Annotated in this window: 77 protein-coding genes and 2 pseudogenes (2 of these 79 running past the window's edge); 41 read left to right on the forward strand and 38 right to left on the reverse strand. The window is 65.8% G+C overall.

The genetic code is table 11. The features are described from left to right. The 3 genes in view from leuS to holA are tightly spaced (at most 7 nt apart) and all read left to right on the forward strand, a layout consistent with a single transcriptional unit that may run on beyond the window. A protein-coding gene (leuS, locus tag WMC41_RS20540) for a leucine--tRNA ligase (protein ID WP_432346041.1) crosses the window boundary here: on the forward strand, window positions 1-458 show its end. Its footprint begins 2,173 nt before the window's first position; 458 of the gene's 2,631 nt are visible here — the last part of the coding sequence; its start codon lies off the left edge, out of view; the stop codon is at window positions 456-458. Beyond that, window positions 445-969 carry an LPS assembly lipoprotein LptE gene (gene lptE, locus WMC41_RS20545; RefSeq protein ID WP_432346043.1) on the forward strand — a complete coding sequence of 175 codons (525 nt, stop codon included), beginning with the start codon at window positions 445-447 and terminating at the stop codon, window positions 967-969. The genes leuS and lptE overlap by 14 nt, the downstream gene beginning before the upstream one ends. Before the next feature lie 7 nt (window positions 970-976). After that, the gene (gene holA, locus WMC41_RS20550; protein WP_432346045.1) at window positions 977-2,011 is read left to right on the forward strand and encodes a DNA polymerase III subunit delta; all 1,035 of its coding nucleotides are present in this window, start codon (window positions 977-979) and stop codon (window positions 2,009-2,011) included. 15 nt (window positions 2,012-2,026) lie between these two features. Here the strand turns inward: holA and WMC41_RS20555 are convergent, their stop codons facing one another. From WMC41_RS20555 to hemE, 8 genes are all read right to left on the reverse strand, one after another. Further along, a complete protein-coding gene (locus WMC41_RS20555; protein ID WP_432346047.1) occupies window positions 2,027-2,917 on the reverse strand; it encodes a ParB/RepB/Spo0J family partition protein in 891 nt (296 codons plus the stop codon). Between the two features lie 24 nt (window positions 2,918-2,941). Beyond that, window positions 2,942-3,736, reverse strand: a complete 795-nt coding sequence (locus tag WMC41_RS20560) for a ParA family protein (RefSeq protein ID WP_288082291.1) — start codon at window positions 3,734-3,736, stop codon at window positions 2,942-2,944. A gap of 13 nt (window positions 3,737-3,749) precedes the next feature. Further along, window positions 3,750-4,385, reverse strand: a complete 636-nt coding sequence (locus WMC41_RS20565) for a 16S rRNA (guanine(527)-N(7))-methyltransferase RsmG (protein WP_432346050.1) — start codon at window positions 4,383-4,385, stop codon at window positions 3,750-3,752. Continuing rightward, window positions 4,382-6,271 (reverse strand): tRNA uridine-5-carboxymethylaminomethyl(34) synthesis enzyme MnmG, encoded by a 1,890-nt coding sequence (gene mnmG, locus WMC41_RS20570; RefSeq protein WP_432346052.1) that lies wholly within the window; start codon window positions 6,269-6,271, stop codon window positions 4,382-4,384. Before mnmG ends, WMC41_RS20565 begins: the two co-directional genes overlap by 4 nt. Before the next feature lie 66 nt (window positions 6,272-6,337). Beyond that, the gene (gene mnmE / locus WMC41_RS20575; protein WP_432346054.1) at window positions 6,338-7,663 is read right to left on the reverse strand and encodes a tRNA uridine-5-carboxymethylaminomethyl(34) synthesis GTPase MnmE; all 1,326 of its coding nucleotides are present in this window, start codon (window positions 7,661-7,663) and stop codon (window positions 6,338-6,340) included. A 124-nt stretch (window positions 7,664-7,787) separates the two neighbouring features. Further along, entirely contained in the window at window positions 7,788-9,053 is a 1,266-nt protein-coding gene (gene rho, locus WMC41_RS20580; RefSeq protein ID WP_432346056.1) for a transcription termination factor Rho, read from the reverse strand. Window positions 9,054-9,239: 186 nt separating this feature from the next. Further along, the gene (gene hemJ, locus WMC41_RS20585) at window positions 9,240-9,779 is read right to left on the reverse strand and encodes a protoporphyrinogen oxidase HemJ (protein WP_288082282.1); all 540 of its coding nucleotides are present in this window, start codon (window positions 9,777-9,779) and stop codon (window positions 9,240-9,242) included. Continuing rightward, window positions 9,776-10,738, reverse strand: coding sequence for a uroporphyrinogen decarboxylase (gene hemE, locus WMC41_RS20590; RefSeq protein ID WP_432348387.1), 963 nt, complete (start codon window positions 10,736-10,738; stop codon window positions 9,776-9,778). Before hemE ends, hemJ begins: the two co-directional genes overlap by 4 nt. A gap of 477 nt (window positions 10,739-11,215) precedes the next feature. Between hemE and WMC41_RS20595 the strand changes: the two genes are divergently transcribed. The 5 genes from WMC41_RS20595 to dnaQ are packed head-to-tail and all read left to right on the forward strand — an operon-like array spanning window position 11,216 to window position 14,802. Then, window positions 11,216-12,037, forward strand: coding sequence for a pyruvate, water dikinase regulatory protein (locus WMC41_RS20595; RefSeq protein ID WP_244770752.1), 822 nt, complete (start codon window positions 11,216-11,218; stop codon window positions 12,035-12,037). A gap of 24 nt (window positions 12,038-12,061) precedes the next feature. Then, window positions 12,062-12,658 carry a Maf-like protein gene (locus tag WMC41_RS20600; RefSeq protein ID WP_432346059.1) on the forward strand — a complete coding sequence of 199 codons (597 nt, stop codon included), beginning with the start codon at window positions 12,062-12,064 and terminating at the stop codon, window positions 12,656-12,658. Beyond that, window positions 12,651-13,508 (forward strand): shikimate dehydrogenase, encoded by an 858-nt coding sequence (locus WMC41_RS20605; protein WP_432346060.1) that lies wholly within the window; start codon window positions 12,651-12,653, stop codon window positions 13,506-13,508. Before WMC41_RS20600 ends, WMC41_RS20605 begins: the two co-directional genes overlap by 8 nt. Then, window positions 13,508-14,098, forward strand: coding sequence for a dephospho-CoA kinase (gene coaE / locus WMC41_RS20610; protein ID WP_432346062.1), 591 nt, complete (start codon window positions 13,508-13,510; stop codon window positions 14,096-14,098). The genes WMC41_RS20605 and coaE overlap by 1 nt, the downstream gene beginning before the upstream one ends. Then, entirely contained in the window at window positions 14,098-14,802 is a 705-nt protein-coding gene (dnaQ, locus tag WMC41_RS20615; protein ID WP_432346064.1) for a DNA polymerase III subunit epsilon, read from the forward strand. The genes coaE and dnaQ overlap by 1 nt, the downstream gene beginning before the upstream one ends. A gap of 83 nt (window positions 14,803-14,885) precedes the next feature. On the opposite strand, the gene secB is transcribed toward dnaQ, so the two are convergent. Both secB and WMC41_RS20625 read right to left on the reverse strand, forming a co-directional pair. Continuing rightward, a complete protein-coding gene (gene secB, locus WMC41_RS20620; RefSeq protein WP_244770757.1) occupies window positions 14,886-15,362 on the reverse strand; it encodes a protein-export chaperone SecB in 477 nt (158 codons plus the stop codon). A gap of 69 nt (window positions 15,363-15,431) precedes the next feature. Further along, window positions 15,432-15,890, reverse strand: a complete 459-nt coding sequence (locus WMC41_RS20625) for an FxsA family protein (protein WP_244770758.1) — start codon at window positions 15,888-15,890, stop codon at window positions 15,432-15,434. Window positions 15,891-16,044: 154 nt separating this feature from the next. Between WMC41_RS20625 and WMC41_RS20630 the strand changes: the two genes are divergently transcribed. The 6 genes and pseudogenes from WMC41_RS20630 to gyrB all read left to right on the forward strand — a co-directional run bounded on the left by WMC41_RS20630 (window position 16,045) and on the right by gyrB (window position 21,375). Continuing rightward, on the forward strand, window positions 16,045-16,749 hold the full coding sequence (locus tag WMC41_RS20630) for a Tim44/TimA family putative adaptor protein (RefSeq protein WP_432346067.1): 705 nt from the start codon (window positions 16,045-16,047) through the stop codon (window positions 16,747-16,749). Window positions 16,750-16,763: 14 nt separating this feature from the next. Further along, a complete protein-coding gene (gene mltA / locus WMC41_RS20635) occupies window positions 16,764-17,879 on the forward strand; it encodes a murein transglycosylase A (RefSeq protein ID WP_432346069.1) in 1,116 nt (371 codons plus the stop codon). Next, window positions 17,866-17,968, forward strand: a pseudogene (locus WMC41_RS20640) (Smr/MutS family protein); the annotation flags it as partial. The gene mltA and the pseudogene WMC41_RS20640, both read left to right, overlap by 14 nt. A 119-nt stretch (window positions 17,969-18,087) precedes the next feature. Further along, a pseudogene (locus WMC41_RS20645) lies at window positions 18,088-18,432 on the forward strand (Smr/MutS family protein); the annotation flags it as partial. After that, on the forward strand, window positions 18,429-18,809 hold the full coding sequence (locus WMC41_RS20650; protein ID WP_023513448.1) for a helix-turn-helix domain-containing protein: 381 nt from the start codon (window positions 18,429-18,431) through the stop codon (window positions 18,807-18,809). The pseudogene WMC41_RS20645 and the gene WMC41_RS20650, both read left to right, overlap by 4 nt. A gap of 133 nt (window positions 18,810-18,942) precedes the next feature. Next, window positions 18,943-21,375 carry a DNA topoisomerase (ATP-hydrolyzing) subunit B gene (gene gyrB / locus WMC41_RS20655; protein ID WP_432346072.1) on the forward strand — a complete coding sequence of 811 codons (2,433 nt, stop codon included), beginning with the start codon at window positions 18,943-18,945 and terminating at the stop codon, window positions 21,373-21,375. Window positions 21,376-21,508: 133 nt separating this feature from the next. Here gyrB and WMC41_RS20660 read toward each other — a convergent pair whose 3' ends face one another. Continuing rightward, entirely contained in the window at window positions 21,509-22,102 is a 594-nt protein-coding gene (locus WMC41_RS20660; RefSeq protein ID WP_432346074.1) for a nitroreductase family protein, read from the reverse strand. 160 nt (window positions 22,103-22,262) lie between these two features. Here WMC41_RS20660 and gabD point away from each other — a divergent pair, with 160 nt between their 5' ends. Beyond that, window positions 22,263-23,714: an NADP-dependent succinate-semialdehyde dehydrogenase gene (gene gabD / locus WMC41_RS20665; RefSeq protein WP_432346075.1), complete on the forward strand. Its 1,452-nt coding sequence runs from the start codon at window positions 22,263-22,265 to the stop codon at window positions 23,712-23,714. Between the two features lie 65 nt (window positions 23,715-23,779). Beyond that, window positions 23,780-24,580: an aldolase/citrate lyase family protein gene (locus tag WMC41_RS20670; protein WP_432346077.1), complete on the forward strand. Its 801-nt coding sequence runs from the start codon at window positions 23,780-23,782 to the stop codon at window positions 24,578-24,580. A gap of 76 nt (window positions 24,581-24,656) precedes the next feature. Here WMC41_RS20670 and WMC41_RS20675 read toward each other — a convergent pair whose 3' ends face one another. Next, window positions 24,657-25,763, reverse strand: coding sequence for a mannitol dehydrogenase family protein (locus WMC41_RS20675; RefSeq protein ID WP_432346079.1), 1,107 nt, complete (start codon window positions 25,761-25,763; stop codon window positions 24,657-24,659). Between the two features lie 10 nt (window positions 25,764-25,773). Beyond that, window positions 25,774-26,652: a GntR family transcriptional regulator gene (locus tag WMC41_RS20680; protein ID WP_288082257.1), complete on the reverse strand. Its 879-nt coding sequence runs from the start codon at window positions 26,650-26,652 to the stop codon at window positions 25,774-25,776. Between the two features lie 193 nt (window positions 26,653-26,845). Between WMC41_RS20680 and WMC41_RS20685 the strand changes: the two genes are divergently transcribed. From WMC41_RS20685 to WMC41_RS20725, 9 genes are all read left to right on the forward strand, one after another. Next, on the forward strand, window positions 26,846-27,865 hold the full coding sequence (locus tag WMC41_RS20685) for an aldo/keto reductase (RefSeq protein WP_432346082.1): 1,020 nt from the start codon (window positions 26,846-26,848) through the stop codon (window positions 27,863-27,865). Window positions 27,866-27,891: 26 nt separating this feature from the next. Further along, the gene (locus tag WMC41_RS20690) at window positions 27,892-28,338 is read left to right on the forward strand and encodes an RbsD/FucU family protein (RefSeq protein ID WP_244770770.1); all 447 of its coding nucleotides are present in this window, start codon (window positions 27,892-27,894) and stop codon (window positions 28,336-28,338) included. A 210-nt stretch (window positions 28,339-28,548) separates the two neighbouring features. Then, window positions 28,549-29,535, forward strand: coding sequence for an ABC transporter substrate-binding protein (locus WMC41_RS20695; protein ID WP_244770771.1), 987 nt, complete (start codon window positions 28,549-28,551; stop codon window positions 29,533-29,535). Between the two features lie 88 nt (window positions 29,536-29,623). Beyond that, on the forward strand, window positions 29,624-31,177 hold the full coding sequence (locus WMC41_RS20700; protein ID WP_432346085.1) for a sugar ABC transporter ATP-binding protein: 1,554 nt from the start codon (window positions 29,624-29,626) through the stop codon (window positions 31,175-31,177). Between the two features lie 28 nt (window positions 31,178-31,205). Further along, window positions 31,206-32,180, forward strand: coding sequence for an ABC transporter permease (locus WMC41_RS20705; RefSeq protein ID WP_244770773.1), 975 nt, complete (start codon window positions 31,206-31,208; stop codon window positions 32,178-32,180). A gap of 1 nt (window position 32,181) precedes the next feature. Continuing rightward, window positions 32,182-33,204 carry a zinc-binding alcohol dehydrogenase family protein gene (locus WMC41_RS20710; RefSeq protein WP_432346088.1) on the forward strand — a complete coding sequence of 341 codons (1,023 nt, stop codon included), beginning with the start codon at window positions 32,182-32,184 and terminating at the stop codon, window positions 33,202-33,204. Window positions 33,205-33,382: 178 nt separating this feature from the next. Beyond that, window positions 33,383-34,675 carry a polyhydroxyalkanoate depolymerase gene (gene phaZ / locus WMC41_RS20715; protein WP_272807154.1) on the forward strand — a complete coding sequence of 431 codons (1,293 nt, stop codon included), beginning with the start codon at window positions 33,383-33,385 and terminating at the stop codon, window positions 34,673-34,675. Between the two features lie 128 nt (window positions 34,676-34,803). Beyond that, complete coding sequence (locus tag WMC41_RS20720; RefSeq protein WP_244770776.1) at window positions 34,804-35,238, forward strand: DUF2852 domain-containing protein; 435 nt, start codon at window positions 34,804-34,806, stop codon at window positions 35,236-35,238. A gap of 219 nt (window positions 35,239-35,457) precedes the next feature. Beyond that, window positions 35,458-36,219, forward strand: coding sequence for a M48 family metallopeptidase (locus tag WMC41_RS20725; protein ID WP_288082245.1), 762 nt, complete (start codon window positions 35,458-35,460; stop codon window positions 36,217-36,219). Between the two features lie 24 nt (window positions 36,220-36,243). Here the strand turns inward: WMC41_RS20725 and WMC41_RS20730 are convergent, their stop codons facing one another. Then, window positions 36,244-36,441, reverse strand: a complete 198-nt coding sequence (locus tag WMC41_RS20730; protein WP_064331995.1) for a YqaE/Pmp3 family membrane protein — start codon at window positions 36,439-36,441, stop codon at window positions 36,244-36,246. 131 nt (window positions 36,442-36,572) lie between these two features. Between WMC41_RS20730 and WMC41_RS20735 the strand changes: the two genes are divergently transcribed. From WMC41_RS20735 to WMC41_RS20755, 5 genes are read left to right on the forward strand one after another with little or no spacing between them, the layout of a single operon-like run. Beyond that, complete coding sequence (locus tag WMC41_RS20735) at window positions 36,573-37,256, forward strand: phosphoribosylanthranilate isomerase (RefSeq protein WP_432346091.1); 684 nt, start codon at window positions 36,573-36,575, stop codon at window positions 37,254-37,256. Then, entirely contained in the window at window positions 37,253-38,473 is a 1,221-nt protein-coding gene (gene trpB, locus WMC41_RS20740) for a tryptophan synthase subunit beta (RefSeq protein ID WP_432346093.1), read from the forward strand. Before WMC41_RS20735 ends, trpB begins: the two co-directional genes overlap by 4 nt. A gap of 1 nt (window position 38,474) precedes the next feature. Continuing rightward, a complete protein-coding gene (gene trpA, locus WMC41_RS20745; RefSeq protein ID WP_432346095.1) occupies window positions 38,475-39,314 on the forward strand; it encodes a tryptophan synthase subunit alpha in 840 nt (279 codons plus the stop codon). Between the two features lie 42 nt (window positions 39,315-39,356). Then, entirely contained in the window at window positions 39,357-40,259 is a 903-nt protein-coding gene (accD, locus tag WMC41_RS20750) for an acetyl-CoA carboxylase, carboxyltransferase subunit beta (RefSeq protein WP_244770781.1), read from the forward strand. Between the two features lie 21 nt (window positions 40,260-40,280). Further along, on the forward strand, window positions 40,281-41,624 hold the full coding sequence (locus WMC41_RS20755; protein WP_432346097.1) for a bifunctional folylpolyglutamate synthase/dihydrofolate synthase: 1,344 nt from the start codon (window positions 40,281-40,283) through the stop codon (window positions 41,622-41,624). Window positions 41,625-41,678: 54 nt separating this feature from the next. On the opposite strand, the gene trxA is transcribed toward WMC41_RS20755, so the two are convergent. The 12 genes from trxA to WMC41_RS20815 all read right to left on the reverse strand — a co-directional run bounded on the left by trxA (window position 41,679) and on the right by WMC41_RS20815 (window position 59,527). Further along, window positions 41,679-41,999: a thioredoxin gene (gene trxA / locus WMC41_RS20760; RefSeq protein ID WP_023513835.1), complete on the reverse strand. Its 321-nt coding sequence runs from the start codon at window positions 41,997-41,999 to the stop codon at window positions 41,679-41,681. Between the two features lie 118 nt (window positions 42,000-42,117). Next, window positions 42,118-45,675, reverse strand: coding sequence for a double-strand break repair helicase AddA (addA, locus tag WMC41_RS20765; RefSeq protein ID WP_432346100.1), 3,558 nt, complete (start codon window positions 45,673-45,675; stop codon window positions 42,118-42,120). Further along, complete coding sequence (gene addB, locus WMC41_RS20770) at window positions 45,668-48,850, reverse strand: double-strand break repair protein AddB (RefSeq protein WP_432346101.1); 3,183 nt, start codon at window positions 48,848-48,850, stop codon at window positions 45,668-45,670. Before addB ends, addA begins: the two co-directional genes overlap by 8 nt. Beyond that, window positions 48,847-49,581: a nucleotidyltransferase family protein gene (locus WMC41_RS20775; protein ID WP_244770785.1), complete on the reverse strand. Its 735-nt coding sequence runs from the start codon at window positions 49,579-49,581 to the stop codon at window positions 48,847-48,849. The genes addB and WMC41_RS20775 overlap by 4 nt, the downstream gene beginning before the upstream one ends. Window positions 49,582-49,594: 13 nt before the next feature. Beyond that, entirely contained in the window at window positions 49,595-51,091 is a 1,497-nt protein-coding gene (gene tsaE, locus WMC41_RS20780) for a tRNA (adenosine(37)-N6)-threonylcarbamoyltransferase complex ATPase subunit type 1 TsaE (protein WP_432346104.1), read from the reverse strand. A 6-nt stretch (window positions 51,092-51,097) separates the two neighbouring features. Next, complete coding sequence (locus WMC41_RS20785) at window positions 51,098-53,551, reverse strand: ATP-binding protein (RefSeq protein ID WP_432346106.1); 2,454 nt, start codon at window positions 53,549-53,551, stop codon at window positions 51,098-51,100. A gap of 290 nt (window positions 53,552-53,841) precedes the next feature. Further along, on the reverse strand, window positions 53,842-55,242 hold the full coding sequence (ahcY, locus tag WMC41_RS20790; protein WP_432346108.1) for an adenosylhomocysteinase: 1,401 nt from the start codon (window positions 55,240-55,242) through the stop codon (window positions 53,842-53,844). Between the two features lie 155 nt (window positions 55,243-55,397). Further along, complete coding sequence (locus tag WMC41_RS20795; protein WP_064332007.1) at window positions 55,398-55,670, reverse strand: HPr family phosphocarrier protein; 273 nt, start codon at window positions 55,668-55,670, stop codon at window positions 55,398-55,400. Window positions 55,671-55,685: 15 nt separating this feature from the next. Continuing rightward, window positions 55,686-56,087, reverse strand: coding sequence for a PTS sugar transporter subunit IIA (locus WMC41_RS20800; protein ID WP_432346111.1), 402 nt, complete (start codon window positions 56,085-56,087; stop codon window positions 55,686-55,688). A 150-nt stretch (window positions 56,088-56,237) separates the two neighbouring features. Next, window positions 56,238-56,699 (reverse strand): HPr kinase/phosphorylase, encoded by a 462-nt coding sequence (locus tag WMC41_RS20805; RefSeq protein ID WP_432346113.1) that lies wholly within the window; start codon window positions 56,697-56,699, stop codon window positions 56,238-56,240. Window positions 56,700-56,901: 202 nt separating this feature from the next. Beyond that, the gene (locus WMC41_RS20810; protein WP_244770821.1) at window positions 56,902-58,698 is read right to left on the reverse strand and encodes a sensor histidine kinase; all 1,797 of its coding nucleotides are present in this window, start codon (window positions 58,696-58,698) and stop codon (window positions 56,902-56,904) included. Between the two features lie 97 nt (window positions 58,699-58,795). Then, complete coding sequence (locus tag WMC41_RS20815; protein WP_064332010.1) at window positions 58,796-59,527, reverse strand: response regulator transcription factor; 732 nt, start codon at window positions 59,525-59,527, stop codon at window positions 58,796-58,798. Window positions 59,528-59,839: 312 nt separating this feature from the next. Here WMC41_RS20815 and WMC41_RS20820 point away from each other — a divergent pair, with 312 nt between their 5' ends. The 4 genes from WMC41_RS20820 to WMC41_RS20835 all read left to right on the forward strand — a co-directional run bounded on the left by WMC41_RS20820 (window position 59,840) and on the right by WMC41_RS20835 (window position 63,259). Further along, the gene (locus WMC41_RS20820; protein WP_244770791.1) at window positions 59,840-61,450 is read left to right on the forward strand and encodes a phosphoenolpyruvate carboxykinase; all 1,611 of its coding nucleotides are present in this window, start codon (window positions 59,840-59,842) and stop codon (window positions 61,448-61,450) included. Window positions 61,451-61,577: 127 nt separating this feature from the next. Beyond that, complete coding sequence (gene arfB, locus WMC41_RS20825; protein ID WP_432346116.1) at window positions 61,578-62,012, forward strand: alternative ribosome rescue aminoacyl-tRNA hydrolase ArfB; 435 nt, start codon at window positions 61,578-61,580, stop codon at window positions 62,010-62,012. Window positions 62,013-62,119: 107 nt separating this feature from the next. Beyond that, on the forward strand, window positions 62,120-62,635 hold the full coding sequence (gene lysM, locus WMC41_RS20830) for a peptidoglycan-binding protein LysM (protein ID WP_272807167.1): 516 nt from the start codon (window positions 62,120-62,122) through the stop codon (window positions 62,633-62,635). A gap of 6 nt (window positions 62,636-62,641) precedes the next feature. Then, window positions 62,642-63,259, forward strand: a complete 618-nt coding sequence (locus tag WMC41_RS20835) for an alpha-ketoglutarate-dependent dioxygenase AlkB family protein (protein ID WP_432346118.1) — start codon at window positions 62,642-62,644, stop codon at window positions 63,257-63,259. Between the two features lie 37 nt (window positions 63,260-63,296). Here the strand turns inward: WMC41_RS20835 and coaA are convergent, their stop codons facing one another. From coaA to hisB, 7 genes are all read right to left on the reverse strand, one after another. Further along, window positions 63,297-64,292 (reverse strand): type I pantothenate kinase, encoded by a 996-nt coding sequence (gene coaA / locus WMC41_RS20840; RefSeq protein ID WP_244770795.1) that lies wholly within the window; start codon window positions 64,290-64,292, stop codon window positions 63,297-63,299. After that, complete coding sequence (locus WMC41_RS20845) at window positions 64,292-64,612, reverse strand: phosphoribosyl-ATP diphosphatase (protein ID WP_244770796.1); 321 nt, start codon at window positions 64,610-64,612, stop codon at window positions 64,292-64,294. Before WMC41_RS20845 ends, coaA begins: the two co-directional genes overlap by 1 nt. A gap of 10 nt (window positions 64,613-64,622) precedes the next feature. Beyond that, on the reverse strand, window positions 64,623-65,399 hold the full coding sequence (hisF, locus tag WMC41_RS20850) for an imidazole glycerol phosphate synthase subunit HisF (RefSeq protein ID WP_244770797.1): 777 nt from the start codon (window positions 65,397-65,399) through the stop codon (window positions 64,623-64,625). A gap of 106 nt (window positions 65,400-65,505) precedes the next feature. After that, on the reverse strand, window positions 65,506-66,249 hold the full coding sequence (gene hisA / locus WMC41_RS20855; RefSeq protein ID WP_432346121.1) for a 1-(5-phosphoribosyl)-5-[(5-phosphoribosylamino)methylideneamino]imidazole-4-carboxamide isomerase: 744 nt from the start codon (window positions 66,247-66,249) through the stop codon (window positions 65,506-65,508). Between the two features lies 1 nt (window position 66,250). After that, window positions 66,251-66,892, reverse strand: coding sequence for an imidazole glycerol phosphate synthase subunit HisH (gene hisH / locus WMC41_RS20860; RefSeq protein ID WP_272807170.1), 642 nt, complete (start codon window positions 66,890-66,892; stop codon window positions 66,251-66,253). Window positions 66,893-66,894: 2 nt separating this feature from the next. Continuing rightward, window positions 66,895-67,365, reverse strand: coding sequence for a DUF2628 domain-containing protein (locus WMC41_RS20865; RefSeq protein WP_432346123.1), 471 nt, complete (start codon window positions 67,363-67,365; stop codon window positions 66,895-66,897). Window positions 67,366-67,436: 71 nt separating this feature from the next. Then, window positions 67,437-68,030: an imidazoleglycerol-phosphate dehydratase HisB gene (gene hisB, locus WMC41_RS20870; protein WP_244770803.1), complete on the reverse strand. Its 594-nt coding sequence runs from the start codon at window positions 68,028-68,030 to the stop codon at window positions 67,437-67,439. A gap of 1,090 nt (window positions 68,031-69,120) precedes the next feature. Between hisB and hslV the strand changes: the two genes are divergently transcribed. The 4 genes from hslV (at window position 69,121) to WMC41_RS20890 (ending at window position 72,641) form a co-directional block, all read left to right on the forward strand. Next, window positions 69,121-69,678, forward strand: coding sequence for an ATP-dependent protease subunit HslV (hslV, locus tag WMC41_RS20875; RefSeq protein ID WP_244770804.1), 558 nt, complete (start codon window positions 69,121-69,123; stop codon window positions 69,676-69,678). After that, window positions 69,668-70,210: a GNAT family N-acetyltransferase gene (locus WMC41_RS20880; protein ID WP_432346126.1), complete on the forward strand. Its 543-nt coding sequence runs from the start codon at window positions 69,668-69,670 to the stop codon at window positions 70,208-70,210. The genes hslV and WMC41_RS20880 overlap by 11 nt, the downstream gene beginning before the upstream one ends. Beyond that, window positions 70,207-71,517 carry an ATP-dependent protease ATPase subunit HslU gene (hslU, locus tag WMC41_RS20885; protein WP_244770806.1) on the forward strand — a complete coding sequence of 437 codons (1,311 nt, stop codon included), beginning with the start codon at window positions 70,207-70,209 and terminating at the stop codon, window positions 71,515-71,517. The genes WMC41_RS20880 and hslU overlap by 4 nt, the downstream gene beginning before the upstream one ends. A gap of 176 nt (window positions 71,518-71,693) precedes the next feature. Continuing rightward, complete coding sequence (locus tag WMC41_RS20890; RefSeq protein WP_272807173.1) at window positions 71,694-72,641, forward strand: DUF1402 family protein; 948 nt, start codon at window positions 71,694-71,696, stop codon at window positions 72,639-72,641. A gap of 146 nt (window positions 72,642-72,787) precedes the next feature. Here the strand turns inward: WMC41_RS20890 and WMC41_RS20895 are convergent, their stop codons facing one another. Further along, window positions 72,788-73,342, reverse strand: a complete 555-nt coding sequence (locus WMC41_RS20895) for a hypothetical protein (RefSeq protein ID WP_272807174.1) — start codon at window positions 73,340-73,342, stop codon at window positions 72,788-72,790. A 140-nt stretch (window positions 73,343-73,482) separates the two neighbouring features. On the opposite strand from WMC41_RS20895, the gene WMC41_RS20900 reads away from it, so the two are divergent. Next, window positions 73,483-75,489, forward strand: coding sequence for a hydantoinase/oxoprolinase N-terminal domain-containing protein (locus WMC41_RS20900; RefSeq protein WP_432346129.1), 2,007 nt, complete (start codon window positions 73,483-73,485; stop codon window positions 75,487-75,489). 185 nt (window positions 75,490-75,674) lie between these two features. Further along, window positions 75,675-77,837, forward strand: a complete 2,163-nt coding sequence (locus WMC41_RS20905) for a malate synthase G (RefSeq protein ID WP_432346131.1) — start codon at window positions 75,675-75,677, stop codon at window positions 77,835-77,837. Between the two features lie 252 nt (window positions 77,838-78,089). Here WMC41_RS20905 and WMC41_RS20910 read toward each other — a convergent pair whose 3' ends face one another. Beyond that, a complete protein-coding gene (locus WMC41_RS20910) occupies window positions 78,090-78,752 on the reverse strand; it encodes a L,D-transpeptidase (protein WP_244770811.1) in 663 nt (220 codons plus the stop codon). A gap of 367 nt (window positions 78,753-79,119) precedes the next feature. Here WMC41_RS20910 and WMC41_RS20915 point away from each other — a divergent pair, with 367 nt between their 5' ends. Continuing rightward, window positions 79,120-79,650, forward strand: a complete 531-nt coding sequence (locus WMC41_RS20915; protein ID WP_272807178.1) for an MmcB family DNA repair protein — start codon at window positions 79,120-79,122, stop codon at window positions 79,648-79,650. Window positions 79,651-79,755: 105 nt separating this feature from the next. On the opposite strand, the gene WMC41_RS20920 is transcribed toward WMC41_RS20915, so the two are convergent. The 3 genes from WMC41_RS20920 to hrpB form a co-directional block, all read right to left on the reverse strand. Beyond that, window positions 79,756-80,325 (reverse strand): ActR/PrrA/RegA family redox response regulator transcription factor, encoded by a 570-nt coding sequence (locus WMC41_RS20920; RefSeq protein WP_244770813.1) that lies wholly within the window; start codon window positions 80,323-80,325, stop codon window positions 79,756-79,758. A 77-nt stretch (window positions 80,326-80,402) separates the two neighbouring features. Beyond that, complete coding sequence (locus WMC41_RS20925) at window positions 80,403-81,704, reverse strand: ActS/PrrB/RegB family redox-sensitive histidine kinase (RefSeq protein WP_432346134.1); 1,302 nt, start codon at window positions 81,702-81,704, stop codon at window positions 80,403-80,405. A gap of 225 nt (window positions 81,705-81,929) precedes the next feature. Next, a protein-coding gene (gene hrpB, locus WMC41_RS20930) for an ATP-dependent helicase HrpB (protein ID WP_432346136.1) crosses the window boundary here: on the reverse strand, window positions 81,930-83,479 show its 3' portion. Its footprint extends 919 nt past the window's final position; the window shows 1,550 of its 2,469 coding nt (coding positions 920-2,469); its start codon lies beyond the right edge, outside the window; its stop codon occupies window positions 81,930-81,932.

Here is an 83,479-nt window from a genome sequence, read left to right on the forward strand (position 1 = left end):
AGGCCGATTACGACAAGCTCGCCTTCAACAAGGCCGTCGCGCGCATCTACGAATTCGTCAACGCGCTCGCCGCGCCGCTCACCGCCGCCGCTGCCGGCAAGGCCTCGCCCGACCTCGCAGCGGCCCTGCGCGAAGCCGTTGGCATCCTGATCCGCGTCGTCGCCCCCATGACGCCGCATCTGGCGGAAGAATGCTGGCGCGAGATCGGCGGAGAAGGCCTCGTCGCCAACACGCCTTGGCCCTCCTACGAAGACCGCCTCGTCGCCGACGACGAGATCACGCTGCCCGTGCAGATCAACGGCAAGAAGCGTGCGGATTTGACAATCGCCCGCGATGCGGACCAGACTGCCGTCCAGGCGGCCGTTCTGGCGCTCGAGGCGGTCCAGGCCGTGCTCGCCGGCCAGCAGCCCAAGAAGATCATCGTCGTACCGCAGAGGATCGTGAATGTTGTTGTCTGACGGAACCGGCCTTTCCCGGTTCGCAAAGGCGTTCGCCGGCATCGCCATCCTCGGCGTCGTCGCCGGCTGCCAGGTGCGGCCGCTGTATTCCACGCCCGCCGGCACGGAGGGCAAGCTTGCCTCCGTGGCCATCTCGAAGGCCGACGACCGCGTGGAACAAAGGGTCCGCAATGAGCTGATCTTCCTCTTCTCCGGCGGTGCCGGCGAGACGCAGCGCGCGCTCTACCACCTCGAGCTCAATGTCGCCGTCCGCAAGGTCGGCGTGCTGCTCGACGTGCGCGACGACATTCCCCGCGCCGGCCGCATCGTCGTCTCGGCCGACTACAATCTCGTGCAGACCGATTCCGGCGAAACATTGGCGTCCGGAAAGCGCTCCACGGTCGCGCTCGTCGATTATCCCGTGCAGGAATTCGCCAAGCTGCGCGCCGTGCGGGATGCCGAGGATCGTGCTGCCCGCGAGCTGGCGGAGCTGATCCGCGCGGATGTCGCGTCGGCGCTCGGCCGTCGCTGAGCCGGCTATGGCCGAAGTCAAGTCGCACGAGTTCGACGGTTTTCTGAAGCGCAAACCGCTGCCCGTGCGGCTGTTCCTCGTCTACGGTCCCGATCGGGGCCTGGTTTCCGAGCGGGCGGCCGCACTGGCGGCGGTCAGCGGCGTCGATCTCAATGACGCCTTCTCCGTCGTGAAACTCGATGCCGGCGAGGTCGGCAGCCAGCCGGGCCGGCTGATCGACGAGATGAACGCCATCGGCCTCTTCGGCGGCGACCGCCTCGTCTGGGTCCGCAATGCCGGCAGCGAGAAGGGTCTTTCCGACGCGCTGGACATCCTTTCCAAGATGCCGGCCGGGCCATCCACGCTGATCATCGAGGCAGGTGACCTGAAGAAGGGCGCCGGACTGCGCAAGGCGGCCGAATCCGGTTCCGCAGTCGTCGCTATCCCCTGTTACGCCGATGACGGGCGCGCCCTGCAGGCCCTCATCGACCAGGAGCTCGCCGCCGAGGGCTTGCGCATTTCCCCCGCAGCCCGTTCACGCCTGGTGGAAACCATCGGCGGCGACCGGCTCGCCTCGCGCAACGAGGTGCGCAAGCTTGCGCTCTATTGCCGTGGCAGGGAACTGATCGAGGAGCAGGATGTCGAGGAGATCGTCGGCGATGCCAGCGCGATCTCGACGGACGACGCCATAGACGCCATCCTCAAGGGCGACAAGGACGGTTTCCTGCACGCCATCCAGAAGATCGTTTCCTCCAAGACGCCGGTCTTCCTGGTACTGCAGGGTTGCCTTCGGCAGTTCCAGCTCCTGGAGCTGATGCGCGCGGAAATGGATGAAAAACGGGCACCGGCCGTCCAAGCCATGGCGACCCTTGGCCGCCATCTGCATTTCCGCCGCAAGCCGATCGTCGAAAATGCCCTGAAAACCTGGACGGGGCCGGCGATCCGGCGCGAAACGCAGCGCCTGCAGGCTGCCATCCTGCAAAGCCGGCAACGCCCGGCCCTGGAGGACACGATCGCCATGCAGACGATGCTGGCGACCGTACTTCAATCCGCGCGACGTTGAATCCGGCTAAGGATGTTACCGCCGCTCAAGAAGCCGGCAGATTTCCTCGAGCTGCTCGAGCGTCTTGTAGGCAATTCGCAGCTGCCCGCCGCTTCCCTTGTGATTGACGGTCACATCGAGGCCCAGCACGTCCGACAGCGTGCGCTCCAGCGCCAGCGTATCGGCATCCTTCTCGTCCTTGCGCGGCGCCTGGCCGTGATTGGGATCGCCCTGCGCCTTGATATCGTTCTGTGCAAGACGTTCCGCGTCACGCACCGACATGCCCTTTGCCACGACGGTCTTTGCCAGGGCGACAGGATCGGAGGTCGGGATGAGCGCACGCGCATGGCCGGCCGATAGCGAGCCGGAGGCCAGCATGTCGCGCACCGGTTCCGGCAGCTTGAGCAGGCGAAGGCTGTTTGCCACATGGCTGCGGCTCTTGCCGATGATCTCGCCGAGATCGTTTTGCGTGTAACCGTGATCGGCGATCAGCAGCTCATAGCCCATCGCCTCTTCCAGCGGATTGAGGTCGGAGCGCTGTACGTTTTCCACGATGGCGATTTCCAGCGCCGTGCGGTCGTCCACGTCGCGAATGATGACCGGAATGTCGATCAGCCCCGCCAGCTGCGCGGCGCGCCAGCGGCGCTCGCCCGCGATGATCTCGTAGCGACTGTCGGCCGTGGTGCGTACGACGACTGGCTGCACGATGCCGTGCTGGCGGATGGACGAGGCCAGATCCTGCAGCTCCGATTCGTCAAAATAGCGCCGCGGATTGCGCGGATTGCGACCGACGAATTCGATAGGAACCAGGCGATCAGGATTGACCGCCGGGCGCTCGCCGACATCGGCGGCGGGCAGCTGGTCCATTTCACCGATCAGGGCGGCAAGGCCGCGGCCAAGGCGCCGCTTCGAGTTGTCTTCATTCATCGGTTCTACTCACGGATACTGAAATCAGGCAGCTCGGCGCTGCCTTTCACGCTGGATTACCTCGGAGGCGAGCTGAAGATAGGCCTGGCTTCCGGCGCATTTGAGATCGTAGAGAATGGCCGGCTTACCATAGGACGGCGCCTCGGACACGCGGACATTGCGCGGAATAAGTGTATGATAGACTTTTTCACCGAGATGCGTGCGCACGTCGTTGACGACCTGCTGCGCAAGATTGTTGCGCGAATCGAACATGGTGAGCACGATGCCCTGGATATCCAGATACGGATTGACGGTGCGGCGCACTTGGTCCACCGTCTCCAGCAGCTGGCTCAGGCCTTCCAGCGCAAAGAACTCGCATTGCAGCGGCACCAGCACGGAATGCGCCGCGGCGAGCGCATTCATTGTCAGGAGGTTGAAGGACGGCGGGCAATCGACCAGCACGTAAGAGTAAGACAGCGCCTCGGCCGAGGCGAGGGCCCGCCGCAGCCGGAAGACGCGGTCGTTCTGCTGCGCGATTTCCATTTCGATGCCCAGGAGGTCCATCGTCGAGGGAATGATCGACAGATTGGGCACGGCCGTCTGCAGCACAGTCTCCGCGACGCCATGGCTGCCGATCAGCAGGTCATAGGAGGAGAGTTCGCGGTTGCGGCGATCAATGCCGAGACCCGTGCTGGCATTGCCCTGCGGATCCAGGTCGACGATCAGCACGCGCTCGCCGATCGCGGCCAGCGCCGTGGCGAGATTGATCGCGGTCGTCGTCTTGCCGACGCCGCCCTTCTGATTCGCAATGGTGATGATCCGGTTCTTTTCGATTGCCATGGGCATCCGCCAATCATTCGCGTCTTCGCGAAAGCTTCGAGAGTTCGAGCACCACGGAATCCGGCTCGACGACACTGGCATGTTTTACCAGATCGAATCTCCACCGACCAAGCGCTTTATCGACCTCGCGCTGGTAATCCCGGCCTTTATGAAGGAAAAACCGCAGATCCAGATTGCGCTCGGCCCATGGCCAGCCGAAATCCATCAGGAGATCGAGGTCCGCCAGGGCCCGGGCAGAGATCGCGTCGCAATGGGCGATTGCCGCCGGCGCCTCTTCGATGCGAATCGCATGCACCGACGCGCGCGCACCGGTTTCGCGGATAGCCGTTCGCAGGAAGGCGGCCTTCTTGTTGTTGCTTTCGACGAGATGAACCCATCCATCTCCCGCGCCGGCCAGCAGAATACCGGTGACAATGCCCGGAAAACCGCCCCCGCTGCCGAGATCCACCCAAATCCGCGGCCCAGGACATAGAGCAGAGATCTGCATGCTATCGACAACATGGCGACTCCAGACTTCCGCCAAGGTCGAGGAAGCCACCAGATTGATGGTCTTCGCCCACTTCTGAAAAAGCGCAACGAAGGCGTTCAGCCTGTCCTCGGTTTCACGTGAAACATTCAGCTCGGCAAATTCGCGCGGCAAAGACTTCATGCGCTGGCCGTCCGTTCCATCGCTGCCGTGGCGGGCACGCGCTTGAGATAGGCAAGCAGGAGCGTCAAGGCAGCCGGCGTCATGCCGTCCACCCGCGCGGCCTGTGCAAGGTTCGCCGGGCGCGCCGCGGCCAGTTTCTGCTGCAATTCGATGGAGAGGCCGGGGAGGGCGGCAAAATCAAAGTCGGCGGGGATGCCGCGATCTTCTTCCCGCCTTGCCTCGGCTATATCTGCTGCCTGCCGATTCATGTAGACCGCATAGCCGGCCTCGATTTCGATGGTATCGCGAACACGGGGGGAGAAGGCGTCGAGCTCTGGCCAAACGGCCGCCAGCCGCGCGAAGTCGACGTCCGGATAGGCGAGCAGATCGTAGGCAGAACGGCGAACACCATCCTGATTGATCCGGATCCCCTTGCTGGCCGCCTCATTGGGCGACAGCTTCAGGGTATCGAGCCGTTCCCGCAGGCGCTGCATGTCCGTCGACCATTCCTCGAAGCGTCGGCGCCGGTCTGCACCGACAATGCCAAGCGCCATGCCGGATGCCGTCAACCGCGCGTCGGCATTGTCAGCCCGCAGCGAAAGGCGATACTCCGCACGCGAGGTGAACATGCGGTACGGCTCGGTCACGCCGCGGGACGTCAAGTCATCGAGCATCACCCCGATATAGCTCTCCGTGCGGCTGAAGACGTGTCCCTCCATGCCCGCAGCCCGCCGGGCGGCGTTCAGTCCGGCAACCAGTCCCTGCGCCGCGGCCTCCTCGTAACCGGTCGTACCGTTGATCTGGCCGGCCAGGAAAAGCCCGGGCTGCCGCCGGGTTTCCAGGGTGGCGGACAGGTCCCGCGGATCGACATGGTCGTATTCAATGGCATAGCCTGGCTGCAGAATACGCACCCGCTCGAGGCCGGGGATGGTCTGAATGAAGGCCTGCTGTATATCCGCCGGAAGCGACGTCGAGATGCCGTTCGGATAGACGGTGTCGTCGTCCAGACCCTCGGGCTCCAGGAAAATCTGATGACCGTCCCGTTCGCCGAACTTCACGATCTTGTCCTCGATCGACGGGCAATAGCGTGGGCCGACACCTTCGATCTGGCCGGAATACATGGCCGATCGGCCGATATTCTTCTCAATGATGCGATGCGTCGCGGCCGTCGTTCGCGTGACGCCGCATTCGATCTGCGGTGTCGTGATGCGATCGGTCATGAAGGAGAAGGGCACAGGCGTCTCATCTGCCGCTTGGCGCCCGACTGCGTTCCAATCGATGGTGCGGCCATCGAGGCGTGCGGGCGTGCCGGTCTTCAAGCGGCCAAGCCGGAAGCCGAGGCGCTCGAACGTCGCCGACAGCCCGAGGGAGGGGTCTTCTCCAACGCGGCCAGCCGGGATTTTTTCGGAACCGATATGAATAAGGCCACGCAGGAACGTGCCTGTGGTAACCACCACGGCGCCGCAGGGCAGGCGCCGCCCGTCCTTCAGGATCACCGCGTGGATACGGCCCTCTGCGCAATCGAGATTGTATGCGTCACCCTCGACAACGGTCAGGCCGGCAATCTGCGCAATCTCCGCCTGCATGGCCTCGCGATAAAGCTTTCGATCGGCCTGGCTGCGCGGGCCGCGCACCGCGGGGCCTTTACGCCGGTTCAACAGGCGAAACTGAATGCCAGCCCGGTCGGCAACCCGTCCCATCAGGCCATCCAGCGCGTCCACTTCCCGGACGAGGTGACCCTTGCCAAGACCGCCAATCGCAGGATTGCAGGACATGACCCCGATCGTCGAGGCCTTGTGGGTAAGAAGAGCCGTTTGCGCGCCGAACCGTGCCGCGGCGGCAGCGGCTTCGACGCCCGCATGCCCACCACCGATTACCACCACATCATATGTCTTCAATGTCGTCATATCGTACCACCTGTTTCACGTGAAACGCCCAGCGCGACTCGTGTACGTTGTGTTGTTTCACGTGAATCACTTGCCAATGCAAAATTCCGAAAAGATCACATCCAGCAGGTTCTCTACATCCACTCGCCCCGTGACTCGGCCCAGCGCCTGACCCGCCAGGCGGAGATGTTCCGCCTGTATATCGAGACCGTTCCTGCCCGAATCCAGCGCCGCGCTGATGTGGCTGCGTGCTTCCGCGAGATTGTCCGTATGCCGTTGACGCGTTGGAAGTGCCAAGGCGCTTCCCTGATCCAGATTCGGGAGGTATCCGCTCACCAGATCCAGAAGTGCCGATATGCCTTCACCCGTCCGCACGGAAATCCTAACATCAGCTTCCGGATCCCGCCAGGAGGCATCCTGCCTGTCCGCCTTGGTCTGGACACGGATAATCGGACCGTCATATCCCTCGGTGAACGCGACCCAATCAGGCTCCGCAAGTGACGACAACAGAAGCACCAGATGGGCCTGGGCCATGGAAAGCTGCGTCCGGCGGATACCCTCCTGCTCGACAACGTCATCCGTCTCGCGCAGTCCGGCCGTATCATAGAGCCGAACGGCGAAGCCGTCGAGGTCGAGATCGATGTGCAGGACATCCCGCGTCGTTCCCGGGACGTCAGTGACAATGGCGACATCCCGTTTTGCGAGATAATTCAACAGGCTCGACTTTCCCGCATTGGGTGGACCCACGATGACGACCTTGAGGCCATCCCGCACGATCTCCCCGGTTCTCACACCGGAAAGATGGTTAACGATCTCTTGCTCCAATTGCCGCATGTCGCGCCAGATGGTATCTGCAATGGAACCGGGAACGTCGTCCTCATCGGCAAAGTCCAGCTCGGCTTCGATCATGGCGCGCGCATTCGTCAGTCGTTTCGCCCACGAATCGTAGAGTTTCGACAGGCCGCCGGACGATTGCTCTGCCGCCAGACGGCGTTGCATCTCGGTTTCCGCCGCAATGAGATCCGCCAGGCCCTCCACTTCGACCAGATCCATGCGGCCGTTCAGGAAAGCGCGCCGGGAAAATTCACCGGCTTCCGCCGCACGCAGACCAGCCATGCCGGCAAGCTCCGCAAGAACAGCCTTGACCGTGGCCCGCCCGCCATGGATCTGAAGTTCCGCGCAATCCTCGCCCGTGAAAGAGTTTGGGCCGGGGAAGAACAAGACCAGGCCCGCGTCGAGCTTCTCACCGTTCCGGTTACGAATCGAGAGCAGGGACGCACGTCTTTCCGCGGGCTGGCGGCCGCACAGCGCTTGCACCGCCTGGCCGCTTGCGGGTCCGCTCAGGCGAATCACCGCCACGCCGGAGGGCAAGCCACCGCTCGACAAGGCAAAGATCGTGTCCGTAGACATCATGATTTATCATTCCGGGTGCGAATCGGCGATTCCGTTTCGGAGGAGAATCGATTTCTTCTCCTGAAACGAAAATGGTCCCGCCGTAAGGCGGGACCATGTCTTTACGCACGTTCGTGCCTATTGGCTATGTGTTCATCGAATCGAAGAAATCGCCGTTGTTCTTCGTCTGCTTCAGCTTGTCGATCAGGAATTCGATCGCATCCGTGGTGCCCATCGGGGCAAGAATGCGGCGCAACACGAAGATCTTCTGGAGATCCTGGCGCGGCACCAGAAGGTCTTCCTTGCGCGTGCCGGATTTGAGGATGTCCATGGCCGGGAAGATGCGCTTGTCGGCGACCTTGCGGTCCAGCACGATTTCCGAGTTGCCGGTACCCTTGAACTCCTCGAAGATCACTTCGTCCATGCGGCTGCCGGTGTCGATCAGCGCCGTCGCGATGATGGTCAGCGAACCGCCTTCCTCGATATTGCGCGCCGCGCCGAAGAAGCGCTTCGGGCGCTGCAGGGCGTTCGCGTCGACGCCGCCGGTCAGCACCTTGCCCGACGACGGAACAACCGTGTTGTAGGCGCGGCCGAGGCGGGTGATCGAATCAAGCAGGATCACGACGTCGCGGCCGTGCTCGACGAGGCGCTTTGCCTTCTCGATGACCATTGCGGCGACCTGGACGTGGCGCGTAGCCGGTTCGTCGAAGGTCGAGGAAACGACTTCGCCCCGCACCGATCGCTGCATGTCCGTCACTTCCTCCGGACGCTCGTCGATCAAGAGGACGATGAGATAACATTCCGGATGGTTTGCGGTGATCGAATGGGCGATGTTCTGCAGGAGAACCGTCTTACCCGTGCGCGGCGGGGCGACGATGAGACCGCGCTGGCCCTTGCCGAGAGGCGCGACGAGATCGATGACGCGCGGCGACAGATCCTTCGAGGTCGGGATCTCGAGTTCCATCTTGAAGCGCTCGTTCGGGTAGAGCGGCGTCAGGTTGTCGAAGTGGACCTTGTGGCGGATCTTCTCCGGATCGTCGAAATTGATCGTGTTGACCTTGAGCAGCGCGAAATAGCGTTCGCCTTCCTTCGGGCCGCGGATCGGGCCTTCCACGGTATCGCCGGTCTTCAGCGAGAAGCGGCGGATCTGGGAGGGCGAGATATAGATATCATCCGGGCCGGGCAGGTAGTTCGCATTGGCCGACCGCAGGAAGCCGAAACCGTCCTGCAGCACTTCCACGACACCCTCGCCGATGATCTCCACGTCCTGCGCGGCCAGCATCTTCAGGATCGCAAACATCAGTTCCTGCTTGCGCATCGTGCTCGCGTTCTCGACCTCGAGCGATTCGGCAAAGGCAAGGAGGTCGGTCGGAGTCTTGTTCTTGAGGTCTTGTAGCTTCATTTCGGCCATGAATGGTCCATGCTGGGTGTCATCGGGATGGGAAAAGGCGTGCGGGTCAAGGCCGAACTGCGGGGGATCGGGTGCAGTTCACTGAACGAATACACATGCCACGAAAGATGAGATGCGCGGAAAATAGCGGTTCCGGTGCTGGCCCGCAAGGGGGCTTTGAAATTTCATCCGTTTTGTCGCAGAGGCTCAGAACGGTTTGACGACGACCAGAATGACGATGAGGATCATCAGGAGCGCCGGCGCCTCGTTCCAGATGCGCCACTGGCGGCCGCTCCGGGTGTTGCGGTCCTCGGCGAAGGCCTTGACGGCCCGGCCGTAGAACTGGTGCACGCCGGTCATGAGGACGACCAGGGCGAGCTTGGCATGCAGCCAGCCGCCCTGGAAACCGTAGACGGACCAGGCGAGATAGAGGCCGAGCAGCCAGGAAAGGCCCATCGCCGGCTGCATGATAACCCGGTAGAGCCGCTGTTCCATCACCTTGAAGACCTGCGCCTCGGCCGAGCCGGGCGGGGCATCCGTGTGATAGACGAAGAGCCGCGGCAGGTAGAGCAGGCCCGCCATCCAGGAGATGACGGCGATGATGTGCAACGCCTTGATCCAAAGATAGAGATCGTCCGGCGGATGGAGGACGAGGAGGAGAGCCAGCAGCGCGAAGACGACAAGCGCCACCGCGGCGCGCAGCCGCGCCCGGCGCCCGGCGCTCTCGCCCGCCTGCTTCTCACTCACCGCTTTTCCCCGCGCACCCGCGCCACGAGGCGCGCGACAGTGTCGGGATCGGCCTGAGGCGTGATGCCATGGCCGAGATTGAAGATCAGCGGCCCATTGCCGAGCGCCTGCAGGATGGCATCGATACCCTCGTCGAGCGCCGTGCCGCCGGCAACCACCCGCATCGGATCGAGATTGCCCTGGACGGGACCGTCCTTCTGCAGGTCGGCCGCGAAGGAGAGCGGCACGGACCAGTCGAGGCCGATCGCATCGGCGCCGGTCTGCTGCCGGTAGGATTTCAGCAACAGGCCCGCACCCTTGGCGAAGGCGATGACCTTCGCCTGCGGGCGGCGGGCCTTGACCGAGGCGATGATCCTTTGCACGGGCCGGACGGCGAAATCGGCAAATTCGCGCTCGCCGAGAACACCGGCCCAGGAATCGAAGATCTGCACCGCATCGGCGCCGGCATCGATCTGCGCCACAAGGTAATCGGCCGAGAGTTCGGCAAGCACGTCGAGCAGGTGTGCGAAGGTGCGTGGCTCCCTGTAGGCGAAGAGACGCGCGGGAGCCTGGTCCGGCGTTCCGTGGCCGGCGATCATGTAGGTGGCAACGGTCCAGGGCGCGCCGCAGAAGCCGAGCAGCGCCGTTTCCTCGGGCAGGGCGCCCCGGATGCGGCCGACCGCCTCTATGACCGGCTTGAGGTGATCTGCCACCCCGTCGCCCTTCAGGGCCAGAATGCCATCGACATCGATCGGATCGAGGCGCGGCCCATGGCCTTCCTCGAAGCGGACATTGCGCTTCAGGGCGTCGGGAATGACGAGGATATCGGAGAACAGGATCGCCGCGTCGAAGCCATAGCGGCGGATCGGCTGGAGCGTCACTTCCGTCGCCAGCTCCGGCGAATAACAGAGATCGAGGAAGCTTCCCGCCGCCGCGCGGGTCTGCCGGTACTCCGGCAGGTATCGTCCGGCCTGGCGCATCAGCCAGAGGGGAGGGGGGGAGATCGTTTTCCCGTTCAGGACATCGACGATCTTCCGGCTTTTCGCAGACACCGCGGGGTTCTCCCAATCAATGAAATAATCTCTTTGAAAAGGTTTCTATTTCTTAGAGTCGGTGACTATCAAGGATTAAATCCTCTCCACAGGGATCCGGCCTTGCCGGCGGCAGGGCGGAAAAGACGAAGCCCGCAGGAAGATTTTATGAGAATAGTGCGGAGAACCGGATTCGCCTTTTCAAATCAAGACGATCGACGGCGTCGACAAAAGAGCCTTGCTGTGGATGAGATGTGGAGAAGCGCGACACTTTGCCGTGTCATGAGTCTTATCCACATGGGCCGTGAATCCTGTTCCCGTCTCTCGCGGATTGTGGATAAAAAGGCGGTTATCCCCTTGCCTCCCGATCCCTGTCGTTCTTAGCTCGGTGCTGTCCCGGTTCATCAACAGGGGGCGGAGGATATTGTGGAAAGCACCAGAAACTACTTCCATCTGCACCTGATATCGGACTCGACGGGCGAGACGCTGATTGCCGCGGGGCGCGCGGCGGCCGCGCAATTCCAGTCGTCCCAGGCGCTCGAACATGTCTATCCGCTGATCCGCAACCGCAAGCAGCTCATGCCCGTGCTCGATGCCATCGACGGGGCGCCGGGCATCGTGCTCTATACGATCGTCGACCGGGAGCTTTCGGAGATCATCGACCAGCGTTGCCGGGAGATGGGCGTGCCCTGCGTCTCCGTGCTCGAGCCGGTGATCGACCTCTTCCAGTCCTATCTCGGTGCGCCGTCGCGGCGGCGGGTGGGGGCGCAGCATGTGATGAACGCGGAATATTTCGCGCGGATCGACGCGCTCAATTTCACGATGGACCATGACGACGGGCAGCTGCCGGCCGATCTCGACGAGGCGGACGTCATTCTTGTCGGCATCAGCCGCACCTCGAAAACGCCGACGAGCATCTATCTCGCCAATCGCGGCATCAAGACCGCCAATGTACCGATCGTGCTCGGCGTGCCCCTGCCGGAGCGGCTGTCGACGACGACGAAACCGCTGGTCGTCGGGCTGATCGCCACCACGGACCGCATTGCCCAAGTGCGGCAGAACCGGGTGCTCGGCCAGACGCAGGATTTTCGCGGCGACGATTATGTCGACCGGTCGCAGATTTCCGAGGAATTGAAATATGCCCGCGCTATCTGTGCGCGCAACAACTGGCCGATCATCGACGTCACCCGGCGATCGATCGAGGAAACGGCCGCCGCCATCGTTGCTCTTCGCCCGAAGCTTCGCTAACCGGGAGGGGAAACGGAGATTTCCATGACATCGCTGATCCTTGCCTCGCAAAGTCCCTTTCGCCGCATGCTGATGGACAATGCGGGCCTTGCCTTTGAAACCGAGGCGGCCGATCTCGACGAGCGCGCGATCGAGACCGCGCTTGCGGCCCGCAACCCGACGCCGCCGGAGATCGCCCAGGCGCTGGCGATCGAAAAGGCCGTGAATGTGGCGCGGCGCAATCCCGGCGCCCTCGTCATCGGTTCCGACCAGACGCTGTCCCTGGAGGGGCGGGTGTTTCACAAGCCGGCCGACATGGCAGAAGCCAAGACCCATCTTCAGGCCATGTCCGGCCGCACCCATTCGCTGAACTGCGGCATCGCCCTGGTACGGGACGGAGAGACATTGTGGAGCCACATCTCCATCGCGCATCTGACGATGCGGCCGCTGTCCGGCGATTTCATCGATCGCCATCTGGCGCGGGTCGGCCCGCGGGTGCTGGCGAGCGTCGGCGCCTATCAGCTCGAGGGCGAAGGGGTGCAGCTCTTCGAGCGGATCGACGGCGACTACTTCACCATTCTCGGCCTGCCGCTGCTTCCCTTGCTGGCTAAACTTCGCGATCTCGGTGCCATCGATGCATGATTCACGTGAAACAGTCGCTCGCCATGCCTTCGTGACGGGCTATCCGGTCAAACATTCGCGCTCGCCGCTGATCCATGGATACTGGCTGGAAACGCTGGGATTGCAGGGATCCTATACGCGGCAGGAGGTTTCGCCCGAGGATTTCGCCGGCTTCATTTCCCGCTTGAAAAGCGGTGAATCCGGCTTCATCGGCGGCAATGTCACCATCCCGCACAAGGAAACGGCCTTCGCGCTCGCCGACCGGCCGGATGCGCTGAGCGAAGAGCTCGGGGCGTCGAACACGCTTTGGCTGGAGGACGGCCGGCTCCATGCGACCAACACCGACGGCTTTGGATTTCTCGCCAATCTCGACGCCGCCGCGTCCGGCTGGGACAGGACGGACCGGGCCGTCGTCCTCGGGGCGGGCGGCGCCAGCCGGGCGATCCTCCAGGCGGCGCGCGATCGCGGCGTTGCGGAAATCCATGTCGTCAACCGCACCGTCGCCCGCGCACAGGAACTGGCAGACCGTTTCGGTCCGAGCGTGCACGCCCATCCGATGGCGGCGCTGCCGGAGGTCATGAAGGGGGCGGGGCTGTTCGTCAACACGACGTCGCTCGGCATGGATGGCGAGGCGGCGCCGGATTTCGACTTCTCGCCCCTGGGTGAGGGCGCAGTGGTGACGGACATCGTCTATGTGCCGCTGGTCACGCCGATCCTGCGTCAGGCGGCCGAGCAGGGTTTTGCCACGGTGGATGGCCTCGGCATGCTGCTCCATCAGGCAGTGCCCGGTTTTGAGAAATGGTTCGGTATCCGTCCGACTGTCGATGCGGAGCTGCGCCAATTGATCCTCGCCGACATGGAGGCGCATTGATGATCGTGCTCGGCCTTACCGGATCGATCGGTACGGGCAAGTCGACGACCGCGGCGATGTTCCGCGATCTCGGCGTGCCGGTGCATGATGCCGATGCGACGGTGCATGATCTCTATCGCACGGACGCCGTCACGCCGGTCGCCGAGCAATTTCCCGAAGCGCTCAGGGACGGGGTCATCGACCGCAAGGCACTGTCGGCGGTGCTTGCGCGGTTCCCCGACCGCTTCGCCGCGCTGGAGGCGATCATCCACCCGCTCGTGCGGGCACGCGAGAAAGCCTTCCTCGATGCGCAGCGGGATCATGGATCGCCGCTCGTCCTGCTCGACATCCCGCTGCTCTACGAGACCGGGGGGGAAGCGCGGGTGGACAAGGTGGTGGTCGTCACCTGCGATCCGGACATACAAAGACAGCGCGTGCTCGCCCGCCCGGGCATGACGGAGGAGAAATTCCAGCTCATCCTGTCGCGCCAGACGCCGGATGCGGAAAAGCGCCGGCGCGCCGATTTCCTCATCGATACCGGCAAGGGGCTTGAAGCGGCGCGCAAACAGGTGGAAGAGATCGTTGAAAGCTTGAAGGGACAAGAGCACTGATGCGCGAGATCATCTTCGATACGGAAACGACCGGCCTCGACAACAAGCTCGACCGCGTCATCGAAATCGGCGGCGTGGAGCTGGAGAACCATTTTCCGACCGGCCGCACGCTGCACCTCTTCATCAGCCCGGGCGACCGCAAGGTGCATCCGGATGCGCTTGCCGTGCACGGCATCACGGACGAGTTCCTGAAGGACAAGCCGCCCTTTGCCGATGTGGTGCAGAAGATCCTCGAATTCTTCGGCGATGCCCGCTGGGTGGCGCACAATGCCAACTTCGACATGGGCTTCATCAACGCCGAGTTCGAGCGCATCGGCCTGCCGCCGATCCTGCAGGAGAAGGTGACGGACACGCTGGCGCTGGCGCGCCGCAAGCATCCGATGGGGCCGAACTCGCTCGATGCGCTCTGCCGGCGCTACGGCATCGACAATTCGCATCGCACGAAACACGGCGCCCTGCTCGACTCCGAGCTTCTGGCCGAGGTCTATATCGAGATGATCGGCGGCCGGCAGGCGGCGCTGGGGCTCGGCATGGCCGAGAGCGGCCGGCGGACGCTGGTCGAGGCGGAGGACGATGTCGTCCTGCCGCTGGGTGTCAGGCCGAAGCCGCTCGCGCCCCGCCTTTCCGAGGAGGAGCGCGCCGCCCATGCCACCATGGTGCAGAAGATGGGCGACAAGGCGATCTGGGCGAAATACGGCGCGTGAATCCGGCCCAGCTTTTCGAAAAGCAAAAGAAAACGCCCGGTCACCAGGTGGCCGGGCGTTTTCGTTGAAAGCCGGTGGTCGCCTCAGTTGGCGTTGACTTTGGCCTTGACCTGTTCTTCGGCCATGCGCTGGGTGAACATCTGCGCGAAATCGATCGGATCGATCATCAGCGGCGGGAAACCGCCGTTGCGGGTCGCGTCGGCGATGATCTGGCGGGCGAAGGGGAAGAGCAGGCGTGGGCACTCGATGAAGAGCACCGGCAGCATGTGTTCCTGCGGGAAGCCCGCGACGCGGAAGACGCCGCCATAGGCGAGTTCGGCGTTGAAGAGCATCTTGTCGCCGTCCTTGGCTTCCGCGTTCAGCGAAAGGATGACGTCGAAGTCCGTTTCGGAGAGCGGGTTTGCATTGACGTTGACGCTGATGTTGATCGCCGGCGCCTTGTCACGGGCCTGGAGCGACCGCGGTGCACCCGGGTTTTCGAAGGAGAAGTCCTTCACATACTGCGCCAGGATGTTGAGCGAGGGGCTCGCGGCGTTGTTCTCGGTTGCTGCGTCGGTCATGAAAGTATCCTCGGGGACTCTGGAAAGTCAGGCCATCTAGCATTTCGGCCCCGGGCTTACAACCCGCCGTCACGGCCGGCCGTCGCGATGAAAGTCGCTTTCGTCGAGATCGATGGTGCGCTGGGGGCCTGTCTGCGGCCGGTTGCCTGGGTGCGTGCCGCCGATGTCGACGACCACGATGTTGCGCATCAGCCGGTTCCAGAGGAACGTGCGGACCGGCGGCAGAAACAGGGCGAGCCCCACGATATCGGTGAGGAAGCCGGGAATCAGCAACAGGATGCCGGCGATCATGATCATCGCGGCATCGAGCATTTCCTTGCCCGGCGCGCGGCCGTCCTGGCCGGCCTGGCGCAGCCGGGCAAGCACGCCGAAACCCTGGATGCGCATCAGCACGATGCCGGCGACGGCCGAAAGCACGACCAGCGACAGGGTGGCAAAAAGGCCGATGCGCCGCCCGACGAGAATGAAACAGGCGATTTCCGCCAGCGGCAGCAGGAGAATGAAGAGGGGAATGAGACGTCGCAGCATGGCCTTCACTGTCGCACAGTTTAGCGCGGACCGATACTGCCGGCGCTGTTTGGGCGTGCCTTCATCGCATTCACGTCATCGCCATTTGAATGATCCGGTTTTGCGGACTATATGGGAAAGGAACAAGAAAAACGAAAACGGCTGCGGATCGATAATGGGCTCATTCGACTTTGTAACGATTTTTTTCCTGGTGGCTGCGGTGGTCATCTTCCTGCAGTTGCGCAGCGTGCTCGGCCGGCGCACCGGCAGCGAACGCCCGCCCTTCGATCCCTATTCCAAGCGCGAGACCGCCAGCGAGGCTGATTCGGCCGATCGCGGCAAGGTGGTCACGCTGCCGCGGCGGGACGGGACGGACGAGGAGGAAAATTCCTATGCGTCCGTCGATGGCTTTGCCGCACCGGGCACCCCGCTCAACGAGCAGCTTCGCCAGATCGTCAAGGTCGACCCGTCCTTCAACCCGAAGGAGTTCGTCAACGGCGCCCGCATGGCCTATGAAATGATCGTCGTCGCCTTTGCCGACGGCGACCGCAAGGCATTGAAGAACCTCCTGTCGCGCGAGGTCTACGAAGGCTTCGACGCGGCCATCTCGGAACGCGAGAGAAACGGCGAGGTCGTCCGCTCCAGCTTCGTCGGCATCGAGAAGGCCGATATCGTCAGCGCCGAGGTCAAGGACAGCGAGGCGAATGTGACGCTGCGCATCGTCAGCCAGCTGATCTCCGCCACCTATGACAAGGCCGGCACGCTGATCGAGGGCGATGCGGAAACGGTGGCCGAGGTCAACGACCTGTGGACCTTCGCCCGCGACATCCGTTCGCGCGATCCGAACTGGAAGCTGATCGCCACCGAATCGGAAGGCTGAGCGAGGCAAGGCCAATGGACTATCGCCTGGTTCCGGCCCGGTTTTCGGCGCTTCCCGGCTGGAACGAGGATGATCCGACAGCGCTTCTTTCGGCAATGGCCCGCTGTCGCGATCACATCCGCACCGTAAAACCCTACAGGACGGGCTCGCTCGGCATCACCGCCGGCGAGCTTCTGGTGTTGCTGGATGCGGCGGCCGACGAGAAGCCGCAAGGTCCAGCCGCGGTGCGCGCCTTCTTCGAGGCGCAGTGCGTGCCCTTCCTCATCGAGAAGGCGGATGGCTCGCCCGGTTTCGTCACGGCCTTCTACGAGCCGGAAGTCGCCGTGCGGGCGGAGCCGGACGCCGCGTTCCGCCACCCCTTCTACGCCCGGCCGGAGGATCTGGTCGATATCGACGAGGACAATCGCCCGGCCGGTTTTCCGCCGGGTTTTGCGTTCGGGCTCAAGACGGCCGGCGGGATCGTCGAGCATCCCGATCGCGGCGAGATCGAGCGTGGCTATCTTGCCGGCCGCGGGCTGGAGATCGCCTATGCCCGCTCGAAGGTGGACGTCTTCTTCGCCCATGTGCAGGGCGCCGCGCGGCTGGTCTATCCGGACGGGTCGGTCAGGCGAATCACCTACGCCGCCAAGAGCGGCCATCCCTTTTCCGCGATCGGCAAGCTGCTGATCGACCGCGGCGAGATCGACGCGGCAACCGTCTCCATGGCTTCGATCCGTGACTGGCTGGCCCGCAACGAGGATCAGGTCGACGCCGTGCTCTGGCACAACCGCTCCTTCATCTTCTTCAAGGAGGCCGGGGTCGCGGATCTGTCGCTCGGCCCGATCGCCGCGGCGAAAGTGCCGCTCGTCGCCGGCCGTTCGCTGGCGGTCGACCGGCTGATCCATACCTTCGGCCTGCCCTTCTTCATTTCGAGCGACAGCCTCACCCATATGGATGGCGGCAAGCCCTTCCGCCGCCTGATGCTGGCGCTCGACACCGGAACGGCGATCGTTGGCCCGGCGCGCGGCGATATCTTCACCGGTTCGGGCGATGCGGCGGGCGCGCTGGCCGGCCATGTGCGCAATGCGGCGACCTTCCATATCCTCATGCCGAAGGCAGCGGCGGAGCGATACCTCCATGCCGAAGGATAAGACGCTCTCGAGCGAGGACCGTATCCTCTGGGGCAAGGTGGCGCGCAGCACGCGCGCGCTGCCGGGCAGGCTCGACGCCCTGACGGAGTTCGAGGCCGCCTTTGAAAAGCCGGAGGCCGGGAAGAAGCCCGAGCCGGAACCGAAGAAGACGAAGTCCGCCCCGCCCGCCGAAGGCATCGCGCTCACCATCGGCCGCGACAAGGAGACCCGGCACCACCCGCTGGAGCGCCCGGTCAAGCGCAAGATCGCCAAGGGCCGCCTGGCGCTGGAAGCGCGCATCGACCTGCACGGCATGATCCAGAGCGAGGCGCACGGCTTCCTGCTCGGCTTTCTCATCCGGGCGCACGAGCGGGGCCTGCGCCATGTGCTTGTGATCACCGGCAAGGGCACCTCGCTCGGCAGCGACGGCGCCTTGAAGCGGGCGGTGCCGCTGTGGTTCTCCCTGCCGGAGTTCCGGCCGCTGATCTCCTCCTACGAGCCGGCGGCGCGCAACCACGGCGGCGACGGGGCGCTCTATGTCCGGCTTGCCCGGCACCCGGGAGAAAAACGATGACGACACCCTTCGGCAAGGCCGTGCGGCACCTGCGCGACCGCAAGGGCGTTTCGCAGAAGGACATGGCCAAGGCGCTCGGCGTCAGCCCTGCCTATCTCTCGGCGCTGGAGAACGGCAAGCGCGGCACGCCGAGCTTCGATTTCCTCCAGCGCGTGGCGGGTTACTTCAACGTCATCTGGGACGAGGCCGAGGAACTGTTCCGCATTGCCCGGATTTCCGATCCGCGCGTGGTGGTGGATACGGCCGGCCTGCCGCCGGAATACACCGCCTTCGCCAACCGGCTTTCGGCGGAAATCCGCGACCTGCCGCCTGAGACGGTGCGCCGTCTTGCCGGTATTCTGGAAAAAGCATGCAATAACCGGGTAAAACCCGGCTGATCCCCTGAATTCTGCCGTGTTTGCCCTCTCCCTGATTTGGAACTTGAGGGCAAAATCCCTATATTCAAGGACTTGGAAAGCCGTGATTCGCCGCGCTTCCTGCCTTCCGAAAGAACCCTGGAAAGACGTTTGAATGACTGACACACCCGAGACCGAAAACGGCCCGGCCGAGTATGGCGCAGATTCGATCAAGGTCCTCAAGGGGCTTGATGCGGTGCGCAAGCGCCCCGGCATGTATATCGGCGATACCGATGACGGCTCGGGCCTGCACCACATGGTCTACGAGGTCGTCGATAACGCGATCGACGAGGCGCTTGCCGGCCATGCGGACATCGTGACGGTCACGCTCAATCCGGACGGGTCCGTGACGGTGACCGACAACGGCCGCGGCATCCCGACTGACATACACAAGGAAGAGGGCGTCTCCGCCGCCGAGGTTATCATGACCCAGCTCCATGCCGGCGGCAAATTCGACCAGAACTCCTATAAGGTTTCCGGCGGCCTGCACGGCGTCGGCGTCTCGGTGGTGAATGCGCTTTCGGTCAAGCTGAAGCTGAAGATCCGCCGCGGCGGCAAGATCCACGAGATGAGCTTCACCCATGGCGTGGCCGACGGCCCGCTGGCGGTGACCGGCGACTGCGGCAGCGAGACCGGTACGGAAGTGACCTTCCTGCCCTCGACCGACACCTTCTCGAACATCGACTTCAACTATGCGACGCTGGAGCACCGCCTGCGCGAGCTCGCCTTCCTGAATTCCGGCGTGCGCATCCTGCTCACCGATCGCCGCCATTCGGATATCAAGCAGGACGAACTGATGTACGAGGGCGGCCTCGAAGCCTTCGTGACCTATCTCGACCGGGCGAAGAAGCCGCTGGTCTCCAAGCCCATCGCCATCCGGGGCGAGAAGGACGGGATCACCGTCGAGGTCGCGATGTGGTGGAACGACAGCTACCACGAGAACGTGCTCTGCTTCACCAACAACATCCCCCAGCGCGACGGCGGCACGCACATGGCGGGCTTCCGCGGCGCGCTGACCCGCCAGGTCGTCTCCTATGCCGATACGTCCGGCATCACCAAGAAGGAGAAGGTGACGCTGCAGGGCGAGGACTGCCGCGAAGGCCTGACGGCGGTGCTGTCGGTCAAGGTTCCCGATCCGAAATTCTCCTCGCAGACCAAGGACAAGCTGGTTTCCTCCGAAGTCCGCCCGGCCGTGGAAAACCTCGTCAACGAGGCGCTCTCCACCTGGTTCGAGGAACACCCCGCCGATGCCAGGACGCTTGTCGGCAAGGTGGTCGAGGCCGCCGCGGCCCGCGAGGCCGCGCGCAAGGCGCGTGAATTGACGCGGCGCAAGGGCGCGCTCGACATTTCCTCGCTGCCCGGCAAGCTCGCCGACTGCTCCGAGCGCGATCCCGCGAAATCCGAACTCTTCCTCGTCGAGGGCGATTCGGCCGGCGGCTCGGCCAAGCAGGGCCGCTCGCGCGAGAACCAGGCCATCCTGCCGCTGCGCGGAAAAATCCTCAATGTCGAGCGCGCGCGTTTCGACAAGATGCTCTCCAGCCAGGAGATCGGCACGCTGATCACCGCGCTCGGCACCTCGATCGGCAAGGACGAGTTCAACGCCGACAAGCTGCGCTACCACAAGATCATCATCATGACGGACGCGGACGTCGACGGCGCGCATATCCGCACCCTGCTGCTCACCTTCTTCTTCCGGCAGATGCCGGAGCTGATCGAGCGCGGCCATCTCTACATCGCCCAGCCGCCGCTCTATAAGGTGGCGCGCGGCAAATCGAGCCAGTACCTGAAGAACGAGAAGGCGCTGGAGGATTACCTCGTCGCCGTCGGCCTCGACGATGCGGCGCTGGAGCTCAGCTCCGGCGAAGTGCGTGCCGGCCAGGATATCCTGGAGCTGATCCAGGATGCGCTGCGCCTGCGCACGCTGCTCGACGGCCTGCATTCGCGCTACAATCGCGCGATCATCGAGCAGGCGGCCATTGCCGGCGCGCTCAACCTCGAGCTCAGCCACGACCGCGAGGCCTATGCCGCCAAGGCGGAAGAGGTCGCCCGCCGGCTCGATCTCATCGCCGAGGAGACGGAGCGCGGCTGGACCGGATCCGTCGCCACGGACGGCGGCCTGCGCTTCGAGCGCATGGTGCGCGGCGTCAAGGAATTCGCGCATATCGACATGGCGCTGATCGGCTCGTCCGATGCCCGCCATATCGACCAGCTTTCCGCCCGCTTCCAGGAAATCTATACGGCGCCACCGGTCCTGCGCCGCAAGGATGGCCAGGTCGAGATTTCCGGCCCGCGCGCCCTGCTCGACGCCGTCTTCGCCGCCGGCCGCAAGGGGCTTTCCATGCAGCGCTACAAGGGGCTCGGCGAGATGAATGCCGAGCAGCTTTGGGAAACGACGCTCGATCCGAACGTGCGTTCGCTGCTGCAGGTGCGGGTGTCCGATGCGACGGATGCCGACGGCCTCTTCGCCCGCCTGATGGGCGACGAGGTGGAGCCGCGCCGCGACTTCATCCAGGAAAACGCCCTCAGCGTCGCCAACCTCGATATCTAGGCAAGGGAGCCGCCGAAAGGCGGCTCTCTTTTATCGGGAAGATATTGCTCTCTCCTCCGTCATCCTCGGGTCAAGCCCGAGGATGACGAAAATGGATGGGGCTTAGGCGGCCGTGCGCCCATTGCAAGCCGCCTCAGGGCACGAATTGCCCTTCGGAGACGAACTCTTCCACCTTCTTGCGCCCGCTTGGCACCTCGCGCTTCATGAGGTCCTCGGGCAGCGTCTCCTTCGGGGCGATCTTGCCGATCGCAAGCGCCGCTTCCACGCGGAAACCTTCTGGAATGCCGAGGACTTCTCTCGCCTTCTCCCGGTCGATGCCGCCCATGCCATGGGCATGGTAGCCGGCGCGCGTCGCCTCGAGCGCGAGATAGGCCCAGGCGGCGCCGGTGTCGAAGGCGTGGGTATAGGCCGGGCGCATTTCGCCGGCGGCGTTCTGGCGGTGGGTCTGCGAGATGATCACGGCCAGCACCGCGGCCTTGTCCGCCCAGCGGCGGTTGCCCTCGTCCAGCGTGTTGTAGATCCGCTCGAAGGCCTCGGTGCCGCGATGGCCGTAGACGAAGCGCCAGGGCTGGCCGTTGGCGGCGGACGGTGCCCAGCGGGCCGCCTCGAACAGCGAAAGCAGCGTTTCGTGCGGCATCGCCTCGCCGGTAAAGGCGCGGGGCGACCAGCGGTCGAGATAGATGGGGTCGATGGCGTGGTCCGCGGTGCGGCCGGTCGGATGGGTCATTGCAAGCCTCGAATGTCAGTTTGGCCGGCCGACCTTAGACCCGGCGGCGCGTCGCGCGAAGCGGTAAAATCGCGTTCCTGTCGCATTGTCGAACCGGTGGGGGAGGCAATATAACCCTTCCGACATGTGAGAAACGGCATCGCGAAATGGGAGATATCCGATGAGCCTCAAAGACCCGAGCCTGCTGCGCCAGGCAGCCCTCGTTGGCACCCGCTGGATCGAGGCGGATGGCAGCGGCATCGCCGTGAAGAACCCGGCAACGGGCGAGCTTGTCGGCCATGTGCCGAAGCTCGGCGCCAGGGAGACGAAGGAGGCGATCGACGCCGCCGCCGCCGCCCAGAAGGGGTGGGCCGCCCGCACGGCCAAGGAACGCTCGGCCGTGCTCAGAAAATGGTTCGAGCTGATGGTGGAGAACAAGGACGATCTCGGCCGTATCCTGACGATGGAGCAGGGCAAGCCGCTGGCCGAGGCCACCGGCGAGATCGTCTATGGCGCAAGCTTCGTCGAATGGTTCGCCGAAGAAGCCCGCCGCCTCTACGGCGACATCGTGCCCGGCCACCAGAAGGACAAGCGCATCCTCGTGATGAAGCAGCCGATCGGCGTCGTCGCGGCGATCACGCCCTGGAACTTCCCGAACGCCATGATCACCCGCAAGGCCGGCCCGGCCTTCGCCGCCGGCTGCGCCATGGTGCTGAAGCCCGCCTCGCAGACGCCGTTCTCGGCCATCGCCATCGCCGTCCTCGCCGAGCGTGCGGGCCTTCCCGCCGGCCTCTTCTCGGTCATCACGGGCTCTGCCCGCGAGATCGGCGCGGAGCTCACGGCCAACCCGATCGTGCGCAAGCTCACCTTCACCGGCTCGACGGAAATCGGCGCCGAGCTCTACAAGCAGTGCGCCCCCACCATCAAGAAGCTCGGCCTGGAGCTCGGCGGCAACGCCCCCTTCATCGTCTTCGACGACGCCGATCTCGATGCGGCCGTCGAAGGCGCGCTGATCGCAAAATTCCGCAACAACGGCCAGACCTGCGTCTGTGCCAACCGCATCTATGTGCAGGATGCCGTCTATGACGCCTTTTCCGAAAAGCTCGCCGTCGCGGTCGGCAAGCTGAAGACCGGCAACGGCTTCGACGACGGCGTCGTGCTCGGCCCGCTGATCGACCAGGCGGCGCTCGAAAAGGTCGAGGAGCACGTTTCGGACGCGGTGAAGAAGGGTGGCCGCGTGGTGCAGGGCGGCAAGCGCCATGCGCTCGGCGGCACCTTCTACGAGGCGACCGTCATTGCCGACGTGACGCCCGACATGGCCGTCGCCCGCGAGGAGACCTTCGGCCCGGTCGCGCCGCTCTTCCGCTTCAAGGATGAGGACGACGTCATCGCCCAGGCGAACGACACGGAATTCGGACTTGCCTCCTATTTCTACGCCAAGGAGCTGTCGCGGGTCTTCCGCGTCGCCGAGGCGCTGGAATACGGCATGGTCGGCGTCAACACCGGCCTGATCTCGACGGCGGAAGCGCCGTTCGGCGGCGTCAAGCTTTCCGGCCTCGGCCGCGAGGGCTCGAAATACGGCATCGAGGAGTTCACCGAGATCAAATATGTCTGCCTCGGCGGCATCGCCTGAGGGTCAGGGGACAGGGGAAGACCCGGCCGGCATCGTCCGGCCGGTTTCGTTTGAGAGGGAAAATCGTGGCAGCACCGAAAAACACCTTCAAGGCCGCGCTGCGCGAGGGCCGGTTCCAGCTCGGCCTGTGGGCAGCGCTCGGCAGCGCCTATGCGGCGGAAATCCTGTCCGGCAGCGGCTATGACTGGCTGCTGATCGACGGTGAGCACGGGCCGAACGACATGCCGCTGATCAGCGCGCAGATCGGGGCGCTGCACCGCTCCTCGACCCATGCCATGGTGCGTCCGCCGATGGGCGAGGCTTGGATCCTGAAGCAGTTGCTCGACCAGGGCGCCCAGACCTTCCTCATCCCGATGGTCGAATCGGCGGCCGAGGCCGAGGCGCTGGTGCGCGCGGTGCGCTATCCGCCGCACGGCATCCGCGGCGTCGGCGCCGGCCTCGGCCGCGCGAGCGACTTCAATCGCACGCCGGATTATCTGACGACCGCCAATGACGAGATCTGCCTTATCGTGCAGGTCGAAAGCCGGGCCGGCCTTGCGGCGATCGACGAGATCGCGGCGGTGGAGGGCGTCGACGGCATCTTCATCGGCCCGTCGGATCTTGCAGCGGACATGGGGCTCCTTGGCAATCCCGGCGCGCCGGAGGTGCTTGCGGCGATCACCCACATCTTCGCGCGCACGAAAGCCCATGGCAAGGCGCGGGGCATCATGACCGTGTCGCTGCCGCAGGCGGCGGTCTACCGCGATCTCGGCGCGGATTTCATGGCGATCGGCACCGACGTCAATTGCCTCGTATCGGCCGCCGGGGCCCTGCGCCGCACCTTCCTCGGCGAAGAGGGGACGGAAAAGCGCGGCGGCGGCTACTGACCGTGCCCGCATCTCCGGCCGAATGCACCGATTCGGCTGGAAATACAGCAAAAACAATAATTTATACCCGTATCACTCAACCGGACTTCACCGGAACCGCTCCCGCGATCGCCGTCAGCATCGGCATCGGCACGCCCGGTGTCCAGGCCATGAAGTCGCCGATGCGGCGAACGCGCTTTTCCGCATGGTGGCTGGCAATGTCGCTAAGGCGGTGCTCAAGGAAGGGATTGTCGAAGCGCTCCAGGGTCGCCGCGACATAGGCTTCCGCTTCCCTGCCGAACCCCCGATCGGCAAAGCCGGGCACGACCTCCTCGCTGTAGATCGCCAGAAGCCTCTGCTGCACGCCGGCATCGCCGAGAATGGCCCTCACCGTCTCCTCTGCCGGCCTGTCCTCCGTCATCCAGATGTCCGCCAGCACCGTATGGCCGAGATTGAGGATGTGCAGCTTGAGCTTTTCATGGGGCGTCAGGTCGTCGACGAGCAGAATGGCCGCGTGTCTGCACGGCGCCGTCAGGCCCGGCTGGTTCTCGATCGCCCAGAGCGCATAGGGTTCCGCGATGGCCCCGGTCGGTTCCAGCGGTTCTGAGACGATCCGGTCGACCAGCGTGTTGCCCCAGATCACGCTTTCGCACAGCCAGCTTCGAAAATCGGACTCCGGGTAACGATCGGCTTGCAGGTCGAGGATCAGCCGCTTCAGCACGTCGCCGTTGCGGGAAACGAGTTCGCAGGGCAGGAGGGTCAGCCCGCGCCGGTTCGCCGAAAAACGGTCGTGCAGAAGCGCCAGCAGCTTGCCGGGAAAGGAGGCGGGGACGGCACCGGCAAGGTCGTCCGGCCCCACTGCGTAGCCGGTGTCGCCGGTATTGGAGAGCACGACCTCGGTCTCCTCGCGAAAGACCTGCCGCACCGCGTCCCAGTCGTTTGCCGCCGAAAGCGCGCGCGCGACGCTGGTGACCCATTGCTCGCAATCGATGGCGCGCCCGTCCTTGCGTCCGCGCACGATCACCGGATAGCCGCCCGGCGCCGCGAGCGCGGCAAGCCGGCCCGCGCGCTCCGGGGCGCCCGTGGTCTGGACGACCGTGATGCGGCCGAGCGCTTCGCCCCTCTCCAGCGCTTCGCCGATGAAGAGGTCCGCATGCGCCTGCAGGAAGCGGCTGGTCCCGAATTGCAGGATGGGCGTACCCATGCCGTCCTCGTCAGTTGATCGATTGAAGGAGCGTTTCGCGCGCGGATTTCAGATGCTGCCGGCAGGCCAGCTCGATCTCGATCGGATCGCGCGAGCGCAATGCCGCGATATAGGCAAGGTGCTCTTCCAGGGCCCGGGCATTGCGCTCGCGGGCATTCGTCTTGTTCCACTGGTAGTGGTAGTGGAAGACGATGGCGATGACGTCGTAGAAATCGACGATGAAGCGGTTCTTCGAGGCCCGGTGCACGAGGAGGTGGAAGCGCTCGTCGAGCTCGGAGAAATCCCGGTAGCGGTTTTCGATATCGGCGAGGATCGCGTGGTGTACCGCCTCGATCGCGTCGAGTTCCCGCCAGGCCGGATGATCTTCCGGCAGGCGGGCGAAGGCGGTGGCCGAGCGCAGCTCGAACATCTCGCGCACTTCCGTCAGCTCCAGCGCGAAGTCCCGGGTGAAGCCCTTCAGCACCCAATGGCTGTTCGGCCGTTTCTCGATCAGGCCGAAGCGGCTGAAGCGGATGAGGAATTCGCGCACGCTCGTCGTGCCGATGCCGATCTCGCGGGCGAGTTCCAGTTCGTTGATCTGCATGCCCGGCTCGGCGCCGCCGGCAAGAATCCGTCGCATGAAGCTGCGTTCGATGATCTCGGAGAGCGAATCCGTTTCCTCGGTCGGAAAATAATCGGCGGCGAGCGGCTTGCGCAGCACGACCTTGCGCCGCTTCTCCCAGGTGAGAAGGCCGACCTCCTCCAGCCGGGTCAGGATCGCGCGAACGGTCGTGCGGCTGACGCCGAGCGTTGTGCCGAGTTCCGGCTCCGAGGGCAGGTTTGCCGTCTGCTCCAAGAGCTTCAGGCAGCGATTGAAGGCGTCCTTGAAGACGGTGTTCTGCTTGGCCATGGGTGCCGCCGGTTCTTTGGTCTGTTGCGTCCCTTGCGGGCTGACCGGGCGAAAGGCCGGACGCGGGCCGCCTGAAGCGCCGGCGTCGTCATCCCCCCGTTTCCTCCTTCCCGCATATTACCCATTGACGGCGATCTGTCTATTGTCGATAAAAGACAAAACGTCGGCGGGAGGACGCCGGCGGGGAGGCTCAATGAAGACGCGCACCATCGGCAGGACGGGCCTGGCTGTGACCGAATTCGGCTTCGGCACAGCGGCGCTTGGCGGTCTCTACCGGGCCTGCCCGCGTGACGCGGCGATGGAAACGCTTCAGGCTGCCTGGGACGAGGGCCTGCGCTATTTCGACACCGCGCCCTGGTACGGCTTCGGCCTTGCGGAACGCCGCACCGGGGACTTCCTGCGCGACAAGCCGAAAGGCAGCTGGGTGCTGTCCAGCAAGGTCGGACGCATCATGGTTCCCGTCGCCGACGACAAGGTGCCGAGCTACGGCTATGTCGATCCGCTGCCCTTCGACGTGCGCTATGACTACAGCTATGACGGCATCATGCGCTCCGTCGAGCTCAGCCATGCCCGCCTCGGGCTGAACCGCATCGATATTCTCTATGTGCACGATATCGGCGTCTACACGCACGGTGCCGAGCGCAACGCCTTCCATTTGCGCCAGCTGCTCGAGACCGGTCTGAAGGCGCTGGAGGAACTGAAGGCGTCGGGCGTCATCAAGGCCTATGGGCTGGGCGTCAACGAGGTGCCGGTCTGCCTCGACGTGCTCGGGAATGCCGATCTCGACTGCATCCTGCTCGCGGGCCGCTACACGCTGCTCGACCGCTCGGCTGTCGCGGAACTGCTGCCGCTGTGCGGGAAGAAGGGCACCTCCCTGGTGGTCGGCGGCGTGTTCAATTCCGGCATCCTGGCGACGGGACCGGTGGAGGGCGCGCATTTCGACTACATGCCGGCAACGTCCGATGTCGCGGCCAGGGTCGGCGCGATGATGGCGATCGCGCAGCAAGGGGGCGTGCCGCTCGCCGCGCCGGCGCTCCGGTTTCCGCTCAGCCACCCGGCCGTCGCCTCGGTGCTGATCGGCACCGCGAAGCCGGAGAGCCTGCGCCGCAACATGGCATTGGCACGCATGGACCTGCCGCAGGACATTTACCCGGCTTTCGAGCCGCATACAGTGGTCGCGCCGGACCTCGGGGAAAACGCCGTCCGGCAATGATTTCGATCTGGGAGGATCGCCAGGGCATGTTGAAAGGCATTCATCCGCTGCTTGGGCCGGATCTGCTGCACGCCATCCGGACCATGGGCCATGGCGACGACATCGTCATCGCCGACGCCAATTTCCCGTCGAGTTTCCTCGGTCCGAAGGTCATCCGGGCCGACGGGGTCGATGCCGTGTCGATCACCGAGGCGATCCTTGCGCATATGCCGCTCGATACCTTCGTGCCGCAGGCCGCCTGGCGCATGGAGGTGGTCGGCGATCCCGCGGCGGTGCCCGAGGTCTGCGCGACCTTCCAGGATCTCGTCCACCGGCTGGCCGGCGATTTCACGGTGCACGCGGTCGAGCGCTTCGCCTTCTACGAGATGGCGAGGAAGGCGGCCTATATCGTCGCCACGACGGAGTTCCGCCTCTATGGCAATATCATTCTGAAGAAGGGTGTCGTGCATCCGCACGAGGTATTTCAGGTCTAGTCGCCCCGGCGGCCATCGTTTGGGAGGACGGATGGCATGGACTGGAGCAGTTTCGAGCGCAGCATTTTCGGAAAAACGCCCTCGCTTGCCAGCAAAGGCAGGGAGGTGTAGCCTGCCTGCAAAATGTTTTTTATCGATAAAAGATCGAGTTGCCCGCTTCCCGCGACGCGATCCCAACAGGAACGGGAAGCATTTGAGAGGAGAAACCTGATGAGCATTGTAAGATCGCTTCTGTCTCGCCGCGCCTTCACGGCGCTCGCGGGTGCCGCAGTCCTCGCCACCATGAGCCCTGCCGCGTCCCTCGCGCAGGACGTCACCATCCCGATCATCGTCAAGGACACGACGTCCTTCTATTGGCAGATCGTGCTCGCCGGCGCGCGCGCGGCCGGCAAGGATCTCGGCGTCAACGTGCCGGAACTCGGCGCGCAGTCGGAATCCGACATCAACGGCCAGATCAGCATCCTCGAAAACGCCGTGGCCGGCGGGCCGGCCGCCGTCGTCATCTCGCCGACGGAATTCAAGGCACTCGGCAAGCCGGTCGACGAGGCGGCCAAGTCCGTGCCGATCATCGGCATCGATTCGGGCGCCGATTCCAAGGCCTTTACCTCGTTCCTGACGACGGACAACGTCCAGGGCGGCCGCATCGCGGCAGACGGCCTTGCCGCGGCGATCAAGGCCGCCACGGGCAAGGAAGAGGGCGAGATCGCCATCATCACCAGCCTGCCGGGCGTCGGCTCGCTCGACCAGCGCCGCGAGGGCTTCCTCGACCAGGTCAAGACGAAATATCCGGGCCTGACCGTGGTGGCGGACAAGTATGCGGACGGCCAGGCCACCACCGGCCTTAACATGATGACCGACCTCATCACCGCCAATCCGAACCTCGTCGGCGTCTTTGCCTCCAACCTCATCATGGCGCAGGGCGTCGGCCAAGCGATCGCGGAAAACAAGCTCGGCGACAAGATCAAGGTCATCGGCTTCGATTCGGATGAAAAGACCGTCGGCTTCCTCAAGGAAGGCGTTCTGGCCGGCCTCGTCGTGCAGGATCCCTATCGCATGGGCTATGACGGCGTGAAAACGGCGCTTGCGGTCTCCAAGGGCGAGAAGGTCGAAGCGTTCGTCGACACGGGCGCGAACCTGGTGACCCAGGAGAACATGGCCGATCCGAAGATCGACGCCCTGCTCAATCCGAAGATCTGACCGCTTCCCGCGAAGCGTTTGACGATCCGCCCGCCCGGGCCGCATGATCCGGGCGGGACGCTTTCCACGCAGTCGGGAGGAGACAGCGATGAGCAGCCTGGAAGAGCTCAGCCATCGGCATGAAGACGAGGCGAAGCTCGCCGAATCCGAAGCGGTGCCGCGCGGCGCGCCCATCCTCGAACTGCGTGGACTGCAGAAGAAATACGGCCTCGTGGAAGCGCTGAAACCGGCGACGGTCACGTTCCTCGCCGGCGAGATCCATGCCATCGTCGGCGAGAACGGTGCCGGCAAGTCCACCCTCATCAAGCTCCTGACCGGCGTCATCCGCCGTACGGCGGGCGAGGTGTTCTGGTGCGGCAAGCCCGTGCAGCTCGCCACCCCGAACGAGGCGATTTCCCGCGGCATCAATGCCGTGCACCAGGAGGTCGTGCTCTGCCCGCATCTTTCCGTGGCCGCCAACATGTTCCTCGGCGACGAGATGAACCGCTACGGCCTGATGCGCAAGGCGGCGATGCAGCGCGCGGCCCAGGCGGTGCTCGACGATCTCGGCTTCCAGCTGCCGGCCGCCGCCCTTCTCGGCAGCCTCACCATCGGCCAGCAGCAGCTGGTCGCCACCGCCAAGGCCGCCATGCGCGGCATCCGCTTCCTCATCTTCGACGAGCCGACCGCGTATCTGACGCGCCAGGAATCCGCCCAGCTCTTCCGGCTCATTCGCCGGCTCCGCGACCAGGGCGTGACGATCGTCTATATCAGCCATCGCATGGAGGAGGTCTTCGAGCTGGCCGACCGCGTCTCGGTGCTGCGCGACGGCGCCCATGTCGGCACGCGCCTGATAAGCGAGACCAACGAGAACGAGCTGATCGCGCTGATGATCAACCGTTCGATCGAGCAGATCTACCACAAGGAGAAGGTGCCGGTCGGCAAGGTCATCGTCGAGACGCGCGGCCTGTCCGGACCGGGTTTCAGCGATGTGTCGCTGTCGGTGCGCGCCGGCGAGATCGTCGGCCTCTACGGCCTCATCGGCGCCGGCCGCAGCGAGTTCGCCCTCGGCCTCTATGGCCGCCAGCCGGTCTCGGCCGGCGAGATCTTCTGGGACGGGGCGAAGGTCGATATCCGCAACGAGCGCCAGGCGATGGAGCTCGGCATCGCGCTCGCCCCGGAAAGCCGCCGCGACCAGGGGCTCTGCCTCAACCTGCCGATCGGCCTCAACATCAACCTGCCGGTCTTCAGGAGGCTGAGCTCGGGCCTGACGATCCGCCGCGGCGACGAGGCCGCCAACGCCGACCGGCAGATCCGCGACCTGCGCATCAAGACGCCGTCGCGCCGCGTGCTCGCCTCCGCCATGTCCGGCGGTAACCAGCAGAAGATCGTCATCGGCAAGTGGCTGAGCCATGGCGCGCGGCTGTTCATCTTCGACGAGCCGACCGTCGGGGTCGACGTCGGCACCAAGGCGGAGATCTACCGCCTGTTCGGCGAACTCCTGAAGCAGGGCGCCGGCATCATCCTCATCTCGTCCTATCTGCCGGAAGTCTATGAACTGGCCGACCGGCTGCACGTCTTCAGGGGCGGCCGGCTCGTCGCCAGCCACGACCACCGGGCGGCCACCCATGAGGACGTCCTGACCCAGGCCATCGGCATCTGAACCGCCGCGCGAAAAAAGGGAGAAGAACATGAGCGTGGACACGACGACGGAAAGCGCACCGGCACCCAAGAAGGGCACGAACATCCTGCTCGGCCTGACCCTTCTCGGGCTGCTGCTGTTCCTCTGGCTGCTGCTGGGCGTCTCCACCAATGCCTTCTGGACGCCGAACAACATCAGCAACCTCCTGCGCCAGGGGGCGATGACGGCGATCCTGGCGGTCGGCCAGACCTTCGTCATCATCACGGCCGGCATCGACCTCTCCGTCGGGGCCATCGTCGGCTTCACCAGCGTCATCGTCGCCTGGCTGCTGCAGGCGGGCGTGCCGCTCTGGCTGTCGATCATCCTGACGCTGCTGATCGGCGTCGCCATTGGCGCCTTCCACGGCTTCGGCATCGTGCGCATGGGCCTGCCGCCCTTCATCATCACCCTGGCGACGCTGACCTCGCTGCGCGGCATCGGCCTGCTCATCACCAACGGCGCGACGATCTCGATCAGCCACGAAGGCTTCACGAACTTCTCCCGCGCCGATTTCCTCGGCGTGCCCAGCCTGTTCTGGATGGTCATCCTGGTGGCCATCCCCGCCTTCGTCTTCCTGCATCTCTCGCGCTGGGGGCGCTATCTTTTCGCGGTCGGCTCGAACAAGGAGGCGGCGCGGCTTTCCGGCGTCAATGTCGACCGCACCATCTATCTCGCCTATATCCTGTCGGCCACCTGCGCCGCCTTCGTCGGCCTGTTGCTCGCCTCGCGCATCGGCATCGGCAATGCCACCCAGGCGGAGGGCTGGGAGCTGCAGGCCATCGCCTCCTCCGTCATCGGCGGCACCAGCCTCTTCGGCGCGGTCGGCTCGGTGCACGGACCGCTGCTCGGCGCCTTCATCCTCGCGACCATCAACAACGGCGCGAACCTCCTCAACATCAACTCCTTCTGGCAGCGCATCATCACGGGCCTCCTCATCATCGTCATCGTCTATTTCGACCAGCTGCGCCGCCGCGGAAGCCGTTGAGATGAAAGCTGTCGTCTGTGTGGAACCCGGCCGCCTGGAGGCGGCCGAGCGCGAGAACCCGGCCGGCCTGCCGGAGGGCTGGGTGCGCGTCGCCGTCAGCCATGTCGGCATCTGCGGCACCGATTATCATATCTTCGAGGGCAAGCATCCGTTCCTCGAATATCCCCGGGTGATGGGCCACGAGGTCTCGGCGACCGTCCTCGATCCCGGCACGAGCCCGCTCGCCGCCGGCGCGCCTGTGGTCGTGAACCCCTATCTCTCCTGCGGCACCTGCGTCGCCTGCCGGCAGGGCAAGCCGAACTGCTGCACGGCGATCCGCGTGCTCGGCGTGCACACGGACGGCGCCTTCTGCGAGGAGATGCTGCTGCCGGCGGACAATCTCTATCCGGCCGACGGCCTGTCGCTGGAGGCGGCGGCGACGGTGGAGTTCCTGGCGATCGGCGCCCATGCGGTGCGCCGGTCGCTGGCCCCGGCCGGTTCGCGCGCCCTCGTCATCGGCGCCGGCCCGATCGGCCTCGGCACGGCGCTCTTCTCGCGCATCGCCGGCCACGACGTCACCCTGATGGACACCTCCGCCGAGCGGCTCGCCATGGCGGCGGAGCGCTTCGGCCTGGCAAAGGGCATCCTTGCCGGCCCCGGTGCGGCCGAGGCGGTGCTGGCGGCCACCGGCGGCGAAGGCTTCGACGCCGTCTTCGACGCGACGGGTTATGCGCCATCCATGGAGGCGGCCTTCCACCATGTCGCCCATGGCGGCGCGCTCGTGCTCGTTTCCGTGGTGAAGGAGGACATCCGCTTTTCCGATCCCGAGTTCCACAAGCGCGAGATGATGCTGATCGGCAGCCGCAATGCCACGCGCGCCGATTTCGAGCATGTGATGGCGAACATCCGCGCGGGCCGCGTGCCGGTCGAGGCGCTGGTGACCCATCGCACCACGCTCGAGCGCGTTCCGGTCGACCTTGCCCGCTGGGCGACCGAAAAATCGGGCCTCATCAAGGCCGTCGTGCGCATATCGCCTGAAAGGTGAAACCGCGATGAAAAGCCTGAAATCCGTTCATGCCCGCGAAAGGTTCACAGGTTTAGGATGTCCATGCGGCGTGTTGCCACGCAGCGAAAACATGCTAGTCTTTTCGCATCTGCGGAAACCGGGGTGACACGGTGCAGAGGGCTCTGAGCCCCGCACCCAGAATGGGGTATCGCGTCCGATGTATTATCAGCTCTACGAACTCAACCATGCGGTGATGGCACCCTGGCGCGCCATGGCGGACCAGATGCGTCTCGCCTTCCGCAACCCGCTCAATCCGCTCACCCACACCTATTTCGGCCGCACCATGGCCGCCGGTTTCGAAGTGCTGGAGCGCAGCACCCGGCGCTACGGCAAGCCCGATTTCGACCTTCCGACCACCCTTATCGACGGCCAGAGCGTTTCCGTGCATGAAAAGGTCGTCTGGCAGCGCCCCTTCTGCAATCTCGTGCATTTCGAGCGCTGTCTGCCGGCCGGCCACCGCAAGGACCCGAAGATCCTGATCGTCGCGCCGATGTCCGGTCACTATGCGACGCTGCTGCGCGGCACGGTCGAGGCGCTGCTGCCGCATGCGGAGGTCCACATCACCGACTGGGTGGACGCGCGCATGGTGCCGCTGTCGGACGGCGGTTTCGATCTCGACGATTATATCGACTACGTCATCCAGATGCTGCACGCGCTGGGGCCGGATACCCATGTCATCGCCGTCTGCCAGCCGGCGGTGCCGGTGCTGGCCGCCGTCGCGGTCATGGAAGCCGACAACGATCCGCTGTCGCCCTCCACCATGACGCTGATGGGCGGGCCGATCGACACGCGCATCAACCCGACCGCCGTCAACAAGCTGGCGGAAGAAAAGCCGATCGAATGGTTCCGCGACAATGTCATCATGCCCGTGCCGTGGCCGCAGCCCGGTTTCATGCGCATGGTCTATCCGGGCTTCCTGCAGCTGTCGGGCTTCATGTCGATGAATCTCGACCGCCATGTCATCGCCCACAAGGAATTCTTCGCCCATCTCGTGAAGAACGACGGCGATGCGGCCGAAAAGCACCGCGACTTCTATGACGAATATCTTGCCGTCATGGATCTCACCGCCGAGTTCTACCTCCAGACGGTCGAGACCGTGTTCATGAAGCATGCGCTGCCGAAGGGCGAGATGATGCACCGCTCGCGCCCGGTCGACACGACGGCGATCCGCAAGGTGGCGCTGCTCACCGTCGAGGGCGAGAACGACGACATCTCCGGCGTCGGCCAGACGAAGGCGGCGCAGACGATCTGCACCAACATCCCCGACCACATGCGCATGCACTACATGCAGCCGGATGTCGGCCATTACGGCGTCTTCAACGGCTCGCGCTTCCGCCGGGAGATCGCCCCGCGCATCCTGTCCTTCATCGGCGAGCATGGCCGCGGCGAAAAGGCAAAGCCCGTGACGCCGCGCGTCATCAAGGGCGGCAAGGCTGGCGCGGGCGCCTGATTTTTTGGTCCGCTTTCAGGCACTTGCCCGAATTGTCGGTGCATTGTCTTGAACGCGATCCGCGCTCTGCCCACATCGGATCCACCGGAAACCAGGGTGGTTTCCGCCGATCGTGAGGAAGATTGCACATGAACCAGTCAGCGCTTATTCGTCCGGACTGGACGCCTGCGACCATCGCCCTGATGGTGCTCGGCTTCGTGGTGTTCTGGCCGCTCGGCCTTGCCATGCTCGCCTACATCATCTTCGGCGACCGTCTGAAATCCTTCAAGAAAGACGCCAACGACACCGTCGACGGCATGTTTGCCTCCTGCCGCGGCAAGTTCGGCCGCCGCGCCGGTTCCGCCTTCCGCGGCGCCACCGGCAACGTCGCCTTCGACGACTGGCGTGATGCCGAACTCTCCCGCCTCGACGAGGAACGCCGCAAGCTCGACGAGATGCGCGAGGAATTCGACTCCTACGTCCGCGAGCTTCGCCGCGCCAAGGACCAGGAGGAATTCGACCGCTTCATGCGCGAACGCCGCGCCAAGGGCCAGGGCGACGTGCCGGGTTTCCCGGCGACCTGAGCGGACGATACCGCGTGGAGATAGGGCATTCCGTCCCCACACCTTCCGTCATGGTCGGGCCTGACCCGACCATCCATGCCGCCGGCTGGTGGATCCTCGGGTCGAGCCCGAGGATGACGGAGGAGTAAGGGATCGCGACCCTGGAAAAGACCGGCGCCTCGAGCGCCGGTTTTTCGTCGGGGCGTTTCAGTTTTGGCCGAATCGGCTATGAAAGGCAGCATGTTCCCCTCGCTTCGCAAGCCCAGAAAGGCCCTGAAGACGCCGCCTCCGCCGGAGCGGCGGGAAATGGACGTCAACGGCAAGCGCCTGCCGCTCACCATAAGGCGGGATTTTCGCGCGACGCGGCTCACCCTGCGCATCGAGCCGGGCGGGCGGGCGCTGCGCATGACGGTGCCGGGCGGCATTGCCGAGCGCGAGATCCGCGATTTCCTCGATCGCCACCAGGGCTGGCTGATGACGAAGCTCGCCAGGTTCCGCACGACGAACGAGCTCATGGACGGCGGCTATGTGATGATCCGCGGCGTTTCCCATCGCATCGAGGCGACCGGCCGGCTGCGCGGCCTGACGGAGGCCCTGGTCATCGACGACGAGGCGGTGCTGCGTGTCGGCGGCATGGAGGAGAGCATTCCCCGCCGCATCTGCGATTTCCTGAAGAAGGAGGCCCGGCTGGAGCTGGAACGCCTCGTGGCCGTGCATGCCGGCCGCATCGGCAAGCGCGTGAAGTCGCTGACGCTGCGTGATACCCGCAGCCGCTGGGGGTCCTGCTCGGCGGATGGTGCGCTCAGCTTCTCCTGGCGCATCGCCATGGCGCCGCCCGGCGTGATCGATTATCTCGCCGCCCACGAGGTGGCGCATCTTAAGGAAATGAACCACAGCCCGGCCTTCTGGGCGCTGTGCGAGCAGCTTTGCCCGACGACTGCCGATGCCAAGCGCTGGCTGAAGCGCAACGGCAGCCTGCTGCATGCGGTCGATTTCGGCTGAAGCGGTTTTCGCCGGAAGGGCCGGTCAGCGGCCGCGATCGGCCAGCGCCTCGCGGATTTTCTTGTCCGTATTGTACTGCCCCAGCGCATAGACCGCCCAGATGGCCGCCGGCAGCCAGCCGATCAGCGTGATCTGCAGGATGAGGCAGATGATGCCGGCAATCGGCCGCCCGATGGTGAAGAACACGAGAAAGGGCAGAAGGATGGCGATGATGAGCCGCATGGGGAACCTCCAGACTACAGTTCCCCTCCATATGGGCTCGTTCGAAGCGGGCGCAAGGGTGGCGCTTCCCGAGGCCTGGATGCCGTCTTTCGGCTCGACTCTTCCGGTGATTCGTGCGACTGCCTGCGCCCATGAAACGTGAAACGCCACTCGACATCAAAATCTGCGGGCTGAAGACCGAAGAGGCCGTCGACAGGGCCGTGGCGCTCGGCGCCACCCATATCGGCTTCATCTTCTTTCCCAAGAGCCCGCGCAACATCGAGCCGTCCGACGCCGGGCGCCTCGCGGATCGGGTGCGCGGCCGGGTGAAGATCGTCGCCGTCACGGTGAATGCCGACAATGACGACCTCGACGAGATCGTCGACCAGCTCTCGCCGGACATCCTTCAACTGCACGGCAGCGAAAGCCCGGAGCGCGTGCTGAACGTCAAGGCCGTCTACGGCCTGCCCGTCATGAAGGCCTTTTCGGTGCGCGAGGCGGGCGATCTGAAGAAGATCGATCCCTATATCGGCATCGCCGACCGGTTCCTCTTCGATGCCAAGCCCCCGGCGGGCTCCGAGCTTCCGGGCGGCAACGGCGTCTCCTTCGACTGGACGCTCATGCATTTGCTTGACGGAAGCGTCGATTACATGCTTTCCGGTGGGTTGAACAAGGATAACCTCGCCGAGGCCGTAAGGCTGACCGGCGCGCCGGGCATCGACGCCAGTTCCGGGGTCGAGAGCGCCCCGGGCGTCAAGGACCTCGGCCTGATGGACGCATTTTTTGAAGCGGCACGGGAAGCGGAACGCCAGACCGCCGCAGGGAGAGGCAAGTGAACCAGTCACCCAACCTGAATTCGTACCGCGAGGGTCCGGACGAGGACGGCCGTTTCGGCATTTTCGGCGGTCGTTTCGTCGCCGAAACCCTGATGCCGCTGATCCTCGATCTTCAGGATGAGTGGAACAAGGCCAAGACCGATCCGGCCTTCCAGGCGGAGCTGAAGCAACTCGGCGCGCATTATATCGGCCGACCGAGCCCGCTCTATTATGCCGAGCGCCTGACGCAGCATCTCGGCGGCGCGAAGATCTACTTCAAGCGCGAGGAGCTGAACCACACCGGCTCGCACAAGATCAACAACTGCATCGGCCAGATCCTTCTCGCCAAGCGCATGGGCAAGACGCGCATCATCGCGGAAACCGGCGCCGGCCAGCATGGCGTGGCCTCGGCCACCGTCGCCGCGCGCTTCGGCTTCCCCTGCGTCGTCTACATGGGCGCGACGGATGTCGAGCGCCAGGCGCCCAATGTCTTCCGCATGAAGCTGCTCGGTGCCGAGGTTCGCCCGGTCACCGCCGGCCACGGCACGCTGAAGGACGCCATGAACGAGGCGCTGCGCGACTGGGTCACCAATGTCGAGGACACCTATTACCTGATCGGCACCGCCGCCGGCCCGCATCCCTATCCGGAGCTGGTGCGCGACTTCCAGGCCGTGATCGGCACGGAAGCCCGCGAGCAGCTGCTGGAAGCCGAAGGCCGCCTGCCGGACATGGTGGTTGCGGCCGTCGGCGGCGGCTCCAATGCCATCGGCATCTTCCACCCCTTCCTCGACGACGCGAACGTCCGGATCGTCGGCGTCGAAGCGGGCGGCAAGGGGCTCGACGGCGACGAGCACTGTGCCTCGCTCACTGCCGGCTCGCCGGGCGTGCTGCACGGCAACCGCACCTATCTGCTGCAGGATGCCGACGGCCAGATCAAGGAAGGCCATTCGATCTCCGCCGGCCTCGACTATCCCGGCATCGGCCCGGAGCATGCCTGGCTGCACCAGACCGGCCGCGCCGAATATGTGCCGATCATGGACGATGAGGCGCTGGAAGCCTTCCAGCTCCTTACCCGGCTTGAAGGCATCATCCCGGCGCTGGAGCCGAGCCATGCCGTCGCCGAGGTGATCAAGCGGGCGCCCAAGATGGGCAAGGACCAGATCATCCTGATGAACCTCTCCGGCCGCGGCGACAAGGATATCTTCACCGTCGGCAAAATCCTCGGCATGGAGCTCTAAGATGACCGCACGCATGGACAAACGCTTCGCGGATCTCGCCGCCGAAGGCCGCCCGGCCCTCGTCACCTATTTCATGGGCGGCGATCCGGATTATGCCAGTTCGCTGGAGATCATGAAGGCGCTGCCGAAGGCCGGCTCCGACGTCATCGAGCTCGGCATGCCCTTCTCCGACCCGATGGCCGACGGCCCGGCCATCCAGCTGGCCGGCCAGCGCGCGCTGAAGGGCGGCCAGACGCTGGCCAAGACGCTGCAGATGGCCCGCGATTTCCGCAAGGGCGACGATGCGACGCCGATCGTGCTGATGGGCTATTACAACCCGATCTACATCTACGGCGTCGAGCGCTTCCTCGACGAGGCGCTGGAGGCCGGTATCGACGGCCTCATCGTCGTCGACCTGCCGCCGGAAATGGACGACGAGCTCTGCCTGCCGGCGCTCGCCAAGGGCATCAACTTCATTCGCCTCGCGACGCCGACGACGGACGAGAAGCGCCTGCCGGCCGTCCTGAGGAACACGTCCGGCTTCGTCTACTACGTCTCGATGAACGGCATCACCGGCTCGGCCCTGCCGGATCCTTCGCTGATCGGCGGTGCGGTCGGCCGCATCAAGGCGCATACCAAGCTGCCGGTCTGCGTCGGCTTCGGCGTCAAGACGGCGGAGCATGCCCGCGCCATCGGCGCCTCGGCGGATGGCGTCGTCGTCGGCACGGCGATCGTCAACCAGATCGCCTCCAGCCTCACCGCGGACGGCACGGCGAGCGCCGCCACCGTCGCCGGCGTCGAGACGCTGGTGATGAGCCTCGCCTCGGGCGTGCGCGGCGCGCGCCTTGCGGCGGCGGAGTAAAGTTCCCACATGGGAGCTACCATTATAACGGGAGTCTAGACCGTGAACTGGATCACGAATTACGTTCGGCCGAAGATCAACTCGATGCTCGGCCGCCCCAACCGGGATGTTCCCGAAAATCTCTGGATCAAGTGCCCGGAAACCGGCGAGATGGTGTTCCACCGCGATCTCGAGGAGAACAAGTGGGTCATTCCCGCCTCCGGCTACCATATGAAGATGCCGGCCAAGGCCCGCCTCAAGGACCTCTTCGACGACGGCGTCTATGAGGCCCTGCAGCAGCCGAAGGTCGCGCAGGACCCGCTGAAGTTCCGCGATTCGAAGAAATATACCGACCGCCTGAAGGACAGCCGCGCCAAGACCGACCTCGAGGACACGATCGTCGCCGGCGTCGGCAGGATGCGCGGTGTCAAGATCGTCGCCGTCGTGCACGAGTTCAACTTCATGGGCGGTTCGCTCGGCATCGCCGCGGGCGAGGCCATCATCAAGGCCTTCGAACGGGCGATCGCCGAAAAGTGCCCGCTCGTCATGTTCCCCGCCTCGGGCGGCGCGCGCATGCAGGAAGGCATCCTCTCGCTGATGCAGCTGCCGCGCACCACGGTCGCCGTGGAAATGCTGAAGGAAGCCGGCCAGCCCTATATCGTCGTGCTCACCAACCCGACGACCGGCGGCGTGACGGCCTCCTACGCCATGCTGGGCGACATCCACCTTGCCGAGCCGGGTGCCGAGATCTGCTTTGCCGGCAAGCGCGTCATCGAGCAGACGATCCGCGAAAAGCTGCCCGAAGGCTTCCAGACCTCGGAATACCTCCTGGAGCACGGCATGGTCGACCTCGTCGTCAAGCGCCATGACATTCCCGATACGCTCGCCCGCCTTCTGAAGATCCTCACGAAGAAGCCGGCAACCGCGTCCGTCACCAATGACGCGGTCGCCATCGCGGCCCAGTAGGCCGGACCGGCGGAGGGCGGCATGACCATGGTAACGGCCAGCGAAGCGGCAGCGGAGATCGAGAAGCTTCTCGGTCTCCATCCCAAGGGGTTCGATCTTTCGCTGGACCGCATCACGCGGCTGCTTGCCGCGCTCGGCGATCCGCACCTGAAACTGCCGCCGGTCATCCATGTAGCCGGCACCAACGGCAAGGGCTCCGTCACGGCTTTCTGCCGCGCGATCCTGGAGGCCGAGGGCCTCGGCGTCCACGTCCACACCTCCCCCCATCTCGTCAACTGGCACGAGCGCTATCGTCTCGCCGTCAAGGGCGAGCGCGGTGCATTAGTTGATGATGCCGTGCTGGCCGATGCGGTGCGCCGCGTGGCGGAGGCCAATGGCGGCGAGAAGATCACCGTCTTCGAAATCCTGACCGCCGTCACCTTCCTGCTCTTCTCCGAACATCCGGCCGACGTGGCGATCATCGAGGTCGGCCTCGGCGGCCGTTTCGACGCGACGAACGTCATCCCGCGCCCGGCCGTTTCCGTCATCATGCCGATCTCGCTCGACCATCAGGCCTATCTCGGCGACCGCGTCGAGCTGATCGCGGCGGAAAAGGCCGGCATCATGAAGCGCGGCGCGCCGGTCGTCATCGGCTACCAGTCGGAAGAGGCTGCCCGCGACGTGCTGGTCGAGACCGCCGAGCGGCTCGGCTGCCCGCATGCCGTCTACGGCCAGGATTTCATGGCCCATGAGGAATTCGGCCGGCTCGTCTACCAGGACGAATTCGGCCTTGCCGACCTGCCGCTGCCGCGCCTGCCCGGCCGCCATCAATATGCCAATGCCGCCGCGGCGATCCGCGCCGTCAAGGCCGCCGGCTTTGCCGTTTCCGAACGGGCGCTGGAGCAGGGCCTTGCCCGCGTCGAATGGCCGGGCCGCCTGCAACGGCTGACGGACGGCGCGCTCCTGCGGCTTGCCCCGCGCGGCAGCGAGATCTGGGTCGATGGCGGGCACAATCCCGGTGCCGGCCAGGTCATCGCCGAGACCATGGCGAATTTCGAGGAGCGCGAGCCGCGTCCGCTCTTCCTCGTCACCGGCATGATCAACACCAAGGATCCGGTCGGCTATTTCGAGCCCTTCGGCGGCCTCGCCGAACGGGTCTTCACCGTGCCGATCCGCGGCTCCGATGCCGGTCTCGATCCCGTGGCGCTTGCCGATGACGCGGCACGCGCCGGCCTGGAGGCCCAGCCGCTGTCGACCGTTGCCGATGCGCTCGCCGAAATCGCCCGCATCACCGAGGAGGACGAGGTGCCGCCGCGCATCCTGATCGGCGGTTCGCTCTATCTCGTCGGCGACGTTCTCGCCGACAACGGCACGCCCCCAACCTGAGCATAAAAAAGCCCGGCCGAAGCCGGGCTTGATCGGGTCAAATCGCGCGGCCGGTCAGGCGGCGCTGGAGATCCAGCTCGAAAGGGCCGTCTTCGGCGCGGCGCCGACCTTGATGTCGGCAACTTCGCCGCCCTTGAACATGGCGAGCGTCGGAATGGAGCGCACGCCGTACTGGGCGGCCAGTTCCGGATTCTCGTCGATGTTCAGCTTGGCGACCTTCACCTTGCCGGCGAGTTCCGTCGAGATTTCCTCGAGCGCGGGGGCGATCATCTTGCACGGGCCGCACCATTCAGCCCAGAAATCGACAATGACCGGCTCTGCGGAATTGAGAACTTCAGCCTGGAAGTTGGACTGGTCGACTTTTACGGTAGCCATGAGGCTCTCCTTGGATGGTGATCGTTGTACCCAATGTGATGCAGGTGCGGGCCGCTTTCAAGGCCCGGCACCGCTCCGTCGGCGCCCCGCGGGGCGATCGGCCGTCCCGTCCGGTATCTCACTTCGAGGCGAGTTCGGCAAGGCTCGCCTCCATCAGGCCGGCGTCCAGCCAATAGGTTTTTGCCGCTTCCGTGTAGATCAGCCCGCAGCGGATTTCCCGTTGCGGATAGAGCGGCGCGAGGATCGCGCGGTAGATCGCAAGCTGTGCCCGGTGCTCGAAGGGAATGTCGGCTAGCATGGCCGGCGGCACGCGGTTCGTCTTGAAATCGACGATCTCGACAGCCGCATCGGTGATCGCCATGCGGTCGATACGGCCGGAGACCGCATAGTCCCGGCTGCCGAGCGTCAGCGTGCCCATGATCGACACTTCCGCCCGGGCCGCGGGCGAAAAGATCGCGGCGAGGTCCCCGTCGCCGATCACCGCGAGCGCCGCCTCGACCAGCGAGGCCCGTGCGCTTTCCGGCCAGTGGGCAGCTGCCCGTTCGAGATAACGCCGCGCCGCCGCCGGCCGTTCCGCGGCATTAAAGGCGGGCAGGACCTGGAGGAAACGGTGCAGGATGCGTCCCCGCTCCATGGCAAGGCCGGCGCCGGGAACGCCGCCCTTCCGGCCGAAGAGCGCCGAGGGCACCAGGAGGTCCGCCGCATCCGTCTCGATCACCGCCGCTGCGCCCGAGGGGCTGAGCGGCCGGGGCAGCGATTTCTGCGGCGGCAGCGGCCGGCCCAGCGCCTCGGGAAGCGTGACGGTCGCCTTCTCCTCGGCAGGGGCCGTGGTGACCGCCTCCAAGGTCGCCGCCCCGGCCTCGAGCCAGGCAAATCCCGGCCAGCTCTCGCCCGCCGTCGAGAAGGTCCTTTCCACGCATCGCGCGCCATCGGCAGAAAGCGCCGCCGTGATCATCTGATGCCAGGTGTCCTTGTTCTCCAGCCGGCCGCGATAGCCGCAGACGACGAGGCGGTCTGCCGCACGCGTCATCGCCACGTAGAGCAGGCGGCGGTATTCCTCTTCCGCGCCGGCCTTGATGCGCTCCGCATCGGCCGCCGTCAGCGCGTTGCCGAGGTCCTTGAGCGGCAGCCAGGCCGGGAGGCCGCCGGCAAGGCCGGGCGCTGTTAGGAAGCGCAGATGCGGCATGTGGCTGGGGCTGAAGGGTTTCGCCCCGCCGTCGACGAGAAAGACGACCGGCGCCTCCAGGCCCTTGGCGGCATGCACCGTCATGATGCGGATCTCGCCGCGCGCCTTGTCCTGCTCGCGCTTGACGGTCGGGGCTTCGAGCTCCAGCGTGGAGACGAAGGCCTGCAGGCCCGGCAGGCCGTTCTCCTCCTGCTCCAGCGCGAATGTCAAGAACTCGTCGATGATCTCGCCGGCTTCCGTCCCGAGCCGGGCGAGGAAGGCCCGCCGCCCGCCGCCGGCACCCAGGATGCGCGCATAGAAATCGTGCACGGCCTGGCCCCGCGCATCGCGCAGCATCTCCCTCAGCCGCCGCACGATGCCGGCCAGCGCCGCGTCCTCTTCCGCCGCCGCGACAAGCCGCGGCCAGAGCCCCTGTTTTTCGCCGCGCCGCGTCGCCAGCGCGAACAGTGCCTCCTCATCGAGGTTGAACAGCGGGCTCTTTAGCAGCGCGGCCAGCGAAAGGTCATCCTCCGGCAGCACGGCGAAGCGGCCGAGCGCCATCAGGTCCTGCATGGCGATGTGCTTCGTCAGCACCAGCCGGTCGGCGCCGGCGACGGGCAAGTTGTGCCGTTGCTTCAGCGTGCGCGTCAGCGCATTGACGAAGGCATCGCGCTTGCGCACCAGAACGATGACGTCGCCGGCCGCCATCGGCCGTGTCTTGCCCTTTTCCGTCACCGTCTCCCGGCCGATCCAGGCTGCGAGCGTATCGGCGATGCGCCGGGCCAGCACGTTGATCGGCGCCTCCTCGGCCACCGCGTCGAAGGGCGCCGTCCAGTCCTCCTCGTCGAGCCCCGGCGGGGCGGCGATCACCTCCCAGATATCGACCGCGCCCGGCTCGCGCCCGCGGTTGGAGGCGTGCACGATCTCGCTGCCGTCCGGCGTCAGGCCGCGCGCATTGGCGGGGTCGAGAAAGACCTGGTCGACGGCCGAGAGCACCTCGCGCGTCGAGCGGAAGGAAAGCAGCAGCCGGATGGGGCTGAAGGCGGCTTTCGCCGCCTGCGTGCGGCGAAGAACCGCGCGGCCCTCCTCGGCGAAACGCTCCGGCCGGGCGCCCTGGAAGGAATAGATCGACTGCTTCTCGTCGCCGACGGCGAAGATCGTGCGCTCCCGGTCCCGCGCCGTTTCGCCGGCGAAGAAATCGTCCGTCAGCGATTTGACGATCTGCCATTGTCGCGGGCTGGTGTCCTGCGCCTCGTCGACGAGGATGTGGTCGATGCCCTGGTCGAGCTTGTAATGCACCCAGGCGCTCACCCGCTCGCGCGTGAGCAGCCGCGCGGTGCGGTCGATCAGGTCGTCGAAGTCGAGCAGGCTGCGTGCGCGCTTCAGGTCCTCGTAGTCGCCGATCAGCCGTTCGGCGATGATAAGCGCCGCGTGCGTCGCCTCGTACATGCGGAACCGCCGCAGCCGGTCGTCGCCGGCGATCACATGCGCCTGGGCGGCCAGAAGCGCGGCTTCGAGGTGGGGCGCACTGTCGCGAACCTTCTTCGACAGGAACGACCGGTCGAGGCTGCGCGGCGCGCCGGCACCGGTGAAGAAGAGATCGTGCAGCGCGGCGCGCCGGTCCTCGGCATCGGCCAGCCGGGCCACGCCGCGCAGGCCCGCGGCGGTGGCCTTGACCGTGTCGCTGCCGAGGCTCTCCGCCGCCGCGAGATAGGAATCGAGCACCGCGCCCTGCAAACCGTCGAGCGGCCAGAAGGCGGCGAGGATGTCGTCGGCCGTCTCGTGCGGGTCGAGCCCGGTTTCCCGGCGCAGGACGGCATCCACGCCGCCCGCCTTCGCGGCGCCGTCCAGGAAGTCGCGGATCGGTCCGCGGCTCGCCACGATATCGGCGATCAGCCGCTCCAGCCCGGTGTCGTCGGCGATGTCGAGCACGGTGGCGAAGGCGGCGGCGAGCGTGCTGTCGTCCTCGTTCGTCGTCGCCGTCAGGAGCGTGCGGCGCGCATCGGCGAGCAGCACGGCGGCGGCCCGGTCGTCGAGCACGGAGAAGTGGCCGGCGACATTGGCTTCCAGCGGAAACTGGTGCAGCAGCGCCTCGCAGAAGGCGTGGATCGTCTGGATCTTCAGCCCGCCCGGTGTTTCGAGCGCGCGCGCGAAGAGCCGGCGCGCCTCGGCGAGCTTGAACAGATCCGGTTCCCGGCCCTCGATCGCCGCCACGCGCTCGGTCAGTGCTTCGTCGGAGAGCGTCGCCCATTCGGCCAGCCGCTCGAAGACGCGGTTCGACATCTCGGAAGCCGCGGCCTTGGTATAGGTGAGGCAAAGGATGGCGGAGGGCCGGCAGCCGGCGAGAAGCAGGCGGATCACGCGCTGCGTCAGCACATGGGTCTTGCCCGAGCCCGCATTGGCCGAAACCCAGGCCGAGCGCGCGGGATCTGAGGCCGCCGCCTGTTTCTGCGTGGTCCAGCTCAGCCAGGCGGCGGGCTCGGCGGAGGCGGGCCGATCGTCCTCAAGCATCCTCGCCCTCCCCGTTGCTTTCCGCCGAGGACCATTCGGCGACGCGCGCCAGATGGTCGTATTCCCCGCCATAGTCCCGTTCCTGCTCGGGAATGAGCCGGGAGGCAAAGCCGTAGCGCCCCTCGATGAGGCCCGTCAGCAGCTTTTCCAGCTCCGTCAGGGCTTCCTCGGCAAGCTCGACGGCGGATTTCGGCGTGACATTCGCCGATTTGGCATGCTCGTTGTTCACCTGTTCGGCCTTGAACCGTTCGCCGGGTTTGAGGCGCACATAGAGAAGGTTCGCCGGCTCGCGAAGCCCCGGCCCGCGGAAGGCGCCGCGCCGGATCGCCGCCGCCTCCAGCGCGAGCTGCGGATCGAGCAGCGCCCGCGCCACCTTCAGCGATGGCGTGCTGCCGGTCTTGTAGTCGAGAAGGTCGGCGCTGCCGTCCGGCAGGATGTCGATGCGGTCGGCGATGCCGGTCAGGCGGATGCCGCCGACCGAAAGGTCGAGCGAGGCCGGCACCTCCGTCAGGCTCTCGCGCACGCCGCCCGCCCGCTCCAGGTGCCAGTGGACGAAGGCGCGGGCGACGGCGGCAAAGCGCGGCCGCCAGACGGCGTCGATATGCGGAGGCAGGGCGACGGCGTCGAATTCTTCCGCAAGGATGCGGCCGATGAGGGTAAAGGGCTCGCCGCTCGCCTCTTCGCGCACGAAGCGGTCGACGATGCGATGGTAGAGCGAGCCGCGCTCGGCCGGCCCCGGATCGAGATTGAAGGGCGCGATCGGATCGAGGCGCAGGATATGGCGGGCATAGATCGCATAGGGATCGCGCCGAAGGCGCCCGACCTCGCTGAAGGAGTATTTCCTCGGCTGCAGCTCGGCCGGCGGATGCGGCGCCGGGCGCCGGGCATTCGGCACGGGCGGGCTGCGGTCGATCGCGTTCGCCCAGTCGATGAGGCTTTTTCCGCGCGCCTTGAGGTCGGCGGCAAGGGTGGGGCCGCCGACGGCGATGAGCCGCTGCAGCCAGCGCGAGGCGACGGTCGGCGCGGTGCCGTTGCGCAGCGCCCGCGTCAGCACCAGTTTCGGCGCGGCCGCGGCCATCTGCAGGTCGTGGCCGAGCTGGCCGATGCGCCGCTCCGGCGGCTCCAGGCCGATCTCCACCTTCATGACGCGCGACAGGAAGGCGTCGTTCGCCGCCTGCCCCGGCCAGGTGCCTTCGTTGAGCCCGCCGATCACCACGGTGTCGACGCTCTGCAGGCGCGATTCGAGCGCGCCGAAGATGAAGACACGGGGATGGCGCATGGAGCGCGGCTTGACGCTTTCGCTGGCCGCCAGGGCCTCGATGATGTCGCACCATTGCGGCCCGTCGGCCTCGATCTGCCCATCCGTCTCGATTACGCTCTTGAAGAGGTTCGCCAGGCTGTCGCCCGCCTCGCCGGACCAGAGGGCGGCAAGGTTGCCGTGCTCGTCCACCGCCACCGCCTCGAGCGCGCGTCCCGTCCGTTCCGACCAGTCGGAGACCGCAAGCTTCGAGGAAAAGCGCCGGCCCGTGCGGCTTTCCTGCACGAGCGCGCCGGCAAGCGGCTCGACGGCTTCTGCGATACGGCGGGCGAGGTCGCGGGCAAGCGGGATTGCGGCCTCGGAAAGCGCCGTGCGCCATTCCGGCGGGTGGCGGTCCTGCGCCTGCCGGGCAAGGGCGGCCTCGAGCAGCGGTTCGAGCGTGGAAATGTCGATCTCGGCCGTGCCGCCGCGCAGCGCCGTCAGCTCCAGCGCCGTGACGGCCTCGGCAAGGTCCGCCACGGGCAGGCCGAAGCGGGCGAGCGGGTGTTTCAGCAGCGCGACGAGCGGCACCGGGTCGCCCGGCCGCAGCGCCGCCTCGGTGAGGAGCCGCAGGAGCGTGCCCTGCGGCGTGGAGAGCAGGGGCGTGCCGGCCGAATCGTCCGCCTCGATGCCGAAGCGGGCAAGCTCCGCCGCCACGCGCCGGCCGAGCTTGCGGTCGGGCGTGATCAGCGCCGCCTGGGCGTCCTCGCCATCCTCCAGCGCCAGGCGCAGCGCGATGGCGATCGCCACCGCTTCTTCCCGCTCGTTGGCCGCCTCGACGAGCGACACGGCCTCGAAGGCCTCGGCCAGGCGGCCAGTATCGAGCGCGCCGCGAACCTCGCCCCAGCCGGCCGTCGCCTGCGTCGGCAGGAAGGCGCTGGAGAGGACCTGCGAGCGATATTCAAGCGCTTCGGGCGGCGTGCCGAGCAATTCGACATCCGCGCGCGTGCAGCCCATGCGGGCAAGCAGGCGGTGGAGGCCGTATTGCGGATGGCTGCGGGCGGCGGCATCGGGCTTCGGGGCGTCGCCGCCGCCGGCCTGGTGGCCGAGGAGCAGCCATTCGGCATCCGACATGAAGCGATCGAGCCCCGGCAGGATGACGACGCCGTTCGGCAGGTCCGCCACGGCCGCGATCAGGCCGGCGGTCGCGGGAATGGAGCCGGTCGAGCCGGCGATGATGACGGGGCCGGCGGGCGGCGTGGCGCGGTAGCGTTCCGTCTCGGCATGCAGCGTCGCGTTGCGCCGCAGCGACGGGGAGGAGCGGTTGAGCTCCGTCAGCCGCGCCGGCCAGAATTCGCTGGCGATCTTTAAAAATTCGGCGGTGAGCTGCCACCAGAGCGCATGGTTGGAGACGTCGAGATTGTCGAGCGCCAGCCAGTCGAGCTCTTCCGTCTCCATCGCGTCGATGATCTCTGCGAGGTTGCGGGCAAGCCAGACGGCATCGGCGGGGCTCGCGGGCGCGACGAGCGGGCTTTCCGCATGCACGGAGGTGACGGCCGCGGGCAGCTGGTTGCGCCAGGCGAGCACGAGGCGGGCGAGTTCGAGAAGGCGCGCTGGGCCGGACAGCGGCTCGGCCATGTCGAGCAGCGCCGGCGCCGCCTCGTCGAAGAAGCCGCTGTCGTCGTCCGTCTCGCCGAGCGCGCGGATGACCGGCAGGATGGCCGAGCGCCCGCCGAAGAGATCGACGAATTCCGAGCGCAGCACGCGGGCCGAGCGACGGGTCGGCACATAGATCGTGACATCGGCCAGCGCCAGCGGGTCGGCGGGATCATAGGTGAAGCCGGGCACGAGCCGGCCGTCGACAAGGCTCTGGGCGGTCGTCCTCAAGAAAGGCAGGCTCGCCGGGATGGAATAGATGCGCCCGCGCGCGCGCGTCACGCCGCCGCCTCGCGCGCCGCGCCGATGACGGCTTCCGCCGCGCCGATCGCCTCCGGCGTGCCGACGGTGATCCAGTGGCCGTCCATCACGATGCCGTAGAGGCGGCCGTTTTCAATCGCCCGGTCGAAATAGATGTTGAGGTTGAAGGCGTCCTCGGGCGCGTCGTCGAAGAGGGCCGGCATCATGGCGATGGCGCCGGCATAGACGAAGGGTGTTCCGTCGCCCTCCCGGTAGCGCGCCAGCCGCCCGTCGGCGTCCATCGAGAAATCCTTCTTGCCGTTGTGGCCGGTCGTGTCCTCCAGCTTCACGCAGAGCAGCAGCATGTCCATGCGCTGGGGGTCGAAGGCCTCCGCCAACCGTTCGAGATTGCTCGGCTCGCCGGGCTTCTCGCCGATCCAGAAGAGGTCGGCATTCATCACGAAGACGGGATCGCGGCCAAGCAGTTTCAGGCCCTTGGCCAGCCCGCCGCCGGAATTCATCAGGCGCTCCGTCTCGTCGGAGAGGATGATCTGCGGCACCGCGCGGCCGGCAAGATGCGCGATCATCTGGTCGGCGAAATGGTGCACGTTGACGACCGCGCGCTTGACGCCGGCCTCCGCCAGCGCATCGAGCCCGTAGTCGATCATCGCCTTGCCGGCGACCGGCACCAGGGGCTTGGGCATCGTGTCGGTGATGGGGCGCAGGCGGGTGCCGAGGCCGGCGGCCAGCACCATGGCGTCTTCGATCTTCATCGGCTGCTCGCGATCATGATTCGGTCGCGAGGATTCCAGCCTTTTCGCACCACTCGCGCAAGGGGGCGAGGTCGGGATGGGCGAGCGCCCGTTCCAGATTGCGCAGGGTACGCGGCATGTGGCGCATATAGGCCGGCTTGCCGTCGCGCTGCATCAGCCGCACCCAGAGGCCGACGAGCTTGCAGTTGCGCTGCGCAGCCATGACGTGCCAGTCGCGCAGGAAACGGTCCCGGTTAAAGCCGGGCTCCGCAGTCCGCAGCGACAGGTAATGGTCGAGCACGCTTTCCGCCACGCCCTCCGGCATGTCGACGCGCGCATCCTGCACCAGCGAGGCGACGTCATAGGCCGAGGGGCCGATCATCGCATCCTGGAAATCGATGATGCCGACCCGGTCGGTGCCGGTCGCTTCCGGCCGCCAGATGATGTTCGGCGAGTGGAAGTCGCGCAGCAGCAGATTGTGCTCGGCGGCGGCAAGGCTGTCGATCAGCCCGTCCCACAGGGCGACATAGCCGCGGCGCTCGTCCTCGCTTGCCGGCGTGCCGCGCCTGTAGGGCAGGTACCAGTCGGTGAGAAGGCTCACCTCGATCTGCATGGCGTCGCGGTCGAAATCCGGCACGCGGTGCACGATGTCGCCGGCGACGGGAAGGTCCCGCTCAGCGGCCTCCCCGTGCAGATGCGCAAGGCAGGCGGCGCTTTCGCGGTAGCGCTCGGCGATCGGCACCCCGTTTTCGTCGAGCACGCCTGCGCTGCCGAGGTCCTCGATCAGGAGGATGCCCTCGTCGATATCCATTGCGTGGATGGCCGGGGCGCGCAGGCCGCGGGCGACGAGATAGCGGCCGACGGCGATGAAGGGTTTCACGTCCTCGGCGATATGGGCGATCTGCTGGTAATATTTGCCATGGGCAAGGATCGGCCCCGGCGCGTGGCGCGGCGAATCCATCAGCACCAAACGCGCGCCGCCGGCATCGACATGCTCATAGGCACGCACCGAGGCGTCGCCCGTCAGGTGGCGGCGCACCGCATTTCGGTAGCCGGCTTCGTCGAGAAAGGCGCGGATCGCCAGCGAGCGGCGAATGCGCGCCAGCGCCGGTGCCGGGGCGTCGATGGTGACGCGCCGCCCGTCCCCCTCATGCAGGAAGGTGAGCGTGATGCCGTCCGCCGGCAGCGCGCCAAAACCCTTTTCCGGCCATTCGACGAGGCAGATGCCGTCGGAGAGCGCTTCGTCGAAGCCGAGTTCGTCGATCTCCGCGGCATCGGCGATGCGGTAGAGGTCGAAATGGGCGACGGGGATGCGCAGGTCGTAGCTCTGCACCAGCGTGAAGGTCGGGCTCGGCACTTCGAGATCGACGTCGTCGGCGATCGCCCGGATCAGCGCGCGGGAAAAGGTCGATTTGCCGGCGCCGAGATCGCCCGACAGCGCGACATAGTCGCCGCGCTTCAGGCCGAGCGCCATGTCCTCGCCGAAGCGGATGGTCGCGGCTTCGTCGGGAAGGAAGAGGTCGAGCGCCATCCGGGCCTATTCCGCCGCGGCGAAGGAGGTCATCGTCGCAGACGGGATGCGGCAGGTGACATCCGTGCCGCGCCCCTCGCGGCTGTCGATGGTGACGGTGCCGTGGTGCAGGCTGACGAAGCTCTCGACGATCGAGAGGCCGAGGCCCGCGCCGCCGCGCTGGCCGTGGCTTTCGAAGCGATCGAACACCGTCTTCAGCACGTCCTGCGGAATGCCCGGCCCGCGGTCGGAAACAGTGAAGACGAGATCGGCGCCTTCGCGCCAGCACTTGAGGCCGATCGAGCTGCCTTCCGGCGCGAAATTCGCGGCATTGCTCAAAAGCTTGATGAGGATCTGCTTGAGGCGCTGCTGGTCGGCGACGATGGTGCCGAGATTGTCGGGGGCGGTGATCTCGAGCGTCACCTGCGCCTCGTGCAGCCGGTCGGCGAACTGCATGGAGACGTCGTCGAGCAGGTCCGTCAGGTTGATCTCGCTGTAGTCGAGCTCCATGATGCCGGCATCGACGGTGGCAAGGTCGAGGATGTCGTTGACGATGGTCAGCAGCACCGCCGATGATGTCGCGATATGGTCGACATATTCGGCCTGCCGGTCGTTGAGCTCGCCCATGGTCGGCGTCTTCAGGAGATCGGCGAAACCGATGATGTTGGTCAGCGGCGAGCGCAGCTCGTAGGAGACGTGCTGGACGAAATCGTTCTTCAGCGCATCGGCCTTGCGCAGCGCCTCGTTCTTTTCGGTGAGGGCCCGGCTGACGCGCACGCTGTCGGTGATGTTGACGAAGGTCAGCATCGTCTGGGCGTTGGAAAGCGGGATGACGGCGAAGTCGAGCACCAGGCCGGTGCGCAGCTCCAGCACCCCCTGGCAGGAGGGGCGCTCGTCGTCGAAGCTGGTGATGATATGGGCGAAGCGTTTCCAGCCGTCCGGCTTGTCGTAGGACGGCGCGCAGGCCTGCTCGATGGCGCGGATATGGGTGCCGGATTTCGCCTCGGCCTCGCTGATGCCCCAGAGCGCGCGGAAGGCCGGGTTGGAGAGGCGGATGCGCCCGTCCGGGCTGAACACGGCGACGCCCTCGGCGAGGTGGTCGATCGTCTCGTCCTGCACCTGCACCAGCGTGTTGTAGCGCGTTTCGAGGTCGACCTTTTCCGTCAGGTTCTCGAAGACCCAGGTCGCGCCGCCCTGCGGGCGGGCGGTGGCGAAGACGCGCAGCGTCTGGCCGTTCGGCAGGTGCCAGAGGTCGGTCTGCGTGTCGATGGCGCGGTAGACGGAAAGCGCGTTGTCCTTCCACTGTTTCCAGTTGAGCTGTTCCGGCAGCTTTCCGCCGGCGCGAAGGCGGTCGAGCAGTTCGCCATTGCCGGGCTTGCCTTCGAGGAAGGCCGTGTCGATCTCCCACATGCGCTGGAAGGCCTGGTTGTAGAACTGCAGCCGCTGCTCGCCGTCGAAGATCGCGACGGGGGTCGCGAGATGATCGAGCGTCTCGGCATGGCTCTTCAGCGTGCGCACCAGTTCCTCGCGCACCGCCTCGATATCGGAGACATTGACGGCGATGCCGGCGGAACCCGTCGGGCTGCGCGCATCGACGACGTCGAAGAAGCTGCGGTTGCCGTGCACGACGGTGGAGATCTTGTCGCGGAACGGCGCGTCATAGGTGCTGGCGGCGCGGATTTTTTCGCGCGCGATGGTGGGGAGAAGCTCGCGGCCCTCGGTGACGGCGGCGGCGGCGTCCCTGGCCTCGACGGCCTCGGCATAGGCCTCGTTCACCCAGGCAAGCGAGCCGTCGGCGGCGCGCTGCCAGACGGGCAGGTCGATCTGGTCGAGCAGGCCCTGCAGCGTCGTGAGCGCCTGGACCAGCCGGTCGCGCTCCAGCCTCAGTTCGGCGGCTTCCGCGCGCAGATTGTTCAGCGCCACGAAGCGCACGAAGGCCTGGCCGCCGGAAACGCGGCCCTGCGCTTCCAGCACTTCCTCGCGGCTCGTTTCGAGGATCAGGTCGAAACTCTGCGCCTGCGAGCGCAGCCGTTCCACGGCGCGCTCGATCTCGGCGGCGGAGGTGGGCTTCAGCCAGCGGCCGAAGGCGAGGAAATCGCGATCGGCCTGCGGCGCGCCGGTCTCCGCCGGCAGCTGGCCCAGGAATTCCGGCTTCTCCGAAAGGCCGTCCCAGACGACGATGCGCCGGTCCTTGTCGCCGATCAGTGCCTGCAGGCGGGAAACGTTGTGGCGGGCGTCGGAAAGATGCGCCTTCAGTTCGCGGCTTTCCGCCTCCATGCGGCCGCGCTGGCGGATCATCCAGATCGCCGAGACCATCGCTGCCGACATCACGCCGAGCAGCATGGAAACGGTGACGATCTCCGTGGTGGCGAGATAGGGGCCGGCGGCGTGCGCCGGGCCGGCAAGGGCCGTCAGCGCCGAGCCGGCCGACAGTGCCGATACGAGACGACGCCTGCCGCCCGTAAACCATTCGTTAACCATAAATTTATTCTGCGCAAGCGAATGCGCCCTGTTCCGCTCCGGCACGGCAAAAGCCTGCCCGGAACGGCCTCGTTTTCTGTCCGCCATCATCCCCGGTATGTCTCCGTCCGTTTGCCGCCTGATCGACAAGACATCCCAATCCGGCGCGAAGGGTCCGCATCTGCACGCCGAATCAATGCTTTAAACGATACTTGTTTCCAGAATCGTCGGGAAGGGACGCGCCCAAAAAAGAAGCTGCGCGCCTTGTCAAGCGCGCAGCCCCTAGATGTTGTGGATAACCCGGGTAAGGATCAGTATCTGTAGTGTTCGGCCTTGAACGGACCCTGGGTCGTCACGCCGATATAGCCGGCCTGCTCATCGGAGAGTTCCGTCAGGCGCGCGCCGAGCTTGGCAAGGTGCAGGCGGGCGACCTTCTCGTCGAGCTGCTTCGGCAGCACGTAGACCTCGTTCTTGTAGATCTCGCCCTTGGTGAAGAGCTCGATCTGGGCGAGGACCTGGTTGGAGAAGGACGCGGACATCACGAAGGACGGGTGGCCGGTGGCGTTGCCGAGGTTCAAGAGGCGGCCTTCCGACAGAAGGATCATGCGGTTGCCCTTCGGGAACTCGATCATGTCGACCTGCGGCTTGATGTTGGTCCACTTGAGGTTCTTGAGCGAGGCGACCTGGATCTCGTTGTCGAAGTGGCCGATATTGCCGACGATCGCCATGTCCTTCATCTCGCGCATGTGCTCGAGGCGGATGACGTCCTTGTTGCCGGTGGTGGTGATGAAGATGTCGGCGGTGGAGACGACGTCTTCGAGCTGCACGACCTCGAAACCGTCCATGGCGGCCTGCAGAGCGCAGATCGGGTCGATTTCCGTCACCTTCACGCGCGCGCCGGCGCCACGCAGCGAGGCGGCGGAGCCCTTGCCCACGTCGCCATAGCCGCAGACCACGGCGACCTTGCCGGCCATCATGACGTCGGTGCCGCGGCGGATGCCGTCGACCAGCGATTCCTTGCAGCCGTACTTGTTGTCGAACTTCGACTTGGTGACCGAGTCGTTGACGTTGATCGCCGGGAAGGGCAGCAGGCCCTTCTGCTGGAGCTGGTAGAGACGGTTGACGCCGGTGGTGGTCTCTTCGGTCACGCCCCTGATGGCGTCGCGCTGCTTGGTGAACCAGCCCGGGGAGGCGGCGAGGCGCTTCTTGATCTGCGCGAAGAGGATTTCCTCTTCTTCCGAGCCGGGGTTGACCAGTACGTTCTCGCCGGCTTCGGCGCGCGCGCCGAGCAGGATGTACATGGTGGCGTCGCCGCCGTCGTCGAGGATCATGTTGGAGAAGCCGCCATCGGCCCACTGGAAGATCTTGTCGGTGTATTCCCAGTATTCGGTGAGCGTCTCACCCTTCACGGCATAGACCGGGATGCCGGCGGCGGCGATCGCGGCGGCGGCGTGGTCCTGCGTGGAGAAGATGTTGCACGAGGCCCAGCGCACGTCCGCGCCGAGCGCGACCAGCGTCTCGATGAGCACGGCGGTCTGGATCGTCATGTGCAGCGAGCCGGTGATGCGTGCGCCCTTCAGCGGCTTGGACGCACCGAATTCTTCGCGGCAGGCCATCAGGCCCGGCATTTCCGTTTCGGCGATCTGAATTTCCTTGCGGCCGAAATCGGCGAGCGCGATGTCGGCAACGTGGTAGTCCTGCGTGGTGGTCATGGGGTCTCCAGCCTTTTGGCACGTGCGTCGTGAAGATGCCTGCGCACATGCGTGGAACGAACAGATCCTGTTCGTGATGGCGCTTCCTATCAGGAAACGCCGGCTGGAGCAACAGGATATAAAGAAGTCTTTATATCCTTATATCGACACGTGGCCTACATTTCTTCGCCGAAACGATCGGCCACCAGCGCATCGAGCGCATCGAGCACCTCGCGGGCCTGGGCGCCGACCGCCGTCACCAGCACGGAACAGCCGGGGCTGGCGGCGAGCATCATCAGGCCCATGATCGAGGTGCCGCCCACCGTCATGCCGTCCTTGGAGACGGTGACCTCGGCGTCGTAGCCGTCGACCGTCTGGACGAATTTCGCCGAGGCGCGGGCGTGCAGACCGCGCTTGTTGATGATGAGGAGCTCTTTCGAGACGGTCATGGAGGGCGGAGAACCTTATTTGCCGCTCAAGACGCGGCTTGCCACATTGATATATTTGCGGCCGGCCTCGGAGGCGTCGATCAGCGCCTTCTCCATGTTGTTCTCGCCGCGGATGCCGGCAAGCTTGATCAGCATGGGAAGGTTCACGCCGGCGATCACCTCGATGCCGTCGCCGCTCATCACGGAAATGGCGAGGTTCGAGGGGGTGCCGCCGAACATGTCGGTGAGGATGATGACGCCATGGCCCTGGTCGGCCTTCAGCACCGCTTCCAGGATATCCTGGCGGCGCTGGTCCATGTCGTCCTCGGGGCCGATGCAGACGGTCTCGATCGCCTTTTGCGGACCAACGACATGTTCAAGGGCGTGCCGGAATTCCTCCGCAAGCTTGCCATGGGTGACAAGCACCAGTCCGATCATCAGCAGTCGCTCCAGTTTCCCAACTCAAACGGACGGCGGAATACCGCAATGCAGCAATTCCGTCCACCGTTGGGGTGGCCATCATGTCAATGAAAAGACCAAGTGCAAGCCCAAAATGCCCGATTCCGCTTTTTGACGAGGCTTTTGGGGTCAACTCTTCAGGATTTCCGGGTGAATTGCGGCCAAGGTCGAAAAAGCGCTCACGCCGGGCAAGAGCGGCAACCGGGTAAGCGGCAGCAAGAACGACGGCAGGACCGCGACGGTTTCCCCTTCCGGCGGCAGGCGCTCGGCGAAAGGCGGTTCGATCGGCCGGATCGCCCGGGTCAGAACCGCCGCTTCGATCGTCCCCACCGGCACGATCCCGGCCCCGCGGATCTCCGTCAGGCCGGCGATGCTTTTTGGCGCACGGGCGATGAGCCGGCCGTTCGCTTCGGTGATGAAAACCTGGTCGTCGCTGATCAGGGCGGCAAAAAGGCCGCGGGCGCGGGCCTCCTCGATGCAGTGGAGCGCGACGGCGCTTTTTCCGGTGCCGGAAGGACCGACGAACAGAAGCCCCGTCGTGCCGATGACGATGGCGGTGGCATGGAGGTTGACGGGCGCTGCGTTCGGCATGCCCCTCATCCCGCTGCCGCGACCTTCTCCCCGCAGGCGGGGAGAAGGAGCAAGGGGCGAAATTTTCCTTTCACGACAAGGGCCACTGCCTTGGGAAACCGACGCAACACCCCCCTTCTCCCCGCCTGCGGGGAGAAGGTCGCGGCAGCGGGATGAGGGGCGGCTCTCCCCGCAGGTCTCGTCTTTGCCCGCGAAGCCCCGCTCATTTCTGGTTGCCGGTCGGCAGCGACAGCGTGAAGCGGGCGCCGGCCAGTTCCCCGGTCGCCTTGTCGACGATGTTGTCGGCCTTCAGCGTGCCGCCATGCGCCTCGGCGATCTGCCGCGAGATGGAAAGGCCGAGGCCGGAATTCTGGCCGAAATCCTCGGTGGCGGGGCGGTCCGTGTAGAACCGCTCGAAGATGCGGTCGATGTTTTCCGCCTGGATGCCGGGGCCGTTGTCCTCGACCTGGATGATGCAGCGGTCGTTCCGCCCGCGCGACAGGCGCACGACGATGCGCCCGCCGGGATCCGGCACGAAGGAGCGGGCATTCTCGATGAGGTTGGTGACGATCTGGCCTATGCGCAGCTCGTAGCCCGATATCTCGAATTTCGCCTTCGGATTGTCCTTGCGGTCCACCACGAAATCGAGGGTGACCGGCTTCTTGCGCGTGTTGACCTGGCGGGAAATGTCGATGAGGTCGCCGAGCAGCTTTTCGAGGTCGACGGTGCGGGCATCGCTGCGGGCAAGCTCGGCATCGAGGCGGGACGCATCCGAGATGTCGCTGATCAGGCGGTCGAGCCGGCGCACGTCGTGCTGGATGATGTCGAGGAGGCGCTTCTTCGATTCGTCCGTGCGCGCGAGCGGCAGCGTCTCGACGGCGCTGCGCAGCGAGGTCAACGGGTTCTTCAGCTCGTGGCTGACATCGGCGGCGAAGCTCTCGATCGCATCGATGCGGTCGTAGAGCGCGTTGGTCATCTGGCGCAGTGCAATCGAAAGGTTGCCGATCTCGTCCTGGCGCACCGAGAAGTCGGGGATCTCCTCGCGCTCCTTCGCCCCGCGCCGTACGCGGATCGCCGCCGCCGCAAGCCGGCGCAGCGGATTGGCGATGGTGCTGGAAAGCAGCAGCGACAGCGCGATGTTGACGAGGCCGGCAACGCCCGCGACGCGCATGATGGCAAGCCGCTCTGCATGGACGATCTTGTCGATGTCGCCCGCCTGGGTGGAGAGCAGCAAGACGCCAAGCACGGCGCGAAACCGCTGCACGGGCACGGCGACCGAGACGATCAGCTCGCCCTTGTCGTTGACGCGCACGACCGCGCCGCGCACGCCGGTCAGCGCGTTCATCACTTCCGGATAGATCGAGCCGTCGCCGCCCGGCGCTTCCTTGTACTGCGGCAGGTTGCTCGGCTGGAGGATGCGGTTGAACCAGACGTTCATGCGCTCGATGAGGCTGGTGCTCTCCGGCTCCACCGGCGGCAGGTCGAAGCGCAGCACCTGGCCCTGCGTATAGAGATGGCGCGAATCGAGCAGCAGGTTGGCGTCCGTGTCATAGATGCGCGCGCGGGTGCGGGTCGGCGAGATCAGTCTTCTCAGCACGGGCGCGACGCGCTCCGGATTGATCGGGAATTCGAGGTCCTCGTCGTTCGGCAGCGGCGTGATGCTCTGGCCGGCCTGCAGCTCCAGGAGCTTTTCCGGGTCGATGGTGATCGAGTTGGTGTCGACGGAGGCGGAGGCGGAGATCGCGCCGGCGATAATCTCGCCCTGGGTGAGGAGACTCTCGACGCGTGCATCGATCAGCCCCTCGCGGAACTGGTTGAGATAGAGGATGCCCGCGACGAGCACGACGAGCGCGACGAGGTTGAAGAACAGGATGCGGCGCGTCAGGCTCGAAAAGACGGCGTTGCCGAAGATGCGCCGGGCGAGCGTGAAGGGATGGGTCCAGCGGCGGCGCAGGGATCGCGGCGCGGGCCGGCCCTCGACGTCTTCCCCATCCTTTTCCGGCCCGTCTTTTTCCGACATTGTCTGCAACAAGCGGCTTCATCCTTCATGCCGGCGGCATGGTGCCGCCTGACCGCGGCATGCCATCGCCGCCGCGGTCCATGCAAGCGAAATCGCGTTATGCGGTCTCGCGGAACCGGTAGCCGACGCCATAGAGCGTTTCGATCATGTCGAAGTCGGTGTCGACCATCTTGAACTTCTTGCGCAGCCGCTTGATGTGGCTGTCGATGGTGCGGTCGTCGACATAGACCTGCTCGTCATAGGCCGCGTCCATCAGCGAATCGCGGCTCTTCACCACGCCGGGGCGCTGCGCCAGCGAGTGCAGGATGAGGAATTCGGTCACGGTCAACGTCACCGGCTCGCCCTTCCAGGTGCAGGTATGGCGCTCCTGGTCCATGACGAGCTGGCCGCGCTCCAGCGAGCGGGCCGCCACTTCCCCGGCCTTCGCCGTGCTGCCGGCGGCCCCGGCGGAGGCGGCGGCCTCGCGGCTCGAGGCCCGGCGCAGGATCGCCTTGACGCGCTCGACCAGCAGGCGCTGCGAGAACGGCTTGGTGATGAAGTCGTCCGCGCCCATCTTCAGGCCGAACAGTTCGTCGATCTCCTCGTCCTTCGAGGTGAGGAAGATGACGGGGATATCGGATTTCTGGCGCAGCCGGCGCAGCAGTTCCATGCCGTCCATGCGCGGCATCTTGATGTCGAAGATCGCAAGATGCGGCGGACGGGCAAGAAGGCCGTCGAGCGCCGAGGCGCCGTCCGTATAGGTCTCCACCTTGTAGCCTTCGGCCTCCAGAGCGATCGACACGGATGTCAGAATATTCCGGTCGTCGTCAACGAGTGCGATCGTCTGCATCCTGCTAGTCTCCATATTCATCGGCGCCTTTCCCGACCTCGGATCGTTTCCTGTCCTGGATGTGATGCGCCTTCCTGGGGGTAAAGGTGGAACAAATTGTGGCGAAGATAAAGGGAGACGTTTCGGGCCGGCCGGCCGAGTCATTTTTAAATCGATTATTCAAACGATTAAAAAAGTCACATAATTGTTTAAATCGATTAATTAATTGATATCATTGCCTAATTTCTATTTTCCTCTTGTCTTTGTGACAGCCGCGCATTAGGTTCCCGCAAAATTCACACCAGTCTTGTCGCCTTGGAGGAAAACTGGACCATGCAGGAACTTGGCGTTCGCAACCCCGCTCAGGGGCTCACCGCGATGGGTATCCACACCGACGGCACGGTCCGGTACAACTTTGCAGCAGAGGCTCTCTATGAAGAGGCCCTCGGTCGCGGCGAAGCGGTCAAGACGGCCCATGGCGCCCTTCGCGCCCTCACCGGCCAGCACACCGGCCGCTCGCCCAAGGACAAGTTCGTCGTGCGCGACGAAAACACCGAGGGCGCCATCTGGTGGGACAACAACAAGGCCGTCTCGCGCGAGCATTTCGATGTGCTGCACGCCGACATGCTGGCCCATGCGGCCGGCCGCGACCTCTTCGTGCAGGATCTCGTCGGCGGCGCCGATGCCGATTACGCCCTGCCGACCCGCGTCGTCACGGAACTCGCCTGGCACTCGCTGTTCATCCGCAACCTGCTCATCCGCCCGGAAGAGAAGGATCTAGCGACCTTCGTGCCGAAGCTGACGATCATCGACCTGCCGACCTTCAAGGCCGATCCGGAGCGCCACGGCGCCCGCACGGAAACCATGATCGCCTGCGACCTGACGCGCGGCATCGTGCTGATCGCCGGCACTTTCTATGCCGGCGAGATGAAGAAGTCGGTCTTCACCGTGCTCAACTGGCTGCTGCCCTCGGAAAAGGTCATGCCGATGCACTGCTCGGCCAATGTCGGCCCGGATGGTGACGCGGCCGTGTTCTTCGGCCTCTCCGGCACCGGCAAGACGACCCTGTCGGCCGATCCGAACCGCACGCTGGTCGGCGACGACGAGCACGGCTGGGGCGAAAACGGCATCTTCAACTTCGAAGGCGGCTGCTACGCCAAGGCGATCCGCCTTTCGGCCGAGGCCGAGCCGGAGATCTACGCGACGACGCAGCGTTTCGGCTCCGTTCTGGAGAACGTCGTGCTCGACGCCAACGGCGTTCCGGATTTCAACGACGGCTCGCTGACGGAAAACACCCGCTGCGCCTATCCGCTGGATTTCATCCCGAATGCCAGCGAGACCGGCCGCGCGCCGCATCCGAAGACGATCATCATGCTGACGGCCGATGCCTTCGGCGTCATGCCGCCGATCGCCAAGCTGACGCCCGACCAGGCCATGTACCACTTCCTTTCCGGCTACACCGCCAAGGTCGCCGGCACGGAACGCGGCGTGACCGAGCCGGAAGCCACCTTCTCGACCTGCTTCGGCGCGCCTTTCATGCCGCGCCACCCGGCGGTCTACGGCAACCTGCTGAAGGAGCTGATTGCCGAGCACGGCGTCGATTGCTGGCTGGTCAACACCGGCTGGACGGGCGGCGCCTATGGCGAAGGCCGCCGCATGCCGATCAAGGCGACGCGCACCCTGCTCGCCAGCGCGCTGGACGGCTCGCTGAAGGACGCGCTCTTCCGCCGCGACGACAATTTCGGCTTCCAGGTCCCCGTTTCGGTGCCGGGTGTCGATACGAAGATCCTCGACCCGCGCTCGACCTGGGCCAACGGCGCTGCCTATGACAAGCAGGCGCGCAAGCTCGTCGACATGTTCATTGCGAACTTCGAGAAGTTCGAGGACCATGTGGACGGCGGCGTGCGCGATGCCGCGCCGGGCCTGAAGGTCGCTGCCGAATAAGGTGCATCGACGATGATTCACGTGAAACCCGGCCCCTGCGGCCGGGTTTTTCGTCTGCGTTTTCGTCTTTGGCGGCGGCTTCCCGTTTTGCCCGGTGCCGGTTAAAACGGCCGGGAAAGGAATTTCCATGGCCAGCACCCCCCTCTACATCAAGAGTTCCATCACGATCGCCGGCTGGGAGCTGACCGAGCAGTTCGTGCTGGCGGGCGGTCCGGGCGGGCAGAACGTCAACAAGGTCTCGACGGCCGTGCAGCTCTTCTTCGACCTGCGCAACTCGCCCTCGCTCAGCGATCGGGTGAAGGCCAATGCGGAAAGGCTGGCCGGCCGCAAGGTCTCCAAGGACGGCGTGCTGATGATCGAGGCGAACCGCTTCCGCAGCCAGGAGCGCAACCGGGAGGATGCGCGCGAACGGCTGAAGGAGCTGATCCTCAAGGCGGCCGAACCGCCGCCGCCGGTGCGCAAGAAGACGAAGCCGACGAAAGGTTCGGTCGAACGCCGGCTCAAGGAAAAGTCGGGCCGGTCGGACGTCAAGCGCATGCGGGCCAAGCCAGGCGGCGAATGATTGCCGCAACCCGGCCGTTTACCGATGAGCGTGAAACGGAATCTTTCCTTTGCGGAAGGGCTCTGCTTTAGTTCGGAAAACCAGGCAGGAAGACCAGGGAGGTAGCCATGGGTCTCTTCAGCTTCATCAAGACCGCCGGCAAGAAGCTCGGCATCGGTGGCGACGACGAAGCGCCGGAAGCGGCGGCGGTCAAGAAGGAGCTCGATTCCTTCGATCTCGGCACGCAGAATGTCGAAGTCTCCGTCGAGGGCGACAAATGCGTGCTGAAGGGTGTCGTGGCCGACCAGACGGCCTTCGAGAAGGCGGTCATCGCCGTCGGCAACACGCTCGGCATTTCCAGGGTGGAGGCCGCCGACCTCAAGGTCGTGCCGGCCGATTCCGGCCTCAAGCCCGGCCAGGCCGACATGACCGCGCTGGCCGAGGCCGCAACGCCCGCCCAGGCGCCGACCCTCTACACGGTCAAGAAGGGCGACAATCTCTGGAAGATCGCCGAATCCCACTACGGCAAGGGCAAGGGCGCCAGGCACACGCTGATCTTCGACGCCAACCGGCCGATGCTGACCCATCCGGACAAGATCTATCCCGGCCAGGTGCTGCGCATCCCGGATCTGGCGGAAGCGTGAGCGCGCATGGCTGAGCGCGGTCTCGCCCCGGGGCTCCGCTACTTCCCCGGCCATTTCGACCGTCCGGCGCAGGAAGCCCTCGTCGCCGCAATTCGGCAGGTCGTGGTCGAAGCGCCGCTCTTCGTGCCGCGCATGCCGAGAACCGGCAAGCCGATGTCGGTGCGCATGACCAATTGCGGCCCGCTCGGCTGGGTGACGGACAAGGCGGGCGGCTACCGCTACCAGCCGGCCCATCCCGAGACCGGCCGTCCCTGGCCCGCCATTCCCGATGCGCTTCTTGCCCTGTGGAACGAGGCTTCCGGCTTCGAGAAGCCGCCGGAAGCCTGCCTCGTCAATTTCTACGATCCGGACGCCAGGATGGGCCTGCACCAGGACCGGGACGAGACCGAATTTGCCGCGCCCGTCGTGTCCGTCTCGCTGGGCGACCAGTGCCTGTTTCGTGTCGGCGGTGTTTCACGCAGCGATCCGACACGGTCGTTCCGCCTTGCGAGCGGCGACGTCTTCGTATTCGGCGGCGAAAGCCGGCTGATCTTTCACGGGGTCGACCGGATCTATCCGGGCACGTCGACGCTGTTGAAGAATGCCGGGCGCATCAACCTGACGCTTCGCCGGGTCAATCCGTAGCCGGCTTGGTTTTGCGTCCGGAATTAGGTTAAAACGACTAGAGCTTGCGCAGCGCCACCGTCTCGATGAGGTGGTTCCGGCCCTTCTGCAGGATAAGGTCGGCGCGCGGGCGGGTCGGCAGGATGTTCTGGTGCAGGTTCTTCAGGTTGATGTTGCGCCAGAGGTTTTCCGCGATCGCAAGTGCTTCCTTTTCGCTGATCGTCGCGTAGCGATGGAAGTAGGAATCCGGGTTGCGGAAGGCGGTTTCCCGAAGGCGCATGAAGCGCTCCACGTACCAGGCATGGATCAGCGTCTCCTCGGCGTCGATATAGATCGAGAAATCGAAGAAATCGGAGACCATCGGCACGATCTTGCCGTCCGCCGGCAGGTTGCGCGACTGCAGGACGTTGATGCCCTCGAAGATCAGGATGTCCGGCCGGTCGATGGTGCGGAAGGTGTTGGGCAGCACGTCATAGGTGAGGTGCGAATAGGTCGGTGCCTTGACGTCCTTCTTGCCGGCCTTGATGGCCGAGAGGAAGCGCAGCAGCGCGCCGATGTCGTAGCTTTCCGGGAACCCCTTGCGCTCCATCAGGTTCTCGCGCTGGAGAACGGCATTCGGATAGAGGAAGCCATCGGTCGTCACGAGGTCGACCTTGGGGCTGGACGGCCAGCGCGACAGCAGTTCCATCAGGATGCGCGCCGTGGTGGACTTGCCGACCGCGACCGAGCCGGCGATGCCGATGACATAGGGCGTCTTCGCCTCGTCCGAGAGGCTGAGGAAGCGCTTGCGCTGCTCGAAGAGCATCTGCGAGGATTCGACATGGGCCGACAGCAGGCGCGACAGCGACAGATAGATGCGCCTGACTTCGTTGAGATCGATCGGGTCGCCCAGCGAGCGCAGCCGCTGCACCTCGTCGGCGGTCAGCGTCAGCGGCGTATCGGCGCGGAAGCGCGCCCATTCGTCTGCCGGGAAGAAGCGGTAGGGAGAATAGTCGTGATTGCCGAAATCGTCCGGAATATCCGTCTGGTTCTTGTCGCGCACTGCCTGGATCATCAACTCTTCCGGCTGGCCTTCTCCGCTAGGCCGGACTGGCTTGTCCGCCGCTCCAGCTCCCCCATGACATCTTGTAACGGGACGCCGCCGATTTTCAATACGACGATCAGATGATAGAGCAAATCGGCCGTTTCGCTCGTCAGGGCGGCCTTTTCGCCCTCGATCGCGGCGATAACGGTCTCGACGGCCTCTTCTCCGAGCTTTTTTGCCGCTTTCTGCTGTCCGGCGGCAACGAGCTTCGCCGTCCAGCTTTCCGACGGATCGGCCGCGGCGCGGGCGTCGACGATGCGTTCGAGATCGGCAAGGGTGAAGGTGCTCATGTGCCTCTCCTCAGTCGAGCCGCATGGCGATGCCATGCTCGGCCATGTAGCGCTTGGCTTCGCCGACGGTGTAGGTGCCGAAGTGGAAGATGGAGGCGGCGAGCACCGCCGTCGCATGCCCGTCGCGCACGCCCTCGACGAGGTGGTCGAGCGTGCCGACGCCGCCCGAGGCGATGACCGGCACGCAGACGCGGTCGGCGATGGTGCGGGTCAGCGCGATGTCGTAGCCGCCTTTCTGGCCGTCGCGGTCCATCGAGGTGAGCAGCAGCTCGCCCGCGCCGCGCTCCACCATCTTTTCCGCGAAGGCGACGGCGTCGATGCCGGTCGGCTTGCGGCCGCCATGGGTGAAGATCTCCCAGCGGTCTTCCTCGCCTTCCTGCGAAACCTTCTTCGAATCGATCGAGACGACGATGCACTGGTTGCCGAACTTGTCGGCGGCTTCCGCCACGAAATCCGGATTGGCGACGGCGGCCGAGTTGATCGACACCTTGTCGGCCCCGGCAAGCAGCAGCTTGCGGATATCGGCGACCGAGCGCACGCCGCCGCCGACGGTGAGCGGCATGAAGCAATGGTCGGCCGTGCGGGCCACGACGTCGAAGATCGTGTCGCGGTTGTCGGAGGAGGCGGTGATGTCGAGGAAGCAGAGTTCGTCGGCCCCGGCGGCGTCATAGGCCTTTGCCGATTCCACCGGATCGCCGGCATCGACCAGATTGACGAAGCTGACGCCCTTGACGACACGGCCGTCCTTCACGTCGAGGCAGGGGATGACGCGGGCCTTGAGGGTCAAAGGACGGCCTCCTTCTTTTTGTCTTGCGCGTCCTCGCCGCGCTGCGGCTGCGGGCGTCGCGGGCTATCCTCCACGTCGAGGCAGGGGATGACGCGGGCTTTGAGGCTCATGCGGCTTCTCCTCTTGCGGCGCGAATGACCGCCAGCGCCTCTGCAGGATCGATCCGCCCGTCATAGAGTGCCCGGCCGGAAATCGCGCCTTCGAGCTTGCGGGCGTCGGGGGCGACGAGGCGGCGGATGTCGTCCATCGAGGCAAGGCCCCCGGAGGCGATGACGGGGATGGCGACGGCGTCGGCGAGTTCCAGCGTCGAGGTCCAGTTGATGCCGGTCAGGATGCCGTCGCGGTCGATGTCGGTGTAGATGATCGCGGCGACGCCGGCGCCCTCGAATTTCCTGGCAAGCTCGATGACGCCGAGTTCGGATGCCTCCGCCCAGCCCTCGACGGCCACCTTGCCGCCCTTGGCGTCGATGCCGACGGCGACCTTGCCGGGGAATTTTTTGCAGGCCTCGATGACCAGCGCCGGATCGCGCACGGCGACCGTGCCGAGGATGACGCGGGAAAGCCCGCGCGACAGCCAGCTTTCGATATGGTCGAGCGTGCGGATGCCGCCGCCGAGCTGCACGGGGTTCTTCGTCGCCTTGAGGATGGCGTCGACGGCGGTGCCGTTGACGCTTTCCCCCGCGAAGGCGCCGTTGAGATCGACGACGTGCAGCCATTCGAAGCCCTGGTCCTCGAAGGCTTTCGCCTGGGCGGCCGGATCGGGATTGTAGACGGTGGCCTGGTCCATGTCGCCGAGTTTCAGGCGAACGCACTGGCCGTCCTTCAGGTCGATGGCGGGAAAGAGGATCATGTTAGGGCTTCCAGCGCAGGAAATTGCTGATGAGGGAAAGGCCGAGCGCCTGGCTCTTTTCCGGATGGAACTGTGCGCCGGCCTTGTTGCCGCTCGCGACGAAGGCGGTCATCGGGCCGCCATAGTCGACGGTCGCGACCACGTCGTCCGGGTTTTCGGCGGCGAGGTGGTAGGAGTGCACGAAATAGGCGTGCAGCGTCTCCGGGATGCCCTCGAAGAGCGGGTGCGCGTATCGGCGGGTGAGCGTGTTCCAGCCGATCTGTGGGATCTTCAGCGCCGGATCGTCCGGCGTCATCCGGACGACGTCGCCGCTGATCCAGCCGAGGCCTTCCGTGATGGTCTTTTCGAGGCCGCGCGAGGACATGAGCTGCATGCCGACGCAGATGCCGAGGAAGGGCCGGGCCTTCGCCTCGACGGTGTCGCGCAGCGCCTCGACCATGCCGGGCACGGCGTCGAGGCCGCGGCGGCAGTCGGCATAGGCGCCGACGCCGGGCAGCACGATGCGGTCGGCGGCGGCGACGCGCTCGGCCTTGTCGGTGAGGTCGATTTCGGCGGCAATGCCGGCCTCGCGCGCGGCGCGCTCGAAGGCCTTGGTGGCCGAGCGCAGGTTGCCCGAGCCGTAGTCGATGATTGCAACGCGCATTCTCAGCGTCCTTCCTTGAAACCGACGAGGCCGAGCATGGGAGCGTGCCGGCGCGGGGAGGTTTCGGAGGCCGGCAGGAGGACGCTTTCACGCGGTTCTGCCTCGCCGGCCGGGGTTTGCATGTAGTAGATCTCCTCGGCGGTGGCGCGGTCGTCGGCCGTGATCACCGCATCGACCGTCCAACCGCGGCGCGTGAGGCCGGCGACGACCATCGAGGGGCCTTCGAGCGCGACGAGGAGATTGGTGGCGAGGCAGATGCCGAGGCCGGCAAGGCCGAAGAGCGGATGATCGGCGACGGCCGAGCCGAGCGACTGCACGGCGAAGGCGAGCGCGGCGGCGAGCCAGGCGCGATGCCAGAGCAGCCAGAGGACCGGCAGGAAGAGCGCGATCCAGGAAAAGCGGTCCCGGATGATCCGGGCTTTTTCGTCTCCGGACACGGCGCCCGGCGGTATCAGAACGAGGAACGTGGCCATGACGGCCTCCAGCTATTATTTCCTATGCAATCCCGGATGCAAAACCGCTGCACACTTCTGCTGGAATTGCTTCAGGCCAGCGAACCCTTCGTCGAGGGAACGCGGCCCGCCTGGCGGGGATCGATCTCGGTCGCGGTGCGCAGCACGCGCGCGACGGCCTTGAAGCACGTCTCCGAGATATGATGGTTGTTCGCGCCGTAGATGTTCTGGATATGCAGCGTGATGCCGGCGTGCTGGGCGAGCGCGTTGAAGAACTCGCGCACCAGCTCGGTGTCGAAGCTGCCGATCTTCGGGGCGGAGAAGGCGACGTTCCAGACGAGGAAGGGCCGGCCCGACACGTCCACGGCGGCGCGGGTCATCGTCTCGTCCATGGCAAGGTCGAGCGAGGCATAGCGCGTGATGCCGCGCCGGTCGCCGAGCGCCTTGGCGATGGCCTGGCCGATGGCGATGCCGGTGTCTTCCACGGTATGGTGGTCGTCGACATGGAGGTCGCCCTCGGTCTTGATGTCCATGTCGATGAGCGAATGGCGCGACAGCTGGTCGAGCATATGATCGAAGAAACCGACGCCGGTCGAAATGCTCGACGTGCCGGTGCCGTCGATATTGACGGTGACGGCGACGGAGGTCTCGTTCGTCTTGCGCGAAACGCTGGCAGTGCGGCTCATTGCTGTCTCCGGTAGAGTGTCGCCGCTCCTTAACAGGGCTCTTCACAAAAGGCCAGTCTTTCGAGGGTTTCCGGCGCAAGGGGGAACGGCCCGCGCGGCGCGCCGCCGGGGTGATGGAACGTCGTTGTTTTCGCAATTCCGACCCAAACCGCTTCGCGCTTTTGCCGGAATTGCCCTCGTCCGGAGAACCGCGCGAAAGCGTTGCCTCTGGAAATGGGTATGGTGCGGCTTCGCTTTCGCGCGGCCCAGGCGTTCTTCGGAGGCGGTCTCATCCTCCTTCAGGCATGGTAGGGCTTCGCTGCGCAGTTTGTTGGCGCCTGTGCCTTGTTCCGAAAACCGCGTTCCGCACTTTTCGGGGACAGGCGCTGCCATCCTGCTTGCATGGCGGACCCAAGCCGACCCCGCGACCCGGGGAAGGGGGAAGCCTCTGACGCCGCGCTGACCCGCCGGCCCGATCCCGTGAGCACGGGAAAAGGCCATGGATCACCACGACGCGCCACGCCTCTTTCGTTCCCGCCGTACGTTTCGGCAGAAATCGAAAGCGCCTCCTCCCGCCCGCATCGACACGTTACGCGATCCGTCCGGCGGCGGAAGGAAGGTCAGGATAAGGCGTGTTTTGGGGGTGGGGAAAATCGGTCCGGGACTTTTCTGGAAAAGCGCCGCGAACGGCGTGATTCGCCCCTCATCCGGCTGCCGCCACCTTCTCCCCGCAAGCGGGGCGAAGGGATATGCCGGGATGGTTTCCACCCCTCTCACGCTCAGCGGGGCAAGTCCCCTCTCCCCGCTTGCGGGGAGAGGGTTAGGGTGAGGGGCGGCACCGTCATTGGCCGACGCGGCCGACGTTCCCGTTCGCCGCCGCAGTTCACTTCTTCTTCGCGCTGTCGCCGTGCTTCACTTGCGTATCGAAGATCGGGAGGCTTTGGCGGGGGCCTTGTCTTTCGTGGGCTTGCGCACGTCCTTGTTGCTTCAGGCCCTTTCGCCATCGGCTCACCCTCCGTTTGCAATCTTCGAACCGCTGCTTACATAGGACACAACGAAGCCGCCGCGCAGGCGGCGTCCCCGCCCCAAAAGGGCCTTTGAGGTCTATCGAATGAGTGAACACAATCCCTACGCTTCCATGCACGCCACGACGATCATCACCGTCCGCAAGGACGGCAAGGTGGTGATGGCGGGCGACGGCCAGGTGAGCCTTGGCCAGACCGTGATGAAGGGCAATGCGCGCAAGGTCCGCCGCCTTGCCAAGGGCGACGTGATCGCCGGTTTCGCCGGCGCGACGGCCGATGCCTTCACGCTGCTCGAACGGCTCGAAGCCAAGCTCGAGCAATATCCCGACCAGCTGATGCGCGCGGCCGTCGAGCTTGCCAAGGACTGGCGTACCGACCGCTATCTGCGCCGCCTCGAGGCGATGATGCTGGTCGCCGACAAGTCCGTCACCCTGGCGCTGACCGGCAATGGCGACGTGCTGGAGCCGGAACACGGCACCATGGCGATCGGTTCGGGCGGCAACTATGCCTATGCCGCGGCCCGGGCGCTGATGGACACGGACAAGTCGGCGGAAGAGATCGCGCGCCGCGCCATGCAGATCGCCGGCGACATCTGCGTCTACACCAACCAGAATGTCGTGGTGGAGACGCTGGATGCCGATTGATCTCGCCCGGATCGGCTTTTCACCCGTCGGGGAAGGGCACTACCCGCTGCTTCAGGCATGGCTGAACAGGCCGCACATGCGCGAATGGTGGGGCGATCCGGAAGAGGAGCTCGGCTTCATCCGCGACATGGTGGAGGGAAAGGACACGACCCGTCCCTTCCTCATCATGCTCGACGGAAAGCCGGTCGGCTACATACAATACTGGTTTCTCGGCCATCACCAGAACGAGGCGTGGACGAAGGACAATCCCTGGCTTCTCGAGCTGCCGCGGGAGGCCGTCGGCGTCGATCTTTCGATCGGCGAGGTGGACAGGCTCTCCACCGGCATCGGCTCGGCGGCGCTCATCGCCTTCGTCGCCCGTCTTCGCGGCCTCGGCCACGAGACCATCATCATCGATCCCGATCCCGCCAACGCCCGTGCGGTTCGCGCCTATGAAAAAGCCGGCTTCCGGCCGGTGGAAAAGCTCCTGGGCCGCACCGGCGACGACGTGCTGATCATGCAATTCGACCCGAAAGCGAACGAGACATCATGACCAACTTTTCCCCCCGCGAGATCGTTTCCGAACTCGACCGCTACATCATCGGCCAGCACGACGCCAAGCGCGCCGTCGCCATCGCGCTGCGCAACCGCTGGCGCCGCCACCAGCTGGAACCGGACCTGCGCGACGAGGTGATGCCGAAGAACATCCTGATGATCGGCCCGACCGGCGTCGGCAAGACCGAGATCTCCCGGCGCCTCGCCAAGCTCGCCGGCGCGCCCTTCGTCAAGGTCGAGGCCACCAAGTTCACCGAGGTCGGCTATGTCGGCCGCGATGTCGAGCAGATCGTGCGCGACCTCGTCGAGGTCGGCATCGGCCTGGTGCGCGAGAAGAAGCGTGCCGAGGTGACGGCCAAGGCCCATGCGAATGCCGAGGAACGGGTGCTCGACGCGCTCGTCGGCGCGACGGCCTCGCCGGCGACGCGCGACAGTTTCCGCAGGAAGCTGCGGGGCAACGAGCTGGACGACAAGGACATCGAGATCGACGTCGCCGATACGGGCGGCGGCCTGCCCGGCGGTTTCGAGATCCCCGGCATGCCCGGCGCCAATATCGGCGTTCTCAACCTTTCCGAGATGTTCGGCAAGGCGATGGGCGGGCGCACCAAGAAGGTGAAGACGACGGTCAAGGATTCCTACAAGATCCTGATCGACGACGAATCCGACAAGCTGCTCGACAACGAGCAGATCCAGCGCGAGGCCATCCGCTCGGCGGAGAACGACGGCATCGTCTTCATCGACGAGATCGACAAGATCGCCGCGCGCGACGGCGGCATGGGCGCGGGTGTGTCCCGCGAGGGCGTGCAGCGCGACCTCCTGCCGCTCGTCGAGGGCACGACGGTCGCCACCAAATACGGGCCGGTCAAGACGGATCACATCCTCTTCATCGCCTCCGGCGCCTTCCATGTCTCCAAGCCCTCGGATCTCCTGCCCGAGCTGCAGGGCCGCCTGCCGATCCGCGTCGAGCTGCGCGCGCTGACCAAGGAGGACTTCCGTCGCATCCTCACGGAGACGGAGGCGAGCCTCATCCGGCAGTACAAGGCGCTGATGGCGACGGAAAGCGTCGAGCTCGACTTCACCGAGGACGGCATCGACGCGCTGGCCGATGTGGCGGTGCAGCTCAATGCGAGCGTCGAGAACATCGGCGCGCGGCGGCTGCAGACGGTGATGGAGCGGGTGCTCGACGAGATCTCCTTCGAGGCGCCGGACAAGGGCGGCAACAAGCTCCTCATCGACGCCGACTATGTGAAGAAGCATGTCGGGGCGCTTGCGGCCAATACCGACCTGTCGCGCTACATTCTGTGACGTTTCCGCACCGGTGGCCGCTCTTGCGGCCGCCGGTGCCGGACTTTTGCAGGCGGGGCCTCTCGACAGAAGGGACCGTGCGGCCTAGGCATTGCACGCGTTTTGGCATCATTCCGACATGTTTGCGTTGCATCGGTCTCGCCATGCCGACATCACGAGAAGACGGAACCGGACCCGTGCGACAGCTCATTTCCGTGCTTGCCCTTGCAGCCGCCCTTTTTGTTCAGGACCAGACGCTGGCGCTGGCCATCGACATGGTGCCCGCCGGCAACCGCAATGCCGAGCAGCCGCAGATCCCGGGTGCCTCCACGCGCCGCACCAAGGCGGGCAAGACCTCCTTCGACGCCAAATACGAGAAGGTGCGCGATCTCATCGCCAACGATCGCCAGCTGACCGGCAAGATCAAGGCGGTGGCGGGCAAGTACGGCATCGCCCCCATCCACATGGTCGGCGCGATCGTCGGCGAGCACACCTACAATGTCGATGCCTATGACCGCCTGCAGAGCTACTATGTGAAGGCGGCGTCCTATACCGGCTCGTTCCGCTTCGCCTATGACGGCGAGAACGTCGCCGATTTCGTCGACCGGCCGGAATTTGCCAAATGCGCGGACAAGAAGGGCTCCTACGCCCTCTGGACCTGCCGCGAGACGGTCTGGAACAAGACCTTCAAGGGCCGCACGGTCGGCGGCACGTCCTTCCCGAACAACCGCTTCAGCGCGGTGTTCTTCCAGCCCTTCTATGCCGGCCAGACCTTCGGCCTCGGCCAGATCAACCCGCTGACGGCGCTGACGCTGACCGACGACGTGGCGCGCATTTCCGGCTATGACCGTCTCGACGAGAAGGATGCGGCCGGCGTCTACCAGGCGATCATGGATCCCGACATCTCGCTTGCCTACATGGCCGCCTCGATCCGCCGCTCGATCGACGCCTACAGGAAGATCGCCGGCGTCGATATTTCGAAGAATCCCGGCGTGACGGCGACGCTCTACAATATCGGCAATCCCGATGCGCGCGCTGCCGCCTTTGCCGCGCGCCGCGCCGCGGGCGAGGTGACCTGGCCGGAAGAGAACTATTACGGCTGGCTGATCAACGACAAGCTGGCGGAACTTGAGGGTCTGCTGTAGTTTTTCGCAGCACCCGGCGAAAGGCCGCTGCAAGCCTGCGGGCCTCGCTCCGAATCTGGCCTGCCTCCCGGTTCACGTTCGCCAAGACGAGCCGGTCCCGCCCGCCCTCGAAGCTCGGGATCATCCGCGCCGTCTTCTGCAACCCGCTAGCGGACTGGCGTTGCGGGCGAGGGCTCGTCGACCCGCTTCTTCGCCTTCTTGATCGTCTTGATCGAGGCGCAGGTCGCTTCCGGGTTCTTGCAGGGCTGGTAGACGACGATCTCGCTGCCGCTGCCGTCGTCCCAGACCGCCTGGACGGCGATGGTTTCCGCCTCGCCCGGCTTCAGGTTGATATAGATCCAGTTCTGCGTGTCGTCCGAGGGCAGGTTGAACGGCAGTTCGGGATCGCATTTGGCCAGCGGGAAGCGCTGGTCCAGCGTGTCGTTGTTGATCGAGTAGCGGATCTCCGACAGGCGGCAATGCATGGTCTGCAGGCTCGTGAAATAGATGAGCTGCTGGTCGGCGAAGTTGCGGAACTGCACCCAGCCCGTCTGCTTGTTGGCATCCAGCATCGCCTTGTAGATCGAGACATCCGGGATCTGCGCCTGGTATTGCTCCTCGTCATCGTCTTCCTGGGCGGTTGCGGGCTGGCTGCCGGCCAGAAGCGCGGCGCCAAGGAAAAGGGCGGCCAGAAACGGCTTTCGCAGGGTGGGGTCGATCACTGGATAGGCTCCTCGTTCTTTCATCGCATGCCGCCGGTGGAATGGTGGCATTCGGCGCGGACATGTCATAACACCATAGGCAATAACACCATTCACGGCGCGCTTTGAAAAGAGACGGCGGGCGGTACGGAAGAATTCTCGTGGCAGACCATTTGTTACTCGGCATCGATACCGGCGGCACCTACACGGACGCCGTGCTCTACAGTGAAACCGCCGGCGTCGTCGCCCGCGCCAAGGCGCTCACCACCCGCCACGATCTCTCGGTCGGCATTTCCGGCGCCGTCGAAGCGGTGCTGGAGGCGGCCAAGGCCCCCGTTTCGGCGATCGGCCTCGTCTCGCTCTCCACCACGCTGGCGACCAACGCGCTGGTGGAAGGGCAGGGCGGCCGCGCCGGCCTGGTGATGATCGGCTTTAGCCCCGAGGACCTGAAGCGCGACGGCCTTGCCGATGCGCTCGGCAACGATCCCGTGCTGTTCCTGCCCGGCGGGCACAATGTGCATGGCGACGAGACGGCGCTCGACATGACGGCGCTCGACGACGCCCTGCCGGTCCTGGCCGAGACCGTCTCCTCCTTCGCCGTCGCCGGCTATTTCGCCGTGCGCAACCCGGCGCACGAGGAGCGGGTGCGCGCGCGCATCCGCGAGGTCTCGCACCTGCCCGTCACCTGCAGCCACGAACTCTCCTCCAAGCTCGGCGGGCCGCGCCGGGCGCTGACGACGCTGCTCAATGCCCGCCTCGTCTCGATGATCGACCGGCTGATCGGCGCCTGCGAGGACTATCTCGACCGGCGCGGCATCCATGTGCCGATTATGGTGGTGCGCGGCGACGGGGCGCTGATCTCGGCGGCCGAGGCGCGGCTGCGGCCGATCGAGACGATCCTGTCCGGCCCGGCGGCCAGCCTCGTCGGCGCGCGGCACCTGACCGGGTTCGACAATGCCGTCGTCTCCGATATCGGCGGCACGACGACGGACGTGGCGGTGCTCGACGGCGGGCGGCCGAAGCTCGACGCGGAAGGCGCCGTCGTTGGCGGCTATCGCACCATGGTCGAGGCGGTCGCCATGCGCACCTTCGGCCTCGGCGGCGATTCGGAGGTGCGCATCAACGACCGCGGCCTCAAGGCGAAGATCGAACTCGGGCCGCGCCGCTTCATGCCGCTGAGCCTTGCCTCGGCGCTGCATCCGGGCGCGATCGTCCCGGTGCTGGAGCGCCAGCTGCGCGCGCCCCATGCCGGGCGGCACGACGGCCGCTTCGCCGTGCGCACCGGCGTGCCGGAGCGGCTGGCGAGCGGCCTCCAGCCGCAGGAACAGGCGCTCTACGAGAAGATCGGCATGGTGCCGCTGCCGCTGGAAGGGCTGCTCGCCACCATGCTGCAGAAGGTGACGCTCGACCGGCTGGTCGCCCGCGGCCTCGTGCATATCTGCGGCATCACGCCGTCCGACGCCATGCATGTGCTCGGCGGGCAGGGCCAGTGGGATGCGGTGGCCGCCCGCCTCGGGCTGGAGATCGCCGCCCGCACGCGGGACGGTTCCGGCCGGCCGATCGCCGAAAGCCCCGAGGCGCTGGCGCGCGTCCTCGTCGATCGTCTCACCCGGCAGTCGGCCGATGTCATCCTGTCGGCCTGCCTTGCCGACGACGGGGCGGGGGCGATCGATCCGGTCAACTCGCTGACGATCGACCGCGCGCTGCACCGCGTGCCCGGCATTGTGCAGTTCCGCGTCGCGCTCGACCGGCCGCTCGTCGGCCTCGGCGCCTCGGCGCCGGTCTATTATCCCGCCATCGCCGACATGCTCGGCGCCGAATCGGCCATCCCCGCGGATGCCGGCGTTGCCAATGCGGTCGGCGCCGTGGTCGGCCAGGTGCGCAGCATGGTCACGGTGTTCGTGACCATGCCGGAAGAGGGCATCTTCATCGTCGGCGGCACGGGCGAGAGCGTGCGCTTCATCGACGAAGGCGAGGCCTTCGCGCTGGCGAAGGAGCGGGCCCTGACGGCGGCGCTCACCGCCGCGCGGATCAACGGCGCGGACGAGCCGGCGGTGACGCTCACCGAGGAGATCGACGCGCCGGAGGTGGAGGGCCGCCGCAAGCTCATGGAGGCGCGCTTCACGGCGATCGCCAGCGGCCGGCCGCGCATCGCGCACGAGAGCTGACGCTTTTTCGTCTTTCGGCCCCGCCTGGCCGCCTTTCGCGGCGGTTATCGCGTGCCTATCGTATGATTTTATCCGAACGGGAATAAATTCTTTATGTCATTGCCGAATTGACTATGCATGCCCGTCTCCGGAAAGTGGCAGCATTCGGGATACTCCCCCCTCGTCCCGTCATTCGGAGTTTTTACATGACCTATATCGAGAAAGCCGGTCTTTCGATCGACCGCGACCTTTATGATTTCATCGTCACGGAGGCGCTTCCCGGCACGGGCGTGGACGCTGCGCGTTTCTTCGATGAGTTCTCCGCCATCGTGCACGACCTTGCGCCGGAAAACCGCGCGCTGCTGGCCAAGCGCGATGCGCTGCAGGAGAAGATCGACGCCTGGTATCGCGCCAACGGCGCGCCGGCGGACATGGCGGCCTACGAGGCCTTCCTGCGCGAGATCGGCTACCTCCTGCCGGAGGGCGACGACTTCAAGGTGACGACCGACAATGTCGATCCCGAGATCGCCAGCCTCGCCGGCCCGCAGCTCGTCGTTCCCGTCATGAATGCGCGCTATGCGCTGAACGCGGCCAATGCGCGCTGGGGCTCGCTCTACGATGCGCTCTACGGCACGGATGCGATCCCGGAAACGGACGGCGCGGAAAAGGGCAAGGGCTACAATCCCAAGCGCGGCGAGAAGGTCATCGCCTGGGCCAAGGCCTTCCTCGACGAGGCGGTTCCGCTGGAAGGCGCCCGCTGGGCCGACCTCACCGGCATCGAGGCGGGGGCGGAACTGCGCCTTGCCGCCGGCGACCGCGCCGTTTCGCTGAAGCGGCCGGAACAGTATGCCGGCCATGCGGAAGGCAAGGACGGCTGGCGCCATGTCCTGCTCAAGAACAACGGCCTCGGCATCGAGATCCTGATCAACCGCGACTGGCAGATCGGCAAGACCGATCCGGCGGGCATTGCCGGCGTCAATGTCGAGGCGGCGCTGACGACGATCATGGACTGCGAGGATTCGGTCGCGGCCGTCGATGCCGAGGACAAGGTCCTCGTCTACCGCAACTGGCTCGGCCTGATGAGAGGCGACCTGAAGGAGACCTTCCAGAAGGGCGGCGAGACGGTGGAGCGCAAGCTCTACAGCGACTTCACCTATACCGCGCCGGACGGCTCGCCCTTCGAGGTCAAGTGCCGTTCGCTGATCCTGGTGCGCAATGTCGGCCACCTCATGACCAATCCGGCGATCCGCGACCGCGACGGCAACGAGGTGCCGGAGGGCATCATGGACGCCATGGTGACGGGGCTGATCGCGCTGCACGACGTCGGCCCGAACGGCCGCCGCAAGAATTCGCGCGAAGGCTCGATGTATGTCGTCAAGCCGAAGATGCATGGGCCGGAAGAGGTCGCCTTCGCGGCAAAGCTGTTCGGCCGCGTCGAGGCCGCCATCGGCATGGCGCCGAACACCATGAAGATGGGCATCATGGACGAGGAGCGCCGCACGACGGTCAACCTCAAGGAATGTATCCGCGCTGCCAGGGAGCGCGTCGTCTTCATCAACACGGGCTTCCTCGACCGCACGGGCGACGAGATCCACACCTCGATGGAGGCGGGTCCGATGATCCGCAAGGGCGACATGAAGCAGGCCGCCTGGATTTCCGCCTACGAGAACTGGAACGTCGATATCGGCCTTGCATGCGGCCTGTCCGGCCATGCGCAGATCGGCAAGGGCATGTGGGCCATGCCCGACCTGATGGCGGCGATGCTCGAGCAGAAGATCGCCCATCCGAAGGCCGGCGCCAACACCGCCTGGGTTCCCTCGCCGACGGCCGCGACGCTGCATGCGACGCATTACCACAAGGTCAATGTCGCCGAGGTGCAGGCCGCGCTTGGCTCCCGCCCGCGCGCGAAACTCTCCGACATCCTCTCGGTGCCGGTCGCCGTCCGGCCGAACTGGACGCCGGAGGAGATCCAGCGCGAGCTCGACAACAATGCCCAGGGCATCCTCGGCTATGTCGTGCGCTGGGTCGACCAGGGCGTCGGCTGCTCCAAGGTGCCGGACATCAACGATGTCGGCCTGATGGAGGACCGCGCCACGCTGCGCATCTCCGCCCAGCACATGGCCAACTGGCTGCATCACGGCGTTGTGACGGAAGGCCAGATCGAGGAGACCATGCAGCGCATGGCCGCCGTCGTCGACGGGCAGAATGCCGGCGACCCGCTCTATCGCCCGATGGCCGGCAATTTCGACCGCTCGATCGCCTACCAGGCGGCGCTCGACCTCGTGCTGAAGGGCCGCGAGCAGCCGAACGGCTATACCGAGCCGGTGCTGCACCGCCGCCGCCTGGAGCTGAAGGCCGCCGCGGCGTGAAGCAAAAGCCGTAGGCTGGTTCCGACGGCTCTTATCGGCCCGCGGCAAGATTTCTCGAACCTCTCTTCCGTCATGGTCGGGCTTGACCCGACCATCCACGCTCCGGGCGCGGCGGTGGATCCTCGGCTCAAGGCCGAGGATGACGGTGATGGGGAGGCCGGAGTGCTGCCCATCAGCGGGCGCTGCAAAGCAAAAACAAAAGAAGCCGCCGGATCGCTCCGGCGGCTTCTTTCCTAAGCGGATCTTTTCCGCTTACTGCTGGACGACGACGCGGGCGCCCTTGCCGGGACGCACGCGCTTGTAGAGGTCGATGATGTCTTGGTTCATCAGGCGGATGCAGCCCGACGAGGCGGCCGTGCCGATGGAGGCCCATTCCGGCGTGCCGTGCAGGCGGAACAGCGTGTCCTGGCCCTTCTCGTTGAAGAGATAGAGGGCGCGCGCGCCGAGCGGGTTCTTCAGGCCCGGGCCCATGCCTTCCTTGACGTAGCGAGCGACGTCCGGACGGCGGGCGGCCATCTCTTCCGGCGGATGCCAGGTCGGCCATTCCTGCTTCCAGGCGATGTAGGCCTCGCCCTGCCAGGCGAAGCCCGCCTTGCCGACGCCGATGCCGTAGCGCACGGCCTTGCCGCCGGGCAGCACATAATAAAGGAAGCGGTTCGGCGTGTTGACGACGATCGTGCCGGGCTTTTCCCTGGTCGCGTAGTCGACGATCTGGCGGTGGAACCGGGTGTTCACCTTGCTGATCGGGATTCCCGGCAGGGCATAGCCGTTGTCCTCAACAGGGCCATATTCCGATGTGAAGATGGCGTTGGTCGCCACCTTTTCGCCCGGAAGCGAGGTCGAGGAGGAGGAGCAGCCGGCGAGCGTGACGGCCGCTGCGAGGCCGCACAGAAGGAGGGCATTGCGGAAACGCATGTGAGTCTCTTGATAGGAAATTAAGAAGTTCCGAGCCGCGGAACTTTCATCGATCATGGTTTATTTTCGATTAAACCGGTCAATGCAAGTCTGTGCGCTCCGGCGCGGGCCTGCGCTTGAGCAAAAAGGCCGGTGATTGTTTTTTTGCAACAACAGACCTGCCCGCCCGGCGCTTTCGCCGCGTCCGGAACAGGACAAGCACGCCTTTCCGGCCCGTTCAATGGTCTTCCGCAGCGCTGGCCCGAAGCCGCACAGGAACCGCGGGGCACGGTTAAGGGAATCTTTCGCGCCGTTCGAATCAGCGAGCACCCTTAACTTTTTCGCGGCGCGCATTTGCGGGTAGAATGCGATTCGCCGAGGTTGACCCATGACGATCGTTTCCATTCACAACGACAATCCGCTGATCGACGGACGCCAGTCCGACCGTGCCATGATGGTGCGCCGCGGCGTGCAGCGCATGCTGACGGAGATGCGCCATGCGGTGTTGCCCGAACTGACGCTGGCGAGCGGCCGGCGCGCCGACCTTATCAGCCTCTCCGACCGGGGCGAGATCTGGATCGTCGAGATCAAGACGTCGATCGAGGATTTCAGGGTGGACCGCAAATGGCCGGACTACCGCCGCCATTCGGACCGGCTGTTCTTCGCCACGCACAAGGGCGTGCCGCTGGACATCTTCCCGGAGGATTGCGGCCTGATCCTCTCCGACGGCTACGGCGCGCATATCCTGCGCGAGGCGCCGGAGCACAGGCTGCCGCCGCCGACGCGAAAATCCGTCACCTTCGCCTTCGCCCGCGTCGCCGCGGGCCGGCTGCTGCTGGCGGAATTCGCCGCCGACACGCGGGGCGGCGGGCCGGACATGTCCGCCATCGTCTCGGGAAAGCGCGACGAGCCGGCGTGATGTCCGTCTGAAACAGCTTGCTAAGGGTGCCGGCATCTCCTCTTTCCTTCTCCCCGGCGGGGAGAAGGCGGCGCGAGGCGCCGGACGAGGGGGCCGGAGAGGTTCTTACTTCGGCGCGCGCTTGGCGAGGATGCGCTGCAGCGTGCGGCGGTGCATGTTGAGGCGGCGGGCCGTCTCGGAGACGTTGCGGTCGCACATTTCATAGACGCGCTGGATGTGTTCCCAGCGCACGCGGTCCGCCGACATCGGGTTTTCCGGCAGCTCCACCTTCTCGCCCGGGCGTTGCGTCAGCGCGGCGAAGATGTCGTCGGCATCCGCCGGCTTGGCGAGATAATCGACCGCGCCGAGCTTCACCGCGTTCACGGCCGTCGCGATGTTGCCGTAGCCGGTCAGCATGATGATGCGCGTGTCGTCGCGGCGCTGGCGGATGGCGGCGATCACGTCGAGGCCGCTGCCGTCGCCGAGCCGGAGATCGACCACGGCGAATTTCGGCGGGTTGGTCTTGGCCTTGGCGATGCCCTCGGCGACCGATTCGGCCGTGTCGACGGCAAAGCCGCGCGTCTCCATGGCGCGCGCAAGGCGGCGCAGGAACGGCGCGTCGTCATCGACGAGGAGAAGGGAAGGATCGGGCCCGATATCGTCGGCTGCGGCGTGGGGGTCGGTGTTTTCTGCCATTTTTCGTCTTTCGTGGCCGAATGTCATCCATACTTGATGAGGATCAGCTTATCGCCCGTAAGCCGGGGCGGGTAAAGTCATTTTGCGGTCTTGGCCTCCATGCGCGCCCGCGGCCAATCGACCGACACGCGCGCGCCCGGCCGGTCGCCGGTGCGGTTGGCAAAGGTCAGTTTCGCGCCGGAGCGTTCCAGCAGCGTCTTGGCGATGAACAGCCCCAGGCCCAGCCCGCCGGCCCGCTCGTCGCGCTGGCGCTTGGTGACATAGGGATCGCCGATGCGCTGCAGGATGTCCGCCGCATAGCCGTCGCCGTCGTCCTCGATGACGATGGTCACCCGCTCCGCCGTGTGGCTGACGGTGATGGTCACCTCCTCGCGCGCATGGTCGACGGCGTTTTCGAGCAGGTTGCCGAGGCCGTAGAGAATGCCGGGATTGCGGTTGCCGACCGGCTCGTTCTCGCGCTCGCCGATTTCGACGAGGTTGAGGCGGATGCCGAATTCGCGATGCGGCGCCAGCACCTCCTCCAGCAGCGAGGAGAGCGTCAGCACCCGCATATGCGCCTCGTCCGCCGCCGAAAGCGTGGTGAGGCGGCGCAGGATGTCGCGGCAACGCTCGCTCTGGCTGCGCAGAAGCTGCACGTCCTCCCTGAAGCGGTCGTCCGTGCCGAGCTCGCGCTCCATCTCGCGCGCCACGACGCTGATCGTGGCGAGCGGCGTGCCGAGCTCATGCGCCGCCGCCGCCGCCAGGCCGTCGAGCTGGGAAAGGTGCTTCTCGCGCTGGAGGATGAGTTCGGTCGCCGCCAGCGCGTCGGAAAGCTCCGCCGCCTCCTGCGACACGCGGTAGGAATAGAAGGCTGCAAAGGCCGTGGTCGAGACGATGGCGAACCAGAAGCCGGCCGTCAGGATCGGCGGCACGACGAGCACGGTGCCGGGAAACCACGGCAGCGGGAAGGGCGTGAAGGCGAGCGCCGTGATGCCGAGCACCGAGAGCAGCCCGAGCGGCAGGCTGAAGCGGATCGGCTGCAGCGAAGAGGAGATGATGACGGGCACGCAGACGAGCGGCGCGAAGGGATTGGCAAGCCCGCCGGTGATGAAGAGCAGCGCCGTCAGCTGGCACAGGTCGAAGGCGAGCAGCCGGAAGGCGGCCGCCGGCGTCAGCCGGTGCGTCGGCGAGAAGCGCACGGCGAGGAAGAAGTTCACCGCCGCGAGCAGCGCGATCAGCACGGCGGCCGGCATCAGCGGCAGCGGGAAATCGAGCCACAGCCCGACGACGATGACCGTGATCGACTGGCCGGCCACCGCCAGCCAGCGCAGCCGGATGATCGTCTCGAGGCGCAGGCGCCGGCCGGAGCCTTCGAAGTCGATGTCCTGGTAACCCGTCATCCCGCCGTCCTTCCGTTCGCGAACCCGCGAGAGCATTTCCGGTGAACTCCGGTTCACCGGAAATGCTCTAGATTCTTGTTTCTACCGCATTATCCGACGCCGAAGCGACTTCGCTCCGGCTGGAAATGCTTAGTGCCTTTCCTAAACCGTGAAAACGCCGGGAGCGATTTGTTTTTCCGCAATTCTCGGCGCAAAACCTCCGGCACGCGCCGGAAATCGCGCTTGTCAGGTCCCGCGCGGCTTGGCGCGCGTCGTCGGTAGGGCGTCCGCCGGATCCTCCGGCCAGGGGTGCTTCGGATAGCGCCCGCGCATGTCCGCCCGGACGTCGCGCCACGAGCCCGCCCAGAAGCCGGGCAGGTCGCGCGTCGTCTGGATCAGCCGGTGCGCCGGGGAGTGGAGCTCGAGCAGCAGCGGCAGCCGCCCGCCAGCCACGGCCGGATGCTGCTTCAGCCCGAAGAGCTCCTGCACGCGGATCGCCAGCACCGGCTCGTCGCCGTCATAGCGGATCGGGTGGCGCTGGCCGGTCGGCGCCTCGAAATGGGTGGGCGCCAGCCGGGCGAGGTCACGCTGCACCTCGTAGGGGACCAGCGCCATCAGCCCTTCCTGCAGGCTGGCCGGCTTCACCTCCTCGAGGCCGCGGGTGTTTTCCTGGAACGGCACGAACCAGCTGTCGAGCGCCGCCAGCAGCGCGTCGTCGCCGGTATCCGGCCAGGGCGCGCCGATCGAGCGGTGGAGGAAGCCGATGCGGTCGCGCAGCTGCGCCGCCTCGCGGGAAAACGGCAGCACGGCAAGGCCGAGCTGGCGCACCCCGTCGGCGAGCGCCAGCGCCGCCTTCGGGCCGCTCGGGCGGGCAAGCGGCGTTTCCTCCAGGATCATCGCCCCGAGGCGGACGACCCGGCGGGCGCGCACCTGGCGGCTTGCCCGGTCGAAGACGCACTGGTCCTCCCGCACGATGCTTTCGGCAAGTTCCGCCTCGACATCCGCGCGGTCGATCTCCGCCGCGGCGAGAATGCGCTGCCGCCCGGCCTGTCCGGTGAGGTCGGCGACGACGATCATCTGCGCGCCGGCGAGCCGCTCGGTCTCCGGCAGCTCCGCCCCGCGCCCGTTCGCCATGACGAACCGTCCCCGGCCGCCCCGCTGCAGGGCGACGCGATCGGGAAAGGCATGCAGCAGCAAGGCGCCGGCCGGCGGCGTGGCGCCGCCCTTCGCCGCGCCGAACCCTTCGGCCATGCGCTGCGCCAGCCGCCGCGCCGCCTCGGCCCGTTCGCCGCGTTCGCTGGCGAAGCGGCGCAGGCGCTCCTCGATATCGACGGCCGTCCCGCCGAGGCCCTGCTCGGTCAGGAGCACGGCGAGCCGCGCCGCCGCGACCTGCTCGCCGTCCTCCGCGGCATGGAGGATCATCGCGGCGAGCCGCGGCGGCAGCGCGAGGGTGCGGATGCGTTTTCCCGCCGGCGTCAGTGCGCCGTGGTCGTCGAGCGCGCCGAGCAGGCGCAGGAGGCTGCGCGCCTCCTCCACCGCGGCGGCGGGCGGCTGGTCGACGAGTTTCAGCGCGGCCGGATCGCCGACGCCCCAATGGGCGAGGTCGAGCATGAAGCCGGAGAGATCGCTGGAGAGGATCTGCGGCGGCGTGAAGGCCGGCATCGCCGCCGTCTGTCCGGCATGCCAGAGGCGGATCGCGATGCCCGGCTCGGTGCGCCCGGCGCGGCCGGCGCGCTGGTCGGCCGAGGCGCGAGACACGCGCACCGTCTCCAGCCGCGTGATGCCGGTCGCCGCCT

The sequence above is a fragment of the Shinella yambaruensis genome (assembly GCF_050859155.1).
Taxonomy (GTDB): Bacteria; Pseudomonadota; Alphaproteobacteria; order Rhizobiales; family Rhizobiaceae; genus Shinella; species Shinella yambaruensis.

What these genes read in the sequence shown, in the direction of transcription:
- lptE (WP_432346043.1), top strand. Translation starts at nt 445, where the DNA reads ATGTTGTTGTCTGACGGAACCGGCCTTTCCCGGTTCGCAAAGGCGTTC.
- WMC41_RS20675 (WP_432346079.1), bottom strand. Translation starts at nt 25,763, where the DNA reads ATGGGTACGCCCATCCTGCAATTCGGGACCAGCCGCTTCCTGCAGGCG.
- rho (WP_432346056.1), bottom strand. Translation starts at nt 9,053, where the DNA reads ATGGCCGAAATGAAGCTACAAGACCTCAAGAACAAGACTCCGACCGAC.
- mnmG (WP_432346052.1), bottom strand. Translation starts at nt 6,271, where the DNA reads ATGACGACATTGAAGACATATGATGTGGTGGTAATCGGTGGTGGGCAT.
- gabD (WP_432346075.1), top strand. Translation starts at nt 22,263, where the DNA reads ATGAGCCTCAAAGACCCGAGCCTGCTGCGCCAGGCAGCCCTCGTTGGC.
- trpA (WP_432346095.1), top strand. Translation starts at nt 38,475, where the DNA reads ATGACCGCACGCATGGACAAACGCTTCGCGGATCTCGCCGCCGAAGGC.
- hisB (WP_244770803.1), bottom strand. Translation starts at nt 68,030, where the DNA reads ATGAGCCGCACTGCCAGCGTTTCGCGCAAGACGAACGAGACCTCCGTC.
- WMC41_RS20785 (WP_432346106.1), bottom strand. Translation starts at nt 53,551, where the DNA reads ATGGTTAACGAATGGTTTACGGGCGGCAGGCGTCGTCTCGTATCGGCA.
- coaE (WP_432346062.1), top strand. Translation starts at nt 13,508, where the DNA reads ATGATCGTGCTCGGCCTTACCGGATCGATCGGTACGGGCAAGTCGACG.
- WMC41_RS20625 (WP_244770758.1), bottom strand. Translation starts at nt 15,890, where the DNA reads ATGCTGCGACGTCTCATTCCCCTCTTCATTCTCCTGCTGCCGCTGGCG.
- WMC41_RS20600 (WP_432346059.1), top strand. Translation starts at nt 12,062, where the DNA reads ATGACATCGCTGATCCTTGCCTCGCAAAGTCCCTTTCGCCGCATGCTG.
- holA (WP_432346045.1), top strand. Translation starts at nt 977, where the DNA reads ATGGCCGAAGTCAAGTCGCACGAGTTCGACGGTTTTCTGAAGCGCAAA.
- WMC41_RS20560 (WP_288082291.1), bottom strand. Translation starts at nt 3,736, where the DNA reads ATGGCAATCGAAAAGAACCGGATCATCACCATTGCGAATCAGAAGGGC.
- WMC41_RS20685 (WP_432346082.1), top strand. Translation starts at nt 26,846, where the DNA reads ATGAAGACGCGCACCATCGGCAGGACGGGCCTGGCTGTGACCGAATTC.
- WMC41_RS20910 (WP_244770811.1), bottom strand. Translation starts at nt 78,752, where the DNA reads ATGCGTTTCCGCAATGCCCTCCTTCTGTGCGGCCTCGCAGCGGCCGTC.
- WMC41_RS20730 (WP_064331995.1), bottom strand. Translation starts at nt 36,441, where the DNA reads ATGCGGCTCATCATCGCCATCCTTCTGCCCTTTCTCGTGTTCTTCACC.
- WMC41_RS20925 (WP_432346134.1), bottom strand. Translation starts at nt 81,704, where the DNA reads ATGACGGGTTACCAGGACATCGACTTCGAAGGCTCCGGCCGGCGCCTG.
- WMC41_RS20630 (WP_432346067.1), top strand. Translation starts at nt 16,045, where the DNA reads ATGGGCTCATTCGACTTTGTAACGATTTTTTTCCTGGTGGCTGCGGTG.
- hisH (WP_272807170.1), bottom strand. Translation starts at nt 66,892, where the DNA reads ATGCGCGTTGCAATCATCGACTACGGCTCGGGCAACCTGCGCTCGGCC.
- WMC41_RS20845 (WP_244770796.1), bottom strand. Translation starts at nt 64,612, where the DNA reads ATGAGCACCTTCACCCTTGCCGATCTCGAACGCATCGTCGACGCCCGC.
- addA (WP_432346100.1), bottom strand. Translation starts at nt 45,675, where the DNA reads ATGCTTGAGGACGATCGGCCCGCCTCCGCCGAGCCCGCCGCCTGGCTG.
- lysM (WP_272807167.1), top strand. Translation starts at nt 62,120, where the DNA reads ATGGGTCTCTTCAGCTTCATCAAGACCGCCGGCAAGAAGCTCGGCATC.
- WMC41_RS20805 (WP_432346113.1), bottom strand. Translation starts at nt 56,699, where the DNA reads ATGCCGAACGCAGCGCCCGTCAACCTCCATGCCACCGCCATCGTCATC.
- WMC41_RS20650 (WP_023513448.1), top strand. Translation starts at nt 18,429, where the DNA reads ATGACGACACCCTTCGGCAAGGCCGTGCGGCACCTGCGCGACCGCAAG.
- WMC41_RS20680 (WP_288082257.1), bottom strand. Translation starts at nt 26,652, where the DNA reads ATGGCCAAGCAGAACACCGTCTTCAAGGACGCCTTCAATCGCTGCCTG.
- trxA (WP_023513835.1), bottom strand. Translation starts at nt 41,999, where the DNA reads ATGGCTACCGTAAAAGTCGACCAGTCCAACTTCCAGGCTGAAGTTCTC.
- coaA (WP_244770795.1), bottom strand. Translation starts at nt 64,292, where the DNA reads ATGATCCAGGCAGTGCGCGACAAGAACCAGACGGATATTCCGGACGAT.
- phaZ (WP_272807154.1), top strand. Translation starts at nt 33,383, where the DNA reads ATGTATTATCAGCTCTACGAACTCAACCATGCGGTGATGGCACCCTGG.
- mltA (WP_432346069.1), top strand. Translation starts at nt 16,764, where the DNA reads ATGGACTATCGCCTGGTTCCGGCCCGGTTTTCGGCGCTTCCCGGCTGG.
- WMC41_RS20565 (WP_432346050.1), bottom strand. Translation starts at nt 4,385, where the DNA reads ATGAAGTCTTTGCCGCGCGAATTTGCCGAGCTGAATGTTTCACGTGAA.
- ahcY (WP_432346108.1), bottom strand. Translation starts at nt 55,242, where the DNA reads ATGACCACCACGCAGGACTACCACGTTGCCGACATCGCGCTCGCCGAT.
- arfB (WP_432346116.1), top strand. Translation starts at nt 61,578, where the DNA reads ATGGCCAGCACCCCCCTCTACATCAAGAGTTCCATCACGATCGCCGGC.
- WMC41_RS20695 (WP_244770771.1), top strand. Translation starts at nt 28,549, where the DNA reads ATGAGCATTGTAAGATCGCTTCTGTCTCGCCGCGCCTTCACGGCGCTC.
- WMC41_RS20705 (WP_244770773.1), top strand. Translation starts at nt 31,206, where the DNA reads ATGAGCGTGGACACGACGACGGAAAGCGCACCGGCACCCAAGAAGGGC.
- WMC41_RS20920 (WP_244770813.1), bottom strand. Translation starts at nt 80,325, where the DNA reads ATGGCAGAAAACACCGACCCCCACGCCGCAGCCGACGATATCGGGCCC.
- WMC41_RS20735 (WP_432346091.1), top strand. Translation starts at nt 36,573, where the DNA reads ATGAAACGTGAAACGCCACTCGACATCAAAATCTGCGGGCTGAAGACC.
- secB (WP_244770757.1), bottom strand. Translation starts at nt 15,362, where the DNA reads ATGACCGACGCAGCAACCGAGAACAACGCCGCGAGCCCCTCGCTCAAC.
- tsaE (WP_432346104.1), bottom strand. Translation starts at nt 51,091, where the DNA reads ATGGCGCTCGACCTCTTCCTTCCCGACGAAGCCGCGACCATCCGCTTC.
- hslV (WP_244770804.1), top strand. Translation starts at nt 69,121, where the DNA reads ATGAGTGAACACAATCCCTACGCTTCCATGCACGCCACGACGATCATC.
- WMC41_RS20605 (WP_432346060.1), top strand. Translation starts at nt 12,651, where the DNA reads ATGCATGATTCACGTGAAACAGTCGCTCGCCATGCCTTCGTGACGGGC.
- WMC41_RS20795 (WP_064332007.1), bottom strand. Translation starts at nt 55,670, where the DNA reads ATGACCGTCTCGAAAGAGCTCCTCATCATCAACAAGCGCGGTCTGCAC.
- WMC41_RS20800 (WP_432346111.1), bottom strand. Translation starts at nt 56,087, where the DNA reads ATGATCGGACTGGTGCTTGTCACCCATGGCAAGCTTGCGGAGGAATTC.
- WMC41_RS20720 (WP_244770776.1), top strand. Translation starts at nt 34,804, where the DNA reads ATGAACCAGTCAGCGCTTATTCGTCCGGACTGGACGCCTGCGACCATC.
- gyrB (WP_432346072.1), top strand. Translation starts at nt 18,943, where the DNA reads ATGACTGACACACCCGAGACCGAAAACGGCCCGGCCGAGTATGGCGCA.
- WMC41_RS20820 (WP_244770791.1), top strand. Translation starts at nt 59,840, where the DNA reads ATGCAGGAACTTGGCGTTCGCAACCCCGCTCAGGGGCTCACCGCGATG.
- WMC41_RS20815 (WP_064332010.1), bottom strand. Translation starts at nt 59,527, where the DNA reads ATGCAGACGATCGCACTCGTTGACGACGACCGGAATATTCTGACATCC.
- WMC41_RS20690 (WP_244770770.1), top strand. Translation starts at nt 27,892, where the DNA reads ATGTTGAAAGGCATTCATCCGCTGCTTGGGCCGGATCTGCTGCACGCC.
- WMC41_RS20755 (WP_432346097.1), top strand. Translation starts at nt 40,281, where the DNA reads ATGACCATGGTAACGGCCAGCGAAGCGGCAGCGGAGATCGAGAAGCTT.
- WMC41_RS20775 (WP_244770785.1), bottom strand. Translation starts at nt 49,581, where the DNA reads ATGAAGATCGAAGACGCCATGGTGCTGGCCGCCGGCCTCGGCACCCGC.
- WMC41_RS20915 (WP_272807178.1), top strand. Translation starts at nt 79,120, where the DNA reads ATGACGATCGTTTCCATTCACAACGACAATCCGCTGATCGACGGACGC.
- hemE (WP_432348387.1), bottom strand. Translation starts at nt 10,738, where the DNA reads ATGCGCCAGGCCGGACGATACCTGCCGGAGTACCGGCAGACCCGCGCG.
- mnmE (WP_432346054.1), bottom strand. Translation starts at nt 7,663, where the DNA reads ATGATGTCTACGGACACGATCTTTGCCTTGTCGAGCGGTGGCTTGCCC.
- WMC41_RS20835 (WP_432346118.1), top strand. Translation starts at nt 62,642, where the DNA reads ATGGCTGAGCGCGGTCTCGCCCCGGGGCTCCGCTACTTCCCCGGCCAT.
- WMC41_RS20880 (WP_432346126.1), top strand. Translation starts at nt 69,668, where the DNA reads ATGCCGATTGATCTCGCCCGGATCGGCTTTTCACCCGTCGGGGAAGGG.
- WMC41_RS20555 (WP_432346047.1), bottom strand. Translation starts at nt 2,917, where the DNA reads ATGAATGAAGACAACTCGAAGCGGCGCCTTGGCCGCGGCCTTGCCGCC.
- WMC41_RS20865 (WP_432346123.1), bottom strand. Translation starts at nt 67,365, where the DNA reads ATGGCCACGTTCCTCGTTCTGATACCGCCGGGCGCCGTGTCCGGAGAC.
- WMC41_RS20810 (WP_244770821.1), bottom strand. Translation starts at nt 58,698, where the DNA reads ATGTCGGAAAAAGACGGGCCGGAAAAGGATGGGGAAGACGTCGAGGGC.
- hslU (WP_244770806.1), top strand. Translation starts at nt 70,207, where the DNA reads ATGACCAACTTTTCCCCCCGCGAGATCGTTTCCGAACTCGACCGCTAC.
- hisA (WP_432346121.1), bottom strand. Translation starts at nt 66,249, where the DNA reads ATGATCCTCTTTCCCGCCATCGACCTGAAGGACGGCCAGTGCGTTCGC.
- WMC41_RS20725 (WP_288082245.1), top strand. Translation starts at nt 35,458, where the DNA reads ATGTTCCCCTCGCTTCGCAAGCCCAGAAAGGCCCTGAAGACGCCGCCT.
- WMC41_RS20700 (WP_432346085.1), top strand. Translation starts at nt 29,624, where the DNA reads ATGAGCAGCCTGGAAGAGCTCAGCCATCGGCATGAAGACGAGGCGAAG.
- WMC41_RS20905 (WP_432346131.1), top strand. Translation starts at nt 75,675, where the DNA reads ATGACCTATATCGAGAAAGCCGGTCTTTCGATCGACCGCGACCTTTAT.
- WMC41_RS20710 (WP_432346088.1), top strand. Translation starts at nt 32,182, where the DNA reads ATGAAAGCTGTCGTCTGTGTGGAACCCGGCCGCCTGGAGGCGGCCGAG.
- WMC41_RS20660 (WP_432346074.1), bottom strand. Translation starts at nt 22,102, where the DNA reads ATGACCCATCCGACCGGCCGCACCGCGGACCACGCCATCGACCCCATC.
- dnaQ (WP_432346064.1), top strand. Translation starts at nt 14,098, where the DNA reads ATGCGCGAGATCATCTTCGATACGGAAACGACCGGCCTCGACAACAAG.